The following is a 103,400-nucleotide window of genomic DNA, read 5'->3' on the forward strand; positions in this document are numbered from 1 at the left end:
ACCGGAAGAATACCGGCTGATGGCTGAAAACCCGGAAGTCTCAAAAAGTGCCTGGAACTAAAGCTGGGATACTTACACCATCACGAGTTGCCCAGCCTAACTGCGCCTTGCATGTCCGAGATAACTGGACATCCCATTCAAATGCCTGACCAGCTGTGCGGGATGGACCTTTCACCCATTCATTACCAAACCCATCGAAATACCTGACCTGCTCCCTGTTGATTAACATAGGAACATCCGCTCCTGGCACAGGGCTGCTGTTACAGCCCTGGCAACCTTAGACTTCAATCGACTCCGAGATCTCTAACGCATCATCGACCTCAATTCCCAGATAACGGACTGTGCTTTCCAGTTTCTTATGACCCAACAGAAGTTGGATCACCCTGAGATTCTTAGTTTTCTTGTAGATTAGGTAAGGTTTTGTTCTTCTCATGGAATGTGTGCTGTACAGCGAATCGTCGAGACCAAGCTTTGCTACCCACCCATGAAAAATTCGGTTGTATTGCCGGGTTGATATATGCTGGTCAGTACCGACCCGAGATCGGAACAAAAAGTCTTGACTGTGCAAATTGCCAAGCTTTATCAATTCAGTAACAGCTTCTTTTGTCCGTTTGGTTATCTCAAATTGGACAGGGCTACCGGTTTTTTGTTGAAACACCGTTGCTCTGCTTGAAACAGAGCTACCATATGCAACATCAGATACTTTGAGTTTTACCAGATCACAGCCTCGTAGCTTACTGTCCAGGGCCATATTGAACAGAGCCAAATCACGCGTTTTACCTTCAAGTTCAAGCCTGATTCGTATCCCCCAGATATGAGATATCTGAAGTGGTTTTTTTTGGCCGATGATACGGTCTTTGTTCCACGGTGACGTGTTCATACTCAAATCTCCTGTAATGTGGGAGATTTGAGTATGGTTGTCCCTCATGAGCGAGGAACGGACGGATTGCTATTGATTGCATCACAAGGTGATTTAAGCGTCTAATGTGGTTGAAAATCACAGGTCATTAAAGTTAGGTATTTTTTTGCCGATGTAACATGGACATCCATTCACGGAGCAAGGCTCATGAGAAGTTTGGTTTTATCTGCGTTGCTTCTATTAACTATAGTTCCAGCTTCGTATGGTCAAGAAAATATTCAGCACAAACAAATTAAGCCATATGTGATTAATTTTCTTAAAAAAGTAGCGAGTTCATCGGCAAGTTTTGATTTATTCAAAGATTTTTTAGCAAAAGATCCTTCAAATGAAAATAATAAGAAAATGATGTTAGGTTTTTGCGATAGCGGTATTGATTTTTCAAAGCCAATATCATTCTCCGAAATGAGCACTCATCACTTTGAGGGGGCGAATTATGTGTGCGGAATCATTTCTGGCTGAACAAAAATTAATCAAAAAATAGGTGCTCGGTTTATCTCTGCAGAGCCACAACACTTGATATTAGACGTTAAGTACTCACGCCGTCCCATTGCATACACGATTGATGATAAATCCTTAGTTTATGAGTATCACTTGCAGATGAAGTCATTTAATGAGCTTAACAAAAAATATTGCCAGTGAATGATAATTCAGGCTGATGTTCCGATAAACTATCGGGTGGTTGTATTCAAGCATAGCTCATATAGTTTTCAGCAAGTGAGATACGGCCTTTGTTCCGGGGTGACGTGTTCATACTCAAATCTCCTGCAATATGGGAGATTTGAGTATGGTTGCCCCTTATGAGCGAGGAGCGGACATTGACATATTTGTTAAAGTGAATGACTCCTTTTGCAGGGATACTTACAATGCTATAAGTTATTTTTAAACCACATAATTGATAGGATTTTTAAAGAGCAGAAAAATTTCTACCCTTTAACATTATCTACTTTACTTGTGCATTGCATATTTCAGAGCAAATAATTAATAAAAATGAGTACTGAAGTATCCTGACCTTATCTTTAAGAACAATAAGTGAGTTAATATCTGTTGCATTCGCAAAGTCATTGCCATGAGCTATTTTATGACGCTTTTGATTTAAATCATCTAAAAAAGTCTGCCATAAACTTCGCCCACGATATACTACCGGATTTGTATAGTAAGAATTTTTTCTTACCTTATAAGGAAAATCACATACCTTTCGTTTGGTTAAAACGGAGATAACTTCAAGAGCATTTTTAATTTGTGGAGATGTCATAGCAAAAACTTTATCAAATCTTGATTCGTGTAGGTTTTTAAAAATATCTCCAACCCCAAACCTTGATGCTATGTTACCAATGACATCGGGCTTTGGGTTTCTATTTCTATCCGATATGAATGGTTCGGGAGAAATTTTGAAGTCATCTGTTTTCTCTAAATCATCCATTAAGCACTGAATTGCATCTTGATATCCGGAAAATGCTTTCTCATCAAATCCTAAATATTTTTTACAGTAAGTTCTTTTAATCGAAATAGGTAACTCTCTGAATTTTATGGATGCGTAATCGCTAATAATGTTTTTGACTGCGCCTTTAACAAAACCTTCCATATGAGCAACAATCAAAACTGTAATCGAGCGACAAAGAGCATTATATAAATATTCATTTGACTCCTGAACACGGACCGCTTCATCGACTAAAATATCAACCTCACTCCACTGAAGATCAACGGTATCAAGATAATCCGCAATGAATGTAGCCATTATGCTGTTTCCTTTGCCTTATTAATCCTTGTATTTAGTTTGGCAACATCATTTACACTACCTTCACATGCTGCAAAAAAATCCGGATCTGAAAACATTCTGAGAATTTTTTCGGAAGTAACAACCGTTCCTTTTCTCAAACTTTCAATAAAGAGGTGTGTAATTGAATCATACACCGCAGCATTAAAATCAGACATTTTGTCAAAGCCATCGACTGTTGCCCGATACTTAGTGAAAGGATAATCTATATTAGATTTTCTAATAGCTTTAAAAGTATCATTAAACAACCCTTCCATTTCCTCTAACTGCTTTATAGGTAGATTGTTAAATGAATTCATCTTACTAGTCAGGAAATTTTTGAACTTCCCTTTGTAATCCCTATAGCTATCAAGGTAGTTTATGGCGAAGAAACGCAGTACAAGCTCTTCATCTTCCATTTTTTTAACGCGGGAACTATCAGGTGTTAATTTACATGCCAATTTAAAGTTTTCATTTTTTGACAATTCTTTTACGAGGTCTTTAAATGGACCTCTGCATGTTGCATTGCGCAGTTCTTGTGACTCCAACTTTACCGAGCCAGAGTTCAGTCTTTCAAAGATGTCATACTTCACTTGTGGGTCAAGCGTAGAGTCAATTCGCAAACATCTGATGCTTCTTTCTTCGAGACGCCTCATTAAAAATGGAGGCAAATCTTTATGGAATGCCTCATTGAGCTTGTCAAGAACCTCTAAACCTTGGAGTTGATATTTATTCTCAAAGAAATTATAAATTGCAGTGAGCCGCTGCTGTCCATCGATGACCGAGAAACGTGATGACTCAGAATCTATTTCCTCATCAACATCAACATCTTGGGAGATGTAGATAAAAGGTATCGGTATATTAAGTATAAGACTTTCAATTAATCTTGATGATGTTTCATCATCCCAACGGTGTTTTCGTTGATACTCAGGATTAAGCTTTATGACGTTTCTTTTTATTTTTTTTACTAAAGTTTCCAGATCATATTCGATAGTTTGCGTTTTGACTGTGCGTTCTTTTGCTATTTGCTGCAGCTCATCGAGGTTATGTTTGAGATTGGTCATATTTTCTCCACGAAACGACATTTAAAACGGCTATATTTGCTACAATACATAATTCACAAAGTATGCTGTTATTTGCATGTAATTGCATTAAAAATGAAGCATCTACTGTCTTCGCCCAAGAACCTATGGTGACAGATTTTAGCAATGTAACTACATTAAAACCGCTCCATTAAGCGGGCGGGCGTGGCGGGGAAAGCATTGCGCGCCAGCCGCGATGTGCCCCCAAAGAATTACTGCAACAAAGGCTAGTAACTTCCGCTCCTGGCACTGAGCTGCCGATACAGCATCTAGTCGGCATCAAAGGACTAAGGGGGCTACCATTTTAACATTACGATTAAAGTAATGTTATTGGCCGCTTCATGATTATTCCCAGTTAAAGATAAGCCACACTACTAGCAGAATCAGCGTACCCTAAAATTCTATAGCCTGTCGAAGTCATAATTCCGGGGACATGAATAGACCGAAGAATAGCTCCCACCTCGACGTGTTGTTCAACTGAATTTGTTAAAACATCAAGATACTGGATATCCGAATAGCCCCCTTCACTGAAATGGTAAAACCACTCGCCATCAACTGCGGATTCATAGCCATTGAGAAAAGTGGTTTTCCATAAAGGGGGAGATGTCATGTTAACCATTGCTTGGCGGATCTCACTCCATTTTGTATTATTCATGCAGCTATAAAGCATTCAAGCCTCCAAGTACCGGTTTTCTACAGATTAACACACCATCCTATTAGTAATATCCGTTCATGGCATATGCTTGTCTGCCAAATTATATATTCAGATACCAGCCCAAACCCCAACCAATAAGAGTAACGCCCAAATCAATACCAAATCTGAAATGGGCGCTTCGCTTAACAATTTACTCCTTAAGCTTTTTCATTTTTAACTCTCTCACACTATGTTGCCCTTGCTTGAAATTCTGATAGCGGCTTGGCCAAATCAGTTGCGGCTCAACCCCAATGGCTTTGATGATGGCCATTTCACCTTTCTGATGAGACTTTGTTAGTGTATTAGCTAATGTTGTGAACTTAAGGTTAATGCCGGAATTATGCTGATCAAGAGACTCAAAGAAGCGCGTTTACGCACTGGACTATCGCAATACAAATTAGGTGTATTAGCTGGTCTGGATGAAGCCACATCAAGTGCGCGGATGAATCAATATGAAAAGGGAAAGCATCAGGCGGATTTGGAGATGGCGATGCGCATTGCCAGGGTATTGGATTTACCGCTGGCGTATTTTTATGCCGAAGAGGATGAATTAGCTGCGCTGATTATTGAATTTCATCAACACAAATCAAATCGCTAATAGCTGGCCGTCGGCTTCTTACGTTAACCTTTACAACCCTAACGCCTCACCCTAAGCAATATCGCACAAAGGCACGCTGTGGTGCCGCCGATGGCGAGAACCGTATAAGCCATTTCCCAGCTTTGCGTTGCGTCCATGACTTTGCCAAATGACAAGGGCGCAAATGAGCCGATGCCAAAGCCGAACAGTGAGCGTATTCCCATAATGCTGCCTAATCTTTCTGCCGGGGCGTTATCGGCGATAGCGGCGGATAGAATGCCTGAATCGCCTAAAATGAAGAAACTTCCGCTGAATGTCAGCAGCAGTGTCCAGCCAATGCTCCAGGAAGCAGAATATCCCATCAGCACGCAGCTTAATGCGCCAGCCGCGCCCATAAAAATCAGCACCGAAGCGCGATTAAAATAGTCAGATATTGTCCCGACGATCAGCGTAGAAAACATACCCGACAGATGAACCGTCGAAGCCACAATCAATCCTATGGTCATCGGGCTAAGATTTAAGGCCTGAAGTTTTTCCGCTACCATGCTCGGCGTCCATGCCCAGTTGCCAAGCAGTTCCCAGCAGTGGGCGATGTAACCTATTAGCAGTAAAAGCGCGGTTGCCGAATAGGCATAAGTCACAGGCCCACCGGTATGCTCGGCCGGGGGATTGATCTCTTCTTTATAGCCGAGAAGTGCCAGGGCCCCCGATACGGCACCTGCTAACGCGCCAATCGCGCACAGCCAGAAGGCGACAGGCGCTCCCCATGTCATCGCGCCAACGCTGGCGATGAAAACCGACAGAAGATAGCCAAGAGATCCTGCCGCCAGAATCGTACCGACGGCATAGCCGCGTTTGGCCTGACCGTTCATTTTCATCGCCAGTATCATCGCAGGCGTGTATACGCCACCTTGAGTCAATCCGACAAAAACCATCAACATCAGCGCTGACGAATATGAGCGCGCAAAACAGGCGAAGGCCATTAATGCCAGCACGCCAAGCCAGGAGAAGATTAAATAAACCCGCCGTGCTCCAAGGTAATCGCTCAGCCATGAGGCGATGAACAATGCGCAGGCATTGCAAATACTGAAAACCGTCTGAATGGTGCCAGCGGATTCGGCATCTATATGCCATTCATTACGGATAACCGGCAGCGCGCCGGCAAAAGCCATCGTCCCCAGGCATGTGCCTGCCCGACCAACACAAAGCAGAGGGAAAGCTTTCATCTAGATAGCCTTCTGGAAAAAGTGCGTATCTATGGCGCGCTCGAATTTATAGCCAATGTTTTTCAGCGTACCGCAGTATGCAAAACCATTTCGCAGATGAAATTTATACGATGGACCGCCAGCGTCCCCGGTGACCACGGAGACCATATGTCGGAATCCTTGCTCAACGCAGTGTTGGGAAAGTGCGTTGAGTAATGCCGTGCCAAGCCCCATTCCCTGAAACTCGGTAGACAGATAGATGGACGCTTCAACGGTGAAACGATAAGCCTCGCGCGGCCGGTAAGGTGAAGCATAAGCATATCCGGCAATCTCGTTATCGACTTCACAGACCAGATACGGGCAGCTCGCGTTTTGTATCTTGAGTAATCGGCTGAGCATCTCCTGAGTATCTGGCATGCTTATCTCAAAGGTGGTGGTGCTGTTGAGAACATAGTGGGTGTAAATATCCCTGATCCGATCAATATCGGCGGGGGAGGCATGACGGACAGTAACAGTGCGCATAAGAGTACCGAATAGCTGGGTGATGTGAGTGAGCTTAAGAAGAAACACGTCGCGCTGACAAACGATCTTTAATGCGTCAATTGGTTGAGTTAAACTCAACCAATGAAAAGACTCGCCTCCTTACCTCACTTGCCTGCGTTTGAAGCCGCAGCCCGCAATAGCAGCTTTAGAATTGCTGCGGATGAACTGTTCATCACCACCGGTGCCGTGAGCCGCCATATCCGTAGCCTGGAAGAACAACTGGGCACACAGCTGTTTTATCGGGCCCATAAGTCGGTGCGATTAACCGAAGCTGGCGAGGCATTTTCACGTATTGCCACACGCTTGCTGAATGAGCTTGCCGCAGCGGAAAAAACGCTCTGCGCCAACGCGCCATCAGGAAGATTGACCGTTCAGTGTCTGCCTACATTTGCGATGCACTGGCTAATGCCAAGACTCTCAGGGCTTAATGAAATACATCCCGATCTGACGGTGGATGTCACCACCAGCATTGGGCCTGTCAATTTCGACGCGCCTTTTGATATTGCTATACGCAGGGACCCGGCACATTTTTCCGGCCTGAGATCGACGCCATTTCTAAAAGAGTCTAGTCTGCTGGTATGTAGCGAGAATTACTTGCGCAGCAGGCCGTTGGTATCGCCTGACAGGCTCGAAGGCCACGTAAAAATACAGATCCGGGCGCGAGAGGATCTCTGGAAAACCTGGCATCAGCAGTTTCCACAAGGTGGAGATGACGATAGCCAAACTATCACCTTGGATCATACGTTTGCTGCCATTCAGGCCGCCGAAGATGGGCTGGGGCTGGTGGTCATTCCACACTTATTTTGTGTCAGGCATCTTGAATCGGGGAGATTGATTTCCCCCTTCAACGACCAGCGCATCAATACCGGTGAGTATTACCTGTTATGGCGCGACAGAAATGACGAAGCAGTACAAAAGTTTTTGCACTGGTTACGTTCATTTGGGGAATATCCCTTAAATAAGGCGTAGTTGCAGGCAGATGTTATAGCTGAGAGTTACTAGTGGAATAAACACCACCTCCAGTGGAGGTGGTCATGACAATTTAGTTTAGCAATACCTGCGAATAAAAGTGGCATTACTTCTTTCTTGGTAACATCACTGTCGTGGCCTGTTTTTGTGCTTTAAGTAGTTTTGGCCTAACGAAAATAAACATCAATACGACAATGACTAATATAACAATGTGAATTGTTGTCATCGATAAATTCCCCTCTATTGAATCACGTCATTCATTATTTTTGCCATCTCTGCGGATACCTTACCTTTGTCTCTTTTCAGGTAGTATTTATACAGAGGTTGTAATGCAACACCTTCTTTGATCTTCTGAAGGAAATTTATATAGTCAGGATCTGGATCCCATACCACAGCCTGATTGATCCAAAAGTCCATAACAAAAAAGTTTTTACTCATACCACGAGCATTGAAGGCGCAAAAAGCATAAAGATAAGCGATGTATGCCCGCTGATCTAGCCTTACACGCGCTTCGGACAAGACTTTTGGTGCCTCAACAAACAACCCTTGCTGGATCTGTTGCTCTACGTCGGATGCAATTAAACTGCACGCATAATCATATTGGGATACAGCATCCCCCAACTGAATGTTAAGTTTTAGTAGTTTCTCTCTTTCGACGGTAAGCGCTGACTTCTCGGACGGGTTACTGCTGCTCTCAATTAAATTTTCTAGATCACGAGATTTAATAAAAATTGCCTGTGAAGCTCCCTGTTGTACAGCGATATCTAAAAATGAGTTTGCTTTGTCCGTATTAGGCTGAATCGACAGCATCTGTGCCAGGTTGGGGGCGTCACCATGATATATTTCATAGCACAATACTAAGGCGTTGATGGCCTGGTATTTGGTAGCAAATCTTTCGAGCACCGGTTTTATCGAGGTCGCGTATCCCATTTTACATAGAACCAGAATATGTGATCTGAAAATGTTGTAATCAAGTTTTCTCTCATCGGAGATATAATAGTGTTCGATGCTTTCACGTTGAGCGGTAAGGTGAATATTGGCTAATGAAAAACTAGCAGCCAACGCACTATACAAAATTTCTAGCGGAGATGTTAAATTACGATACTGTGTCTGCGTTGCAAGTTCTTCAAAGACGTTGTGGTTATCTTCAAATTCATAAAGTTTCATCATGAATATTAATAGATTGAAAACTTCTTCTGCTCGATAAAATATAATCCAAGGCGACGACAGATTAACGATATGGTGTAATGCTTGGTAAATATTTCTCACCATATTATCGTTTGTCTCTTGACGGCTATCTGGCATATTCGTCAAAATATGGTAGCAGAAATCAATATATTCAAATAGCGCCTCAGAATCATCTTCATTGGTGAGCGGCACAGTAATCAAATCTGTAAATTGCTTTTCGCGTCTGTCTAACTCTTTTCTATAATTGTTTGGGGATAGGGTATTATACGCTGTAAGCCGATCGAATTCTTTTTCACGTTGCAGTATTTTTATCTGCTGTGCTGATAAACCTGAACAATAGTCACTTGCTAAAAATTGATGAACATTTTCATATTTCTCATCGCCATACCATCGTGGCGATAGGAATTTGAGTGTAATTTTCCTTGATTCGATATGCTCAGGGTCAATCACTAAGATATTCCTCAACCAATAGAAAGGGATAAAATTATGCTCTTCACTGCTTAGTGGTGGCAGCGTTATACCAATTGAATCCTGAGGAACGATATACCCCGGGAACGAAGATAAAAACGTTTTGGCCTCTTCATTATAATGCGTACATGAAAAATGAATCGGTTGTGTGATCGGTAGCTCCAACCAATCGGGCATACCAAAGTTCCCTGAAGCCCCAAGCAGCATATTATAGGCTGCGACACAATCAGGATTGAATTCTAGCGTTTTTAACGCCCAATAAAAAAACTGATCACTAGCAACGCCAAACCTTAGACGCTGTGAGGGAGTGACGTAATCCATGGTTTGCATGCCACGCTCTTTGGCGGCAAGAGTATGCCAAAAACTAGCAAAAAAGACATAAGGATAATAACTCCCCGGCGTTTCCTGCTGCCAGTCATGAAGTTGTGACAATATCACATTATGGTCATCAATCTGAGGATTAAAAATAAACTGGATGCGAAGTGTATTTTGTAAATCCTGTCCTTGCAGTGGCGCAAATAGCACGTCAATATCTTGATATTTCTTTTGGCTTAGCTTGTGCTTCACTTGCTGCTGTAAGTCATATATCTCAACTAAGGATTGCATGAATAGAGGTCCGACTTTGAAAACGTAGGTACAATAGTATCAGTGCAAAAGAAGTATTTTGCCAATAAATAATTACCATGAAAAATACAGAGGTATTAGTAGTCAGTATTCCACTATGGGAATTATCTTATATAGTGAAAAGCATGCTTTCACTAAGTAGCTGAATGTCGTTATCTTCTTTCATTATTTAATAATATTCTCTTTGCTATCGTTCATGTATAGAAAACGCAGTTTCAGCCTCATCCGAGTATAAATTATAGTGAGTATGGGTATTTGAAATTATATTTTTTGCAAAAACATAGTAATTGATTAATATTTGCCCAAGTTAAAAAAGGGGCAGATTCAATATGAGTCTGGGGAAATAAATAATAGCAGTCCTAAACCTAAAAACCGGCCAAATGGCCGGTTTTGAAATTCACAGTAGTTTTAATTACTCAGACGCTGTAGTTGTGTATCTCACAGAAAATAACATGGCTATCATCCCCGACCTTTAGCAAGATACCGCTGCATTTCCTCATCGGGCACCATGCCGCCGCCGGTCGCCCAGACAATATGAGTGGCGTGGCGCATGGCCTCGGCGCTTATGTGGTGCTGGGCCTGATATGCTTTATTAGCGCTAATACGCTGCGGTCCTGCCATCCCGGCAAGGGCAGAGGGTTCCAACCGGATATTTTCTGTTTTTGCCAGCATCAGCAACAGATCGTACATGGATTCATCGCTTAACGTATAACAGCCATCGATAAGCTGCGCCATTGCGCGTCCCACAAAGCCCGATGCGCGTCCCACGGCAAGGCCATCAGCGTCGGTTTTGTTATCCAGACCGATATCTTGAACTGCAATCGCATCATGCAGACCAGTGCTCATGCCGAGTAACATACAGGGTGAATGGGTAGGTTCAGCGAAGAAGCAATGCACATGGTCGCCAAAGGTCAGTTTAAGCCCAAACGCCACGCCTCCCGGGCCTCCGCCCACTCCGCAGGGGAGGTAAACAAACAATGGATGATCGGCGTCAACCCTAATGCCTTTTTCCTGCAACTGTTTGCGCAGTCGCAGCCCTGCTACCGAGTAGCCGAGGAACAGGGTGCGAGAATTTTCATCGTCAATAAAGAAACAGCTCGGGTCGCTGCTTGCTGCCTGACGCCCTTGTTCAACCGCAACGCCGTAATCTTCCTGGTACTCGATAACCTCGACACCGTGACTGCGGAGCAGATTTTTTTTCCACTCGCGGGCGTCAGACGACATATGTACCGTGACGTGGAACCCTAAGCGGGCACTCATTATTCCAATTGATAGTCCAAGGTTGCCGGTAGAACCCACGGCAATTTTGTGCTGACTGAAAAAACGGCGAAAGTCAGGGGTGAGCAAGAGGCGATAATCGTCATCCAGACTCAGCATCCCCGCCGCAACAGCCAGTTTTTCTGCATGGGTTAATACTTCGTAAATGCCGCCACGAGCCTTGATTGAGCCTGAAACAGGCAGATGGCTGTCTTTTTTTAACCACAGATTGCCGCTAATGTGGCTGGTTTTTTCCAGCAACGCTTGCATCTGTGGGATGGGCACGATATCAGACTCAATGATGCCTTTACTTGCCAGCGTCTCAGGAAAAGCCTGCGCCAATAATGGAGCAAAGCGTTGCAATCTGGCTTGCGCATCTTCCGCGTCTGCCTGAGTTAAACCGACGCGTAGCAGCCCTTCGCTGGTGGTGCTGACATCGCTATTTAACCAGATGGTTTCCCGCATGGCTCTTAAGTCATCGACAGCGGGTATAGCGTTGAGTTTTGAATTTAAATCAGTCATCTCGTGCTCTCAGCGGCATGATGGAATACAGGGTAATAGCATGAATGACAGACTGTCGGCAAAGCGGGCTATCGCTATTGTGCGGCACAGTGTGTCTTCTTGCGTTATTACATCTCACACAATATTACATCTCACACAACTGACGCTGACAAACGATGGTTTTTCATCTTGAGATGAAATCAGCTAACCTCAAGATATTCGCGTTCAGGCTTGCTGCGGTTGTGCTATTTGTGTATTTATGTCAATCGGTTAGGTTTTTGGCTCAAAGGGAAGATATGACAGACGATCTGCGTGAAATCACCGGGGGTAAGCTGGCAAGGCTTTATACCTTTGAGGTGGCGGCCAGACGCGCTTCTTTCGCGGAAGCCGCGTCAGAGCTAGCGCTAACACCCAGCGCGGTCAGTCATCGTATCAGCCAGCTAGAGAATGAGCTCGGCATTAAACTCTTTACTCGTGGTCATCGCAGAATCGAGCTGACCAGAGAGGGCGAAAGAATGTACGCGGCGATGAGCAGCTCGCTCGAGTTTCTGAATCGTGAAGTACAAAGCATTAAAAATCAGGAGTACGCAGGGCGACTCGCCGTTTATTGTCGCCCCTCTTTCGCGCAATCGTGGCTTACCCCGAAAATCGCCGACTTTCTCGACAAATATCCGCTGATCGAGCTGGTTATTTACACCGGTAACGAGGCGATTGATTTGCAAAAAATGGGCGCTGATTTAGCCATAAGTTTTGATGCGGCTAAGCCCGAACGCTTTCATCAGGAGTATTTGATGGACGAAAGCATTGTGCCAGTCTGTAGCCCGCATTATGCCGAACGTTACTCGCTTTACCGGCAGCCGGAAAACTTGGCAAACTGCCGATTACTGCACGATAGGCAAGCCTGGAGCACGTATTCCGGTGACGATGAGTGGAAGCTGTGGGCGACGCATTTTGGATTGGATATCGGCAGTACATTAGCGACGGAGTTTGATCAGGCACAGTTGGCCGTAACGGCGGCGACGCATCACGCAGGCGTGGCGATGGGGCGAAAAAAATTGCTCAGTCAAAAACTGGCGTCAGGCGAGTTGATATTGCCCTTTCCCCAGCATGAGCTGCGTTGCGAGCAGCATTACTACATCAGTACTCATGCGGATAAACGCTGGCCAAAGATTGAGGCTTTTATTGCTTGGCTTAAAGAAACCGCGGCTGCGGGCGGTGATAAAATATCTGCGGCTCATCGGCAATAAAAAACCGGCCAATTGACCGGTTTTTACCTGCATCACAGCAAATCGCTGGATTGATTACTGCGCAGCAGCAGGGGTTGCAGGTGCAGCAGTGGCTGGTGCTGATTGGGCGGCGTCTGCCTGATGTTTTTTATGCTCGGCCATTCTTTCGGCCATTTTCTCAGCGCGTTTTTGGTAGTTCTCGTTGAACTGTTTTTTCTGCTCAGGCGTCAGCAGGTTATACATTTTATTTTCTACTTTGGCGCGTTCTAACATATGTGCAGATTGTGCTTGAGTGATTTCATCAATCTGACTTTTCACTTTAGCTTCGTCGAAGCTGTCGGTTGCCACCAGTTTATGCAGGGCATCCATCTGAGTTCTCATCTCGCCACGTTGATGATGTGGGCCAGACTCTTTCATCAATTCGCGCATTTGTGTGCGCTGTGCTTCAGTCAGGTTCAGACCGGCAAATGGGTTAGGGTGATGCATGCCTTTGTGGTGCATCATTTTGCTTTGTGTCGTGTCAGGTGCAGCATCAGAAACCGTAGTATCGGCTGCAAAGGCGAAAGACGCGGCGCTCATTGCCAGAGTAGAAGCCACAATCATTGCGGTAAGTTTACGCATAATCTCAATCCTCATTTTTCTGTTTTAGCAAAGATACTCGGCGAACTGCCGTATCTGTTGACGAAAATGAGTCTAAACCAACTTATGAATAGTAATGCGAGTGGCGTGTAAAAGTGTGCAAGCTCAAGTGTTACTATTTGATAAATAATGACGGAAAGGTTTGGAAAGCGTAAGGCTTCGGCCAAGAGCGCCCAAAACCTTAACCTTTCGCTTACATGCGGAACCCGCATAAAAAACATGAGTAAAGCTAATCCGTGAGCATTTAAGGCGCAAGGCCGATCATTTCATTGCTATCGCCATACTATAATAGTTATCATTTGGTTAATTTTTACTATAACAGCATCGAGCCACATCCCATGTCGGTATCACGTTATCAACAGCTGGCCCAAACTTTGCGTCGCCAGATTGACGCTCAAGTCTGGTTGCCGGGCGACAAATTGCCTTCATTACGTGAGAGTTGCAAACAATCGGGTCTGAGCCTGATGACGGTATTGCAGGCTTATCAACTCTTAGAAAGCCAAGGGGATATCGTCTCTCGCCCGCAGTCTGGTTATTATGTAGCACCACGCCAGCAGGTGCGCCGCAATCATAGAACGCCGCAAAGCTTGCACACCGCTGAGCAAATTGACGTCAACGATGCCATCTTTGATATTCTGAAAGCCGCGCAGGACCCGGATATCGTGCCGTTAGGCTCCGCGTTCCCCGATCCCACGCTATTCCCGCAGCCTCGTTTGGCCCGTTCACTGGCAAGCGCGGTGCGCCGCATGTCAGCCCATAGCGCTACGGCGAATTTACCGCCTGGTAATGAAGAACTGCGTCGTTGTATCGCACAACGTTACGCCCAGCAGGGAATAGAAGTCGCGCCCGATGAGATTGTCATCACCTCCGGCGCCATGGAATCTCTGGGATTGAGTCTGCAAGTGTTGACCGAGCCTGGAGATTGGGTCGCTATCGAATCACCGGCTTTTTATGGCGCGTTGCAGGCTATTGAGCGCCGCCAACTCAAAGCGGTCGCCATTCCTACCGACGCGGGTGAGGGCATCAATCTGGATGCGCTGGAAGAGGCGTTAGAAACCTATCCGATCAAAGCGTGCTGGCTGATGGCCAATTTTCAAAATCCGCTGGGATGTTCACTCTCCGTCGAGAAGAAACAGCGTTTGGTGGCGATTTTGCAACAGCATAATGTCGCGCTGATCGAAGATGATGTTTACGCTGAACTTTACTTCAGTGCCGATCGGCCAATGCCGTTAAAAATGTCCGATCACCGCCAGCAGATCTTGCACTGTTCGTCGTTTTCTAAATGTCTGGCGCCGGGGTTTCGCGTCGGCTGGGTGGCCGCAGGGCAATACGCCGAGCGGATTCAGCGTTTGCAACTGATGAGCACGTTATCAGCCAGCGTACCAGTGCAGCTAGCTTTGGCCGATTTTCTTCAGCAGGGCGGTTACGATACCCATTTGCGCCGCATACGCCGTCAGCTAGAGCAGCGGCAAATGGCGATGTATCACGCAATTTGTTCATTGTTTCCGGTGAGCGTCAGCGTTGTTTTACCTGATGGCGGCTATTTTCTCTGGCTGGATCTGGGGGAACAGGTTGATGCGGTACGCTTGTATCAGCGTGCGCTAGCCAAAGGCGTCAGCATCGCACCGGGTACGTTATTTGCGGTTGAAGACCGCTATCGTCACTGCATTCGTCTTAACACCTCATTTGAATGGGATAGCCGCTGCGAACAGGCAATCAAATTATTGGCCGAACTGGTCGCCGATGAAGTGAAACGTGCTGATTAATCCCCTTTGCGCCGGGCACGATGTCACATTGTGTATCTGTTACGGCGCAAGATTTTGCCTGATTTAAGTGCGCGGCTGGCACTATATTGGTGCAATCTCGCCATCTCGCCTTGATTCTCTTTCCCGCTTTTCGCGACAGATCACAAATCCAGCAAAATAAATCCGCCTTTCTCAGCTTGCATACTCATTCTGCCCCTTTCAGGCCCGCTCAGGCCTTTACAATAATTATTCATTTATTATGCAATTTATGTGCATAAGTGGCGATGCTAAGTAATTGTTTTTTCTTGGTCAGGCCTTTTTTATTCATTTTTGGCTCTGGCTGGCACGATGCCTGCAATCTATTATCAAAATCAGATATCGCGTTTTTTAACAAAAATGCAACCGAGTTTTCTTAACCGATAAACCGGACAACGCGTATTAGCTGAGAACAGCGTTATGCATATTGGCTGTGCAACCTCTGTTGATGCCCAAAGCGGCATCACGTGAGACTCGCCAATCGCTATCTCAGATAAACGCCTCTGAAAATATAACCAATTGAAACAGTGAGATTGATATGGAACAGCAAATTAGCCGCCAAAATTTCAATGACTGGATGGTTCCGGTTTATGCCCCGGCAGATTTTGTTTTAGTACGCGGCGAAGGCTCGCGCCTGTGGGACCAGCAGGGGAAAGAGTATGTTGATTTCGCCGGGGGGATTGCGGTTAACGCACTGGGCCACTCACACCCTGAAGTTAAAAAAGCGTTACTCGAGCAGGCAGAGAAAATCTGGCATTTAGGCAATGGTTACACCAATGAGCCGGTACTGCGTTTGGCTAAGAAACTGATTGATGCCACCTTTGCTGAAAAAATCTTCTTCTGTAACTCGGGAGCGGAAGCTAACGAAGCGGCGCTGAAACTAGCGCGTTTGTATGGTCATCAGCAGCAGCCAGGCGTTAAAAATGAAATTATCGCCTTCAAGAATGCTTTCCATGGCCGCACCTTATTTACCGTGACCGCCGGTGGTCAGCCAAAATACTCTGCCGATTTTGCGCCGTTGCCGCCAGCGATTACCCACCTGCCGTTTAACGATTTGGCCGCGGTTGCCAGCCATATCTCCTCTCGTACCTGCGCGGTGATTGTTGAGCCGATTCAAGGTGAAGGTGGTGTGCTGCCAGCGGATGCCGAATTCCTGCAAGGGCTGCGTGAACTCTGTACTAAACATGACGCGCTGCTGATTTTTGATGAAGTCCAAACTGGCGTTGGCCGCACCGGCGAGCTGTATGCTTACCAGCATTACGGCGTCGTGCCGGATATCTTAACCAGTGCTAAAGCGTTGGGCGGTGGATTCCCAATCGGCGCGATGCTGACCGTTGACCGCTATGCCGAATTGTTCCAGCCGGGTACGCACGGCACGACCTACGGCGGTAACCCGCTGGCAACAGCGGTGGCCGGCAAAGTCTTTGATCTCATCAATACGCCGGAGGTGTTGAGCGGTGTGAAAAAGCGCTATCAAACCTTTATCGATGGTCTGCAACGCATTAATGATCAATATCAGGTGTTTGCCGAAGTTCGCGGTCAAGGCTTGCTGATTGGCGCGGTGATGAATAGCGCTTATGCCGGACAGGCCAAACAGTTGAACCAACTGGCGGCGGAAGAAGGGCTGATTGCGTTAATCGCCGGGCCTGATGTGTTGCGTTTTGCGCCTTCTTTGATTATTCCAAGCGATGATATCGAAGAGGGGTTAAATAGATTAGAGCGCGCAGTGGCTCGACTTTGTCGGAGATAACATCATGATGCTAATACGACCTGTGCAACTCGGTGATGTGGCTGACATCCTGCATCTGTCTAGCAAAACGGGGATTGGCTTGACGTCATTACCCAAAGACGAAGCGCATCTGCGTACCAGAATTGAGCGCTCCCTTGCCACCTGGGAGGGGACGCTCGATAAAGCTGACCAAGGTTATCTGTTTGTCCTCGAAGATACTCAACTGGGCAAAGTCGTCGGCGTGAGCGCGATTGAAGTTGGTGTTGGGCTCAGCGAGCCGTGGTACAACTTCCGCTTAGGCACCTTGGTTCATGCTTCCAAGAGTCAGAATATTTATAAGCCGGTGCCGACGCTGTTCTTGAGTAATGATCACACCGGTTATACCGAGCTGTGCACCTTATTCCTCGACCCAGACTATCGCCATGGTAAAAACGGCCAGCTGCTCTCTAAAGTGCGGATGCTGTTTTTAGCGGCGTTCCGCGATCGTTTCTCACGCAAAGTGATCGCCGAAATGCGCGGTGTATCTGACGATAATGGTCATTCGCCATTTTGGGATGCCGTTGGGCGACACTTCTTTGGGATGGAATTCGCCCAGGCCGACAGATTGACCGGGCTGGGGCAAAAATCCTTCATTGCCGAACTGATGCCAAAACATCCGCTGTATACCGACCTATTAAGCGAAGAAGCGCGGGCGGTTATCGGCCAGGTGCATGAACAAACGGCTCCGGCGCGGGCAGTGCTGGAATCTGAAGGTTTCAGCTATCAGGGCTATGTCGATATTTTCGATGCTGGCCCGACGTTAGAAGCAGAAATTGATGCCTTGCGCGCGGTAAAAGAGAGCCAGCTGTTGCGTGCGACTATTACACCAAGCCGCAATAGCGAGACAGAAGGCGTCTATCTGGTCGCCAATGAAAACTACCAAAACTTCCGCGCTTTGCTAGTCAATAGCGACGACGACATTGGTCAGTTAACGCTGGATGCGGCAACGGCGCAAATGCTGGGCGTTAACGCTGGCGACACCTTGCGTGCGGTTAACCTCTTTCCACAGGCCGGGCGCAACAATGCGTCTCGCCAACTCTCACAAGCGAGCTAACGATGACGCATTCAGCCCTTTTTATTGATGGACAATGGCGCGCTGGGCACGGCCCATTGTTGGAAAAAAACAATCCGGTCAGTCATGAGCCGCTGTGGTCTGCACTGACTGCCGATGCCGCAGATGTCGATGCCGCCTGTGTGGCCGCGCGTCAGGCATTTAAAACCTGGTCACGCCGCCCGATGAGTGAACGCATTGCCATAGTGCAGCGCTTTAGTGAGTTGTTGGCTGAGAGCAAAACTCAGATGGCGGAAACCATCAGCCGTGAAACCAGCAAACCGCGTTGGGAAACGCTCACCGAAGTGCAGGCGATGATTGGCAAAGTGGCTATCTCGCTGGAAGCTTATCAAGCGCGTACTGGGGTCAAACACACGCCGATGCCTGATGGTGAAGCGGTATTGCGCCATCGTGCACACGGCGTAATGGCAGTATTTGGCCCTTATAACTTCCCAGGACATTTGCCGAACGGCCATATCGTTCCCGCTTTGCTGGCTGGCAACACCGTAGTGTTTAAACCCAGTGAACTGACGCCGGCAACCGCTGAAGCCACGCTGCATTTATGGCAACGCGCCGGTCTGCCAAACGGGGTAATCAACCTAATTCAGGGAGGACGTACCACCGGTGAAGCGCTGGCGGCCAACCCACATATTGATGGCGTATTGTTCACCGGTAGCGCGGCAACGGGTTATCAGCTACATAAACAGCTGGCCGGACAGCCGCACAAGATGCTGGCGTTGGAGATGGGCGGTAACAACGCGCTGATCGTTGAACCGGTGAGCGATATCGATGCGGCGGTAAACCTGACTATCCAATCGGCGTTTATTTCTGCCGGGCAGCGCTGCACCTGTGCGCGCCGTTTGCTGGTTAAACGCGGTACCCAAGGTGACCAATTCCTGGCGCGCTTAGTGGCGGTCACCCAGTCGTTACGCATCGGCCGCTGGAATGACGAACAACAGCCGTTTATCGGCGGCGTGATTTCCGATGCTGCTGCGCAGGGTATTTTGCGTGCGCAAGACAATTTGCTGAAACTCGGTGGTAAATCGCTGCTAACCCTGACGCGTCCTGATGCGCAAACCACGCTATTAACGCCGGGTATTATTGATTTAACCGGTATCAACGAGGTGCCGGATGAAGAGTATTTTGGCCCGCTGCTTAGCGTGATCCGCTATGACGATTTTGATGGCGCGATTGAACTGGCTAACCAGACGCGCTTCGGTCTGGCAACCGGTTTGATTTCTGAAAGCCGTGAGCAGTACGAACAATTGCTGCAAGAAGCACGTGCCGGGATCGTCAACTGGAACAAACCGCTTACCGGCGCATCAAGCAATGCGCCATTTGGTGGCATTGGCGCATCGGGCAACCATCGTCCAAGTGCTTATTACGCCGCTGACTACTGTGCGTGGCCAATGGCATCGCTTGAAAGCAGCGAACTGCAATTACCGGCGACATTATCTCCGGGTATCGATTTTACTCGCGCCGGTTGAAGGACAGGAGCAGCTAATGAGTTATGAAGTCAATTTTGATGGGCTGGTGGGGTTAACTCACCATTACGCCGGATTATCCTTTGGTAACGAAGCGTCAACCCGCAACCAAAATAGTGCTGCCAATCCGAAACTGGCGGCCAAGCAAGGGCTGGCAAAAATGAAAGCTCTGGCAGATTTGGGATTCAAGCAGGGGATTTTGCCTCCGCATGAACGCCCGCATCTGCCGACACTGCGCAAGCTCGGTTTTAGTGGCAGCGACCAGTCGGTGCTGGCACAGGCGCAGGCCTATTCGCCGCGCCTGTTATCCTCGCTCAGCTCGGCTTCTTCAATGTGGGTTGCCAATGCCGCCACCGTATCGCCATCGGCGGATAGCGCCGATGGGCGTGTGCATTTCACCGTGGCAAATCTGAACAACAAATTCCATCGCGCCATTGAAGCAGAAACCACCGGCGCTATCCTGCAATCGACCTTCCGCAATGCGCAGCATTTTGCCCATCATGATGCGTTGCCGCAGGTGGCAACATTAGGTGATGAAGGGGCAGCCAACCATAACCGTTTATGCGCTGACTATGCCAAACCAGGCGTGCAGGTGTTTGTCTATGGCCGCGATGGTTTGGCGCAGGGCGGGACGGAGCCGCAGCGTTATCCGGCACGACAAACCCGTATCGCCAGCGAAGCCGTGGCGCGTTTGCATCAACTCGATGGCGAGCGCACTGTATTTATGCAGCAAAACCCGCAGGCTATCGACAGCGGCGTATTTCATAATGACGTGATTGCGGTAAGTAACCGCGATGTGCTGTTTTACCATCAGCAGGCATTCCTTGAGCCTAAAAATGGGCTGGATGAAATTCGCCGTAAGCTGGCAGCGTTGGGCTGTGACTTTAATCCGATTGAAGTGCCTCAACACCGCGTATCGGTCGATGATGCGGTCAACACCTATCTCTTCAACAGCCAGTTGTTGAGCCAGGCGAATGGCAAAATGCTGTTGGTGGTGCCAGAAGAGTCACGCCAGCACGCCGGCGTGTGGGACTATCTGAGTGAATTGGTTGCCAGCGGTGGGCCGATTGAACGTATTGAAGTCTTTGATCTGCGCGAAAGTATGCGTAACGGCGGCGGCCCGGCGTGTTTACGCCTGCGTGTGGCGCTCAATGAGCAAGAACTGGCGGCAGTCAATCCTGGTTCGATGATTAATGACCTACAATTTACTCGTCTGAATCAGTGGGTGGATAAACATTATCGTGACCGCATGCGTCCGGAAGACTTGGCCGATCCACAATTGTTGATTGAAGTCCGTCAGGCGCTGGATGAACTGACGCAATTGCTGGGGCTAGGGTCGATTTATCCGTTCCAGCAATAATGCCATCAAACGAGCAAGGAGCAGGGCAATGACATTTGATTTTCTGGCTGAAACATTATCTGGGCGTCCCCCTGAATTCCCCTGTGGCCAAACTGAAACGCTGGATTGGCAGTGGCTAGGCGAGGGGATAGTCGAATTATCCCCTCGCCATACTTGTACGCAGGCGATTGTGTTATCGGCGGGTATTCATGGCAATGAAACCGCCCCGATTGAGCTACTTAATCAGCTGGTGAGCGAGTTATTACAAGGCTCGCGACCATTAAAAGTGCGGCTGCTGGTGATAATGGGCAATCCGCCGTCGATGCGTGCTAACAAACGCTATATTCAGGCGGATATGAACCGCATGTTTGGCGGACGTCATGCCAGTTTTGCGCCAAGCGACGAAACCCAGCGTGCGCAACAGCTCGAGCAGGTATTGGCACAATTCTATCGTCTGGCGAGCGCCGCCGGTGCTACCGAGCGCCTGCACTACGATTTGCACACCGCTATCCGTGGATCGTTGCATACCCGCTTTGGTTTAGTGCCGTTGCAGGCACGTCCTTACTCCCTGGCAATGCTAAATTGGCTGGATGCCGCGGGATTAGACGCGTTGGTTTATCATCGCTCACCCGGCGGAACCTTTACCCATTTCAGTAGCAAAGTCTTTGATGCTGACAGTTGCACATTAGAGCTGGGAAAAGCCTTGCCGTTTGGTCACAACGATCATCAACAGTTTGTGTTGATAAGGCAGGCGTTGGAAGCGTTAGTTAGCGACCAACTGCCGCCGCCGCGCACGCTGTCGCCGATGAAACATTATCAGGTGGTACAAGATATCTTGCGTAAGCAGCAGGATTTCCAGCTGCATATTCCGGCAGATGCGCTCAACTTTACCGCCTACCCACAAGGTTTTGTCCTCGCCGAACAAAACGGTCAAGATTACCGGGTTGAGCATGCCAAAGAATGGGTACTGTTCCCGAATCCTAATGTCGCGATAGGGTTGCGGGCTGGGTTGATGTTAATAGAGAAGTAATAAGCTTGGCCGAGTTTATTTCGGCTTTCTCAAAGCCTGGAAAGGTGAATATTTCGGTTTTTTAAATATTGTGCTCAGTGTTATTTCATCGCCGAAACCGACCGAAGGGTTCAGGGGCGGAACCCTTCGGCATCCCGCGCCTTTTCATGATGTTATATCGAATTTCAATTAGGCTATGTTTCAGGTGCTGCGGCGACAGGCGCAAATGTCGCTGCTCCGCAGTGCCTTCAGTCGGGATTCGGACTCGCTCAATAAAGACTTCGCGATTTCTTACCGCTCCTTCAGCGCCATTTCGAGCGCGCCACTCACCTTTTTTAATGTCAAAAGATAAGCAGACTTTGCTTTTTATTTAAGAGCGAATAGATGTTATTTGGCGGCTTTTAAAGTGCGCTAAATTGATGTGAATTGCTGCTGGGTGTTCCCTCGCTATCCCCGAAGTTATTTATCTCCTTTATGAAAATTTAATCCATATAGTTTGCATGGATATGTAATTTTTTATATAGCTACTTTTTAGCATTTCTTAGAACCATCTTGGATTTGTGAATGTGAACGGCTCTGTAATACTGCTGCGAATAGTGCGCTGAAACTTAAAAGAAAATTTTTACGTTTTATACCCTTCAATTGGGGCGTATGAGCATCGACTGTGCAGTATGAGGAAGTTTAAACGCATTATGATTCGATTAGAAAATATAAATAAGACTTATCCAGGCAATGCACAGCATGCGATTAACTCGCTGAGTATGACGATTAATGACGGCGAGTTTTGTACTTTCGTCGGCCCAAGTGGCTGCGGAAAAACCACCACGCTTCGTATGATTAACCGCTTGGATATTCCTGACAGCGGTGAGGTTTATATTCAGGGGCAGGCGCTCTCTAGCGCGGATATTATTCAGGTGCGACGCAAGATTGGTTTTGTGATGCAAAGCCCGGCGTTGTTTCCACATCGCAGTGTGGCGGAGAATATTGCCACCGTGCCACGCCTGTTAGGCTGGGATAAAAAAACTATCGCCCGACGCATTGATGAGCTGGTGGCATTGATGTCGCTTGACCCCTTAGTGCTCAAACGCTATCCGCACCAGCTGTCAGGCGGGCAGCAGAGCCGCGTTTCTATTGCACGCGCATTGGCCGCCGATCCTCCGGTATTGCTGATGGACGAACCTTTTGCTGCTATCGACCCGGTAGTCAGAGAAAAATTGCAAAGTGAGTTACTGCAATTACAGGCTCGACTGCACAAAACTATTATTTTAGTGACTCACGATATTAACGAAGCGATTCGCCTTGGCGACCGTATTGCTATCTTCCAGGAAGGTGGCCGTCTGGCGCAGTTTGATACGCCGGATAATATTCTGTCTTTCCCGGCCAGCGACTTTGTGCGTGATTTCATCGGTCCCGAACCTAATCTGAAACGTTTAGGGATGATGCGGGTGGGGGATTTACCTCGCCATGATGTTCCGTTATTAGCGCTAGATGGACAGTCATTAGCGGGTGGTCACCCGTTACTTGGCCAGCAGCGTGCGCTGGTATTGGATGCCAATAACCGTCCACTGCATTGGCTGGAGAAGGGTCAACAGACGCCGGTACATTTCGCCGATGAACATCAATCTTTGCGTAATGTGTATAGCGAATTGCTCAATGTGCCACAGGGCGTTCTGGTACGTATTACGCCAGAGGGCAGTTACGCAGGTGCCATCGATAGCAGTTTGTTAAGCAATGCGCTTAACCGCCATCAGGAGTTGCATCGCGATGATTGATTGGCAATGGGTGAGCGATAATTCGTCAATGATCGGTGGGCTGACGCTGCAACATTTGCAGATGGTTTTATTGTCACTGGCGCTCGGTACCGCACTCACCGCGGTGATGTTACTGATCTCTATCGTCTGGCCGGCGCTATCTGGCCCTTTGATTTCTCTTAGCGGTGTGCTGTTTACCATTCCATCGCTGGCGCTGTTTATCCTGTTGCTGCCTTGGACTGGATTATCGATGACGACGTCGGTCATTGGCCTGACGCTTTACTCACTGCTGATATTGCTACGCAATGTACTCGCCGGGATGCAGAAGCTACCTGCTGAAGTCTTGGAGTCGGCCCGGGCACTGGGTTATACCCGCTTTGGTCGCTTTATGGATATCGAAATATTTCTGATCTTACCTGCGCTATTTGCCGGACTGCGGATTGCATCGGTCACGTTGGTCGGCCTGGTCATTGTTACTGCATTGATTGGTCAGGGTGGATTAGGACAACTGATGATCCTCGGTTTTAACCAAAACTTCCTGACGCCAATATTAGTCAGCTTAGCGTTAAGTCTGGTGCTGTCGCTGATTCTCGATTTTGTGATCACCCGCATCGGGTATCGTCTGACGGGGTGGACACGCTAATGGCGATTTTTCATGAAACCTGGCAGTGGTTTATGCAAGCCGATCACTGGACAGGGGATCTCGGGATTTGGCCACGCTTTGGCCAGCATCTTTACTATGTATTGGTGAGTCTGGCGATTGCCATCGTGATTGCTCAACCGCTGGGTATCTTATTTGGTTACTGGCGACGCGGCGGTTTTCTGGTTATCAACCTGTTTAACATTGGTCAGGCTTTCCCTTCGCTGGGCATTATTTTGCTGTGCATCATGTTGTTTGGTTTTAACGATGTGCCGGTATTTATTGCGTTAGTCGCGCTGGCCATCCCGCCGATGCTCACCAATACCTATGTCGGCATCAGCCAGGCGGACCAAACATTATGTGATGCGGCCAAAGCGATGGGTATGACGCCGTTACAAAGCTTGCTGAAAGTGCGGATACCGCTGGCAATGCCGCTAATTTTTGCCGGTATTCGTACCTCGCTATTACAGCTGATTGCCACGGCGGTGGTCGCTGCCTATGCCGGTCTGGATGGTTTGGGGCGCTTTCTTATCGATGGTTTAGGGCAACGTGATTTCCCGCAGGTAGTGGGAGGGTCGATCATTATCTCTCTGCTGGCGATTGTCTGTGAGCTACTGATGTCACTGATTGCTAAACGCTGGCTACATTTTTCAGTTTCAACGGCGGATTAACCTCTGCACGTATGCAGTAAACAACACAAGTATCGTAAACAAAACAAGTGCCATAAAAATACACGCAACACACAACATAAAAGCGAGAATAATGATGACGATGAAAAACTGGTTGTCCACTAAAGGCAAAGGGTTCCGCCTGACGCTGTTGGCCGCAGGGTTGGCAAGTGTTGGCTTCGCTGCTAACGCTGAAACTGTCACCATCGGTGGTGCTAACTACTCTGAGCAGACAGTACTGGCAAATATCTATGCTAGCGCGCTGAAACAGCAGGGGATTGATGTAAAAACTCGTCTGAACCTGGGTAACCGCGAGATAATCATCCCTGCTCTGAAATCCGGCGAGCTGGATGTCGTGCCTGAATATTTGGGTGCGCTGCTGAACTATTATCACGGTGGCAGCAAGTCAACCACTCAACAGGAAGTGTCTGACGAGCTGAAACAGACGCTGCCAGCAGACCTGGTATTGCTGAATGCTGCGCCAGCTGATTCCATTACTGCGTGGGCAGTACGTGAAGAAACAGCGAAAAAATACAACCTGAAAACGCTCTCTGATCTGGCGAAGGTTGCACCTGAGCTGGTCGTCGGTGGGCCACCGGAAGTCGCAACGCGCGCATTGGGCCTGCCAGGTCTGGAGCGTGTTTATGGTATCAAGTTCAAATCCTTTAAGTCGCTGGATATCGCCGGTCCTCTGAGCCGTCTGGCGTTGAACTCACGTAAGATCGACGTAGCAACCATTATTTCAACGCAAGGTGATCTGGCGAAAGAGAGCTGGGTAATGCTGGTGGATGATAAGCACGAGCAGCCAGCACAGAACATTGTACCTTTAATTCACAAAGGTTCTGTTTCTCCGAAAGTAGAAGCAATCCTTAACAATGTCTCCGCCCATCTGACCACCGCCGATGTGATTCAACTGAACAAACAGGTCGACGTGGATCATAAAGATCCGGCTAAAGTTGCCGAGCAGTGGGTTAAAGATAAGTTAGCCGCCAAGTAATTTATACCCGTCATACCTAATCGATAGCCAAAATACTTGGTGTTGCCAACCCAGAGGCAACGCCAGGTATGACGAAGATATGACGGATATATCGGGCCATGGAGGGTCCTTCTCTCTTCTATGAGCACGCCAATATGTCGCAAAATACCGCTATTTTTAATCTGTTCTTCTTTAATCCACAGGGTGATTATCGCTTTTCATGGCGGCATCCTGAGGCGCCGGGTCAAGAAATTTTCACCCTGAAATATTATGCTGACCTGGCGCGTAAAGCCGAAGCGGCAACGCTCGATAATATCTTTATTGCTGACCACGTTGCTATCTGGGATACCGTCCCTAGTGGCCTGGCCCATTATGCCAACCCGCGTCTGGAGCCCATCACCTTGCTGGCCGCGCTGTCTGCGGTGACAGAACATATCGGCCTGATGGCAACCGCATCCACTTCTTATAACGAGCCATACAATCTGGCGCGCTATTTTGCTTCGTTAGACTTCTTGAGCCAGGGGCGCGCCAGTTGGAACGTCGTCACCTCATGGTTGCCAGAAGAGGCCGCTAACTATGGTCTTGAACAGCTGCCTGAACATGGTTATCGCTATCAGCGAGCCGCTGAATTTATCGAAGTCGTCCGCAAGCTTTGGGATTCCTGGGAAGATGAGGCGGTATTGATCAATAAACAGAGCGGTTATTTCACCGATCCGCAGCGGGTACATCAGTTAAACCACGAAGGTAAATTCTTCAAGGTTCGCGGCCCGCTTAATGTGCCGCGTCCACCGCAGGGGCATCCGATTGTGGTGCAGGCGGGATCGTCAGAATCTGGCAAACAGTTGGCTGCCGCGCAGGCCGATATCCATTTCGTCTTTATGAGCAATATCGAGAAGGGGTTAGCCTATCGCGCCGATATGGACCGCCGTCTGCGTGAGGTTGGCCGTGAGCCGTCCCAGTTTAAGATCCTCGGCGGCGTGCTGCCGGTGGTCGTCAATACGCCAGAAGAGAAGCAGCAGCGCGAGCAACTGATTCAAGAGTTGATGAATGACCAGATGGCGCTGGATCTCCTCACCACCTATCTGCGCATGGATCTAAGCGAATACGATCCACACGCCCCGCTGCCGCCGTTGCCAGCAGAAGAGGGCTTCGATGGCCTGCGCACCGCGCTAGAAATTATCCGTGGTTATGACGCTAATCTGACTGTGCTGCAACTGGGGCGTCTATTGTTGCAAAGCTCAGACAGCTGGCTAGTCATTGGCACTGCCGAAGAAGTGGCCGATAAGCTCAGTGAAGCTTTCAACGCCGGGGCCGTAGATGGCTACAACCTGATGTTCCCGTTCCTGCCAGTCGATCTCGACAACTTTATCGAGCAGGTTGCACCGCTGCTCAAAGCTCGCGGCGTAATGAAACAGGCTTATAGCCCAGGAACGCTGCGCGAGAAGTTAGGATTAGCGCCGGTGGCGAATCAGTTCAGTACAAAAAATTAATAAACTCAAGGCCCGTAATGGGCCTTGAGTTTGATGACAAAGTTGTCTGGTATACCGAGATACACGGGCTTAGTAATCCTAGGGGCGCTCCGGCGAGCAAGCTCGCTACGACCCCAACGGTTTACTTTCCCTAATAACGGACTTTGTCAGCAGTCTGAAAGGCCTATTACGGCCATTTTTAGTGCTGTAAATGTCCTCGGTTAGTGAGTCACTTAGTACATTATGATGACTAAGTTTTCACGTTCCAGTCGTCGGCATACTGTACGTTACCATCAACGTAACGCCAGGTGATTTTATTGTATTGTAGGGAAATCGATTCCATATGATTTATCTGCGAGTTTCCTGACAGCTTTGTGTTTGGCATCCCCGGGTTTACGCCCGTTACTTTCACGCCCTCGAGCGTAATAGTGAAGTAACAAACTTCTTGCCCTGCGTCATTGATATGATAAAAACGGATTTCTGCACTTTTTAGAGTTTGACCTGTGGCAACGGCTTTATAAAGATATGGACTAGAGCTATCAAATTCTTTTTCGATCATGAGTGGGGAGTGTGAGCGCGTTCCAGTGATCTTGCCGTTAGCGCTATCTACAGGTAGATTCAATCCATGGCTAAAGCCTATGATTTCTATACTTCCTTCCCGGCCTTTGACATCAACAGATCCTTTAATATCTGCCCCGCCGTCGTCTTTTAGCCACATATATGGAGAGATTGGCATTTTACAAACTCCTTTTTGTTGTGATTTTATTCGTGATGAACCAGTAACAAGCAATCGTTATGAGTAGATTAAGGCCTATGATTGTTGCCATAGTGAAAGGTGAATAAGTCTGTTTGTCGGGGAATACCGTGCGATAGGGTAAACAGCGCAGCAATGCCCAGAATAGTAAAAGAAAAGTCAAAAGTTTTGCAAAGCGTCTCAATGTGGACGATATCCATTCCTTTAAAAGATCAGTAGTTTTTATTTTCTTGCTAACCCTCTTCAAAAGAGTGATAACCATGCAGAATAACGGCACACTGATTAGTATGTTAATTAAAGTTTTAATGTAATCTCTAATGGATTCGTAAGGTTCTGGATCCGGTTCTCCTAATATCCATTTGCTTATTTTATCTGCCCCGTCAAAACTAACTCTTTTAGAAAGGAAACCGTCAACAAGTCCATCATATGGAATGTATTTAGCAACCAATAGCATGGTAACAATGAATAAGGCAATTTTAGCTGTCAGCTCAAGAACATGTTTTACTGCCATTTGTGATCACCTCAATCGAACCGTATGCTTTTAATTTTCTCATACAGGGAACATCTATTTTTTGTGTTCTTAATAATGCATTACGCAACATGGCAAAGTCACAATCATGGGGAAGTGTTATACAACCCTCTGACAATGTTCCCGGATGCAAACGAAAGTTACCACGTTTAATTCCTTCTACCCATGTATAATCATCGATTGCCCAATCATCTTTCCATAAAGCAAACCATTCATTATGTTTAAATGTGGCTCCTTTGACGAGATGATTATAAGCATCTTTGACACCTGCATTGAGTTGAGATTTGAGCCCTCCTTCTGGTCGGTCAACGATCCAATATTTTCCTGCCGGAACCGGCCCCATTTTGGGAATCATCCCGCAAGCGCCACGGTTACGGTAGGCTCCATCACCAGAGAAAGCTAAAAATGTCCCCACACCGGGAAACATTAAAGGCGAGTAATGCGCATCATTTATTATAAACTTTCCATGTAATGCCATTAGATTTACCCTTAGATAAAATACAAAAAAATCATCTTGCCTGTATTGTTAAATATGAATACTGATTTGTCGCAATTTTTTCGATTTTAGTTAGGGGTGATTAATTATTTAATGCCTATCTTTAGTGTTTATATAATAAAAAATCCACTTTATCTATTTTAGATGAAATCTTACAAGGAAAGTAAAATATCAAGAATTAGCATTATGATGATTGTGTTGATAGTTAATACAGGGGGATATTATGACCAGAACGACAAGTATTATGATTGACAAACGACCCGACTCATTTATCAGTCGATTGATAGACAGTGGTCGCTTCGCCTCTGCGAGTGAAGTTATGCGTTCTGCTCTTCGCTTATTGGAGCAGCAGGAAATGAATGATGAAGCAACTCGTCAGGCTGTCATTGCTGGGCTGGGAAGCGATGAGAGTTCATTATCATTAAGGGATATTGCCGCGCAAAGAAAGCTGAAACACAGCCTTATATACCCAAAATAATTGGAGTTGCCTCAAGGCGTCAAGGGAACGACAAATCAGTCTGGAACTGATTTGAACGCTGCTTGCAGCGGCCCCAACGGGGCGAGGCCCACGGATGGGCCGAGTAATGTAATCAACGCAGAAGCAACTTCAAGTATGACGAGTATAAACGGCTTGTTGATACATTGGATGCAGAGAGTGACCTGTCATTGCTAAAAATCTCCCCCACGAAAATAAGCAGGGGAGTAACGAGTCGGGTGATTCTCAAAAGGCGGTTTTCTGTTAACAGTCAACCCATCACTACAGCGTCAACAAACCCGTCGCCGCGGCTTTTTCTACCGCATCACTGATCGGCTGGTAATCCTCGCGTGTGGTCACGCTAAAACCTTTGATTAGCTGGGCGTCGCGGATAGCTTGCCACTGCGGTTCAGTGGCCAGACGTTGCAACGCCTGACGAAGTTTCTGTAATACCTGTGGCGAAGTCTGTGCCGAGGTAATCATTGGCAGCCCAGGCGTTAGCGGGGTGGTGCCAATAGAGATTAATCCTGCGACGCGCTCAGGTTCGTGGCGACTTACCAGCGCCCAGGTGACGGCATCAATCGCGGCAATGTCGCCCTTTTTCTCACTCAAGGTGGCCAGCGATTGACGGTGGCTGCCGCTGAATACGATATCAGAGAAGAAGCGGCCTTCGTGTTGCAATGGCGCGACCAGACTGCGCAGACAGTGATAGCCAGATTGAGAGTCTTCGCTATTGCAAACCACGGTTTGATTGCGGAAGTCAGCCAATGTTTTTCCTGCGTAGGCTTCTCTAACCACCAAGTGACTGCTATAGCGGAAGCCTTCGCAGCCCGCCGCTTGATAATTAAAGGTACCGACCACCTGCACGTCCGGTAACAGGGCACGCAGCGGGTAACCACAAGTCTGGCTGAGCAGCAGTTGCGGATTACGCCAGTGGGCTAGTCTGTCCTCCGGCAGGCTGTACAGCGCATTATCGCCATCCAAACCTTCTTCGTTCAGCAACTGACGCAACGCACGCAGCAGCGCCTCGGTATCGGCATGATTCACATCGTACATGGGAATAGAAAGCAGCTTACTCATTTGGCTTCTCCTGCGACGCCGTACTCTTATTCCCTCGTCCGTCAGGGAAGAAGGTATTAATTTCGACCTTAATTGGCTTAATCAAATGCTCACGCATTAACTCGCCGTAACCTTTGACATAAAAGCCCTGATTGCGCGCCAGATACTGCTGCTTGTTCGCGCGATAAACTTGCGGCAGCCCGTACCATGGAATACGCGGCAGGTCGTGGTGCACTGAATGGTAATTAAGGTTCAGAAACAGCAGACGCCAAAACAGACCGGCTTCGTTTATTACGGTACGCGCTTCCGGGTCTTCTGCGGCGCGATGCTCGAAGAAGGAACGTACTTTGGTCATGGCCAACATCGGCCAGGTTACCGCAAACAAGTAGTAAATTATTGAGAAATCATTATGGACTAGCCAGCCAAGCACCGGGATCATCAACACCAGATGAACACTCCACATGGCGATAGAAGCGCGGCGGCCTTCGCGGAAGGACTGCCAGATATTCACGAAGGTCCAGCGCATCGTCAGCAGTGGCGTTAATAACATACGGCCCGGGAAAGTATTACGTAAGCGCACCAGCAGGCGCTGCGCGCCGTTAAAATGATGCCAACGGCTACGGGTAAAATAATAACTTTCAGGATCGGTCTCCGGCACGGTCAAATCTTCATCATAGTGATGCTTGAGGTGCAAATCGCGATAAGTGCCGTAGGGATACCAAATAGAAAACGGCAGCAGGCCGAATAATTGGTTAACGCGAGGAAAGCGGGTCGGGTGACCATGTAAAAGTTCATGCTGTAACGACATATACCAGGTGCTAAACCAGATAAGCAGCAAGGTCGCCGGTAACAATCCTATTGTTTTCCACCAGGCAACGGTGGCAAACCAGCCGCCGTAAATGGTGATAATAAGCAGCCAGGTTGGCAGCTCGGTGCGCCACAACCAAGAACGATACAACTTTTGCACCGAATCCCGTTGTTGCTCATCCAAATAGACTGATGTTGATGTTTTCCCACTCATGATAAACCACTGACAACGATTAACTAATTAATTTGCCAGAGATTAAATAGTCACAGCCAAACCACAAGTGATTAAAATTGCTATGTTTAGCAAGGAAGTTGCTTAATGCGAAGCTTCATAATCCTCTGATCTCAAGACGGTCACTTTTCACAAAAAACTCCCTTCATATTGTCACCACTCTCACTGTTAATATTTGTGAACAACGCCGCGTTTAATCACGCTTAAATCCTTTATATTCACTTTAAATAACATATAAAAACTATTATTAACATCAAGCCGCTGGTGCGCGGTATCCACCAGACTCCTACAAATCACCCTAATAGAAGGCGTCACCATGTCTATATTGTCATCAGACACCTCGATTCCAGCTGTAGAGACATCGATAGAACAAAAGGCGTATCGCAAAGCGACATGGCATATTCTGCCGTTGTTGATGCTGTGTTACATCGTGGCCTATCTGGACAGAGTTAACGTGGGATTTGCCAAGTTGCAAATGTCCAACGACCTTAACTTTTCGGAAGCGGTATATGGGCTAGGCGCGGGGATCTTTTTCCTGGCTTACTTTGTATTGGAAATCCCCAGTAACCTGATCCTGCATCGCGTTGGCGCAAGATTGTGGATTGCCCGCATTATGATCACCTGGGGCATTATCTCGGCAGGTATGGCCTTTGTGACCACGCCGATGTCTTTTTACATCATGCGCTGCCTGCTTGGCGTCGCTGAAGCGGGGTTCTATCCCGGGGTGATTTTGTATATTGCCAACTGGTTCCCTAGCGCCCGCCGCGGACGGATGTTTGCGTTATTTGCCACCGCAGTACCGTTATCGGGAATGATTGGTGCGCCATTAGCAGGCTGGATTATGGAAGCCTTCGACGGGCTTTATCAGTACGCCGGTTGGCAATGGATGTTCGTATTAGAAGGATTGCCGTCGGTGATTATCGGCATCATCGTCATTTACCAGCTCACGGATCGCATTAGCGACGCACGCTGGTTAAACGATGAAGAAAAACGCCTCTTACAAAGCAATATCAATAATGAAGAGCAGCACCATCAGCACAGCAGCCTAAAAGGCTTATTCCTACAACCTAAAGTGTGGTTGTTAACACTGATTTACTTCTGCTTTATTGCTGGCTTCTACACCATTGGATTCTGGCTACCGACCTTAATTAAAGACAGCGGCGTTAAAGGTGTGCTTCACATTGGGTTACTGAGCGTGATCCCTTATGCCGCCGCGGCGGTGACGATGGTTTTAGTATCGCGCAGTGCAGATCGTTTACGTGAACGGCGCTGGCATCTGGCGCTGACCTCGGCGTTGGGCGGGGTTGGCATGATCATCTCCGCGAATTTCAGTCATAACATGCCGATTGCCATGATTGGCTTAACGCTTGGGGCAATGGGAGCACTGAGTACCTTGCCGCTCTTCTGGAGTTTGCCGACGGCCTTTATTGGTGGTACGGCAGCAGCGGCGGGGATTGCGCTGATTAACTCTTGGGGCAACCTGGCCGGTTTTGTCGCCCCTTATATGATGGGGTATCTCAAAGATCTGACGCAAAGCACCACCGCCGGGATGTTAATTATTTCTGCCGCGTTGTTTGTTGGCGCGCTGTTAGTTTTTGTGATTCCGGCTAAAACCGTGAATCGCTAACCCTTTGTTAGCAAGGAGAGAGTCTATGAAGATTTTAGTCACCGGTGCGGCAGGATTTCTCGGCCGTCAACTGATTGAGCGTCTAATTACTTGCAAAGGATTAACAGACAAAAACGGCCAGCAGCAGGCTATCAGCCAGATTATTGCCTGCGATAGGGTCGCATTGGAGGGGATCAGCGATCCGCGTGTTGAAGTGGTGTGCGGCGATATTGCCGACCGTCATTGGCTAGCCAGCATTATTGACCGTCAGATTGATAGTATTTTCCATTTAGCGGCGATTGTCTCTGGGCAGGCTGAGCAAGATTTTGAGTTAGGCATGCGTATCAACGTCGACGCAACCCGACAGCTATTTGAACTGGCGAGAGCGGTGGGGAATTGCCCGAAAGTGGTGATCACCAGCTCCGTCGCGGTATTTGGTGGTGCGTTGCCGCAAGTCGTTCCCGATTCTCAGGTGTGGATGCCACAAAGCTCATACGGTACACAAAAAGCGCTTAATGATTTGCTGCTGGCTGATTATAGCCGCCGTGGTTATATCGACGGCCGCAGCCTGCGCATGCCGACCATTGCGGTACGTCCTGGCAAACCTAATCAGGCGGCATCCAGCTTTGTCAGCGGCATCATCCGTGAACCCTTACAAGGTATCGCCGCCGTGTGTCCGGTTAGCCCACAAACCCAGTTATGGCTATTATCACCGGAAAAAGCCATTGAAAACCTCATTCTGGGCCATGAACTCGACGCGACTGCCTTAACCCAAGGCCGCGTGATCAACCTGCCGGGATTATCGGTCAGCGTACAACAGATGCTTGATTCCCTGCGCAACATAGCTGGAGACAACGTTGCCAACCTCGTTCGGCTTGAACCTGACCAAAAAATCGAGAAAATCGTCAACTCCTGGCCCGGCGATTTCGAAGCCACCTACGCCAAACACTTGGGCTTCCGCGGCGAACAACACATCGACAACCTTATTAACGGTTTTATTAAAACCCTAAAATAATCAGTAAATTAGTCTTTGGTTAATTGATTTAACTCTGTTGACCTTCGATTTGTTGACCTTCGATCTATTGACCTTAGATCTGTTGACCTTGACCTTCAATAGCGCATCTTATCGGCCAAGCGAACGAATAAGGTCAGGGGAAATCCGTCAGGGAAGACGGATTTAGGCAGAGCCGGTCAGGGACGACCGTCTCTGCCGACCCGCCCGGCCGAAGCAGTAAGCGCGGGCAGTCGCGCAGCGACCCGATAAGCTAAACGCAGGCGTTGGGTGCAGGGGCTTTCGCCGAAAAGCCCCTGCCGGTCGCGTTCGGCAGCGCTGATATATTATGCAGTACTAATAAGCGGCCGAACCTGCACCGATGCTACATATCTCGAGGGGGATGATGGGGCCAGTGCCCCATAGAAGTCGCCGCATGGGCCTGCCCCCCCATTGCAATCACTCCCCCCGCATCACAACAATCCCCGGCGTACGACGTACATACGTCAAAAATTCGGCATCAACCACTTTCATATTTTTGGCGAGCGAGGAGGCGTTTCTAAAATAAATGCCTTGTTCATTACGGATAAAAATCCCGACGTGAGACACATCAAACCCGGCTTCTTTCGAGTAAATACCGATATAGTCGCCAGTTTTCAGCTTAGCAATCACCGTGGAATTGATGTTACGGCTCGGCACATAGTGAACAACACGCGGGGTGATACCTAAACCTGGCAGGATTTCGCTGCCATTACCCCTAAGATTGAGTTCTTTGCGTACCGCAATCGCGTGTTTACTGACCTGCGTGGTGATATCGACTGCATTAGGCGTTTTTGTCGCCGCCCAATCGGTGAAGAAGTGTTTACGATTCAAAAAACTGACTTTGCCATCAACATATCTAACCTTAATCAGGTTTTCGGTAAATGACTGCCGATCGGAGGATTGCGCCAGGGCCTGCACATAATCGATATAGGTAAAACAGTCGACCGCATCAAAATTTACCACCAGTTTTTCTGGCGTAGACGCTGAGCCAATTAAGGTATGCGCACGATAAGGTGTGCCGAGAAAGGATTGAGATATATTGGCGATATTTTGCTCACGGCTTGGTGTGTGGGTGATTTGCAGCTTGGGTAAAATGGCGTCTTGCGGTGCGGCAGCATCGACACTATTTTTTGCGCCGCTACAGCCTGCGGCCAGTAATGTTAACAACAGCAGCATATTTTTAGCCGTGAACATTTCCCTTTATTCCTTATTCTCGAGCTGAGTCTTGAGTGTCTTGCAACATTGCCACCATGGCATTTAAATTTGCCGTCGCCATGCCTTTACGCCATACCAACCAAATCTTCACTTGCCCCATGGTTCCACTTAACGGATAGGCTTTTACCCCCGTTTGGCCGGGCATACTTTCCAGCATACTAATAGGCATTAATGCTAAGCCAGCACCGGCGGTAACGCAGGCCACAATGCCATGATAAGACTCCATCTCAAAAATCTTACCCGGGGCCGCGTTATCCTCTCTAAACCAGTTCTCAAAGATACGGCGATAAGAACAATTGGTACGAAAAGCGTAAATCGTCGATCCGGAAATAGCTTTTGCGCGCGTGACCGGCGGATGATTGAGCGAGGCAATTAATACTAATTGCTCATCATAAACAGGAATACCATCAAATTCAGGATGGCGCAGCGGGCCATCAAAGAAAGCGGCATTATATTGGCCCGATAATAATCCCTCAACCATCGTACCGGAAGGACCGGTTGAGAGATCTAACTCCACCTGCGGGAAGCGTTGGTGATAGCGAGCGAGCAGGGAAGGCAGGCGTACTGCCGCGTTACTTTCAATCGAACCCAGCGTAAAGATCCCGCTGGGTTGCTGACCAGAAACGCTCTGTTTGGCTTCTTCGGCCAAGTCTAATATTCGTCGACTATACTCGAGAAAGGTTCGGCCGGCATCGGAGATATACAGGCGTAGCTTTTCCCGCTGAAACAAATTAACGCCCAACTCATCTTCCAACTGTTTAATCCGCGTCGAAATATTTGAAGGTACACGGTGTAGTTTATCGGCCGCTGCCGTGATGCTGCCTTCTTCGGCTACGGCTTTGAATACTTCCAATTGGGTTAAGTCCATACTTTCTCATTTGAAGTAAGATATTTTCATTATTATTCATTTTTAAAGAATGGCTGGCAAGCCTATGATGCCTGTCATCCCGGTTTGCAACGCTCAGAGCAACACCATTAAGCAAACCCAACTCCATCCGCATCACAAGAGAAGGTAGGACTTATGAATCAGACTGCTTCCACGCCAAACGGCGCGTTATCCCTGAATCCTAATGATGGGCAAGTGATCAAGCATTTTCCTTTTGACGGACAAGCCGCGGTAGAGAATACGCTGCAACACACCTTTGATGGATTTACCCAGTGGCGTAGCAGCGATATGGCACAGCGTGTTGGCTTATTGCGCGCTATTGCTGCCCAGTTACGCCAACAAGCTCGCCCGTTGGCGCAGTTGATGACCCAAGAGATGGGGAAGGTGATCGCCCAGTCGCTGGCTGAGGTCGAGAAATGTGCCAAGTTATGTGAATGGTATGCTGAGAATGGCCCGGCTTTTCTCGCGCGTGAGTCCACCACGGTCGAAAATAACAAAGCCTATGTCGATTACTTACCTATTGGTCCAATACTGGCGGTAATGCCGTGGAACTTCCCGATTTGGCAGGTGCTGCGTGGCGCAGTACCTATCATTCTGGCGGGCAATAGCTATCTGCTAAAACCCGCGCCTAATGTCATGGGTAGCAGCTATATGTTGCACGATATTCTGACGAAAGCAGGCACGCCAGCCGGAGTCTTCTCGATAATTAATGCCGATAACGACACCGTGGCTAAAGTGATTAAAGACCGCCGTATTGCCGCCGTTACCGTAACCGGAAGCGTGCGCGCAGGCGGTGCAATTGCTGGCCTGGCAGGTGCCGCGATAAAAAAATGTGTGCTTGAGCTTGGCGGCTCTGATGCCTTTATCGTCTTGGCCGATGCTGATATTGATGCGGCGGTGAAAGCGGCCATCGGTGGGCGTTTCGTCAACAATGGTCAAATTTGTATTGCGGCAAAACGCATCATGGTCGATAACGCCGTATTTGATGAATTCAGCGAGAAATTTATCGCCGCGGTCAAAGCCATGAAAGTCGGTGACCCACAATTAGATGACACCTATATCGGCCCAATGGCACGTTATGATTTGCGTGATGAATTGGATGCACAAGTGCAGGCGACGATAAAAGAGGGCGCAAAATGCCTGCTAGGCGGGCACAAAATTGCCGGTGAGGGTAACTTCTACGCGCCAACGATTTTAAGTGAAGTCACGCCAGGCATGACCAGCTTCAAACAAGAACTGTTTGGCCCGGTTGCCTCACTGATTCGCATCGACAATGCCGAACACGCAATAAAATTGGCTAACGACTCTGAATTCGGCCTCAGCGGTAGCCTGTGGAGTAAAGATATCGAAGCGGCGAAGAAACTCGCATCTCGTATCGATACCGGCGGTGTATTCATCAACAGCTCAAGCTTCACCGACCCGCGCGTCCCGATCGGCGGGGTGAAAAACAGCGGTTTTGGCCGCGAATTATCACATTTTGGCATTCGTGAATTTACCAATGCGCAAACGGTATGGATAGAAACTGTGGCAAGCTAGACCGAGCTTGGGGCGGTTTTTAAAAACGGGAACGTTTATTCAGGCTAGACCGAGCCTGATGCGGTTTTTAAAAACGGGAACGTTTATTCAGGCTAGACCGAGCCTGATGCGGTTTTTAAAATCGGAACGTTTATTCAGGCTAGACCGAGCTTTGATACGGTTTTTAAAATCGGAACGGTGCATTTTTCGGTTTTCTAGCGTGCAGAGATCATCTCGGCCTCGCAGCCGAAACCGACCGAAGGGTTCAAGGCGGAACCCTTCGGCATCCCGCGCCTTTTTATGGTGTGATAGCGGATTTCAATTAGGCTATGTTCCAGTTACCACAGCGACAGGCGCAAATTTCATGGCTTCGCCATGCCTTCCTTCGGGTTCGAGCCTGCTTCGCTGTCTCTCCACCACTCGTCAGTGAAATTTTGAGTGCGCCAGTTAGCGTTCGAATCAACGTCAAGATTTAGAAAATGATAGTAACGTGCGTGTTTCGGCTTCTCAAATGCAGTGTTCAATGCGGCATTGCAGCCTAAGCCGCTTCAAGGGGAGAGGCGCTCCCCTTGAAAATCCCGCGCCTTTTTATGGTGTGATATCTCATTCCAATTAAGCTATGTTTCAGGTACTACGGAGACAGGCGCAAATGTCGCTGCTCCGCAGTGCCTTCAGTCGGGATTCGGACTCGCTCAATAAAGCCTTCGCGATTTCTCACCGCTCCTTCAGCGCCATTTCGAGTGCGCCACTCACCTTTTTAACGTCAAAAGATAAGCTGCCTTTGTTTTTCTGTTTGTGTTGTTGCCGTTGATTTAAAAGCTGCTAAGCGCACTCAAAATGCCACCGGTGGAGTGGTGAAAGACAACAGCTTTATCGTTGGCTTGAACCCGGAGGCGGGGAGCCTGAAAGGCTGGCATTTGCGCTATACCGGAAGTTGCTGAAACATGGCCTCCACTGGATTGGATGTTAAAGTTTGAAAAGGCGGGGGATTTTCAAGGGTGGCGCCACCCACCCTTGAAGCGGTTCTGGCTGCAATGCCGCATTGAACACTGCATTTGAGGAACCGAAACATACACCATTCTAACGCTTTTAAATCCCAACGCTGATTCCAGCGTTAATCCCAACGCTGATTCCAGCGTTAACCCCCAACGTTGATTCGAACGCTAATTTTTATAATGTTCATCAATAATTAATATTGGCTTAATGGTACTGCCATTAGCAGAATCTTTACTCGCCTGGTTAATTTCTTCAAGTTTATAAAACTTGACCAACTTATCGAATGGGAATCGTCCCTCTTGATAAAACTTAATTAATTGCGGAATGGATATTTGTGGAATGGCATCTCCCATTAATACACCGATTATTTTCTTACTGCTGACCACTAATTGTCTAAAAGTATTGATATCCATATTTTTAGAGGTCACGGCGACTGGAGCCATTGTGCCACGGGTGCGCATTGAATTTAGTGCGGTTTGCATCACGGCAGATATACCGGTGGTATCGACCGAATAATTAACGCCTAGCCCATCGGTTATCGCCTTAATTTGTTTGGTCGTATCGCCTGTGCTGCTGTCAACAAGATGCGTAGCGCCAAGCTGCTTGGCGATATCCAGACGCGACTGATGAATGTCAACGGCGATAATCGTTGAACAGCCTGATATTTTTGCTGCCATCATTGCGGCCAGCCCAACGGCACCGGTACCAAAGATGGCAATCGATGAACCCACCGTAGGTTTCAGGCCATTAATCACGGTCCCTAAACCGGTTAAAAAGCCGCATCCTAAGGTGCCAACCAGGCGTAAGTCAGCGCTCTTATCTACCACGATAAGGTTGTTTTCTTTGGTTAAAGTATGGGTCGCAAAGGAAGATTGGTAGAAGAAGTTAGAAACCGGCGTGCCGTCTTCCTGATTAAATACGTGGCTACCGTCAGGGCGTGAACCGCTTGAGTTAAGGGCGGGCCAGTCGTTGCAGGCGGCAGGCAAACCGGTGCGGCAATTCGCGCAGTGGCCACAATAAGAATAAGACATCACTACATGGTCACCCACTTTGATATTCTTGACCTCGCTACCAACGAATTCAACAATACCCGCACCTTCGTGCCCTAATACGGCAGGAAAAGGGATCGTCGAATCACCAATTCTTGTGGCCTCATCCGAATGGCAAATTCCTGATGCCACCAATTTAACGCGGACTTCATCTTCGCGTGGCTCAGCTAAACGTAAATTTTCTATCGTATAATCACCATGTATTTTACTGAGTAATGCAGCTTTTATTTTCATGATCGGCCTTTATGATTTTAATAGAGTAGGGGGGGGTGTTATTAACCCTAGTAGATAGCCTTTCTCTTTTTTTAATCAAAAGTGTTGTTTTTGTTTTACGTGTTAAATATGCGAGCTGTGATTTGTTTTTATCAAAATAAAAATATTCAATGAATATCCTTATGCTTTGTTTTTCGCTATTTACCCTATATCTATTTTAAGCCGCTGGTAATAATTACATACTGTTACCGAACGCTTAGCTTATTGCCTATGATGTCTATTTTTTGATTGCACATAAAAATGCTACTCTTGCCCGCGCACAGGTACTGAAGACGCCATAGGCTAAGGCACCGCAGACTGTGTAGAGTGAGCATCTCACGTAATGATAAAAATAAACTAACATCTGGCAGGCAACGATGAGTTTTAGGGTTCATGGGGCGGGGCATAAGACGGAGTGGGTGAATTTGTTGATTGCCATTCCGGTAGGGATCATTGCGGCATTGGTGACGGTCTGTTTTCGTCTGGCAATTTCAGCAATTAACGGCCTGATGTTTACTGATGGGAGTGATATCACCAAAGCCTTTAATGAATACCCATGGATAACATGGCCGCTGGTTACCGCTGCTGGTGGGGTTATTGCGGGTTTAATTTTGCAGCAGGCCCTGCGTTATGAAGCGCGTCACGGGAAAATGCCCGATTATCTTGATGTCATCGATAAGCGCTTACCTGGCATCCCAGTAGTGAGTACCTTATTACGCTCGCTCTCTTCTCTGGCAAGTATCGCCAGCGGGGGATCGATTGGGCGAGAAGGGGCAATGGTACAGTTGGCTGCGATGAGCGGCAGTTTATTTGCGCGCTTTTCTCGTTTTACCTTTCTGCGACAATCTGATGTTATCGCCATGGCCGCAGCCGGTGGGTTAGCTGCGGTTTATCATGCGCCTTTTGCTGGGGCGTTATTCGTCGCTGAGATAGCCTTCGGTGTCACGGCGGTACAGCGTTTAATCCCGCTATTTATTTCGGCCTCGGTAGCGGTACTAACAGTGAGATCTTTTTTCAGTTACGCGCCGCTGTACCTCTATTCTTCGGCAGTATTTAGCCCGTCGCCTTCGGCGATGTTAACGGTGTTAGCCATTGGTGCCGTCACCGGCATGATGGGGCCGCTATTTATTGGTGCTATTGATAAGGTTCGCGTGGCGATGCAGCCGTTACGTCATCCGGCACTGCGCTTAGGTATCGGCGGATTAGCCGTTGGGCTGGTGGCGATGATCTCTCCGCTGGTGTTGGGTAACGGTTATGAAGTCATAGGACTTATCTTTAACAATGGCGATTTACATCACTCCTTATTATTACTGCTGGTGCTGAAAATCGTCGCAACGGCCATTACAGTTGGTTCTGGTGCGGTGGGGGGATTGTTTACGCCTTCATTGTTGATTGGCGCTGCAAGCGGGGCGTTAGTATGCAGCCTGTTACAGGCAATGGGCTTTGATCCCGGCCCGGTTGGGCTTTACGCGGCGATTGGCATGAGTGCGCTGCTGGCAGCAACCAGCCACGCGCCGTTGATGTCGATTATGATGGCGTTTGAAATGACATTGAACAGTTCGTTGCTATTCCCGCTGATGTTGGCAACGGCTATCTCTTATATGGTGGCATCGCGGTTTAAATCCAGCGGTACCTATCCCGTATTAACGCGTTTGAATGCGCGCTTTGCTGCGAAAAATGAATTTGAGCAAGAGACTATCGCCTCGTTGTTGCATCCGTGTTCGAAGATGTATGTCGATGCTTCACTAACCGACGTTGTGACCGAAGGACTCAAGCATCGCAATCGCTTTGTTTATATCGTCGATCGCCAAGAGCGTTTTCTCGGCGGCGTGCCGACCAATGTACTCGCCAGCGGCTTAATCGACGGCAGTATCAAGGCCAGTCAACCTATTGCACAGTTTATTGAAGAGGCATTTACCACGCTCTATCAATATGACAACTATGAGCAGGCATGGGCGATGTTTAGCCAGTCACCGCTCGAGCGTTTGCCGGTATTAGAAAACGCACAAAACCGGCGCTTGGTCGGCGTGATAACCAAGTCAGCGTTACTTAATAAAGCTAAAAGCTTCCTGTGAACCCTGCTTTAAAATCACACTCTCTTCTGTATCTCAAGGCTAAAAATGGGTTTAGCCTTGAGAGGTATCCCTTCTTTCCTCTATATCTGTCTACGATTTGCCACCAATAGCCCGTTTAAATCCCGGCATAAGCTAATAGCAAAAAAATATATATTTCATCTATCTCAATTCATGGTCATTGTGACTAAAACATGACAAACAAAAATGAATTTAATATTGGTGATTTACCTCACACTATTTTTGAAAATACTTTTACTGCTATCTATTTTTTAAAACAAAGTCTGCTTATTAAATGTAAATATATTAACAACCATTAAAAGAATTTTATTTAGGTTAAGGCGTACATAAATTGACATAAAGCGGGCGTTTTTAAGTCAAATTGCACCGATTTGGTGCTACGGCACCGCTCAAGTGCATGAGCTTATCTTAAAAGTGCATATAATCATGTAGTTATAAATTCTTATTTGTTACTTTTTGTTACAATCATTTTCGTGAATTTAACCTTGTAGGCGCAACTTTTCCATTTTAACTTTTTGTGCTTAGTGGTAGTGTTCATGTCGATTTACAAATAGACGCAAATACAAATACTAAGAAACCTTCGGCTTCATATTTAAAATATGGGCAATGGGACACCTTTATCTAAATCTAGGAAAATAAAATAATGATGAAGCGCAGTGCGTTGGCCGTAGCGGTCGCTCTTATTGTTGTGTCCGGTGCAACACAGGCAACAGAGATTTATAATAAAGACGGTAACCAGCTGGATCTTTACGGCCGTGCAAATGGTAAGCATTATTTCAGTAAAGATAAGTCGAACGATGGTGATAAAACTTACGTTCGTTTCGGCTTCAAAGGCCAGACTAAAATTAATGATACTCTGACTGGTTATGGCCAGTGGGAATATCAGGCGCAGGCTAACAATGCTGAAGCTCAAGGTGATGAAGGCAATAAAACCCGTCTGGGCTTTGCCGGTCTGAAATTCGGCCAATGGGGTTCATTCGACTACGGCCGTAACTACGGCGTAGTGTATGACGCAATTGGCTACACCGATATGCTGCCAGAATTTGGTGGCGATACCGCTTATAGCGATAACTTCATGGTAGGTCGTTCAAGCGGCCTGGCAACTTATCGTAATAAAAACTTCTTCGGTCTGGTTGATGGCCTGAACATTGCCTTGCAGTATCAGGGTAAAAATGACTCCGTCACTCCTAAAGCTGACGGCAATAACAACCGTCCTGACTCTAAATCTAACGGAGACGGCTTCGGTGGTTCCTTGGCTTATGAAGATATTGGCGGTACAGGCATTGGTGCTGTTATCGCTGGGTCATCTTCTGACAGAACAAGCCGTCAGAAAGCCTCTGTTTACGGTACAGGTGATAGAGCTAACGCGTGGGCAACTGGCCTGAAGTATGACGCTAACCAGGTTTATCTGGCCGCGATGTTTAACGAAACAACTAATCAGACTGCGTTTAAAGGCAAAGTAAACGGCACGTCGATTGCTGGTTACGCGCATAAAACCCAGGGTGTTGAATTGGTTGCACAGTATCAATTCGAGAATGGCCTGCGTCCATCTATCGCTTATGTCCAATCAAAAGCGAAAGATATTGAAAACGGTGTAGGCGATGTAGATTTGATTAAATACTACGACATCGGCGCAACTTACTACTTCAACAAAAACATGTACACCTATGTTGATTACCAGATCAATGCGTTGAGTGATAACAACAAGCTGGGTCTGAGCAACAAAGATGTGGTTGCAGTATCTCTGACTTACCGCTTCTAAGTTGTACTAACGAGTTATTACCTTTTCTGTGTCGAAAATGTAATGCAAGGCGGGGCTCTCGAGCCCCGCCTTTTTCTTTGCTACTTGGTGATTGCTATATCAAGCGGCCGCTTTGGTATGTGGGAAACAACGCAGCAGTAATTTGCGCATTCTGACCACAAACTGCTCCTGGAATAGCAAACAAACGGCAATGGTTATAGCCATATAAATCAGATATCCCACCACCGAAAGCTGTACGTTGCCAGCGGCGGCAATACAGGCGTTCCAATCTTTAAAGCAGGTCATCGGGGCACCGCGAACCAGCTGTTCTAATGTGCGGAATAGGTTAAAGATCGGCACATGGAAGGCAAAAATAGACAGCGATGCTGCGCCCAGTCGAGGTGACCAGTGCCGTAGCCAGCTGCTGTTCGGATCACGAGCCATGGCGCTGAGATAGACCAGACAAACCTGCGCCGGTAGCAACAAGCCATTGTGCAACATGAAATACCAGTAGCGTGCACCGTGAGTAAACAGGGCGGTGGCAACGCCAAAGCATAGCAAAATACCGACAACCATTAGACCGCGTATCGTGCCGTTGGGGAGCATTCCCGTTTGTTGGTGCTGGCGGAATAGCGCGTAAGCCACAATGCCGGCGAGGAACTCGGGTAGACGCAGCAGCGGGTTACGTTGCAACAAGCCGGTAAACGGCATGCCGTATTGATGCTGCCACACAACATAGATCGGTGGGACGAGGTACACCAGCATAATGATCCCTAGCCATAGCCATTTTCGACGTACCGCCAATAGCTTAGGGGCGAGGAATGGGAATAAAAGATAAAAGAAGAACAGCGTCGATAATGACCACAGTGGCGCGTTGAAAGTCAGGAAATAGGGGTTCCAAGCCTGCAACATAAACATCTGCAAGAACACATTAAATGACAACTGTATATTGGTCATGTAATGGCGGAAAAGCTCAGGATGCGTGCCGCCTAATTCTGAATTGGTATCATAAATCACAAATCGCAGACTGGCCGTTGGGCCTTGCGGGGGAATAGACAGCCAATGCATAAAGGTCACGACCAACATTGACGTCACCAGTGCTACGATATGAATTGGGTACAGATTGCAAAAGCGTTTGGTTAGGAAGCTTCGCCCTGATTCGCGCATGACATTGCCATTAAAATAGACATGGGTCAGCAAGAAACCAGAGAGCACGAAAAATGTACTGGTGGCGAAAAAACCCATACTGGTAAATTCTGCCAGGAAGGGAATAGTAAAACGCTGCGGGTATTGATGCAGTGTGTGGTAAATCATGACATAGCAGCCTAAAAGAAAGCGCAACCACTCAAGCCCAATAAAGCGTTGTTTCGATGCTTTCTGCATCTGTTTTCTCCGAAACATAAATTTTCCGGAGAATTATACCCGTCATTTTAAATTGAATTGTCAGCTAAGCGTCAAGTAAACGTAAAGTAAACACATGATGGTGCGTTGGAAAATTCTTAAGTATCAGTGGTATATAAACGGATCATAAATGAAACTTAAATTTTAAATAAATCCCTTTACTTAGTGCAATACATTAGAAATTTTTGATATATGAGCTTTTAATGTATTGCATAGACGGAGGGTGCTGATATTCATCTGTACCATTCAGGTTTTGACTTGAAATATTATCTTCATTGGCTAAGATCAACGCTGATTCTTAAATTGAATAGAGTATGACAGACGTAACTTCACTCCCTTGGGCGACAATTTCTCGGATTCGCCTTCCCATGCTAAAGATCGGTTTTCGCCTTATCGCGTCGCTCTTACCACTGAATGCGTCAGCGCTGATACTGGATAATTCGCCGCTCATACAGCTTCCGGTGGATGATTCCGCACCCGCGAGCGAGAACAACTCAATATTTAACGCCGGGCCAATGCAGCTATCTGCCCTGCCAATTTCATCTAATACCGACTCCGCCGCTGATAATGACTCAGCGCTGCCCGATTTAGGCAGTTCGTCGAATCATTCCGGGGATAACGTCGCCAAAAAATTCGAAACGCAAATCGCGACGGCGTTAAAAGAGTTTGGCGAAGGGAGCAAAGCCAGTACCAGTGACGATCCGCTCAGGGAACAGGCTGAATCTTTGGCATTGCAGCAGGCTGCGCGATTGATGCAGAAAAAAACTAGCAGCTTACTTTCCCCGCTGGGGACAGCATCGATGAATCTTGATGTTAGCGGCGGCACGCTGGCTGGCAGTTCAGGCCAATTACTGAGTCCGTTATTACAATCGGCAGATAGGCTGACTTATAGCCAGGTAGGACTACAGCACACCAGTGATGCCAATATTGGTAACTTCGGTCTTGGCCAGCGCTGGTCTCGTGGCCATTGGATGCTGGGCTACAACGCGTTTGTTGATAATGATTTTACTCATGATCAGAGTCGTGGCAGCTTAGGCGCAGAAGCCTGGACTGATTATCTGCATTTTTCAGCCAATTATTATCATCCGTTTTCTTCTTTTAAAGCCAAATATGCGGACTCTACGCTGATGCGTCGGCAGGCTGCCGGCTATGACATCACGACCAAAGGCTATTTGCCATTCTATCGCCAGCTTGGCGCGAGTATTAGCTTCGAGCAATATCAGGGGAATCAAGTCGATTTATTAGGCAACGGCGTTTATCAAAACAATCCGTCGGCGATGTCTTTAGGCGTAAATTACACGCCGGTGCCGCTGGTGACCTTTAAGGCAGAACATAAGCAAGGGCAGGCGGGAGATAATCAGGATGTGGTCAACATGACGCTCAATTACCGTCTTGGTGTACCTCTCGCCCAACAGCTTTCTCCTGACTATGTAGCACAGGCGCATTCATTGCGCGGCAGTCGTTTAGATACTGTCGAGCGTAACAATCTGCCGGTATTAGAATACCGCCAGCGAAAAACGTTGTCGGTATTTTTAGCCACGCCGCCGTGGGTACTACAAGCGGGGGATAACTTGCCGCTCAAACTCGATGTACGTGCCGTAAATAGCATCAGCGCATTGAGCTGGCAGGGCGATACGCAAGCATTGAGTCTGACGCCACCGCACAATAATCGTGACGTCAACGGTTGGAGTGTGATTATGCCCGCGTGGGATGACACACCGGGAGCAAGCAATACTTATCGCTTATCTGTCACGGTAGTGGATAACAAACACCAACAGGTGACATCGAATTGGATCACCCTGAGCGTGGCACAACCTTTATCCGCGAGTATTTCTTCCGAGGCATTTAGCCTGGCACCGGCGACGCAGTAAATATTCTATAACGCTGCGTAAAGCCGGTGGGTGCCGACGGTTAAGATTACAGGCTGTGGATGTCGATACCATCGCCGATATTACTGTTTTGATAGTAGCTGTGCGGCACTTCAACCTGATATTTGTTTGTGCCGTGCGCGACTTCAAGAATATAGCGCTCGTGATCATAAGAGTGGATCGGCATAAAGCCAAAAAAACCTTCCGCCGCGCTTATGCTACGTGAAGACGGGATAGCGTAACGGTGCACGATCATTGCTCTGAGCGGCGGGTTCTTACTTGATAGTGTATTCCAGGTTTGAATAATTGGCTGATTCACGGCTTGAGTGAGCGAGCGAAGAGCAGTGGTGGCCAGCGAGTGTAAATGCGCCACACCGGCTTTAAACGTCGCCACTGAATTCCAGGATGAAGCGTTATCGGGGGTATATTTTGACATAATCGATACCTCGTTGGTCTATGTCACCCGATTACACACGTTTTCCTTATCGATAATCCAATCACTTATTGCACTAAGTTAAGCCAAAATAGCTATTTAGGTTTATCTCAGCGATTTACTCCAGAAAATATCGCTAATTAAACACTTATTCCACCGTCGTTCGGCGGCGTTTTTTTGCTAACTCCAGCGGACAAGTGCTGCAAATTTCATGATCGGCCAGTTCATAACGTAGACAACACTGACGACGATAACGAATGCTATTAGGATCGCTTGGATTTTCAGCACGTACAGGGTCAATCAGCGGATTTTTGCTGCCATCACTCAGGAGACGGGCGTTTAATAAGGCCCGGCCATCGCGGATATCAGCATTAACCAGCAGGGCTTGTTCAATTCCCCAGGCAATACGGACGCCAGCATTACTCCAATATATACCTGGTTTTAGGCCCGAAACCTCGGCCATTGACTGGCATACTGCGCGTAAATGCTGCTCGATCATCACATCAAAACGTGCCAAGGGTAGCCCCGCAAGATAAGGCTCGCCGGGACCATCGAAATAGATTTGCTCTGGCAGGCCGTTTTCTTGCAGCGTCAAAAATATCCGCTCTGCCGCGATAGGCAACTGCCAATTATGGCTCAATGAAACAATCACCCAACTTGGCAGCAGCATGGCAAAGTACCACTGTGACCACATTGAGACTCGCGCTCGTAGTTGCACTGGGTCGGCGTCTGGGCCTAAATGCACATCTAAATAGCGCTGTAGTACGCGGGCACAGCCTTCTGGCGTCGTTAATTGCTGCATTGACCATGCATTCTCAACCTCAGGTGTTAAAGGTTTTAGCCTCTCAGCAACCCAGTTAAGTGGCCCTGAGCTGAGATCATCGATGATTGTTTGCATCATGCTGAATCTAACCAAGCGAGGAAAATAATGAATAGTATTATCGCAGGATAACTAAACATGACTACAAATGGTAATCATTTCTATTTGTATTTAACGTGATGAGTGAAGGTTGAAAAATGAGCAGGAATAGACGCAGGGTTAATACTAATGGCGTTCAGGGGGTCTCCTTATAAAAGCTGTTGATTATTTGTGGCAAATTATCTGCTCTGGGATAGGGTTATGCGATCGCAGTCAAAATTTGGCCGATAGGCGGCTTGGGTTATCCCGCATCGTAACGTAGGCTAATTTATTATTACTTCATTCATTATCTTATTTTCGCCTAAATTTTTTATCAGTAATTTGGACGTGGATTTATTATTAAGCATTAAATGCAATTTAAAATAATTTTATTGTTATTTTAAGATTTTTAATTGATCGATATTCATAGGGCAGGGTGTGCTAAGTACGGTTGATTTTCTACTATTAATTATCGGGATTAATCAGGAGATAAAATGGATAGCGATATAAAAGAGGTTGAAATTGTTATTCTCGGTGCGGGTTTGGGTGGTTTAGGGATGGCGGCACAATTAAAACGACAGAATAGTGATGATTTTATTATTATCGATAAATGTCCTGATATTGGCGGCGTTTGGCTAAATAATACCTATCCTGGCGCGGCGTGCGACACGGAATCTCATCTTTATTGCTACAGCTACCATCTTCATCTACGTGTTAGCGCGCTTTACGCCGGGCGTGATGAATTATTAGGTTATATTAACTCGTTAGCCGATCGCTTCGATTTGCGTCGGCATTTACAGTTAAATACTGAGATTCTATCCGCGAAATGGTCGAATAATAAAAAACGTTGGTTATTGACGTTATCAAATGGCGAGGTAATGACATCACGTTTCTTTATTGCCTCTTGGGGACAATTAAATACGCCCTATATTCCGACTATTCCTGGTTTCGAGCAGTTTGCTGGTAAAAGTTTTCACTCTGCGCGCTGGCGACACGATATTAATTTAAAGGACAAGCGTGTTGCCAGTATCGGCAGTGCAGCCAGTGCGGTGCAGTACGTACCAGAAATCGCACCTAAGGTGGCGCATTTAACGGTATACCAACGTTCTGCTAATTGGATTGTGCCGCGTAATCAAGAAATCTTTACCTCAGCCCAGCTTGATGAATTTTCCAAAGACCCCGTCGCGTTTGAGAAAAACCGCCAGCAAATACACTTAATGCGTGAAGTCGGTGCGCTACGGGTCCGTCACGGAACGGTGGAACAGGCGGAGGGTATTGCGGTAGCCAGACAGCATCTGGCCGATCAAGTGAGCGATAAAGCGCTACGAGAGAAGCTGGTACCGGATTATGAGCTAGGCTGTAAACGCATACTGCGTTCCGATGATTATTATCCGGCTTTGATGCGCGATAACGTTTTGCTGCAAACCGAAAAAATCAGCCATTTTGATAAACAAGGTATTGTGACGGCTGACGGCAAGTTAGAGAAGTTTGATGTCGTGATTTTTGGTACCGGTTTTCAGAGCCAGTCATTCCAAGGGGATATGCAAATTATCGGCACAGCAGGGAGCTTGCAGCAAAAATGGGCGGAGGGCGCGGAAGCTTATCTTGGGATCACCGTTCCAGATTTCCCCAACATGTTCCTAATTTATGGGCCTAATACTAACCTCAACCACAGCTCAATTATTAGCATGATGGAAATTCAGCAAAATTATATTCTCAATGCTATCAGCCATCTCCGCCAACACGTCGAACAAGCAATAGCGCCAAAAAACCAGCTTTTTATAGCCTACAATGATGATGTCCAAAAGGCGATGCAAGCATCGGCTTTTTCCTCGAACTGTTCTAGCTGGTACAAAAATGCCGCTGGGAAAGTGATCAACAATTGGCCAGGTTCAGTGGAGGAATACAAGCAGGTTGCACAGTGGCGGGCGGACGATTTTATCTGGGACAGGACGTAACGATTTTAATCGCTAAGGAGACATTATGCGCAGTTTAAAAACACTCATTGGGCTTGAAGATGTCGCAGCAGATGTCAGGCCCGTCGTGCAGGCTTGTCGTCAAGCAGGTATCGCTATGGAAAATCTAACGCCGGAGGAGGCCAGGCAGGTTTATAGCGCGACCTGTGCCGAGCATACGTTAGAGCGATCTAATGAGGTTATGGTCACCGAGATGATAGCTGAGCTGGATGAATTGCCGATTAAATTCAGAGCCTATTGCCATCATGAGGTTGCAGCCGAGGTCACGCCGTTGGTGTATTTTATCCACGGCGGAGGCTGGGTGATTGGTAACCTGGATACGCATGATAGTTTGTGTGCTGAGATTGCCAGACAAACTAAATGTCGGGTTATTGCGGCAGACTATCGTTTGGCACCGGAATTTCCTTTCCCGATAGCGTTAGAAGATTGCCATGCGGCCTTAAATTATCTTATTGCCCAGTCGGTCAATCTTAATATCGATCCGCAAAAAATTATTCTGGCCGGGGACAGCGCCGGCGGCAATATGGCCACTGTCTTGGCGAATATCGTGCCTCGTACCAATGCGCCTTGCCATTTACTAGGGCAGGTCTTGTTTTACCCGGTTACCGATCTGACGGCCCATTCCGCCGGTTATGAAAAAATTACTCAAGGTTTTTCGCTGACGTCGCACACCATGAAATGGTTCAGGGATCACTACGTCGGCATTGGCATCGATCTGCGTGATGAACGTTTGTCGCCGCTCTATCATATTCACGAGCAGCAGTTGCCGATGTGTATTATTACTACCGGACTTGATCCCCTGTCAGATGAGGGCATTGAGTATGCAGCCCAAAGTGCGCTGGCCGGGAATTACGTCGAGCATTATCATTTTCCTCAGCAAATACACGGCGTGCTCACTTATGCCAAGAGCGTGAAAACCGCCAGAGACATGCTCGCACTGGCGGCCAATTTTATTACCCGGGTGGTTTATCCATAACAGGGGGGAGAGCAATTTAGTGTCGGGGATCTTCCTGCCAGACTTTGCTCATCGCGGTCTCCAGGCGTTTGAACAATTGATAGCGCTGTTGGTGAAACTGATGGCGTTCGTTGTCGGGCTGCAAAATTTGCGGTTTTAGCTTGACCGCATGGTGCGCGGCATCCGACAAATCATGCCACTGGCCGATCCCCACGCCGGCACACATTGCCGCTCCTAATGCCCCGGTTTCATGGCACTGGGCGACCCGCAGCGGAATACCCAGCACATCGGCAAACATCTGTGGCCAGATACAACTTTTTGCCGCGCCGCCGGAGAGCGTCGCTTGCAAAAAAGGGATACCTGCCGCGCGTAGCCGGTTGATATGTCCTTGGTGGGCGAAAATCACCCCTTCAAATAGTGCGTACAGCATGTCAGCCCGGGAGTGCCAGCCGCTTAACCCGTAAAAGCCGGCTTTGGCCGGACCATCTTTGCGCCCAGAATAAAGATAAGGATGGTAAATGGGTAATTGCACATGCGGGGCGACCGCGGCGACCATTTCGCTACTGCGGGCGGCGCCTTGTCCATTTCGCCCGTCATCAAACTCACGGATAAACCAATCCAGATTGGCAGCCGATGTAGCGCTGGCTTCAATCGCCATATAGCGGTCATGTTCTATCAGTGCATTCATCGATATTGGGCGTAAATAGTGCGGGTTATCAACGATGGCTTGATTAATACTCCAGGTGCCCGCCACGATAGACGCCTCGCCTTTATTCACCACGGCAGCACCCGCAGCGCTGGCGACGACATCAAACAAGCCTGCAACCACCGGAATACCCGCGGTTAAACCGGTCAGACTCGCGGTTTTGCTACTGACGAATCCGACAACATCGCAGGATGCGTGCAGAGGCGGCAAATGGGAAAGCTGGTCTTCTATTTGATACAACGCCAGCAGGTCAGGCGAGTAATCTTGCAAGTTAATGTCAATCAACCCCGCCCCGGAGGCATCGGAAAAATCAGTAGAGATAGCATCAGTCAGAAAATGGACGACCACATCTTTTGCCAGCATGATGTGACCAATACGCTCGTAAACATCGGCTTGATGCCGTTGCAACCAGTTCAGGAGTACCGGTGTCGCGGCGGCCCAGGGTTTTTGTAATGAGCATTGGTAAATTGCCTGGCTGCGGCCGCTGCTCTCCAGCGCCAACACTGATTCAATGGCGCGGCTGTCGATTGACTGTATTCCGAGTAAAGGCTGTCTTTCTCTGTCCAGCGCGTACAAGCCGTTGCCATGCCCGGCCGCCCCGATCCCGATTATCCGCCATTCGCCAGCCTGTGGATGATCCAGGCATTGGCGAATCGCCTGGGTCACACCGCTGTAAATCTCTTCAATCGAGCGTTCGGCAAATCCTGCTTGTGGCTGATGTGTTTCACCGGCGCACTCGGCGGCGTTTAAAATGCCGCCTTGCAGGTCAAATAGCACCGCTTTAATCATTGTGTTGCCAATATCAATACCTAACAGGCTATCGCGCATGCTTTAGCTCCTTTCAAGGTTTTCTATTGGATGTTGCATCTGGCTCTGATTAATAGTGATGATAGAGCGCCAATGCATCCTCACCGCTGATACCTTGATGAATAATTGCCATCAACGCTTTCACCATTTGCGATGGGTTGTCGTGTTGGTAAACATTGCGGCCATAAACCATTCCCGATGCTCCTTGCGCCATCAGCCCGGCGGCTTTGTGTAGCACGGCGCTAAGTTCACCTTTACCGCCGCCGCGTACCAATGTCGGGCAGCGTGCGGCTTCGACCACACGATGAAAATCTTCCACATTGTCGGTAGGATCGGCCTTAATAATATCGGCCCCAAGTTCGCGAGCCAGCCGGACTAACGGGACTATTTTTGTGACATCGCCGAGTGAGCCATAGGCGGCACCTTGCCCAGCCGGTGCCATCACTAAGGGCTCTACCATCAGTGGCATTGCGTATTTGTCACAGGCGTGGCGCAAACGACCAATATTTTCGACGCATTGGCGGAAAATCCCCGGCTCATCGGGGATCATATACAGATTAACCACCACAGCTGCGGCATCCATCTGTAGCGCGGCCAAAATAGGCGCCTCTGGGTTATGTAATACCGCCCACATTTCACGATGACGCGCGGCGTTATAGGCGTTGCCGACGTCAGTTCGCATTACTAAAGCGGGCTTCTTGCCTGCCACTTGCTGCAAGAGATCTGCCTGACCGAAATTTACCTGAATGGCGTCAGGCTGGGCGGTGATAAGCTTTTCCATTACCGTGCGCATATCGGCTAAACCGACCAGAAAATCTGGCTCATTGGCGATACCGTGATCAATGGCGACATCGAGGCATTTCCCTTGATGAAACAGGCGATGCAGCCTGGCTTTACTGTAGTTCGACATGCGTCTCTCTCCTGAGATCTGATGGTGCAGCCAGCTCGGTTAACCCGTGCTGGCTGGCAAGATGGGATAGGGTGAGTGCCAGATGTTGGCGAGCGGTGTTTTCGTTCCAGACCAGCGTACTTGCCAGCAATTGATTGATTTCTTCAACCAAAGGTACGGTGAGCGCGCCGCTAATTGCCAATGAGGTGCGTCGGACCAAGACATCCTCGAGTTGGACGACCTGTTCATGCTGAATTAAAAAACGCAGTTCCTGTTGGCTATAACCGGGATGATGCTTTAAAAACGTTTCAGGGCGCTTATTAAAACTAGCAATAATAGTATTGGCACGACTGCCGTAACGTGCGACCAGCTGTTTGGCTCTATCGAGCGACAAACCGTTCTCACTGGCAATGTGTTGTATCCAGTTGGCTTTTTCATCGGGCGTCGGATAGTGACGCCCACCGCCGATGGCGAGATTCTCGCTGCTGACTTTACGTCGCTCGCCGAGCAAATTCAGCACCCGGTCGGCCGCCTGCTCACCAAATTTACGAAACGTAGTCCATTTTCCGCCTACTAAACAGAGCGTCGAAAAATGTTGTTCGCCAGTGGGAGGAACCAATACTAAAGAGTGGTTACGCGAGATTTGACCATTGCTGGCAGCGTGGCTGGCGGGCAGGGGGCGAACCCCGCTGAAGGTATAGACCACATCACTGTCTTTAATATCAAAATTCGGGAACACAAAGCGTAAGGACTCCAGAATATAGTGCTGCTCTTCGGCTTCACAGACAATATTCTCCGGCGAATCCACGCGAATATCCGTGGAGCCAACCAGTACTTTGCCGTACCAAGGGAACATAATGCAGACCCGACCTTCCTGATTCTCGTAATAGACCATCCCGCCATCGAGTTCAGTCAATAGTGCCGGAGAGTCGATAATCAGGTGCGAGCCTTTGGTGCCGCCTATCAGTTTTGCCGCATCATCATCGGGATTGAGTACCCCGTTGAGTTGATCAATCCAGGCACCGGTTGCATTGACTACAACATTCGGTTGTAGCGTGAAAAATTCGCCCGACAGGTTATCCCTTAACGTGACGTTGTCACCATCGCAGGCTACGACGCTGACATAATTGAGCGCTAATGCCAGAGCATTCGCTTTTTCACTGTCTTCGATAAGCTCGTAACCGAGGCGTTCCGGGGCGCTGATCCAGGCATCATAATAAGTGGCGCTGCATTTGACCCAATCGGCAAAATCGGGCCAGCGATGTCGGGTTGCCGAACTGCCGTGCAACTGATGTTTAGGCATCGAACCATACTTGCGGGTATAGATGTCATAGAGAGAAAGCCCGGTTTTAATGATTAGCGCACCGCGTCTTGCCGGTTTTTCGCTTAAACGCATAAAACGTTTGGCTGCGCCAATCAGGCCTCCGCTCCAGCTATCAATGGGTACTGTTGTTTTAAGCGGTGCAACGTAATGCGGGGCGTTCTGTAGCAGTCGGTCGCGTTCTTCAACGGACTCTTTCACCAGCGAAAACTCGCCGGTTTCCAGATAACGTAATCCGCCGTGGATCATTCTGGAGAGTGCGCCACTGGCGGCCTGACACCAATCACCTTGCTCTACCATGACGGCGGGAATACCTTGCAAGGCCAGCTCACGGAAGGTGCTGATACCGTTAATCCCGCCACCGATAATCAATACCGGGACATGCTGTCGTTGGCGTAATATCTCTAAGCGTAGAACCCGATCTTTTAGCGTAATAGAGGTATGATCAAACATGGTTGGCCTCCTATGCCTGCCAGCGTTGCTGGAAAATAAAAGCTGCGGATAAGTGACGTTTACGTGACGTTGTCACATATTTTTTTGTTCGCAGTTAATCAGAGATCAAGTCACAACTTTTGTGCGCCTTTAAATGAGGTATAGAAGCCTGCGAGGGATAAGGGCAATAAACGTCGGCTAAAACGTGATGCAGTTGTGATGGGAGTCAACTAATGGGGCTTGTGGGATATTTTACTGACGTAAAAGCGGCGTGTCGCATCGGAGCAATTGCTATTGTGACACGCCGGTTTGAACTTAACGCAACGTAAAGACTTCGCCACGCGGAACAAAAGGTAAACGATGGCCTTCTGGCAGTAACCAGGCATGTTCCATCGAAATATTAATATACTCCTCGCAGCCACCGTCGGTGATGATTAGCACCGGGCCTTGCAGGGGAAATTCACCGCGTTTTGACAGATGAGACAGCATCTCAACGCCAGGTTGCAGTACCGTACCGCCTCGGCCCTGTAAGCTGAAACGATGTAATAGCTGCTCTGGCGCGACCCATCCTTTATCGTAAGCCTGTGCATCGCAGCAGATAAAGCGTACCTGCAATACCTCATGGGCCAGAGCATAACTGGCAATAGCGCCGAGCGCCTTACCGAGCAATTGAATATCCATCGAGCCGGAGGTATCGAGTATCACGCCGAAGACCCGCGACAAACGGGCTTCTTCCGAGGGTTTGGCTAACGAAGGACGTGGAATACTCGGCGTTGCGGCTTGGCGGCGTGAAGGATGCGCATAGCTGCGGTGATATTCCAGCGGCGGGAAATGCTCATCAAACCATTCGGCTAACCTTACATCCCAGGGAATGGGCGGTTGTGAAAGGCTGCGAATCTCTTCAATTAATCCGACTGGCAACGTCGAGCGTGAGGCACCATACAAGCACCGCTCCAGCCCTTGATTTAGCGCGCGACGGCAATATTCTTCGGCATTGATAAAAACACTGCCGCTGTCGTCACCTAAAATATCGCCAGCTCCCACGTTGCCACGCAGCGTGACCAGCTTTCTAGCCCGACGGATATCTTGCGCTAACAGATCATAAATTTCTTCGCAGGAGGCATTTTCAAACTGTGAGTCATGCAACACACCTATGGATGGCGGCGTACCGATTTGCATCTGCACTAGCCAACCGTTGATGGCAAAATCGCAGGCAATATTCCATAAATAGCCATCGCGTCCACGGCGTCGAGAAGTATGATTCAACCCTGCATGAAGCAGCTCATGAGCAAAAACGAACAGGCATTCAGGTTGCTTTAGCCCGGCGGCTGGATTCATCCATATTTTCTGCGCGCTGACATCAATAGCCGCCACGCGAATATCATATTGACTACACAGACGAATATCTTCCACTAACTCGAAACCTGCGGCCAGCGCCCCCAACAGAGGATAGGTATCTATCATCTGGCGGCGTGCGCGCCGGGCTGGGGTTAATGGTTGATTTTTGGTGTCCGTTGGCTGATAACCACCGGCAATTTCTAGCGCGTGTTGTACGCTCTGGGTAATACCATCGACAAAAAGGTTTTTCCACTTTTCAGGCCGATTGTGGTTAGAGACGGGGAAATCTAACTGGTAGTACCAAGAACTTTGGCCGCCGCAGTAAATATGGTGCCACTGGTAAAGCGTTTCTGGACAGCCATCGACAACCCACTGACGATATAACACGTCAGGGTCGGCATTGTCGTGTTCCGAGAGCTCAAACGCCTGTAACTCCTCGGGCAGAGGGCCGATTTTTAGCTCGTCACAAAAATGAGTGACGGTACTTAACACGGCAAGTTCCCATAATATCTGTGGCGAACGCGCTTTGATTAAACCAAAGCCCAGCGCAACCAACGCTTGGGCAATCAGTCTGGCCCATTGCGCCGGGGTAGCGCGACGTTGTGTATTGACATAGAGGACCCCGTGTGGGGTTATCTTCAGCCATCCTTTAGATGACACAACCTGATGATTGTCATCAAATGAGACGTGAACTTGGTGCCATATCGGCATGAACAGACGGTGATCGTTAATCAGCTCAATGCCTTCAAGGCAAGCCGCAAGCGACGGATTGTTTTTTGATCTGTTTTTACTCATGCATTCTTATCACGTACTGCCAGTCTAGGCAGATCTCGAGCTACTTCTAGTAGGAACCAGGCCGGCAGTTTTCTGCCTTGTTCATCTTCACCCATTACCGATTGAGCGATTTCCACGCTGATACGTGCCAACGATTTCAGTCGGTCTTTGGCCTGCATCGCGAGTTGCTTATGGTCACTTTTTAAGGTGTTTTCATCGGCAGGTAACTCTTTATAGAGATACGAGCGGAAAGATTGTGCCAGGAAATAAAGTACGTCGCGGTCACCAGGTTCCGTAGGCCAGGTGGCATCGCCTTTAATAATGGCGGTGACAGTATATTTCTGGCGAATCTGTTTAATGAAGCCTTTGAAATTCACCGCATGATTCGGTGACAACAGGCCATAAGCCAAGGCTTCGAGCATGTGATCATCGATATTTTCACCAAAGGAATGCAATGCATCAGACAACATGTGCCAACTGCGTGGCGTAGAGAAGGGTTCTTCGTGTTTAGGAGGTTCATTCCACAGCTGATCGGGGCGCAGTTGAATATATTCGACTACCCACGGATGGATACCACTTTCGTTGATTGCCCACTCCAGCCATTGACGATGATCGGCCCGTAAATGGATATGTACCATACGGTTTATCAGTGCCGATGGCATCGGTTTTACAATCGCGCCATCTTTAGCGCGGTTACCTGCGCCAATCACAATAGTCCCGGCGGGGAGATGATATTCACCGACGCGTTTTTCTAAAATTAGCGAATAAAACGCTTTTTGAATCTCATGCGATGAGGCATTCAGCTCATCGAGAAATAACACAAAAGGTTCTGAACGCACGATATTGGCAGGGGGATAAAATCGTGAGCACTGTCCATCGATTTGCGGAATACCCAGCAAATCCTCTGGCGCGAGCTGGCTGCCCAGCAATGACACACACTCCATCCCCACTTCGTTGGCAAAGCGTTGTATCAGGGCGCTTTTACCAATACCTGGCGCCCCCCATAAAAACACCGGGCGTGTGGTGGCAACATTAAGCAAAAAATCGAAGGCCTGCGCAGGGGCAAGCTGGATCGCAGAAAGCATAATAGCGTCTCTCAATGACTAAGAATAAAAAAGCCTCATTGTCTCGATAAGCTGACAAGTTTTCACAAGATGATGAGTTGTAACAAGGTAATGACTAACGTTCTTTCCGTTAGCTATTTTTGCGCTTAACACGCTTTTAGATGAGCTCTGTCGACGAGAGGGGATGAAGGTTTAACGAGTATTCTGCCGATATTAAACACAAAATTTGCGTACTTTTCAAACTAACTTGCTACTAATTTTTGCTGTGAAGGTATATCACGCTGTTTTCGTGATGTTGAGGGCATAAAAAAGGGGCTATTTTGCGACTTCTTTATGTCATTTTTTAGCAAAGGTTATCTATTTTTCGCATTTGTGATTATTAGATAATTCCATAAAAATGGCCGCTACAGAGGTAAAGGCTTTGTGCATGTTTTGCCTAAAAATTTACCCACCATTTTATCGTTTCCCTGTCGGGAAATAAGTTTGATTCAATCAGGGGAGCGGTTTTAATGAAAATAGCAAAGGGATTAACCCTTTTAGCCTTAGCTGTGGCGAGCATAAATACAGGATTCGCGGCACAAGTTGCGGTGCCGACCGATAGCTCACTGCATGTCTCCGTTGACCCAGCACTGAACAAACTTCTGCCTGCGGACATCGTAAAACGTGGTTATATCGTGGCTGGGACTAACCCGAACACACCGCCGACGACCTTCTTCAAAGAAGACAATAAAACCCTGGCAGGACGTGAGATTGACGTCATGAACGCCGTCGGTGAACGTTTGGGTATCAAAGTGCAATGGCAGGATACCGGTGGTTTTGACAATATTATCCCTGGTCTGAAAACCGGCCGTTACGATGTGGCACTGTCAAATATCAACGCCACGCAGACTCGCCTGAAACAAGTCGATTTTATCAGCTATTACAACGCCAGCCGTCTGGGCATTATTGCGCGTAAAGATGCCAATATTGCGCCATTCACCAGCTTTGATGCGGTATGTGGCAAACAGGTAGGTGCGGGGGCAGGAACCACGCAAGTAGGCCGCTTAGAAGAAGCAAGCAAAGCCTGTGTTGCCGCTGGCAAACAACCTATCAATGTGGCCGTATTCCCAGACCGTCCTGCCGGTGTTCAAGCGGTGGTCAGCGGTCGCGTGCCGATGTTCTTCGGCCCGTATGAAGGCCTGATTTGGCAGGTTAGTCTGATCAAAGCCTTAACGATGAGCGGTGAAATCAGCGTCAATGATGCGCCAGTTTCTGTTGCCTTGCCGAAAGATTCTGCCCTTGAGCCAGCGGTACAGGCGGCATTGAATTCACTGATTAAAGATGGCAGCTATCAAAAAATTCTCGATCATTGGAACATCGGCTACGGTGCGCTGAAAGAATCGAAACGTAACCAAGAGATTTTCCAATGAGTCAACATCCAGACCACACGGATGATTTAAAGATCGTAGGTAAGCGTTATTACGGCCGTTGGTTCAGTGCGTTGGTCGTGCTGCTTTGTGTGATCGGTATGATTCATTCGATGGTCAATAACCCCCGCTTCGAGTGGGGGGTGATTGCCGAGAACTTCACCGGTGCGTCTATTTTGCAAGGCGTGTTGATGACGCTGGAACTCACCGTCATTTCGGTCGTTCTTGGTTTTACCTTTGGTACGGTGCTGGCGCTGATGCGCCTGTCATCGAACCCGGTACTTTCAACGGTGAGCTGGGCTTATACCTGGTTCTTCCGGGGCGTGCCGATGCTGGTGCAGTTGTTCCTGTGGTACAACATCGCGGCACTTTATCCAACCCTGTCTATCTACATTCCTGGCCTCGGTGAAGTTTGGAGTGCGCAAGCTAATACGCTGATCAGTCCGTTTAGCGCGGCGGTGATTGCCTTGGTGATGCACCAATCTGCTTATGCTGCCGAAATTGTTCGTGCTGGTATTCAAAGCGTGAGCAACGGTCAGCTTGAAGCCGCGCGCGCGTTAGGCTATCGCCCGGCACAAATTTTCCGTCATACCGTATTGCCACAGGCCATGCGCGCTATCTTGCCTCCGGCGGGTAACGAGATTATCGGTCAGCTAAAAACAACGGCGGTGGTATCGGTTATTTCCCTGCAAGACGTGTTGTTCTCTGCGCAAATCATTTATCAGCGTACTTATGAAGTGATCCCGCTGCTGTTGGTGGCGACCTTGTGGTACCTGCTGCTGACCTCGGTATTGTCGGTCGGGCAATATTATGTCGAGCGCTATTATGGCCGTGGCGTAACCCGCAAAGAAAAACGTAGTTGGCTGCGTGCTGCACCTGCGGCAAATAAAACCGAAGGGAGTGTGACGCATGGCTGAAGCGATTGCTTTACGCAAAGTGACCAAACGCTTTTCTGGCAATACCATCCTTGATGAAGTCAATCTGGATATTCCTGCCGGTTCGGTGACCGTGATCCTTGGCCCATCGGGTTCGGGCAAATCGACGTTATTACGCTGTATTAACCATCTGGAAAAGCTCGACGGCGGCACGATTCGTATCGGCGGTGAGCTGGTGGGATATAAGCAAAAAGGCCAGGCATTGCACGAGTTGAGCAGCAGTGAAATTGCTCGTCAGCGTCGCGAAGTGGGCATGGTGTTCCAGCAGTTTAATTTATTCCCGCATCGTACCGTGTTGCAAAACATCATCGACGCGCCAATGCGGGTGAAAAAACAGAGCCGCCAGCAGGCAACCGAGAAGGCTAAAGCATTACTTAAGCAAGTGGGGCTAGCCAGTCGTGAGGATGCGTGGCCGCAGCAACTTTCTGGTGGTCAGCAGCAGCGCGTGGCGATTGCTCGTGCTCTGGCCATGGACCCTGGCGTCATGCTGTTTGACGAACCGACCTCGGCGCTCGACCCCGAACTGGTTGGCGAAGTGCTGCAAGTCATCAAACAACTGGCACACTCTGGCATCACGATGGTGATCGTCACCCATGAAATCGGCTTCGCCCGCGAAGTGGCTGACAATATTGTCTTTATGGAAGAGGGCAAAATCATCGCCGCAGGGCCAACGCAAAGCGTGCTAGACGATCCAAAAAACAGCCGAGTCAGAGACTTTATTTCAACAGTTTTGTAGCGTTGATGACCGAGTCATCGCTGTCATATAGAAACGATTATTATATAGCGATAGTGCTGGTTCGGTCGCTTATGAGTTGATAAGTAATATGTCAGCGTAGCCGAACGCGCCCGGCAAGGGTTTTAAGGCGAAAACCCTTGCATCCCGCGCCTTGCGCTTAGCTTGTCGGGTCGCTGCGCGACTTCCCGCGTTCACGCCTTTAGTCGGACGGGGCGGTTTCAACAATCATCCCTGATTGTTCAACCTAAATCGGCCATCCTTGGCCGATTTCCCCTGACTAAAGTCGTTCACTTGGCCGACAAGATGCGCTTTTAAGTTCAACAAACAGGTCAAAACAAGAACCTAACTTACATCTCTAACATTTTCACGGCGCGCTTCGCCCCCATTTCTCCAGGAAATAATAATGACTCAAAAGCCGATGATGCATAGCTCGCATTGGGGGGCGTTCAGCGCAACCCCGAATGGTGATTCCCTCTCGATTGAACCTTTTAGTGGCGATCCTGATCCTAGTCCGCTGCTGGATAATTTCACCAACGCCTTAAATCACCCGATACGCGTAGCTTGCCCAATGGTGCGCCGTGGTTGGCTGGAGAATGGCCCTGGGCCGGATGACAGGCGTGGCGTAGATGACTATGTTCCTGTCAGTTGGGATGAAGCCTATCGCTTGATTGCGCAAGAGTTGCAACGAGTGGGCGATAGCGCCGGTATTGAAGGTATTTTTGGCGGTTCTTACGGTTGGTCCAGCGCCGGGCGTTTTCATCATGCACAAAGTCAGGTACACCGTTTTTTAAATACCGTCATGGGCGGTTATGTCCGTTCGGTCAACAGCTACAGTTCGGGGTCATCGGCGGTGTTATTGCCGCATATTATTGGTGACTTAAACGAAATTGCTCGTCGTGGCGTCAGTTGGCAAGATATTGCAACGCATTCAGAAATTGTGTTGGCGTTTGGCGGTCTGGCATTAAAAAACTCGCAGGTTGCCAGCGGTGGATTGAGTGAGCATACCGAGCGCGGTTTTATGCAACAAGCTGCGGCGCGTGGTGCGCGTTTTATTTCTGTTAGCCCGATAAAAAGTGATTTACCGATTGAAGCACAGGGCGAATGGCTGGCGCTACGTCCGGGGACGGATGCCGCCTTCATCCTCGGCCTGCTGTCGGTTTTAATCGAACACAAGCTAACTGACGACGACTTTTTGCAACAATACTGCGTCGGTTGGGAAGCGATGCGTGCCTATATCCTCGGTGAGGAAGATGGTCAGGTGCGTGATGCCCAGTGGGCGGCTGAAATTTGTGGCATCGACGCTGACACCATCCGTACGCTAGCGCGAGAACTGCATGGCAAGCGGGTACTGGTGACGGTTGCCCACGCTTTACAGCGCGCTGAACATGGCGAACAGCCTGTTTGGCTCGGACTGGTGCTGGCAGCAGCATTGGGTCAGCCGGGGTTACCCGGCGGTGGTTATACCTACGCGCTGGGTGCATTAGGCCATTATGGTAAACATCATAATCTGGTGTCGATTCCGGCTCTGCCACAGGGCAAAAATGGTACCGATCGCTTTATTCCGGTGGCACGTATTGCTGACATGCTGCTGCATCCGGGGGAGCGTTTTGATTACAACGGCAAAAGCTATCTCTACCCTGAAATCAAGCTGGCTTATTGGGCCGGGGGTAACCCGTTCCATCATCATCAAGACTTAGCCCGCCTGCGCCGCGCGTTTAACCGTCTGGATACGCTGATCGTGCATGAGATTGCCTGGACCTCAACGGCCAGACATGCCGATATTGTTTTGCCTGCGACCATGACGTTGGAACGCGAGGATATTGGCGGTGCGCCGACCGACCGTCATCTAGTGGCGATGCAGCCGGTGGCCGAGCCTTACGGACAGGCTAAAGATGATTATGAAATCTTCAGCGAGCTGGCCCGTCGTTTAGGCAACGAGCAGGCCTTTACCGAAGGGCGCGATACACGGGGCTGGTTAGCCCATCTGTACGGTCAACTGCGCGAAAAACTTGCCACGCATAACGTATCACTGCCGGAGTTTGAGACATTCTGGCAGCAAGGCATTCTGGCGTTGCCGCAGTTGCAGGACGGTGGTCGTATGGTCAACGCCTTCCGCGCCGATCCGCAAAAATCTCCGTTGCCAACGCCGAGTGGCAAAATCGAAATTTATTCAGCAACCATTGCCAGCTTTGATTATAAAAACTGCCCCGGTCACCCAGTGTGGTTAACACCACGCGAGCAGCCTGATGCTCAGCATCCGTTCTGGCTGATTGCCAACCAACCGGCTACGCGCCTGCACAGCCAGCTCGATTTTGGTGATTACAGCCAGCGTGAAAAACGCGATGGCCGCGAAGTAAGCACGCTCAATCCGCTTGACGCTGAACGTTTAGGTATCATGTCTGGTGATGTGATCGAACTGTTCAACCAGCGCGGACACGTACTCGCCAGTGCGCGAGTCAGTGACGACATCATGCCCGGCGTCATACAACTGCCGACAGGTGCCTGGTACGACCCGGTAGATGCTAGTGCTGCCAGACCGTTATGCCGCCACGGCAACCCAAATGTGTTAACTCATGATATCGGTACGTCATCGTTGGCGCAGGGATGCACGGGGCAAATCACCGTGGTGCAGGTGAGGAAATATACCGATGTTGCACCTGCGGTGCGGGCGTTTATTCCACCAAAGGGGATGGTTACGATCTAACCAAGGGGATGGCGTTCGAATCAACGCCGTAGATTAACGTTCGACTCAACGTTGGGATTAACGCTGGAATCAGCGTTGCAATTGAAAAGTGTTAGAACGGTGTATTTTTCGGTTTTCTGAAATGCAGTGATCATCTCGGCCCCGTAGCCGAAACCGAGCGAAGGGTTCAAGGCGGAACCCTTCGCCATCCCGCGCCTTTTCAAACCTTTACTACGAGTCCAGCGGAGACCATGTTTCAGTGGCTTCCGTTATCGCGCAAATGCCAGCCTTCCAGGCTTCCCGCTTGCGGATTCAAGCCAACGATAAAGCTGTTGTCTTTCACCACTCCAGCGGTGGCATTTTGAGTGCGCTTAGCGGTTTTTAAATCAACGGCAACAGCACAAACAGAAAGGCAAAGTCTGTTTATCTTTTGACGTTAAAAAGGCTGGTGGCGCACTCAAAATTTCACTGACGACGCGTTGAGAGACAGCGAGCGTTTTTAGCGAGTAGGCTCGAATCCGAGGAAGGGATGGCGGAGCCATGAAATTTGCGCCTGTCGCTGTGGCACCTGGAACATAGCCTAATTGGAATCCAATATCACACCATAAAAAGGCGTGGGATCGCGAAGGGGGGCGCCACCCCCTTGGCTCGGTTCGGTCGATAACGTCACATTGAACGCCACATTTGAAGAACCGAAAAATACACCGTGCTAACGCCTTTAAATCCCAACGCTGATTCCAGCGTTATTCAATCCCAATGTTGATTCGAACATTAATCAAACTGGTGCTTAATGCCTCACCTATGGCATTCAAATCCGCATCTTGACGCAGCGCACTCCATTTAATTAGCTCCTCCCGGCGAGCCACCGGTTCCCCCTGAAGATTACTGGCCAATTTGCCAGCAAGATCAAACGGAATGGCTAATGATTCCTGACGCGTGCGGCGGCAGCTGAGCCTTTGTCCGTCTTGCAGATAAATTGTTACCAGATGAAAACGAATGGCGGGGTTGAGCGCATCCGGCGGGGCGGTTTCATCGGGGGGGCGTTGTACCTTGGCGGCGAGCGCCATGATCTCTGGGTTGACGTCACCTTCGGCAAAGTCTGGCAGGCGTAGATCGTCGTAAAGCAATATCCCGGCGATAACGTATTCGAGGCTAAAACGTGCTTCGATACCGTTGTTCGGTACCCGCACCGAGGCGGCAATGTCCCCGCCGGGTGGGAAGGCGACGTCGATGTGGCTGATGTTTGCCAGCAAGGTTGCTAAGGATTCTCCGCTGTCGAGCCACTGTTGGCGCAGAACTCGAGTGGCATCCGCAGCGCTATGGGTACCGCTACAGGTCGCATAAGGTTTGAACTCTAATCCCGGTGCCACAATGCGCCACGGTTGGCCCCAGTGTTCAATCAGTTTTTCTGGTACATGCTGATTAGCGCTACTGGCAGCCAGAAACGCCTGGATCACACCGTCGTGCGCACCGTCGAAACCGGCCAGTGCGAGTTGTGCGGCGCTAACCGCCGTTTGTGCGGCAATACCGGCATGCAGAGGTTTCACCGCTGAACCAAACTGTGCGCGCAGACCGCTGGCCTGCGTGGCAGCAATGCCGAGCAATACGGCGGTTTGTTCTGGCGTGGTTGCCAATAAGCGGGCAACGGAGGCTGCCGCGGCCAGTGTGCCTAAGGTGGCGGTGTTATGGAAACCTTGAGTGTAATGCTGCTGTCCGGCAGCCAGTCCAAGGCGTCCGGCGACTTCTACACCAATCGCATAAGCATCAAGAAATTGCTCGGCAGTGGCGCGGGTTTCACCAGTGAGTGCGAACAAGGCGGGTAAAATTACCGTGCTCGGATGCCCGCGAAAATCTGCGTGGAAATCATCAAAGTCCAGCGCGTGTCCGGCATAGCCGAACAGTAGCGCTTTGCTACGGGCATCATTCTGGTTATAGACGCAACGTAAAGCGGGCAGGCCGCTATCAGCGACGTGACCCTGTAACACCGGCCAGGTCACCGCGATGAAATCTTGCACGCCTTGGCGCGCTTTTTCGCGGGCCTCGGCGCTGGGTTGTGTGTTGAGGATTAAATGGGCGAGTTCGGCAGTTAAAGTCATTTACTTACCGCTCACTTTCGCCAGCGCTGCCGTTGCCAGTTCAGCAAGATAGCGTGACGTTGGGAACAGTGCGGCATCGTTAACGCGAAATGCCGGATGGTGCAGCGGGTAAGGTTCGCCGGTACCAATCATCATAAATGCACCGGGTAGCTGCTGTTGATAAAACGCGAAATCTTCACCAATTGGGCTGGCTTCTACCACGCGTGATTGCAGTCCGCTGGCGTCGGCTTGCTTGAGCGCAAATTCAGCCCACTCGGCGTCATTAACCACTGAAGGTGGACCCGCTTGCCAGTTAAAATCGATCTGTGCGTCAAAGGCAGCAGCAATACCCTGAACAATTTGACGGAAGCGACGTTCAATCAACTCACGGGTGCTTTGCGAAAACGAACGTACCGTACCTTCCAGCCATGCGCTATCTGGGATCACATTCCAGGTGCTGCCGCTGTGTACCTGAGTGATAGACACGACGGCGTTATCTCCAGACGGTGCATTGCGGCTAATCAGCGTTTGTACTGCACCAATAATCTGCCCGGCGATAATAATCGGATCGTTACCGTCATGTGGACGTGCGGCGTGAGTACCAACGGCATTGATTTTTATCTCAAAACGGTCGACGGCGGCGGTCAGCGGACCCGCTTTACTGCCGACAACGCCCAGCGGCAATGTCGGATCATTATGGATACCGAAAATGCCTGCTGCGCCATCTAATGCACCGGTGGCAATCAGGTCTGGTGCACCTTGTCCGGTCTCTTCTGCGGCCTGGAACAAAATACGCACGCGCCCGGGTAAACTTGCTTCCTGCTGTTTGAGCAAGATAGCCGCGCCTAGCGCCGCCGAGGCATGGAAATCGTGACCGCAGGCGTGCATCACGCCGGGGTGTTCTGAGACATACTCAACGCCCGATTGTTCTTCAATCGGCAGGGCATCGATATCAGAGCGCAGGACGATCAGCGGACCATCGCTTGCGCCAACTTCTGCTACCAGACCGGTAGTCAGCGGTAAATCCAACACACGAATATCATATTTAGCCAGTTGTTCACGAATGCGCGCGGTAGTGGCGTGTTCTTGATTGGATAATTCAGGAAAACGGTGCAGTTCGTGGCGAAATGCCGTCAGATACTTGATCAGTGAATCGTGCTGGAGAATCGAATCTTGGGTGCTCATGCTTTACTCCCGTTGTTGGTCGCATTCTGGCGTGCCAGCCAGACTTCATGCTGCTCGACGTTGAGCACTTTTTTCATATACAGGGTGATATGGCCTTTACCGAGATCGGTGGTGTGCATCGGTTGAAAACCGCGTTTCAGATACATCTCTTTAAGCCACGGATGATCAATAGCCGTACCGAGCGATACTGCCGGGGCGCGCAACTGGCCAATTAAGATTTCTTGCTCAAGGCGTTCTTGCACCTGCTGTCCGTAGCGCTTACCGGGATAATCAGGATGAGCGCCGAACCAGCCGATATGCGGCAGACCAAAAGGCCCTGGCTGTGGCCCCCACGGATAACGCAAGGTGATAGACGACACCATATTGCCATCAGCATAGAGCGCATAAACGCCGTGTTGTAGCAGGTGGCGCGTTGCCTTTTCGCGGTCAGTGGTGGCCGCATCAAATTTGATACCGAGTGCTTTAATCGGTGCATAGGCTGCCAACATCAGGGTGACATAGGCATCAACTTCATCAACGGTGACCTGGCGAAACTCAAGAGACATTGTGCTCCCCTTAAAAGTACTGCTAACGCAGGTTCTGATAACCAACGTCATTTTTATAATCATTAGTGAGCAGATTATCAGTAAAGCTCACACCCCTTATATCTAAAAATTAACTATGCTAATGCGAATTTGTATAAATGAAATGGGGCGGATTTTATTGCTAAAATCTCTATACCTCGTAGTATGCGTATATCTTATATCGTTATAACAAAATCAACTTATCTAACTGTTTAATCTAGTATTTTTAGAATAACAGCTTTTAATATCAGGGCAAAACCGTGCTAGCGATCAAATCACCCCAGTCTTACCATCATCAGGCAGGCATCCGTGCCCGGGTTGGCGAATATCTCAAACCACTTGCCAGTCGTATTTGTATTCTGAGCTCTCCGGCTGCCTGGGCTGCGGTAAATCCGCAACTCACTCAAAGCCTTGAAGAGGCCGGTATCACCTGGCAGTTGGAATATTTAGCGGGGGAATGTACCGATGATGCGGTGTCAACTCTGCAACAAAAAGTGGCTGAGCAAGATGCGCAGTTGATCTTTGCCATCGGCGGCGGACGAGTGCTTGATACCGCCAAAGCGGCAGGCAACGCACTAGAATCTATTGCGGTGGTAAATTTCCCGACTCAGGCTGCAACCTGTGCGGCCTGGTCACCGCTGAGCATTATCTATAATGCTGAGGGCGGCCATGTACGCAGCCAAGGGCTGGCAAAAATGCCGGTCTTGGTCTTGGTCGATAGCGAAGTGATCGCCAAAAGCGATGCGCGTTATTTGCAGGCCGGTATCGTTGATGCGCTGGCTAAATGGTACGAATTCCGCCCTTACCAACGCAATAACCCGGATGATTTGGCGCTGGATCTGAAAATGATGTCGGCTCAACGCGCGTTAGATACCTACCTGGAATATGGCGAACAAGCGGTGGAAGACAATCGCCAACAGCGCGTCACCCCCGCCTTGGTAAAAGTCATTGATGCCAATATTGCGTTTGCTGGGCTGGCTAATAGTGTGCGCGATATTTTACCAACGCCTGGTTTTGCTCATGCCATTCACAACCGCCTGACGCATCAAGCGGAATTGCATCACTGGTTACATGGTGAAAAGGTCGGTTTTAGCCTGTTAGTACAATCGATCATCGAAAACCACGGCGGTGAACCCGATGCGCAATTACTGCAACTGCTGCGCGTTTATGCCTCGCCGCTGAAACTCTCAGCGCTGGATGGCGACCGCGAAGCGGCGATTCTGGCCATTGCCCGTGAAATCAAATTCCCAGCTAATGCGGCCGAGCGGTTACCGTTCGCGATTAATGCCGAGAAGCTGGCACAGGCGCTGTTTGCGACCGAAGGTTCATTCTGACGCGGCGCTGATGTTGCCACGCGTCACCTCATTTTTTACCAAGATTATTATCAGGATTATTTATGGCTAGTTCATCATCACAACGACGTCTTCGCCTCGGTCTGTTTGTTCAGCCGGTAGGTCATCATGTTAGCGGCTGGCGCTTAACCGAACAGCTCGGCTCACCGACCGACATCGACTGGCTGATCACTATCGCCAAAAAGGCTGAAGCCGGTACCTTTGATATGTTTTTCATCGGTGATGCGCTGGCGACCAGCATGTATCGTCTGCCATCTACGATGGCGCGTCTCGAACCCCTGACTTTATTATCCGCGCTGGCAGTTAACACTCGCCGTATCGGCCTGGCGGCAACGGCATCGACCACCTTTAGTGACCCGTTCACAATGGCACGCAGTTTCTCATCACTGGATCACATTAGCCGTGGTCGCGCTGCGTGGAACGTGGTGACCTCGTTCTCAGCTGACGTGGCGCGTAACTTCAGCCGTGATGATATGCCAAACCATGCTGAACGTTATGGTCGCGCCCGTGAGTTCCTCGATGTGGCGTTCAAACTATGGGAAGGCTGGGAAGAAGGCGCTGTAGCTCCTGATAAAGCCAGCGGCCGTTATTTTGTTGACGATAAAATCAACCCGATTAACCACCAGGGTGAACACTTCCAGGTGCAAGGCCCGCTGAACATCACCCGTTCACCGCAAGGCCGCCCGGTTATCATCGAAGCCGGTTCTTCCGCTGATGGTCAGAAACTGGCCGCGGAAACCGCAGAAGTAGTATTCACCGCGGCGGCAAGTTTGGAAGAAGCCCAGACCTTCTATCGTTCACAAAAAGATCAGGTGATTGCCGCTGGCCGCAACCCGGATCACGTGGTGATTATGCCGGGTGTGATGCCGATCGTCGGCCATACTCGTGAAGAAGCTAAAGCCTTGTGGAAAGCACTTAACGAACACGTCGATATCGATAACGGCCTGCGCCAGCTGTCGTTGCGTTTCGGGTTGGATTTGACACAATATCCGCTCGATGGCCCGGTCCCCGAAGTGCCATTGGGTGAAGGCAACCAAAGCCGCGTCAAACTGCTAACCGATATGGCAAAACGCGACAACCTGACCTTAAGAGAACTGGCGGCAGTTGCTGCCGGTTCGCGCGGGCACCGGGTGATTGTTGGTACCGCCGAAGACATCGCCGATGACTTCCAGCAATGGTTAGAGCAGGGCGGCGCCGATGGTTTCAACATCATGCCAGCGATTATGCCAGAGCAACTTGACCTGTTTATCGAACTGGTTATCCCTGAGTTGCGCCGTCGTGGTTTGTTCCATGAAGATTACGAGTTTGCCACGTTGCGGGAGAATTTGGGTTTACCAAGGGTTTAAATCTGGACCGAGATTTGGGCGGTTTCTTTAAGCCAGAATGGCTAGGAATAAAGCCAGACCGGGCTTGATGCGGTTTTGGAAAACCGGGAACGGTGAATTTTTCGGTTTTCTGAAGTGTAGAGATTATCTCAGCTTCGCAGCCGAAACCGACCGAAGGGTTCAAAGGCGGAACCCTTCGGCATCCCGCGCCTTTTTATCGTGTGATATCTCATTCCAATTAGGCTATGTTTCAGATGTTATGGCGACAGGCGCAAATTTCATGGCTCCGCCATGCCTTCCTTCGGGTTCGAGCCAGCTCAATAAACCCTTCGCCGTCTCTCCACCGCTCGTCAGTGAAATTTTGAGTGCGCCACCAGGCTTTTTAATTCAAAAACTAAACTGCCTTTGCCTTTCTGTTTATGCTGTTGTCGTTGCCGTTGATTTAAAAGCCGCTAAGCGCACTCAAAATTTCACCGGTAAGTGGTGAGAGACAATAGTTTTACCATTGGCTCGAATCCCGTAGCCGGGTATCCCGTAGGGATGAAATTTGCGCTATAACGGAAGTTGCTGAAACATGGCCTCCGCTGGATTGGATGTTAAAGTTTGAAAAGGCGGGGGATTTTCAAGGGTGGCGCCACCCACCCTTGAAGCGGTTCAGGCTGCAATGCTGCATTGGAAATCGTATTTGAAGAACCGAAATTTTCACTATTCTAACGCTTTTAAATCCCAACGCTGATTCCAGCGTTAATCCTCAACGTTGATTTGAACGTTACCCGTCGCACTCAAAATTTCACCGGTAAGTGGTGAGAGACAATAGTTTTACCATTGGCTCGAATCCCGTAGCCGGGTATCCCGTAGGGATGAAATTTGCGCTATCACAGAAGCTGCTGAAACATAGCCTCCACTGGACTCGATGTTAATGCTTGAAAAGGCGCAGGATTGCGAAGGAACGCGCCTTCGTTCCTTTGCTCGGCTTCGGCTGCAAAGCCGTATTGAGCACTGCTGTTGATAAGCCGAAACATTCACTATTCTGCTATTTTTTTAAAATCTTGCCGTTGATTTGAACGCTACCATGGAAGCCGCTGAAACATGACCTCCACTGGACCGGATGTTAATGTATTGAAAGGGCTGGAGATCCCTAAGAGGAAAGCCCATTTTCCTCTTAGGTCGGTTCGGTCGACGGCGTGGCATTGAACACCGCATTTGAAGAACTGAAAAATGCACAGTTCCCGGTTTTCCAAAACCGCATCAAGCCCGGTCTGGCTTGTTAAACTGAAACATCATCCGTTTCCGGTTTTCCAAAGCCGCCCAAATCCCGTCCCGGATTTAAAATCATGATTCATCTACTTGAAAGATTAATCCCATCTCTACAATGAATTTTACAGATTAAATCTATTTTGTAAGTCTTAGGGTGACGTCATCATTTGTATTCAAAAATATAGAGATAATTATGACTTATACTCCGTCACCTACGCGTTATACCAACGGCATGCAGTACCGGAAAACCGGGAACAGTGGGCTGGTTTTACCTCTTATCTCCCTTGGCCTGTGGCAAAATTTTGGCGGTGTGGACAATTTTGAAAATGGTCGTGCCGTGCTGCGTCATGCTTTCGACAATGGTATTACTCATTTCGATTTGGCCAACAACTACGGACCACCGGCAGGCTCTGCTGAAGAAAACTTTGGCCGCTGGATGGCGAAGGATTTTGCGCCTTATCGCAATGAGCTGATCATTTCGTCTAAGGCCGGCTGGAATATGTGGCCAGGTCCTTACGGCGGCCCGACGGGTACTAAGAAGCATCTGATCGCCAGCTGCAATGACAGTTTGCGCAAGATGGGGCTCGATTATCTGGATATCTTCTACAGCCACCGCGTTGATCCAGATACGCCGCTGGAAGAAACCATTGGCGCGCTGGTGCAAATTCATAAGCAGGGCAAAGCCTTGTATGTCGGCATCTCTTCTTATTCGCCAGAGTTAACCCGTCAGGCGGCGAAAATTTTAGCCGATGAGAAGGTGCCACTCTTCATTCATCAGCCGAATTACTCGATGTTTAACCGTTGGATCGAAAACGGCTTGTTGGATCTGTTGGGTGAACTGGGTACCGGCTGTATTGGTTTCTCACCGTTGGCGCAGGGGATGCTGACCTCCAAATACCTCAACGGTATTCCAGAAGGCGCACGGGCGAATAATGAGAAATCCTCGGCAGCGATGTCGGCGATGCTCAATGAAGAAAATTTGCATAAAATTCGCTCATTGAATGCTATTGCAGAGCGTCGTGGTCAGACATTGGCGCAGATGGCGATTGCCTGGGTTCTGCGTGACAAACGTGTTACCTCCGCACTGATTGGAGCAAGAACCGTCGATCAATTAGATGATTCGTTGCAGGCGCTGAATAAGCTCGAATTCTCGGCCGAGGAGCTGGCGGAAATCGATCTTTATGCCACCGAAGGCAACGTCGATCTGTGGAAATCTTCCTCGATCATTAAGTAAAAAATTTTAAGCGGTTATAAATCATGGAACGCTCCTGCTGCAATGGCAGGGGCGTTTTTTGTTTTTGCCTCCCAACGATGACCTCCTTGAGCAACTATTCTTTCTGGCATGGCCAGATAAAACACTTTCCTGCAAATTAACTTGCGACATATTGCGACTTTATGCGATATTTTGCTGGTTCGTATTGTGGGGAGCTAAGAGATGCACAAAATTGCCCGGCAGCGCTACCTGCTGGATTTACTGAGTGAGCAGGGGCAGGCCAGTGTGACGGAACTGGCGGAACGGATGCAGGTTTCTGCTGATACCGTGCGCCGTGATCTGACGGATTTAGAGCGGCAGGGGTTGGCGCAGAAAAACCACGGTGGTGCGATTGCACTAAACTTACCGGAGATGCCGCGTCAGGTGCGTGACACGCTGCTGGTGCAGACTAAACAGCGTCTTGGTCGTGCGGTGGCGGCGCAAGTCCCTGCTGGCAGCACGTTGATGTTAGATGCGGGGAGCACTGTGCTTGAGGTCGTGCGGGCATTGAGCGTACCGGCCACGGTTATTACCGCATCTCTCGATATCGCCCAGTGCTTAAGCGACCGCCCGAATATTCAGTTGATTCTATTAGGCGGCAGTTGGGATGCGCGTCAGCGCTTATTTGCCGGTAGTGCAACTTTAACGCTGTTGCAGCGTTATCGTGCGGATATTGCCATCTTCGGTGCCTGCGCTTTACATGCTGAACTTGGCGTTAGCGCCAGTGAAGAAGCGGATGCACAAGTGAAGCGCGCCATGTTAGCGGCCAGCAGTCAGCATTGGCTGGTGGCTGACCATTTGAAACTCGATCGCTGCGAGCCGCATCATGTGGCTGAGTTGGCGCAACTACAGCGCCTGTTTATCGACCGTCCTTGGGATGCGCTGGATGAACAGTGCCCGGTTAATGTTTGCATCGTTGAAGACGACGCATAAAGGAGAACATCATGACTGAACAACATATCGCGCCATTGAATGTTGCGCTGATTGGCTATGGTTTTGTGGGTAAAACTTTCCATGCACCGTTAATTAATGCCACGCCGGGGTTGAAGCTGCATATTGTCTCTTCTCGTGATGCTGACAAAGTGCATGCCGATTTACCGCAGGTGCTGGTGATTGCCGATCCGCTGGAGGCCATTACCCATCCTGATGTGGATATTGTGGTGATTGCTTCACCAAACGCTACGCATTTCCCGTTGGCGAAAGCGGCGATCGAAGCTGGAAAAAGTGTTGTGGTGGACAAGCCATTCACCTTAGATCTGCAAGAAGCACGTGAGCTTATTGCCTTAGCGGATAAGCACCAGCGTTTTCTGTCGGTCTTCCAAAACCGCCGCTGGGACAGTGATTTCCTTGGGGTTAAACAGGTGATTGAGCAGGGACTGATCGGCAATGTGGTGCATTTTGAATCGCATATCGACCGTTTCCGCCCAGAAGTGCGCGTGCGCTGGCGTGAACAGAATCTCCCTGGCAGCGGCCTGTGGTTTGATCTCGGCCCACATCTGATTGACCAAGCGCTGCAACTGTTTGGTTTACCGCAAAGTGTACAGGGCAATATCGCCACGTTGCGCCCTAATGCACAAATCAACGACTGGGCGCACGTTGTCCTGAACTATCCGTCGCATCGCGTTATTTTGCATTGCAGCATGTTGGCCGCCGGTGGCGTTTCCCGTTTTACGGTACACGGCGATAAAGGCAGCGTGGTGAAACAACTGGCCGATGGTCAGGAAAGCCAACTGTTAGCCGGAGTCGTACCGGGTAGCGAAAGCTGGGGACAAGATAACGATGCGTTATCGCTGTTTGCCGGCACCGATCCTGTTCGCCAGTTGCCAACGCCAAAAGGCGATCAACGCCAATATTACATGCAAGTACGTGATGCAATCCGCGGCGATGGTAGTAACCCGGTGACAGCGGCACAAGCATTGGCCGTAATGGCGGTGTTAGAAGCAGCGACCGATTCTTCAGCGACTGGCAAGGCATTGCCTTTGCCGCTTAGTGAGCAGGAAATCGCCAACTGGTAAGTTGTTTTTCTGCGGCCAGCGATGCTGGCCGATATTCTGTTGATAAGAGAAGGGAGTGGAAATGATCACCATCAAGCTCTCTCGCCGCCGCTGAGCACTGGTATAAAGGCTTCAAGAAAGGCCGTGACGAAGGTTGCTTTACGCCGTCAAACGGAGAAAGTCTTGAGGATACACAGCGGGCGCAATCATCCATAGAGAAAATAAATGTCACAAACACAATTTGACTGGCAAGGACTTGAGGCTGCTGCAGTAGATGGCATGGTGACCGCAGTAAAACGCGTGCATGAACAGCATCCGAATGAGTCTATATATGGCGCGATTTTTCATGCCTTTTATGGTGATGGTTCGATTATTTACTGGCCTTGTGTGGCGATTGGTACCGAAGAAAGCCTGGCCCAGGTTGTGACAACCTATCAGCAAAGTGGCTACAGCGAGACGCGTGAACAACTCACCAGTGATTTGCGCTGGTCGGCTGCTGACTTGATACATGAATCCGAACCGACGGATACAGAGGATAACTGGGCAGAGTCTTGTTGTGAGTTTGCGTCTCAAACAGGGAAATTTTCTTATTGGGAAACAACGTACGACCGCTTTACGCACATCTTTCCCCAAGCCGCGAAGCAAGCCTGGGAACAATTACGACAAGAAGGCGTGGTTGATGACAATTTTATCGCCATTGCGGTAGATGAAGCAGGTGACTTGATCCCATTAAGCCTGACAAAGGCGCAATTATTTCAGCATTTCCCGCATTATGCCGCTGCAGAGAAAGAGCGGCAGTATATTTCCTCTCTTCCAATAGAACGACAAGTTGCGGAGTTAGTTGCCAAGTCGGTAAAGGCTGTGCCTGCAGGGGAACTTTACGACGAATATGATCAGTTGCTGAAAGCTCTTGGCACGCGAGCGGTGCCTGCGCTGGTTGCCGTGGTTAGGCAAGAAAGCGCCGGTGAACCATGGTGTGCCATCAAGTTGTTGGCAGAGATCAATGAAGCCAGTCCTGAGGTGCTTAGCGCATTGATTGCGACTCTGGATAACTCGGAGGCAGATGCTTCTACTCGTAGCTGGGCTGCATCGGGACTGGCTCGCCTTGGCCGCATGGATTTAATTGCAGAGCGTATCCACGACCTGCCGATGGATATTGCTGCCAGCGGATTAACCGCACCGTATCGCTCGTTTCGTGATCATGGCAAGCATCACCCGCTAGATTATCAGCCTCTGGAACGGGTGTTGAGCAAGTATCCTCACATTGAAAGTGCGGTCGCTAAAGAACTCTCTCCTGGCTGCGGATTTTGCACTATCACTCCAGAAGAGGAGAGGGCCGCGCAAGCCGGGTTGAACTCGCCATGGTCATTTATTCGTTACCATGCCGAATCTGTTTTGGAAGAGATGCATAATTATTGATAACTGTCATCTCTCATCACGTTGTCATCCGCCTGGTTTTTACAAACCAGGCGTGTTTTGCAGACATTGCCTTATACGCAGGCCGAATAATTATAGTATTTTCGCGTTCCACTTTTCACTGCTGTAGCGACGTCCTTTATCGCTATCTATTCGCTTTTACCGCTGGCGGTTCTGCTTTTCCGGCTAGCAGCACCGCCAGTTGTGCGTTGTGCGCTTTAAGTGCTTTCAGTGCCTTAAGTTCACCCATCATGGCCGCTTTTGCTCCCTGCACCTCCGCTGCCTCATCAGCAGGGGCTATTCCTTTGCTCCTTTCGATATCATTAAGCCTAATATTTTTTTACACTCATTGTTGTATTCTGAGTTTTCCTTAGTATCTTTTATTTGTTTTTTTACAGCGGTTAATAATGAAAGGTTATTAATGTCAACAGGGTTAGGATTGGCGCCTTTATTAATTAACAGCTCCATATGTTCAAAAGAAGAACTAAAAAATGCATTCATGAGTAAAGTTTGTTTTAATGAATCTCTGATATTAACATCAGCGCCATAATCAAGCATGACTTTCAATGTTTCTGTGTTTTTTGCTTTTACTGTTTCAAATATAATAGGTTCGTTAAATACTTTATCTCTTGCATCTGGTGATAATCCTCCATCCAGCATCGCTTTTATCCAGACGCCATTATTACCTTTAAGTACAAATTCTGCGGGACTGCTTCCCCCTTTCGACCTTGGCTGTAGTGGGTCTGCTCCTGCCCTTACCAGATCCGTGATTATCTGCAGTCTTTCAGGGGTAGTGTTATCATCGGAAGCGTTCAGTACTGACCAGAACAGCAAAGTCATTTCAGCTTGCGCAGGGCGGTTCAGCTCTTCGCTGCCAACCTTTGCTAGTTTTTGTTTCAGTAGCGGCTCATTACCGTCATAAATAAGCTGCGCAATTTCCAGCTGGCTACCCTCAAAAAAATCCTGTGGTTTATATTCCATTTTCTTTTCACACCCCTGTAAAAATAGCACAAAAAATAATACGAATACTTTTATTACTACACCCTTCATATCCGGCTCCTGATGACGGTAATGTTATTATCTTTCTGTTCTTCAACACCCCATCTTCGTTGCTGATATCTTTCCATCTCCTCGGGACTCCGAGCGTGTCTTTAAGCGGATTGGTGATCTTGTCAATATTTTCAGAAAGATTCGCCTTTTCCACGGTAATACCCAAAACATAAGGGACAGCTCTGTCCTGTGATTAGGGAGTAGGGCACTGAAGCCCCGCCGTACATTATTGTACACTAAGTGCATTTTTCAAGCAGATCACGCGGTAAAGAAAACAAGGGCCTTATTTACTATTTCCGTTGATCCCAGTAGCTATACGGTTTCCTCATTCTTATCCACAGATAAGCATTGCTTATGCCTTTTTGTTGGTAGCGTCGTAATTTGCCTTATGCAATCTTTTAGCTAACAGGAACTGGCGATCGCTAAGTTCCCATAGTTAATAAGAAAAACCATTATTTCGTAGTTAATTGGCATATTGGGCTAACCCTTTTTAGGCGATGGCATAAGGAAAAACGATGACACACTCAACATCACGCAATATCACGTTCTTAGGTAAAAATTCCCTTTCACGTAAAAGAACGTTTTCTGCATTAGCATTGCTGGTTCTTGGCGGCGTAACGGCTATTTCTGCGCATGCCGATCAATTGGCCGATATCAAAAAAGCCGGTGTGGTGAAGGTTGCGACCTTTGACTCCAATCCGCCATTTGGCTCGGTAGATGCTAAAACACACGAGATTGTGGGTTATGACGTGGATTTTGCTAAAGCGCTGGCGAAAACGCTGGGCGTGAAGTTGCAACTGGTGCCAACTAATCCGGCCAACCGTATTCCGCTACTGCAATCGGGCAAAGCTGACCTGATCGTGGCTGATATTACTATCACGCCAGAGCGCGCCAAAGTGGTCGATTTCTCTGTGCCTTATTTTGTTACCGGGCAGCAATTCCTGGTGCCAGTTGGTTCGCCGGATAAATTGGATGATTACGCCACGGCGCGCATCGGTGCGGTAAAAGGCACCACCGGTGAGCAAGAGCTGCACAACCGTTTCCCGAAATCTCGCGTGTTATCTTACGACGATATTCCTTTAGCGCTGTCGGCGCTGCGTAACGGTAACGTACAGGCGATCACCCAAGACAGCACCATTTTGGCGGGCTTGCTTGATGGCGCGCCGGATAAAGCGAAGTACAAAGTGTTGCCTGAATTGCTGAGTAAAGAAGAGATCGGCGTCGGCGTGAAGAAAGGCGAAGCGAGTCTGTTGAAAGTGGTCAATGATGAACTGCTGGAACTGGAGAAAAACGGTCAGGCGGTAAGTATTTATGATGCATGGTTTGGTCCACAAACTAAATCACCACAGCCAAGACTGTTCAAAATCGAAGCAAAATAAGCCGCTGCCGGATACTACATTATGTCGCAACAATCCTCTTCAACCGCAGCGGTGTCTGCGGTTTTTTCGCATTCATCTGACCCTAAAAAATTGGCCGTTGAATTCCGCCAGGTCAGCAAATCTTTTGGTCAACATCAGGTGATTAAACAGGTCGATCTCCAGGTGGCGAGCGGCGAAGTCGTGGCCGTGTGTGGCCCGTCAGGATCAGGGAAATCAACACTTATTCGACTGATTAACCAGTTAGAAACCCTCAGCTCGGGTGAGATTTTGATTGAAGGTAGCGCCACTTCGGGCTTAACGGGCGCTGCGCTGCGCCAGCTGCGTACCCATATCGGTTTTGTATTTCAGCAATTTAATCTCTATGCCCATTTGACCGCACAGGATAACGTCAGCCTGGCGTTAATTAAGGTACATGGCTGGAGGAAAAGCGACGCCCGACAAAAAGCCTTGGCGCTGCTGACCCGCGTTGGGTTGGCTGATAAAGCGCAGCACTATCCCGACCAGCTCTCCGGTGGCCAGCAACAGCGAGTGGCGATTGCCCGGGCATTGGTGACCGATCCGCAGATTATTTTGTTTGATGAGCCAACCTCAGCGCTGGACCCGGAAATGATCGGCGAAGTGCTGCTGGTGATGCAGGAGCTGGCAACCAGCGGCATCACTATGATTGTGGTCACCCATGAGATGAGCTTTGCCCGCGAAATTGCCGACAGGGTGATCTTTATGGATGGCGGCCAGATTTTGGAACAGGCGGAACCTGAGCAGTTCTTTACCAACCCGTCACACCCGCGTGCGCAGCGTTTTCTACAAAAAGTATTATTCCCGTTGCATCCGGAAAAAGAGGGCGCGCGATGACCTGGCATCCCGACTGGGCAGGTGTGTTGACCGGGCAGCCGCTGCAATGGATTATCACCGGTTTTTTGACCACGCTGTACGTCAGTATTATCGCTAGCCTGTTTGCTACGTTGCTGGTGGTGGTACTGCTGGCGCTGCGCTTAAGTGCTTCGCGTATTGGGCACGGCGCAGTGGCAGCGTTTGTCTCCGTCTTTCGTAATACGCCGCTGCTGGTACAACTGCTGTTTTGGTACTTCGCCGCTTATGGTGCGCTGCCGCAGAGCTGGCGGTTTTATATCGGCGACGATCATCCGTGGGCAACATTACCCGGCAATGTCTCTTGGCTGACGCCAGAGTTTCTTTGCGCCACCTGGGGATTAGCGCTATTCACCGCCGCTTTTTTGGTTGAAGAAGTGCAGGCGGGTTTGAACTCTGTGCCGAAAGGCCAGCGTGAAGCCGCGATTTCTCAAGGTTTCAGCCGTTGGACACTGCTGCGTTCTATTCTATTACCGCAAGCGTTAACCAACGCGTGGCAGCCGATTACCGGGCAGTATCTCAATCTGATGAAACTCTCATCGCTGGCTACTGGCATTGGTTTTTCCGAGCTGACGTATCAGGTAAGCCGAATTGAGAGTTACAACGCTCATGCCTTTGAAGGCTTTGCTGTAGGGACGTTGTTGTATTTGTTGCTTGGTTTAGTCTTGGGGGGATTGATGAGCCTATTGGGGCCAAAACGTCCACAACGCCGTTTGGCGGCAACGGCGCAACCAGACAGCAAAGAGGACGCAAAAGATGGAATTTGATTATTCGGTTTTGCGCGATAATTTCACCTACATGTTGTGGGGAAGGCTAGCCGATGGTGAACCTGGCGGGGTGCTATTAACGTTAATTATGGCGCTATCAGCCGGGGCGATTGCCTTAGTGCTGGGCGTGGTACTGGCGGCTATTGCCTGGCGTTTTGGGGGCTGGACGCGACGTATTCTGTTCTTATGGGCGGCTTTTATCCGCGGTATCCCGCTGATCTTTGTTATTTTCTGGCTTTATTTCCTGCTGCCGGTAGTTTTCGGCACGTCTATCCCTGGGCCGTTAACTGTGATCCTGGCATTGGCGTGGTTTACCTCTGCGGCGGTGATGCACTCCACGTTAGCTGGCTTGCAATCACTCCCCGCCGGGCAAACCGAAGCGGGCATCGCATCTGGATTTAGCCAGCTAAACGTCCTGCGGTTAATCTTACTGCCGCAGGCGTGGCCGAATTTATTGCCATCATATCTGGGCTTATTGATCGCATTGCTCAAAGACACCTCGCTGGCCTTTATCGTCAACGTGCCAGAGTTAACCACCGTCGCCGGGCAGGTGAATAATCGGGTGCAAATCTACCCCGCAGAAATATTTCTGTTTGTGGGGTTCGTTTATTATTTGTTATGCGCTGGCCTGGCTTATGTGGCTAACAAAAGTCTGAGGAGAAGGGCACATATATAGCACTTGTGCAGGTTCGTTCGCTTGGCCGATAAGATGCGCTATTGAAGGTCAACTGCAAAGGCAGTTTATCTTTTGAATTAAAAAGCTTGGTGGCGCACTCAAAATTTCACTGGCGAGTGGTGGAGAGACGGCGAAGCAGACTCGAAGGAAGGCATGGCGTAGTCATGAAATTTGCGCTTGTCGCTGTGATAGCTGGAACATGGCCACCGCTGGATCAGATGTTAATGTATTGAAAGGGATGGAGATTCCGAAGAGGAAAGCCCATTTTCCTCTTTGGTCGGTTCGGTCAATATCGCTACATTGAACTCTGCTTTTGAAGAACCGAAATATTCACCGTTCCGGTTTTACAAAACCGCTCCAAGCACGGTTATTGCCACCATTTACGGTTTAAAAATCGCGATAAGGCCCGATCCTGGCCTTAAAAAATCCCCCCTAATCCCCTATTCAGGCTTACAAATATAGGAATTCAAATGACCGAGATAATTAAAAGTGGAACACAGGCATCTTATGCAGGGCCAACGGACTGGTTTACCGGAACCGTGAGTATTGAGCCGCTTTTTCCGGCGAGTGAGCCTGCCAGAGCGAGCGCGATTAGCGTGACGTTTGAGCCAGGAGCGCGTACTGCTTGGCATACACACCCGCTAGGACAGCGGTTGATCGTGACTGCGGGGCTGGGTTATGTACAGACCTGGGGAGAGGCAGCGCGTGAGATTCGTGCGGGGGATGTCGTGATTATTCCTGCGCACGAGAAGCATTGGCACGGAGCCAGTGCGACAACCGCGTTAACCCACATTGCGATTCAGGAAGCGTTAGAAGGCGTGGCAGTAGACTGGCTAGAATCCGTCTCCGCCGAACAATATGGGAATGTGGCGTAAAAGGAATTGTGGGGCGAGAAACCTGTTCGCCCCATTGATGTGAGTATTCAGAGTTTTTTGGACAAGTTAAAATAAGCAGTAATTGATAGAAAATAAATTCTACCTAATACAGTTGCTCTTAAGAGGCCTGAGGTGAGTGCATAGTGCTAAAGAGAGTATGAAAAAAGATAGTTCTTATTTAATAATACATTTGCTGAAATCAATTCTTAAGGATGAAAATTAATTCTGATAGTTCACAGTACTTCACATCGTTACTAGATGATGATATACATTACCACGTTATTTTAGAGGTTGTTTATAGGGATTTATATTAAAAAGGATAGCGTTATGTGTGATTTTAATTTTCCACTGACAGTATTTACCACTTCTAATCTCTTTGAGGATTATTCTGCCCCTGACATGAAGTACGGCGATCTATCGGAATGTCAGTTGAAAAATCAATATGGATTGTTTGATATTTCAGATACAGTAAATCCCTTTGAAATGACTCGCCGGACACCTTTTGACTCTCCTAGGTCAATGTTTGCTAATGTTTATGGCGAAACTGTTGGAAAGAAACTATCAGTCCGTGAGTGTTCTAATCTTTTATTCGATGAGATGCGTAATAATTCTTTTGTTTACTCAATGGTTGGTCCCTATAGTCATATAATAAAAGAAATGATTAACAATTTGCAGAGTAATCATGCAAATCCGTATAGGAATTTCGCACTCAATATCGCTTTGAGAAAAAATATTCTTAAAACTGATAATCGCCAAGGCACTCTTGGTGTTATTAAAAATGTTATAAATAAATATCTTGATCGAGAGAAGTTCACTTTTCCGAAAAGTATAAAGAGTGAGTTTTATAATGAAATTTCAAAAACAAGATTACCTAAGTATATTGATGTAAGTGATAACTTCAATGGTCTTGGTATATCGGTACATGATATAACTGCGACAAAAATAATTATAAAGGGTATAAAAGCAGTCTCTAATGGATGGAGTGCGGATATTCATTATGTATGTCAGGATCATTTTGGTCTTGATGACTCGGATATACTGAAAATGAAATTCAAGCAACATAAATTTTTTAGAATTTGGTTTGTACTTCAGAGATACAAAGAGTTTGGTTTTAAACCATTCATGACAAATATGGAATCAACCGTTACGATTGGGGATGATTTTTAATGAAGAAAATAATAGCCATTCTGATAGTTACATTATTAATTTTATTAGGAGGCTGGTTATACCTCAATAATCGCACTGTAAATATTATCGATGCACATTACGATAAATATAGTGCCAGTATCATAGTTGATCATCTGCCATTAACGGAGCAGAAAAAAATAGCGTGGTGGGTAAGCAATCAAGAGAGTATAAGGCAGAAGTATAGTATACCAGCTAAATCAGATGAAGGAACATTGAAGGTTTACATATGGGCGTTTGGTGACGGTTATATGCCACGTGAGAAATATGATCGTCTTTGTTTTGATGATATGAAAAAAACGAAGAACTGCATCGAGAAAAATCAGCTTATGAATATTGATATTAGTCGAGAAGGCAATGTCATTTATAGCTTTGAGAACGATGCCTATATACGGAAAGAAAATGGTGAGTTGTTAAAGTTAGCAAACTAATTCTCCAAAGGCTTCAGATTGAGCCTGTTTATAAAGCTTGATCGACAAGATGCGTAATTGAAAGGAAAAAGTTGTTTAGCTTTTGACTTAAAAAAGCCAGCGGGGCGCACTCAAAATTTCACTGACGAGTGGTGGAGAGGCGGCGAAGCAGGCTCGAACCCGAAGGAAGGCATGGCGTAGCCATGAAATTTGCGCCTCTCCCCTTGAAGCGGCTTAGGCTGCAATGTCACATTGAACACTGTATTTGAGAAGCCGAAACACGCACGTTACTGTCATTTTCCAAATCTTGCCGTTGATTTGAACGCCACTTTTCACCATTCCCGGTTTTAAAAATCGTAATAAGGCCCGATTTTGGTTTTAAAAATTTATAGGGAATTAATTCTCGGTAACGAGTTAATCAACAATTGTGTCCATTGGTGTGTCGGTCGGTTAAATACATCATCGACCTGACCATGCTCGACTACCATCCCCTCTTTCATCACCAATACTCGGTCGGCGAGATGGTGAACGACACCTAAATCATGCGAGATAAATAACAGTGCGGTGCGGTGTTCGGCCTGCATGTCGGCTAATAAGTCCAGGACCTGTGCCTGCACGGAAACGTCGAGGGCGCTGACCGGCTCGTCGGCCACCAGCAGTGCCGGGTTGGGAGCGAAGGCGCGGGCAATGGCAATACGCTGGCGCTGGCCGCCGGAAAGTTCTCGCGGATAGCGCTGCAAGAAAGCATCGCCGAGCTGAACTTCATCAAGCAATTGGCGAATCCGCTGTTTACGCGCTTCGCCAAAGATACCGACGCTATCGAGGCTTTCGCCGATGATCTTCTCGACGTTATAACGCGGGTCGAAGGAGCTGAGCGGGTCTTGTGCAATCAACTGAATGCCCTGACGCTGCAAGCGGCGTTGTGATTCCGGCTGGTGGCTCCAGCGTTTGCCTTGAATCGTGATGTTACCGGCACTGGGTTCGGTTAGCCCTAGCACCATGCGGGCTACGGTGGTTTTACCAGAACCGGATTCGCCAACGATACCCAGCGTTTCTCCCGCCGCAAGTGAGAAACTGACCTGTTTGACTACCGCTTTGTCAGCATAATATTTAGAGAGATTGCTGGCCTCCAGCACCGGCGTATCAAAAGCAATTTTTTTGGCCGGTAAAGGCGTGCCACGCTTTCCCGATAGTCGTAATCCGCGAGTTTGCGGGCTAGGGACGGCGGCTAACAATTGTTGAGTATAAGGATGGGTTGGGGCGCTTAATAGCTTGTCGCTGTGGCCTTCTTCCACGACGTTGCCTTGATGCATAACCAAAATGCGGTCAGCCAAGTGTCCAACTACAGAGAGATCGTGACTGATCAGCAACAGGCTTTCGCCGCTGTCTCGCCGTTGTTGCAGTAAGTCGAGGATTTGTTTTTGCACCGTCATATCCAGCGCGGTGGTTGGCTCATCGGCGATCAGCAGGCGAGGTTTACCTGCCAAGGCCGTAGCGATTAATGCGCGTTGGCGCAGTCCGCCAGAGAGCTGATGAGGATAGGCACTGAGTCGGCTTTGTGCATCGGGCATGCCGACGGATTTCAATAGATCGATACTTTGTTGTTCCAGCGTTTTTATCCCGCTGCGCGCACCGGTAATTTTGAGTACATCGCGCAGTTGCTGGCCGATACGGCGTAGCGGATCGAGCGAAACCAATGCATCTTGCAATACAAAGCCTATCAGGTTGCCCCGTACTTTACGCCAGCGGCGCTGGCTGGCACCGAGCATATCTTGTCCGTCGATAATAAAACGATCGGCGCTGATACGGGCTTTGCTATCTTGCAGGCCAAGCAGACTGCGCGCGGTGACCGTTTTACCTGAGCCGGACTCGCCGACAAAGGCAACGGACTCTCCACGTTGTAATTGCAAGTTCAGGCCGCTGACTACCGCTTTTTCGCCGTGTTGACTGGGAAAGTAAATACTCAGATTGCGGATATCAATAAACAGCTGTTGTGTCATGGTTGTTTTCCTTCGAATGCGGCCTGCCAATATCGTCCCAGCGTATTCACCGAGATCACCGTTAAGGTGATCGCCACGCCGGGCCAGACGGCAATCCACCAGGCGTTACGTAGATAATTACGTCCCTCGGCTAGCATTAATCCCCATTCGGCGGTCGGTGGTTGTGGCCCCATCCCCAGAAAACTTAATCCGGCAGTGCCGATAATGGCGGTGCCGAGGCCAAGTGTTGCTAACGCCGGAACGTGTGCGACGGCGTGCGGCAAAACATGTCGCCACACCAGTACATGGCGTTTTAGCCCAAAAGTTTTGGCTTGTTCAACGTAGCCCGATGACATCACTACAAAGGTCTGTGCCCTGACCACGCGGGTAAAGTGCGGAATTGACGCCACACCAAGTGCAAAAATCAGATTCGTGGTACCGGGGCCGGTAAAGGCGATCAACATCAGCGCCAGCAGCAAGTCTGGGAATGCGGAAATCACATCGACTGCGCGGCCGATCAACTCGTCTAGCGGGCCTTTGAACAGACCGGCGGCTAAGCCAAGTAAGGTGCCGATAGTGACCGCCACCGTCATCGCTGCCAGGCTAATTAATAATGAGTAGCGGCTGCCGTAGATAATGCGGGTGAAGACATCGCGGCCCAGTTGATCGGTTCCCAGCCAGTGTTGAGCCGAGGGGGATAACTGTGCGTTGATAGGATCGGCGATGATCGGATCATAATGGGTCAACAACGCCGGGAAGGCGACCGCCAAAATCACCAAAAATAGTGCCAACGCCGCCAATACAAAACCTAAAGAAACCCGGCGTCGCCAGCCCGGGTAAGCAACAATTTGGCTCATGATGTTTCTCCGTTGGCGGTGGGGGCATCACGCAGACGAGGATCGATAAACAGATAGAGAATATCGACCAGCGTACTTAATACCACGTACACAAACGCGGAGAGCACCGCGACCGCCAACACCACCGGTAAATCTTTGCCCAATACGGCATCGACGGTAATCTTGCCAAGCCCTGGACGACCAAAAACCTGTTCGGTGATCACCGCGCCGCTGAGTAACCCGCCAATCAACCAGCCGATTAGCGTGACTGCCGGTAGTGCCGCATGGCGCAATGCGTGGCGTAGGCGAATGGTGATATTGCCTAATCCCCAGGCGCGTAAAGTCAACACAAAAGGTTCATCCAACGTATCTTCTAGCCCGCGTCTTAATACCTGAGAAACCACGGCGCCTTGTGCCAACCCCAGCGCCAAAGCGGGCAATACCAGTGAGGAAAAGCTGCGGTCACCGGCCACTGGAAACCAACGTAGCGTAAAGCTAAAGAAAAATAGCAATACGATGCCCAGCCAGAAAGAGGGCGTTGAGGCCAGCAGCAGTTCAAAGAATCCGGCTACGCGACGGCCCCAGCGGCGGTGGGCAGTCATGGTTGCCATAAGCACCGCAAAGGTCAGGCTGACAACCAGTGCCAGACCGGTCAGCTTAAGCGTTGGCCACAGCTGCGATAACACTAAGGCGCTGACGTTGGTATTGAGCAAATAAGAACGACCAAAGTCACCGTGCAGCACCCGCCAGAGATAATGCAGATATTGCATAAATAGCGGCTGATCCAGCCCCCATTCGGCACGGATCGCCGCTTCGATCGCCGGTGTGCGTACTTGTTCGCCAATCAATAAGCTCACAATATCGCCCGGCGCGAGATAAACGCAGATAAAAGACAGTGTAATCGCCGCCCACAGCACCAGCACGCCGCTGAATAGACGACGGACGACTCGCGATTGCCACAGTGGTTTGAGGGTAAACTGCCGAGGCGGTGGGAAGGCGCTTTCTACTGACATAACAGGATTCCTCTCCTTTATCGGTTTTATTCAGCCAATGACGGCGCGATTAATGTTTGCTCAGCCAAACGTCATAGGCGTTTTCGGGCATCTGCTTAAACGGACGGAAACCTACGCCATGCACATAAGAGGCGGCGGCGATTTGGTCTTCTGGCTCGTACAATGGAATAGCCAGCGCTTGTTGCAGTACTGCAAACTCCTGTAACTGACCATAGAATTTTTTGCGGGTGGCGTTATCAAGCGTTTGCGATGCGCCTTGCAGTAGCGGGATGATTTCAGGGGCATCGGTGCGGCTATAGTTGATCGCGCCGCCGCCGTTGATCGGCAGATAATGGTTTTCGATATCGATGCCGTCAGTATCGGTATTGGAGTTGGCAATCGAACCGAATTTGCCGGTATTGCGTACTTCGGTATAGGTACCTGCATCGACATAGCGAATTTTCAGATCAACGCCTAAGCGCTGACGCGCCTGTGCCTGTAAGGCTTGCAGCAATACGTCACGCTGATCGCGCACCGTAGCCTGCGCCTGAATAATGTCAATGCTTAAGGGCTGGCCGTCTTTACTGCGGATGCCATCTGAGGTGCGCGTTGTCCAGCCAGCTTCATCCAGCAGACGATTAGCGAGATCTGGATTATTACCGTATTTACCGTTCAGGCTATCGTCGTACAAGGGATCAATCGGTGAGGTAATTCCCCACGTGCGGGTGCGCTCGCCGCGATAAATCGATTGCAGAATGGGGGAAACATCCAAACCTTGCAGCAGCGCCTGACGAACCTTGAGCGCTTGTGTTGGACCGTATTTGACGTTGAGGAATAGCGAATAGGGGGTGCCGGTATTTAACGCATGTTGATAGCTGTAATCCGGGTTATCTTTAAACTCCCCGGCATCATTACCGGAAATCCCTTCAATGACATCAACCTGGCCAGACAGTAACGCACCGGTACGTACCGATGATTCCGGTAAGAAGCGATAGGTGACACTTTCCAGATAAGCCGGTCCCTGATGCGCAGCATTGGCTGACGCCCATTTGTAATGTGGATTGCGTACAAACTCGATCTGTTGACCTTTCTCATAACGCTGCAACACAAAAGGCCCGGTACCGGCTAAATCCGTGCCGCCGGATTTCAGCTGTGGCGAGGCCCATGACGACGGCGAAATCAGTTTCAATCCGCTGGCGAAAGAGAGGAACGGGCTATAAGGCTGTTTCAGTGTGATGCTGACCGTGTTGTCATCGCTGGTGGTGACATCGGCAATATGTGCGGCCAGCGCACAGACGCTGGCTCCGGCGCAGTAAGCCGGTTCTTTGGCGTGGCGGAAGTTTTCAGCGACTGCATTGGCATTAAATTTTTCGCCGTTGGAGAAGGTCACATCATCGCGCAGCGTAAAAGTATAGGTTTTGCCATCTGGCGAGACGCTATAACCGGTCGCCAGCCAGGGAATGTAAGAACCATCAGGTTTACGTGCCAACAGTGATTCATAAGCGACGCGCAGAATAAGCTCAACTTTGGACTGGCCATTTAACTGCGGATTGAGTGTATTTGGCTCACTTTCAACGCCCCAGGTTAAATGACCGCCAGACTGTGGCTGTTCGGCGGCATATAAAACCTGTCCTGAAGAAATGACTAATAAGGCTAATGCAGATAATGCGCGTACAGCGGTGGCGTGAGATTTCATAAACGTCCCATTAAGGTAATCAAAATAATAAATAACAATAAAAGAGAGCCTTATACCCAATAGGCTTTGAGATACAGGCAGGCGGCAATCGAGGGCAGCCAACACTGAAATAACGCCAAGTATGACGGGTTATTGACACATATCAGGATTATTAATCCTCAATTGCTATGTTGTAAAAGCACAATAATTGCTTACTAGTGAAAATAAATGACTTATGTCGACTTGATTTTTCTCTTTTATATTTACCTTCACCCTAACGATGAGCGGTTATTTTTATTATCCGTTTTTGTTTTAATAAAATGCTTTTTTCTTCGTGGCTTAAAAATCTGATCCCCTTATTTTTAACGATAACTTTCGTATCAGAGTTCGACAAAATAAGGAGAGCAATTTGAGTGCTCGCAGACGTTTAAAAACGCTGGTTGGGGCCGCGAGCGTGGTGTACGCCTCTAACGATGCTCAGCGTCAGACCGGAATATCACGCGCCAAATCTTTGGCACAGCTTGCCGAAAGAGAAAAAATTACCGGGCTGTTTACTGCCGATTTATTGCAGAGTGATCCCAATGGGTTAGCTGGTTATACCGGCAGCCAAGACCCGATTGTCACGCTGGCGGCGCTCAGCGCGGTGACGGAACAGATTGGCCTGATTGCCACCGTATCGACCACCTATCAGCATCCTTATAACCTGGCGCGATTTATCGGCACGCTAGATCATGTCAGCGGTGGGCGCGCAGGGTGGAATGCGGTGACATCATCGGTGGGGGAAGAGAATTTTGGTGATATCACCTTGCCCGATCCCGCTGCGCGTTATGCGCGCGCTACCGAGTTTGTCGAGGTGATCAATGCGCTATTTGATGCGAATGAAACCGATGCCGTCCTGCGGCTAAACAGCGGTTCAGTCAGTGTCGATCCGCGCAAGCTGCATCCGATTCACCACCGAGGCGATTTTTTCCAGGTACAAGGCCCGCTGAATGTACCACCACCTCCGCAGCAGCGTCCGGTACAGTTTCAGGCCGGCCAGTCTGAAGAGGGGCTAAAATTAGGGGCCAGGCTGGCGGAGGTTATCTATACTTCACAACCCACGCTCGACGATGCACTCGGTTTTGTTGCACGTGTCCGTCAGTATGCCAGCACTTATGGCCGCCATAACAATCAGCCTTTTATTATGAACTCCTTCCATTCGATTATTGGCGACAGCGACGCTGATGTTGCCAGACGACTGCGTGATAAGCATGAACGTATCGACTATCAGCGCGGACGGTTGCAGGTGGCGGATATGTTGGGCGGCGAAATTGACCTGAGCGAGCTGGCACTCGATCAGCCCATCCCCGTGCATTTTTTACCGGAAGTGGGGCAGATAAACCGCCGACGCGGGCGGGCGGAGATTTTCAAACGCTATGCCTTACAAGGTCTGACGCTGCGTGAATTGATCATTCAGGCGCAAGAAACCGGCCACTGGTTTGTGGCGGGTACGCCCGAAAAACTGGCGGATGCCATTGAGGAACGCTATCGCGCCGGCGTGCTTGATGTGATCTCGTTACATGGCCTTGGGCAACCGGATCAGGAAGACTTACTGATCAACGGTCTGCTGCCGGCATTGCGAAAACGGCAGTTGATCGATGATGATTATCTGGGCGAGGATTTTAGAAGTAATCTCGAATTACCGGTGATTAAACGGGGATGATGGCGGCATAAGGTGTCTGTCGAGCATAGCCCTTTAATCACAAGTACGGCCAAAGTACGAAAATCTAAAGGCAAGGCATCACGTAGCCGAACCTGAATTTTTACTTCAAAAATCAATATTTTCTGCTTGTCATCTCTCCGGTAGGGACATTGCTGAATAAACGTGATTCAGCTATGCTCCCTATATCTTTAAAGCGCGCCCATATCCGTCATACTTCACGTTGTCGGGTATATAAACCAAACATAGAGTTGGTTCTTGTGGGCTAACCGCGCTGCTAGATTTTTATTATTTTAAAAGGAACTCACCGCATGACGGCGTGGCATTGTTATTTACAGGGTTGGAAAGGGTACGTAGATTTTAAAGGCAGAGCGACCAGAAAGGAGTTTTGGACCTTTATTGGTGTTAACTATCTGTTATTGTTTGTGTTGGCATTCGCGGTGGCGTATTTCTTCTCGCTTACCGACAATCCCTCGGTATCGTTCTATTACACGATGACACAGACTATTTTCTCTTTGGTACTCATCCTGCCTGTGCTGGCGGTGGGTATTCGTCGTATGCACGATATTAACCGTTCTGGCTGGTGGTTTGGCTCGGTGTATATCAGCTCAATCATTGCGCGGTTATTAAATAATATTCTGCTGCATTACGCGTCTGAAGACGTTTATGTCTATTCAAAATTGGTGATGGGCATTGTTCTCGGTTGGATACCGCTGATTATGGTGATTTATCTTTGCTGTAAGAAGAGCCAGGTCAGTGCGGTAGTGGCGACTGAGACGACGCCAGCGGTTTAATCAGCGGGTTCATATAGGGGCCCGACCCAGAGGCTATCGCTCGGTAAAATACTTAAAAGAAATAAAGCCTGGTTACTGCGATTAATGAAGAGCTATCACCGCTTCGTTTCGAAGACTTGGCGGTGATGGCGAACATTGGGGTATAGACTTTGCACCATCGTTTCCTGTTGTTGATGGCCATCTCTCTGCTGCAATACTAAGGCTGGCAATTTAAATGCAATGTGTTTTCACAGCAAAAAATAACCAGTTGAAAGGCACTGTTATTACTCGTGCTCATGTTTACTATTATCTTGATAAGTTAATTTCTACAGTTTCATACAAGATTACTATAAATACGCGTTAATTTTTGTTTTAAGTCTTCAATCTCTTCCAGACTAAAACCGGATACGGCTTTTCTTTCCCACGCTTGCGCCTTAGGCATTAATTCCTTAAATAGTGCCAAACCTTTTTCAGTCAGGGTTATTTTTACCGTTCTGTTATTGGTTTCAATACGTTCTCGTAATACCAAATCCATTTTATGCATATTGGCTATCAATCTTGACATTGTCGACATTTCACCAGGAATAAACTCTACCAACTCTTTTAAACAAAGTTGCTGATATTGGTTTATGACCGCGAGAACTCTATACATGGGTAAAGTGATCCCATAAGTGGCGAGTTCTGAGGAAAAGCATTCTCCCATTTTCACGCCTGCACGATTCAAGAGATAAGGAAATGCATCAGTGAACTTGTATGTTTTTTGCACTAAATATGCCCTCTCCGAACGAATGACCTTATATAACATCATCATATATAAGCGTTTAATATATGTGCTTTGTTATGTCGTTACAACGCTCAGCTAAACGAAACATAAAAATACTTTACCTGGCTGATGGATACTTGAGCGTCGTCAGTAAGATACTTACATAAATTTGCAAAGGCAACAGTTGCAAATGCAATTGTTTTAAAGGTATTGTTTTCGCAGAGATGATCAAACTGACTACCTAAGGATGCCCTGCTATGAACAGGATGCAGCCAATGGGGTAGCCCCTTCATCTGACAGAAGCGGATTTTTTATATTCATATTGATATTCATTTAAATAAATGACGCGTGACGTTATATAACGTGAGGTGATTGAATGGCTAAGGATGCGGGATATAAAAAACATGCAAAGCTTATACACTGGGGCATGGCCTTTATTATTGTTTTAGTCTGGATTATTGGGTTTTATACCGCCCATTTCCGTGGAAATGCCCCTCGTGGCGGGATATTTCTTGAATTCCATAAAGGTATTGCTTCTTTAGTATTATTTATGACGATGTGGCGTTTGCTCTATCGCGTCAGTCATGATTATCCTCATTTTCATTCTGATGGCTCCAGAATGGCACACATGATAATAAAAGTAGGCCATGTACTTTTATATCTCATTGTAATGATTGCCGTTCCGCTTTCGGGGTGGTATTGGAGCTCCGTGGCAGGGAGCCCTCCGCTGTTACTTGGTATTATCCCATTACCTGCAATTGCTGCGGTCGATCACTCCCACTATATTTTCGGCATGTGGTTGCACCGGCTATTAGCTTGGTTTGCGGGATTATTGGTTTTAGGACATGCAATGGCGGCATTAAAACATCATTTTTATGATAAGGATGACACGCTAAAGAGAATGTGGAATTTTTCAAAGAAATCACAATGAATTTATTGGGTTATCAATCAATTACACTATCGAACTATCACCTTATTAATTTATTACCTTTTCAAACTGTTACCTTATAAAATCAATAGGTTATAAAATGACTAAAAATCCTGCGTGTCACTGGATAAATAATGAATGGGTTTATTCTGATGCCGTTCGAGAGGCCATTAACCCTGCAACATATGACGTCATTGGCACGTATTATGATGGCAGCGAAGTCGAAGCCCTCCAGGCGATAGCTGCCGCGAAGTATGCTTTCGAAACCACTCGTTGGCGACATGATAAAAACCTGCGGGCAAATGTCATTGAAAAAATAGCGCAACGTTTTGAAAAAAATACAGAATGCCTTATTAATCTGTTATCAACAGAGAATGGAAAGCTAACGTCTGAAGCGCGGTTCGAAATAAATATGATACCGTCTAAACTGCGTTATTACGGTGCATTAGCCCGATCAGAGAAGGGAGAGTCAGGCACTCCCTTGCCAGATACATTATCTATAACACTTAAAGAAGCCGTTGGTGTTGCAGGCATTATTGTTCCATGGAATTCGCCTGCCGTTTTGGCTATCCGTTCGTTAGCCCCGGCGCTAGCGGCCGGTTGTACCTGTGTAGTTAAAATGCCGGGTCAAACCGCATTAACCAACTCACTGATTGCGCATATTTTGTCTCAAGTCGATGAGTTGCCGCCTGGGGTTATCAATATTTTCAATGAATTCGGCGCTACAGGTGCGCAAACTCTGGTTTCCTCACCTGATACTGATGTTATCAGCTTCACCGGCTCGACAAAGACGGGGGCGATTATAGCCGCGCAGGCAGGTAAATTATTCAAACGCTGTGGGTTAGAGTTGGGCGGAAAATCTCCGCATCTCATTTTTAGCGATACCGACTACACCAAGATGCTTCCGATTCTTCAACGTACTGCTACCGTATTTGCCGGACAATTTTGCATGGCCGGGTCACGCTTTATCGTTCACGAAGATATCGTTGAACAACTGAGTAGGGATATTGCCCATCACTTTTCTAGTATTAAATTAGGCCCAGCTTCTGACCCTGCAAGTGAAATGGGCCCATTAATAGATAAAGAAAACGTTGTTCGTGTAGACAAATTGGTTGAGGATGCAATCACTCAAGGGGCTGAAATCATCGCTCGTGGTGGTCCGGTTAAACAGGGGGCATTGGCAAAAGGTGCGTTTTATATGCCTACGCTGCTAAAACTTTCCGACCCTAACATGGCGATTGTTCAGGAGGAAACATTTGGGCCTGTCATCACTATCCAAACCTTCAAAACCGAAGAAGAAGCGCTAGTTCTGGCAAATAATAGCCGTTATGGCTTGGCCGCCTCGGTCTGGACTCAGGATGTACACCTAGCGTTTCGTGTATCCAAAGCATTACAAGTTGGCACGGTATGGATTAACGATTGGGCTAAAGTCTATGATGAATTCGAGGAAGGGGGCTATAAGAGCTCTGGCATCGGTCGCTTAAACGGCCCCTCGGCAATGGATGAGTTCTTAGAGATAAAACATATTACATTAACAACTTAATGATTTTCATTTTGCATTTGATAGATGAATGTCAATGGCGTCTTATCGAGGATATTTTATGATATTTGCAATCTACTGCCGTTTTAATCCAGAAAAAAAACATTTGCGTGAATCATTGCTAAGCGAGCATCGGGGATACTTAAAGTTGTTTTCTGAGTCTTTTTCTTTTGCTGGCCCATTGTTAGATGAAGCCGGTCAATTTTATGGTTCTCTGATTGTGATGGAGTTCGATAAAATATCTGACGCAACCAACTGGATTAATGATGAACCATTTAATAAGAATGGACTATTTGCCAAGGTTGAGATAAACGAATTCAAAAATCTTTGGGAGCAGAAAACAGGTTTTCCAACCATTTAAGAGCTTATACCCCAAATAATTGGAGTTGCCTCAAGGCGGCAAGGGAACGCATCCCGATGAGCTTACGTGGGTAAGTGATTCGGGTAAGTGAGCGTAGCCAACGCAGAAGCAACTTCAAGTATGACGGGTATATAAATAACACTGTTGCGCCAGGTCTATAATGTCTGGCACAACATCATCTCTCCCTTCATTTTTTCAGATAATAAGCCTTTCAAGCAGTGGTGTGTTTAACCCGCGGGCATTTCTTTTATATTCCGCATGAACATTTCATGCTATTACGGCACTGAAGACAAGCCATCGATAAAGTTATCAAAGACCGCGGGCATGCCGCCGCACGTAATAAAACCGTTTTATAAACTGATACTTAATATAATTTTCTCCAATTAAACATAAAGAATATCTTAGTGAGTCGTCTGCCGGGAATTTAAAGGTAACTTGAGGTGGTTGAAAAATAAACTACCATTAAAAAGCTGATAGTTGAAATATTAGCAATGCTTTATCAATTAACCCTATGAGATGTAACTGGATAATATCTACATATTGGAGAAAGTTATGGATAATGCTTTGAATGGAAAAACGACAGGTTGGGATAACGTCGATGATTTACTCAACTACCATAATCGCGGAAACGGTTTGGAGATAAATGGGAAGACCTCATATGATCTTGAGCAGGCAGGTATACAGATCGCAAGGGGAGATTACACGTGGAATGGTGTGGGCGTAACCGGTAAGGAAGCTACCGTCACTTATTCTTTTCCCGCCTGGGCAGCTGGGAGGTATAATATCGGTGGAGATCGTATTCACTCCGCATTCACCTCAGAACAACAAGCGCAGGCCAAGTTATCATTACAGTCCTGGTCTGATGTCGCCAATCTTAAGTTCGTCGAAGTCAGTGGCGACCAATATTCCAATATAACCTTTGGTAATATTTATGCGCCCAAGACTCAGGCGTATGCGCTACTCCCTCATACGACGGATAAGAATGGCAACCCGTATCATGATTATCGGGGTTATGATGCTTCTGGGCAATCCTGGTACAGCACGACAGGGTCGGGTAACCAGCATCCTGAGTTGGGCAACTACGGGCGATTAACCTTTACCCATGAAATTGGCCACACGTTAGGACTCGACCACCCTGGGGACTATAATGCCAGCGATGATCCTAATAAAAATCCTACCTATGCTGATGCTGCCTATGCGGAGGATACGCGCGGATTTAGTGTGATGAGCTATTTTGACGCAACAATCACGGGGCAGGATTTCGCCGGGAGTTATGCTGCGGCTCCGCTGTTGGATGATATCGCCGCTATTCAGCACTTGTACGGTGCGAACATGACCACCCGTACTGGCGATACGATATATGGCTTTAATTCCAATACCGATCGGGATTTCTATACCGCGACAAATAGCAATCAGAAATTGATTTTCTCCGTTTGGGATGCGGGCGGTAATGATACTCTCGATTTCTCTGGTTATTCTCAGGATCAACGTATCAACCTGAACGCCGGTTCTTTCTCTGATGTAGGCGGGCTGAAAGGTAACGTTTCCATTGCGGCTGGAGTGACTATCGAGAACGCCATTGGTGGCTCGGGTAACGACGTGATTGTCGGTAACGACGCAGATAACATCATTAAAGGTGGGGCTGGTAATGATGTTATCTATGGCGGGGGCGGACAAGATCAACTGTGGGGCGGCAGCGGTAACGATATCTTTGTGTTCTCTGAGCTGAACGACTCGCCTTATCAGGCCCCAGATAAGATCTGGGATTTTGAGACAGGCAAGGACAAGATTGACTTATCCTTCTTTAACCAAGGGGATAAAGGCAGCGACTTCATTCATTTTGTTGACCATTTCAGCGGTCAGTCTGGTGAAGCCCTGTTGTCGTATGATACCCAGAGCAACCTCAGCGATCTGGCATTAAACATCAACGGCGGTGCAAATCCAGATTTCTTGGTGCATATCGTCGGCCAGGCCAATGTGGCTACCGACTTTATCGTGTAAAATGATAACGGCGGGTGATGATACCCGCCGTTTAATATTATAGTATGTCCACACACGCAATAAAATCGTCCTGTAAACTGATACTTAATCTATTTTTCGGCAATAAAAATAAAGAACATCTTAGTTAGTTATCTGTTACGTCATTTTAATGGCCTTGAGATGGTCGGAAAATAAACTAGTATTAAAAGTTGCAGGGTGAACTATCAGTAATACTTTATTAATTAAGTCTATGAGATGTAACAGGGTAATATCTACATACTGGAGAACATTATGGATAATGCTTTAAACGGGAAGAAAACAGGTTGGGCTAGCGTCAATGACTTACTCAACTACCATAATCGCGGAAGCGGTTTGAATATAAATAACAAGACATCATTTGATATTGATACTGCCGGCAAACAAATCTCCCGCAGCGAACAAACCTGGAATGGCGTGCATGTTACGGGCAAAGGGGCAACCGTCACTTACTCTTTCCCTGACTGGGACTACAGTAAGAAAAATTTAAACTCGAGATTCGCGGGTGATCAAGACACGGGGCTGAGTAAGTTTACGGCAGAGCAGAAAGAACAAGCGAAACTTTCATTACAGTCTTGGTCAGATGTCGCAAATATTAAATTCGTCGAAGTCGCGCCCAATGTCCGTTCAAATATCACCTTTGGTAATTTTCAAGGTGATGGGCAAGCCTATGCGATAAAGCCTCAAACCGGCGCGGGCAATGATTATAGTGGGCGTAATACTGACGGGCAAAGTTGGTTTAATATCAATTACGACCGTGCTAATACCAGTGATGGTGTTTATGCCAATTTGCATCCGGCATTAGGTAATTACGGCCGTTTAACCTTTACTCATGAAATTGGCCATACCTTGGGATTAGATCACCCTGGCGTTTATAATGCCGGGCAGGGTAATCCAACCTATGCCAATGCAAACTATGCCGAAGATACTCGTCAGTTTAGCGTCATGAGCTACTGGAGCGAATCGATGACCGGCGGGGATAATCGCGGAAGCTATGCCGCGGCTCCGCTGGTGGATGATATCGCCGCTATTCAGCATTTGTACGGCGCGAACATGTCCACCCGTACTGGCGATACCATTTATGGCTTTAATTCTAATACCGGCCGGGATTTCTATACCGCGACAAATAGCAACCAGAAACTGATTTTCTCCGTTTGGGATGCGGGCGGTAATGATACTCTCGATTTCTCTGGTTATTCTCAGGATCAACGCATCAACCTGAACGCCGGCTCTTTCTCTGATGTCGGTGGGCTGAAAGGTAACGTATCCATCGCTGCCGGGGTGACTATCGAGAACGCCATCGGCGGTTCGGGTAACGACGTGATTGTCGGCAACGATGCCGATAACATCATCAAAGGCGGTGCCGGCAATGATGTTATTTATGGCGGCGGCGGGCAGGATCAGCTATGGGGCGGCAGCGGTAACGATATCTTTGTCTTCTCTGCCCTGAGCGACTCACCTTATAAGTCGCCTGATAAAATCTGGGATTTTGAGACAGGTAAGGACAAGATTGACCTATCCTTCTTTAATCAGGGGAGTAAAGGCAGCGACTTCATTCATTTTGTTGACCATTTCAGCGGTCAGGCGGGTGAAGCCCTGTTGTCGTATAATGCCCAGAGCAATCTCAGCGATCTGGCATTAAATATCAACGGTGGTGCGAATCCAGATTTCTTGGTGAACATCGTCGGCAAGGCGAATGTGGCTACCGACTTTATCGTTTAAAACTGCAACGGTGGGTGCTGGCACCCACCATTTCAGTGCGATGACAATGTCGCCGTGAAAATTGAGATATCCGGGCATAGTACGCCTAGGGGCGCTCCGACGGACAAGCCGCTCCGACCCCAACGGCGTACTTTCCCTAATCATCGGCTTTGTCCGCAGTCTGCGATGGGTGTTGGCATATGCGTAAAACCCTTATTATTGGAATGATGCTATTTTTCTCAGGAGCTTCTATGGCAAGCAGTATGGTCTTACCTTCAGCCGAATCGCTATCCGGTGAATGGACAGTGGCTGATAAAGCACAGTCATGCGTTGTTCATCTCAGCGCGCAGAGCGATCAATCTGCAAATGGCTTCCAGTTGCGTCTGTTGTCCGATTGTCCACACGATGTGCTGCCGCAAGCCCCTGTGGCGTGGCGTCCGACGCCAGATGGCATCGCTTTATTAGACAAAGAGGGATTAACCGTTGTTTTTTTCTCACAGGATGGGGAACATTATCGCAGCCAAATCTGGGATAGCGCGGGTAAAATTCTAACCAGAAACAAACCGTAGTTTGCTGGCGTTGATACTGGCTTCAGGCGATATACGTCAATACACCGCGCATAGCCAATATCGATGCTGTTTCAGATCTGAAATTAATCGCCCAAACAGGCAGTGTCTGCTGTTTGAGCGTTAATTTTTAAGCTGTTACGGGTTCTGGCTGCGGCCATTTCACCGCAAATTGGTTTTCCGGTTCGCGCAATCCAAGATTTTCTCGCAAAGTATTGCCCTCATATTCCGTGCGATACAGCCCACGCTGTTGCAGCAACGGGATCACCGTATCAACAAAATCATCAAAAGCCGTTGGCGTACCGCCGCGTACAATAAAGCCGTCCGTTGCCCCCGAGGTAAACCAGTGCTCCAATCCATCAGCCACATCGCTGGCGGTGCCGAGGAAAGTGGGGCGTGGCGTCGCCGCTTCTAATGCAGCCTGGCGCAGCGTTAAGCCCCGTTCTTTAGCATCGCGTTTAATTTCATCGGTGGTGCTGCGGAAACTATTCTGGCCCAATTCACCGATATCAGGGAACGGCGCGTCGAGGTCGTGCTGGCTAAAATCATAGTGCTCAAAATAGCGGCCAAGGTGCTCAACTGCGCTGGCAACCGTTACCAACTGTGCGGTTTGCTGATATTTATATTCGGCATCCTCAACGGTATCGCCAATGATCACGCTAATGCCCTGGAACAGGCGGATATCCTCGGCATCGCGGCCGTTCTCTATCAACTGGCGCTTCACATCCTGATAAAACTCGCGGGCAAGTTCCGGCGTGGCCTGACGCGTATAAATGGCGTCTGCCGCCTCGGCGGCAAAGGCTTTGCCTTGCTCAGACGCCCCGGCCTGGAACACAATTGGTCGGCCCTGCGGCGAGCGGCCAACGTTCAGCGGACCGGCTACCGAAAAATATTTGCCCTGATGATTGAGCGTGTGCAATTTGCTGGCATCAAAGAACTGCCCGCTGTTTTTATCGCGAACAAAAGCATCGTCCTCCCAGGAATCCCATAAACCTTTCACCACATCGACATATTCGCTGGCAATACGATAGCGCTCATCATGCTCCGGGTGTTTATCGCGAGAAAAGTTCTTAGCCGACCCTTCCAACGGCGACGTCACCACATTCCAGCCGGCGCGACCGCCGCTAAGATGATCCAGACTGGCAAACTGACGGGCGACGGTAAACGGCTCGCTGTATGAGGTCGAAAGCGTCGCCACCAGGCCAATCTTATGTGTTACCAACGACAGCGCAGAGAGCAGAGTGATTGGCTCAAAACGATTGAGAAAATGCGGGATCGACTTTTCGGTAATAAACAGCCCGTCGGCCACAAATAAGAAATCGAATTTTGCTTGTTCTGCTTTCTGCGCCAGCTGTTGGCAAAACTTAATATTAATACTGGCGTCCGCCACCGCATCCGGGTGTCGCCACGCCGACATATTGCCAGACGCGCCCTGAATAATAGCCCCTAAACGTAACTGTCTTTTTTGCGTCATATTTATGCCTTTGCCCAATGTCGACTGCCACAGCGGTCAATGAGGTGGATAGGTGTTGATCTAGCTTGATTATTAAATTCGATAGCCCGCGAAGTAAAACAACAATAGTGGCTATCGAGTTGCGAAAATGAGATAGGGGGAGGTAATATAAGGGGAGGCTAAGTTGAACGTGTTTGTTACAGGGAGACTTGGTAGTCATAATAATGAGCAAATGGAGTTAGCTGTGAAGGTAGATGATACTCTCTATCTTGTGGTCGATAGGAGTGTTATTAATAACAAGTAAATTTTTAACCCGGTTTGAGAGGCAATTTAACACTATAAGTTGACTCGGTTAGTATTGAGCTGTATGAATGATCTAGATTATATTCTAAATTAACTATCAAAATTAAAAAGTTAAATGTATATTCTGTTTGGGGAGTAGCAGAGAGCCTTAAAGAGTTTTTCATGACTAAAAAAAAAGCGATAGAAAAAACGATGAAATATAATGAAATGATTTGTGGGTATGTGATGCCTATCTCAGATACATCAGATTATCGGGTTGGACATTGGGATGATATAAAAGCTATGCTTGATGAAGTAACTTCAAGCATAGGGTTTAAAGAAAGTCGAATCGTTAGCACTGGTCTTGATGTGTCTACAATACACAAACGCATAGTAAACAATATATATAATGATGAAATTATCATTTGTGATGTGAGTTCTAGAAATCCAAATGTAATGTTTGAATTAGGAATGAGAATTGCATTTGATAAACCAGTCGTCATTATAAAAGATAACGTTACTCAATACTGTTTCGATTCTGGAACAATTGAACATATCGAGTATCCAAAGGATATGAGATATTCTGAAATTGAAAAATTCAAAGTATCATTAAAGCAAAAAATAGAAAAAACTATTGAGCATCACAAGTCGAATCCCGATGATAGTCCTATATTACACAGCTTTGGATCATTTTCAGTAGTTAAACCAAATATCCCAGAGATGAGTGAAACTGATGAGTTTAGATCTGAACTTCAGGAGATAAAATCACTGTTATTTAATAGCTTAAGAGAAAAGGATGCCTCATCTTTATCTGAAGCTAGATGGATTAGAGAAAGGTTGCCTAAGCATCGATTTGGCTCTAATGATGATGACATTATTGCGAAAGTTTCTTCTGTGTCAGGGATAAGAATCGAAAGCATTGACGACGACACCGTATATATTAGAGCATCATCACCAGCTCGTATTAGGGAGCTAGTTCGTCAGTTTGGGTGAGTTTTATATATAAACCAACCTGCATACTCCCATTATTTATTATGACTTGTGAAAGATAAAAACTATTCATTGTTAATAGATGATAAGTATGCTTTTTTCACGTATATACTTTATTCTCTGTTAGGAGTGTTTATAATTATCTTTTTTGATGTGTTAACTCCAGCTATACATAAAAAAGCTATAAAGTCCTTGTGGTTTTGTAAGTATCCCAGCTTTAGTTCCAGGCACTTTTTGAGACTTCCGGGTTTTCAGCCATCAGCCGGTATTCTTCCGG

General features: G+C 48.4%; 89 protein-coding genes. 52 read left to right on the plus strand and 37 right to left on the minus strand.

Annotation, left to right across the window (positions count from 1 at the left end; all coding sequences use genetic code 11):
• Window positions 1-40: 40 nt before the first annotated feature.
• Window positions 41-229, minus strand: coding sequence for a polymorphic toxin type 17 domain-containing protein (locus tag ACL9RG_RS18860; RefSeq protein ID WP_422794180.1), 189 nt, complete (start codon window positions 227-229; stop codon window positions 41-43).
• 48 nt (window positions 230-277) lie between these two features.
• Entirely contained in the window at window positions 278-880 is a 603-nt protein-coding gene (locus ACL9RG_RS18865) for a site-specific integrase (protein WP_422794181.1), read from the minus strand.
• A 186-nt stretch (window positions 881-1,066) separates the two neighbouring features.
• Here ACL9RG_RS18865 and ACL9RG_RS18870 point away from each other — a divergent pair, with 186 nt between their 5' ends.
• A complete protein-coding gene (locus ACL9RG_RS18870; RefSeq protein ID WP_422794182.1) occupies window positions 1,067-1,378 on the plus strand; it encodes a hypothetical protein in 312 nt (103 codons plus the stop codon).
• A 481-nt stretch (window positions 1,379-1,859) separates the two neighbouring features.
• Here ACL9RG_RS18870 and ACL9RG_RS18875 read toward each other — a convergent pair whose 3' ends face one another.
• The 4 genes from ACL9RG_RS18875 to ACL9RG_RS18890 all read right to left on the minus strand — a co-directional run bounded on the left by ACL9RG_RS18875 (window position 1,860) and on the right by ACL9RG_RS18890 (window position 4,779).
• Window positions 1,860-2,654, minus strand: coding sequence for a HEPN domain-containing protein (locus ACL9RG_RS18875; RefSeq protein ID WP_422794183.1), 795 nt, complete (start codon window positions 2,652-2,654; stop codon window positions 1,860-1,862).
• On the minus strand, window positions 2,654-3,736 hold the full coding sequence (locus ACL9RG_RS18880; protein WP_422794184.1) for a DUF262 domain-containing protein: 1,083 nt from the start codon (window positions 3,734-3,736) through the stop codon (window positions 2,654-2,656). Before ACL9RG_RS18880 ends, ACL9RG_RS18875 begins: the two co-directional genes overlap by 1 nt.
• A gap of 373 nt (window positions 3,737-4,109) precedes the next feature.
• Window positions 4,110-4,424: a DUF6678 family protein gene (locus ACL9RG_RS18885; protein ID WP_422794185.1), complete on the minus strand. Its 315-nt coding sequence runs from the start codon at window positions 4,422-4,424 to the stop codon at window positions 4,110-4,112.
• Between the two features lie 175 nt (window positions 4,425-4,599).
• On the minus strand, window positions 4,600-4,779 hold the full coding sequence (locus tag ACL9RG_RS18890; RefSeq protein ID WP_422794266.1) for a helix-turn-helix domain-containing protein: 180 nt from the start codon (window positions 4,777-4,779) through the stop codon (window positions 4,600-4,602).
• A gap of 9 nt (window positions 4,780-4,788) precedes the next feature.
• Here ACL9RG_RS18890 and ACL9RG_RS18895 point away from each other — a divergent pair, with 9 nt between their 5' ends.
• Complete coding sequence (locus ACL9RG_RS18895; protein ID WP_422794186.1) at window positions 4,789-5,046, plus strand: helix-turn-helix domain-containing protein; 258 nt, start codon at window positions 4,789-4,791, stop codon at window positions 5,044-5,046.
• Between the two features lie 38 nt (window positions 5,047-5,084).
• Here the strand turns inward: ACL9RG_RS18895 and ACL9RG_RS18900 are convergent, their stop codons facing one another.
• Both ACL9RG_RS18900 and ACL9RG_RS18905 read right to left on the minus strand, forming a co-directional pair.
• Window positions 5,085-6,251, minus strand: coding sequence for an MFS transporter (locus tag ACL9RG_RS18900; RefSeq protein ID WP_422794187.1), 1,167 nt, complete (start codon window positions 6,249-6,251; stop codon window positions 5,085-5,087).
• Window positions 6,252-6,752 (minus strand): GNAT family N-acetyltransferase, encoded by a 501-nt coding sequence (locus tag ACL9RG_RS18905; RefSeq protein WP_422794188.1) that lies wholly within the window; start codon window positions 6,750-6,752, stop codon window positions 6,252-6,254.
• A gap of 102 nt (window positions 6,753-6,854) precedes the next feature.
• Here ACL9RG_RS18905 and ACL9RG_RS18910 point away from each other — a divergent pair, with 102 nt between their 5' ends.
• Window positions 6,855-7,742: a LysR substrate-binding domain-containing protein gene (locus ACL9RG_RS18910; RefSeq protein WP_422794189.1), complete on the plus strand. Its 888-nt coding sequence runs from the start codon at window positions 6,855-6,857 to the stop codon at window positions 7,740-7,742.
• Between the two features lie 240 nt (window positions 7,743-7,982).
• Here ACL9RG_RS18910 and ACL9RG_RS18915 read toward each other — a convergent pair whose 3' ends face one another.
• Both ACL9RG_RS18915 and ACL9RG_RS18920 read right to left on the minus strand, forming a co-directional pair.
• The gene (locus ACL9RG_RS18915) at window positions 7,983-10,004 is read right to left on the minus strand and encodes a DUF4034 domain-containing protein (RefSeq protein WP_422794190.1); all 2,022 of its coding nucleotides are present in this window, start codon (window positions 10,002-10,004) and stop codon (window positions 7,983-7,985) included.
• 477 nt (window positions 10,005-10,481) lie between these two features.
• Entirely contained in the window at window positions 10,482-11,801 is a 1,320-nt protein-coding gene (locus ACL9RG_RS18920; RefSeq protein WP_422794191.1) for a D-serine ammonia-lyase, read from the minus strand.
• A 275-nt stretch (window positions 11,802-12,076) separates the two neighbouring features.
• Between ACL9RG_RS18920 and dsdC the strand changes: the two genes are divergently transcribed.
• Window positions 12,077-13,027: a DNA-binding transcriptional regulator DsdC gene (gene dsdC, locus ACL9RG_RS18925; protein ID WP_422794192.1), complete on the plus strand. Its 951-nt coding sequence runs from the start codon at window positions 12,077-12,079 to the stop codon at window positions 13,025-13,027.
• Between the two features lie 54 nt (window positions 13,028-13,081).
• On the opposite strand, the gene spy is transcribed toward dsdC, so the two are convergent.
• Window positions 13,082-13,627 carry an ATP-independent periplasmic protein-refolding chaperone Spy gene (gene spy / locus ACL9RG_RS18930; protein ID WP_422794193.1) on the minus strand — a complete coding sequence of 182 codons (546 nt, stop codon included), beginning with the start codon at window positions 13,625-13,627 and terminating at the stop codon, window positions 13,082-13,084.
• 356 nt (window positions 13,628-13,983) lie between these two features.
• On the opposite strand from spy, the gene ACL9RG_RS18935 reads away from it, so the two are divergent.
• From ACL9RG_RS18935 to ACL9RG_RS18985, 11 genes are all read left to right on the plus strand, one after another.
• Window positions 13,984-15,411 carry a PLP-dependent aminotransferase family protein gene (locus ACL9RG_RS18935; RefSeq protein ID WP_422794194.1) on the plus strand — a complete coding sequence of 476 codons (1,428 nt, stop codon included), beginning with the start codon at window positions 13,984-13,986 and terminating at the stop codon, window positions 15,409-15,411.
• A gap of 553 nt (window positions 15,412-15,964) precedes the next feature.
• Entirely contained in the window at window positions 15,965-17,176 is a 1,212-nt protein-coding gene (locus ACL9RG_RS18940) for an aspartate aminotransferase family protein (protein ID WP_422794195.1), read from the plus strand.
• Window positions 17,177-17,180: 4 nt separating this feature from the next.
• Window positions 17,181-18,248: an arginine N-succinyltransferase gene (astA, locus tag ACL9RG_RS18945; protein ID WP_422794196.1), complete on the plus strand. Its 1,068-nt coding sequence runs from the start codon at window positions 17,181-17,183 to the stop codon at window positions 18,246-18,248.
• A 2-nt stretch (window positions 18,249-18,250) separates the two neighbouring features.
• Window positions 18,251-19,732 carry a succinylglutamate-semialdehyde dehydrogenase gene (gene astD, locus ACL9RG_RS18950; protein ID WP_422794197.1) on the plus strand — a complete coding sequence of 494 codons (1,482 nt, stop codon included), beginning with the start codon at window positions 18,251-18,253 and terminating at the stop codon, window positions 19,730-19,732.
• Between the two features lie 16 nt (window positions 19,733-19,748).
• Window positions 19,749-21,089 (plus strand): N-succinylarginine dihydrolase, encoded by a 1,341-nt coding sequence (gene astB, locus ACL9RG_RS18955; RefSeq protein WP_422794198.1) that lies wholly within the window; start codon window positions 19,749-19,751, stop codon window positions 21,087-21,089.
• Window positions 21,090-21,117: 28 nt separating this feature from the next.
• Entirely contained in the window at window positions 21,118-22,098 is a 981-nt protein-coding gene (gene astE / locus ACL9RG_RS18960; RefSeq protein WP_422794199.1) for a succinylglutamate desuccinylase, read from the plus strand.
• Between the two features lie 671 nt (window positions 22,099-22,769).
• A complete protein-coding gene (locus ACL9RG_RS18965) occupies window positions 22,770-23,849 on the plus strand; it encodes an ABC transporter ATP-binding protein (RefSeq protein WP_422794200.1) in 1,080 nt (359 codons plus the stop codon).
• Window positions 23,842-24,471 (plus strand): ABC transporter permease, encoded by a 630-nt coding sequence (locus tag ACL9RG_RS18970; protein ID WP_422794201.1) that lies wholly within the window; start codon window positions 23,842-23,844, stop codon window positions 24,469-24,471. The genes ACL9RG_RS18965 and ACL9RG_RS18970 overlap by 8 nt, the downstream gene beginning before the upstream one ends.
• A complete protein-coding gene (locus ACL9RG_RS18975) occupies window positions 24,471-25,139 on the plus strand; it encodes an ABC transporter permease (RefSeq protein ID WP_422794202.1) in 669 nt (222 codons plus the stop codon). The genes ACL9RG_RS18970 and ACL9RG_RS18975 overlap by 1 nt, the downstream gene beginning before the upstream one ends.
• 94 nt (window positions 25,140-25,233) lie before the next feature.
• The gene (locus ACL9RG_RS18980; protein ID WP_422794267.1) at window positions 25,234-26,133 is read left to right on the plus strand and encodes an ABC transporter substrate-binding protein; all 900 of its coding nucleotides are present in this window, start codon (window positions 25,234-25,236) and stop codon (window positions 26,131-26,133) included.
• Window positions 26,134-26,267: 134 nt separating this feature from the next.
• Window positions 26,268-27,602, plus strand: a complete 1,335-nt coding sequence (locus ACL9RG_RS18985; protein WP_422794268.1) for an NtaA/DmoA family FMN-dependent monooxygenase — start codon at window positions 26,268-26,270, stop codon at window positions 27,600-27,602.
• 229 nt (window positions 27,603-27,831) lie between these two features.
• Here the strand turns inward: ACL9RG_RS18985 and ACL9RG_RS18990 are convergent, their stop codons facing one another.
• From ACL9RG_RS18990 to ACL9RG_RS19000, 3 genes are read right to left on the minus strand one after another with little or no spacing between them, the layout of a single operon-like run.
• The gene (locus tag ACL9RG_RS18990) at window positions 27,832-28,317 is read right to left on the minus strand and encodes an Hcp family type VI secretion system effector (protein ID WP_422794203.1); all 486 of its coding nucleotides are present in this window, start codon (window positions 28,315-28,317) and stop codon (window positions 27,832-27,834) included.
• Window position 28,318: 1 nt separating this feature from the next.
• The gene (locus ACL9RG_RS18995) at window positions 28,319-28,846 is read right to left on the minus strand and encodes a hypothetical protein (RefSeq protein ID WP_422794204.1); all 528 of its coding nucleotides are present in this window, start codon (window positions 28,844-28,846) and stop codon (window positions 28,319-28,321) included.
• Window positions 28,824-29,342, minus strand: a complete 519-nt coding sequence (locus tag ACL9RG_RS19000) for a DUF2778 domain-containing protein (RefSeq protein WP_422794205.1) — start codon at window positions 29,340-29,342, stop codon at window positions 28,824-28,826. The genes ACL9RG_RS18995 and ACL9RG_RS19000 overlap by 23 nt, the downstream gene beginning before the upstream one ends.
• 241 nt (window positions 29,343-29,583) lie before the next feature.
• On the opposite strand from ACL9RG_RS19000, the gene ACL9RG_RS19005 reads away from it, so the two are divergent.
• Window positions 29,584-29,838: a type II toxin-antitoxin system ParD family antitoxin gene (locus tag ACL9RG_RS19005; protein ID WP_422794206.1), complete on the plus strand. Its 255-nt coding sequence runs from the start codon at window positions 29,584-29,586 to the stop codon at window positions 29,836-29,838.
• A gap of 279 nt (window positions 29,839-30,117) precedes the next feature.
• Here the strand turns inward: ACL9RG_RS19005 and ACL9RG_RS19010 are convergent, their stop codons facing one another.
• Complete coding sequence (locus tag ACL9RG_RS19010) at window positions 30,118-30,915, minus strand: phosphate/phosphite/phosphonate ABC transporter substrate-binding protein (protein WP_422794207.1); 798 nt, start codon at window positions 30,913-30,915, stop codon at window positions 30,118-30,120.
• Complete coding sequence (locus ACL9RG_RS19015) at window positions 30,908-31,915, minus strand: fatty acid desaturase (protein ID WP_422794208.1); 1,008 nt, start codon at window positions 31,913-31,915, stop codon at window positions 30,908-30,910. The genes ACL9RG_RS19010 and ACL9RG_RS19015 overlap by 8 nt, the downstream gene beginning before the upstream one ends.
• Window positions 31,916-32,249: 334 nt before the next feature.
• On the opposite strand from ACL9RG_RS19015, the gene ACL9RG_RS19020 reads away from it, so the two are divergent.
• The gene (locus tag ACL9RG_RS19020) at window positions 32,250-33,560 is read left to right on the plus strand and encodes an MFS transporter (RefSeq protein WP_422794209.1); all 1,311 of its coding nucleotides are present in this window, start codon (window positions 32,250-32,252) and stop codon (window positions 33,558-33,560) included.
• A 25-nt stretch (window positions 33,561-33,585) separates the two neighbouring features.
• Entirely contained in the window at window positions 33,586-34,554 is a 969-nt protein-coding gene (gene denD, locus ACL9RG_RS19025; protein WP_422794210.1) for a D-erythronate dehydrogenase, read from the plus strand.
• A gap of 435 nt (window positions 34,555-34,989) precedes the next feature.
• Here denD and ACL9RG_RS19030 read toward each other — a convergent pair whose 3' ends face one another.
• Window positions 34,990-35,766 (minus strand): DUF1460 domain-containing protein, encoded by a 777-nt coding sequence (locus tag ACL9RG_RS19030; protein ID WP_422794211.1) that lies wholly within the window; start codon window positions 35,764-35,766, stop codon window positions 34,990-34,992.
• 13 nt (window positions 35,767-35,779) lie between these two features.
• On the minus strand, window positions 35,780-36,655 hold the full coding sequence (gene ptrR / locus ACL9RG_RS19035; RefSeq protein WP_422794212.1) for a putrescine utilization regulator PtrR: 876 nt from the start codon (window positions 36,653-36,655) through the stop codon (window positions 35,780-35,782).
• 153 nt (window positions 36,656-36,808) lie between these two features.
• Between ptrR and ACL9RG_RS19040 the strand changes: the two genes are divergently transcribed.
• Window positions 36,809-38,209, plus strand: coding sequence for an NAD-dependent succinate-semialdehyde dehydrogenase (locus ACL9RG_RS19040; protein ID WP_422794213.1), 1,401 nt, complete (start codon window positions 36,809-36,811; stop codon window positions 38,207-38,209).
• Window positions 38,210-39,351: 1,142 nt separating this feature from the next.
• Here ACL9RG_RS19040 and ACL9RG_RS19045 read toward each other — a convergent pair.
• On the minus strand, window positions 39,352-40,467 hold the full coding sequence (locus ACL9RG_RS19045; RefSeq protein WP_422794214.1) for an NAD(P)-dependent alcohol dehydrogenase: 1,116 nt from the start codon (window positions 40,465-40,467) through the stop codon (window positions 39,352-39,354).
• A 395-nt stretch (window positions 40,468-40,862) separates the two neighbouring features.
• Between ACL9RG_RS19045 and ACL9RG_RS19050 the strand changes: the two genes are divergently transcribed.
• Window positions 40,863-42,560, plus strand: a complete 1,698-nt coding sequence (locus ACL9RG_RS19050; protein WP_422794215.1) for a chloride channel protein — start codon at window positions 40,863-40,865, stop codon at window positions 42,558-42,560.
• Between the two features lie 661 nt (window positions 42,561-43,221).
• Window positions 43,222-44,340, plus strand: a complete 1,119-nt coding sequence (locus ACL9RG_RS19055) for a porin (protein ID WP_422794216.1) — start codon at window positions 43,222-43,224, stop codon at window positions 44,338-44,340.
• Between the two features lie 99 nt (window positions 44,341-44,439).
• On the opposite strand, the gene ACL9RG_RS19060 is transcribed toward ACL9RG_RS19055, so the two are convergent.
• A complete protein-coding gene (locus tag ACL9RG_RS19060) occupies window positions 44,440-45,702 on the minus strand; it encodes an acyltransferase family protein (protein WP_422794217.1) in 1,263 nt (420 codons plus the stop codon).
• A 386-nt stretch (window positions 45,703-46,088) separates the two neighbouring features.
• Here ACL9RG_RS19060 and ACL9RG_RS19065 point away from each other — a divergent pair, with 386 nt between their 5' ends.
• Window positions 46,089-47,591, plus strand: coding sequence for a YchO/YchP family invasin (locus ACL9RG_RS19065; RefSeq protein WP_422794218.1), 1,503 nt, complete (start codon window positions 46,089-46,091; stop codon window positions 47,589-47,591).
• Between the two features lie 46 nt (window positions 47,592-47,637).
• On the opposite strand, the gene ACL9RG_RS19070 is transcribed toward ACL9RG_RS19065, so the two are convergent.
• Both ACL9RG_RS19070 and fhuF read right to left on the minus strand, forming a co-directional pair.
• Window positions 47,638-48,024, minus strand: a complete 387-nt coding sequence (locus ACL9RG_RS19070; protein ID WP_422794219.1) for a hypothetical protein — start codon at window positions 48,022-48,024, stop codon at window positions 47,638-47,640.
• A gap of 145 nt (window positions 48,025-48,169) precedes the next feature.
• Window positions 48,170-48,922, minus strand: a complete 753-nt coding sequence (gene fhuF, locus ACL9RG_RS19075; protein WP_422794220.1) for a siderophore-iron reductase FhuF — start codon at window positions 48,920-48,922, stop codon at window positions 48,170-48,172.
• Between the two features lie 491 nt (window positions 48,923-49,413).
• On the opposite strand from fhuF, the gene ACL9RG_RS19080 reads away from it, so the two are divergent.
• Both ACL9RG_RS19080 and ACL9RG_RS19085 read left to right on the plus strand, forming a co-directional pair.
• Entirely contained in the window at window positions 49,414-50,877 is a 1,464-nt protein-coding gene (locus tag ACL9RG_RS19080) for a flavin-containing monooxygenase (protein WP_422794221.1), read from the plus strand.
• A 25-nt stretch (window positions 50,878-50,902) separates the two neighbouring features.
• Window positions 50,903-51,871, plus strand: a complete 969-nt coding sequence (locus ACL9RG_RS19085) for an alpha/beta hydrolase (protein WP_422794222.1) — start codon at window positions 50,903-50,905, stop codon at window positions 51,869-51,871.
• A 16-nt stretch (window positions 51,872-51,887) separates the two neighbouring features.
• Here the strand turns inward: ACL9RG_RS19085 and ACL9RG_RS19090 are convergent, their stop codons facing one another.
• The 5 genes from ACL9RG_RS19090 to ACL9RG_RS19110 form a co-directional block, all read right to left on the minus strand.
• Window positions 51,888-53,384 (minus strand): FGGY-family carbohydrate kinase, encoded by a 1,497-nt coding sequence (locus ACL9RG_RS19090; RefSeq protein ID WP_422794223.1) that lies wholly within the window; start codon window positions 53,382-53,384, stop codon window positions 51,888-51,890.
• A 49-nt stretch (window positions 53,385-53,433) separates the two neighbouring features.
• Window positions 53,434-54,273, minus strand: a complete 840-nt coding sequence (locus ACL9RG_RS19095) for a class I fructose-bisphosphate aldolase (RefSeq protein ID WP_422794224.1) — start codon at window positions 54,271-54,273, stop codon at window positions 53,434-53,436.
• On the minus strand, window positions 54,257-56,026 hold the full coding sequence (locus ACL9RG_RS19100; RefSeq protein ID WP_422794225.1) for a glycerol-3-phosphate dehydrogenase/oxidase: 1,770 nt from the start codon (window positions 56,024-56,026) through the stop codon (window positions 54,257-54,259). The genes ACL9RG_RS19095 and ACL9RG_RS19100 overlap by 17 nt, the downstream gene beginning before the upstream one ends.
• Window positions 56,027-56,320: 294 nt before the next feature.
• Complete coding sequence (locus ACL9RG_RS19105) at window positions 56,321-58,138, minus strand: DUF2201 family putative metallopeptidase (RefSeq protein ID WP_422794226.1); 1,818 nt, start codon at window positions 58,136-58,138, stop codon at window positions 56,321-56,323.
• Window positions 58,135-59,202, minus strand: a complete 1,068-nt coding sequence (locus ACL9RG_RS19110) for an AAA family ATPase (protein WP_422794227.1) — start codon at window positions 59,200-59,202, stop codon at window positions 58,135-58,137. The genes ACL9RG_RS19105 and ACL9RG_RS19110 overlap by 4 nt, the downstream gene beginning before the upstream one ends.
• A 488-nt stretch (window positions 59,203-59,690) precedes the next feature.
• On the opposite strand from ACL9RG_RS19110, the gene ACL9RG_RS19115 reads away from it, so the two are divergent.
• The 5 genes from ACL9RG_RS19115 to ACL9RG_RS19135 all read left to right on the plus strand — a co-directional run bounded on the left by ACL9RG_RS19115 (window position 59,691) and on the right by ACL9RG_RS19135 (window position 65,326).
• On the plus strand, window positions 59,691-60,590 hold the full coding sequence (locus tag ACL9RG_RS19115) for an ABC transporter substrate-binding protein (protein WP_422794228.1): 900 nt from the start codon (window positions 59,691-59,693) through the stop codon (window positions 60,588-60,590).
• Entirely contained in the window at window positions 60,587-61,504 is a 918-nt protein-coding gene (locus ACL9RG_RS19120) for an amino acid ABC transporter permease (protein WP_422794229.1), read from the plus strand. The genes ACL9RG_RS19115 and ACL9RG_RS19120 overlap by 4 nt, the downstream gene beginning before the upstream one ends.
• The gene (locus tag ACL9RG_RS19125) at window positions 61,497-62,258 is read left to right on the plus strand and encodes an amino acid ABC transporter ATP-binding protein (RefSeq protein WP_422794230.1); all 762 of its coding nucleotides are present in this window, start codon (window positions 61,497-61,499) and stop codon (window positions 62,256-62,258) included. The genes ACL9RG_RS19120 and ACL9RG_RS19125 overlap by 8 nt, the downstream gene beginning before the upstream one ends.
• Before the next feature lie 403 nt (window positions 62,259-62,661).
• Entirely contained in the window at window positions 62,662-64,962 is a 2,301-nt protein-coding gene (locus tag ACL9RG_RS19130) for a molybdopterin-dependent oxidoreductase (RefSeq protein WP_422794231.1), read from the plus strand.
• 238 nt (window positions 64,963-65,200) lie between these two features.
• A complete protein-coding gene (locus ACL9RG_RS19135; RefSeq protein WP_422794232.1) occupies window positions 65,201-65,326 on the plus strand; it encodes a hypothetical protein in 126 nt (41 codons plus the stop codon).
• 358 nt (window positions 65,327-65,684) lie between these two features.
• Here the strand turns inward: ACL9RG_RS19135 and ACL9RG_RS19140 are convergent, their stop codons facing one another.
• From ACL9RG_RS19140 to ACL9RG_RS19150, 3 genes are read right to left on the minus strand one after another with little or no spacing between them, the layout of a single operon-like run.
• Window positions 65,685-67,037 carry an MmgE/PrpD family protein gene (locus ACL9RG_RS19140; RefSeq protein ID WP_422794233.1) on the minus strand — a complete coding sequence of 451 codons (1,353 nt, stop codon included), beginning with the start codon at window positions 67,035-67,037 and terminating at the stop codon, window positions 65,685-65,687.
• Window positions 67,038-68,201, minus strand: coding sequence for an amidohydrolase (locus tag ACL9RG_RS19145; RefSeq protein WP_422794234.1), 1,164 nt, complete (start codon window positions 68,199-68,201; stop codon window positions 67,038-67,040).
• Window positions 68,198-68,746, minus strand: coding sequence for a GNAT family N-acetyltransferase (locus ACL9RG_RS19150; protein ID WP_422794235.1), 549 nt, complete (start codon window positions 68,744-68,746; stop codon window positions 68,198-68,200). The genes ACL9RG_RS19145 and ACL9RG_RS19150 overlap by 4 nt, the downstream gene beginning before the upstream one ends.
• A gap of 278 nt (window positions 68,747-69,024) precedes the next feature.
• Between ACL9RG_RS19150 and ACL9RG_RS19155 the strand changes: the two genes are divergently transcribed.
• The 7 genes from ACL9RG_RS19155 (at window position 69,025) to ACL9RG_RS19185 (ending at window position 77,363) form a co-directional block, all read left to right on the plus strand.
• Window positions 69,025-70,098 carry an iron-containing alcohol dehydrogenase family protein gene (locus ACL9RG_RS19155; protein ID WP_422794236.1) on the plus strand — a complete coding sequence of 358 codons (1,074 nt, stop codon included), beginning with the start codon at window positions 69,025-69,027 and terminating at the stop codon, window positions 70,096-70,098.
• A 62-nt stretch (window positions 70,099-70,160) separates the two neighbouring features.
• Window positions 70,161-71,462 carry an LLM class flavin-dependent oxidoreductase gene (locus tag ACL9RG_RS19160; protein ID WP_422794237.1) on the plus strand — a complete coding sequence of 434 codons (1,302 nt, stop codon included), beginning with the start codon at window positions 70,161-70,163 and terminating at the stop codon, window positions 71,460-71,462.
• Between the two features lie 37 nt (window positions 71,463-71,499).
• On the plus strand, window positions 71,500-71,928 hold the full coding sequence (locus tag ACL9RG_RS19165) for a hypothetical protein (protein ID WP_422794238.1): 429 nt from the start codon (window positions 71,500-71,502) through the stop codon (window positions 71,926-71,928).
• A gap of 963 nt (window positions 71,929-72,891) precedes the next feature.
• On the plus strand, window positions 72,892-73,932 hold the full coding sequence (gene mgrA, locus ACL9RG_RS19170; RefSeq protein WP_422794239.1) for an L-glyceraldehyde 3-phosphate reductase: 1,041 nt from the start codon (window positions 72,892-72,894) through the stop codon (window positions 73,930-73,932).
• Between the two features lie 201 nt (window positions 73,933-74,133).
• Entirely contained in the window at window positions 74,134-74,883 is a 750-nt protein-coding gene (locus tag ACL9RG_RS19175; protein WP_422794240.1) for a DeoR/GlpR family DNA-binding transcription regulator, read from the plus strand.
• An 11-nt stretch (window positions 74,884-74,894) separates the two neighbouring features.
• Window positions 74,895-75,965 carry an oxidoreductase gene (locus ACL9RG_RS19180; protein WP_422794241.1) on the plus strand — a complete coding sequence of 357 codons (1,071 nt, stop codon included), beginning with the start codon at window positions 74,895-74,897 and terminating at the stop codon, window positions 75,963-75,965.
• A 204-nt stretch (window positions 75,966-76,169) separates the two neighbouring features.
• On the plus strand, window positions 76,170-77,363 hold the full coding sequence (locus ACL9RG_RS19185) for a HEAT repeat domain-containing protein (RefSeq protein ID WP_422794242.1): 1,194 nt from the start codon (window positions 76,170-76,172) through the stop codon (window positions 77,361-77,363).
• A gap of 294 nt (window positions 77,364-77,657) precedes the next feature.
• Here the strand turns inward: ACL9RG_RS19185 and ACL9RG_RS19190 are convergent, their stop codons facing one another.
• Entirely contained in the window at window positions 77,658-78,410 is a 753-nt protein-coding gene (locus tag ACL9RG_RS19190) for an ankyrin repeat domain-containing protein (RefSeq protein ID WP_422794243.1), read from the minus strand.
• Window positions 78,411-78,925: 515 nt separating this feature from the next.
• Here ACL9RG_RS19190 and ACL9RG_RS19195 point away from each other — a divergent pair.
• The 7 genes from ACL9RG_RS19195 to ACL9RG_RS19225 all read left to right on the plus strand — a co-directional run bounded on the left by ACL9RG_RS19195 (window position 78,926) and on the right by ACL9RG_RS19225 (window position 84,590).
• Entirely contained in the window at window positions 78,926-79,789 is an 864-nt protein-coding gene (locus ACL9RG_RS19195) for an ABC transporter substrate-binding protein (protein WP_422794244.1), read from the plus strand.
• 21 nt (window positions 79,790-79,810) lie between these two features.
• A complete protein-coding gene (locus tag ACL9RG_RS19200) occupies window positions 79,811-80,641 on the plus strand; it encodes an amino acid ABC transporter ATP-binding protein (protein ID WP_422794245.1) in 831 nt (276 codons plus the stop codon).
• Window positions 80,638-81,423, plus strand: a complete 786-nt coding sequence (locus ACL9RG_RS19205) for an amino acid ABC transporter permease (RefSeq protein ID WP_422794246.1) — start codon at window positions 80,638-80,640, stop codon at window positions 81,421-81,423. The genes ACL9RG_RS19200 and ACL9RG_RS19205 overlap by 4 nt, the downstream gene beginning before the upstream one ends.
• A complete protein-coding gene (locus ACL9RG_RS19210; RefSeq protein ID WP_422794247.1) occupies window positions 81,413-82,099 on the plus strand; it encodes an amino acid ABC transporter permease in 687 nt (228 codons plus the stop codon). The genes ACL9RG_RS19205 and ACL9RG_RS19210 overlap by 11 nt, the downstream gene beginning before the upstream one ends.
• A 470-nt stretch (window positions 82,100-82,569) precedes the next feature.
• Window positions 82,570-82,974, plus strand: a complete 405-nt coding sequence (locus tag ACL9RG_RS19215; RefSeq protein ID WP_422794248.1) for a (R)-mandelonitrile lyase — start codon at window positions 82,570-82,572, stop codon at window positions 82,972-82,974.
• Window positions 82,975-83,301: 327 nt separating this feature from the next.
• Window positions 83,302-84,141 carry a YPO3983 family protein gene (locus ACL9RG_RS19220; RefSeq protein WP_422794249.1) on the plus strand — a complete coding sequence of 280 codons (840 nt, stop codon included), beginning with the start codon at window positions 83,302-83,304 and terminating at the stop codon, window positions 84,139-84,141.
• Complete coding sequence (locus ACL9RG_RS19225) at window positions 84,141-84,590, plus strand: DUF943 family protein (RefSeq protein WP_422794250.1); 450 nt, start codon at window positions 84,141-84,143, stop codon at window positions 84,588-84,590. The genes ACL9RG_RS19220 and ACL9RG_RS19225 overlap by 1 nt, the downstream gene beginning before the upstream one ends.
• 365 nt (window positions 84,591-84,955) lie before the next feature.
• Here ACL9RG_RS19225 and ACL9RG_RS19230 read toward each other — a convergent pair whose 3' ends face one another.
• The 4 genes from ACL9RG_RS19230 to ACL9RG_RS19245 are packed head-to-tail and all read right to left on the minus strand — an operon-like array spanning window position 84,956 to window position 90,072.
• A complete protein-coding gene (locus ACL9RG_RS19230) occupies window positions 84,956-86,569 on the minus strand; it encodes a dipeptide ABC transporter ATP-binding protein (RefSeq protein ID WP_422794251.1) in 1,614 nt (537 codons plus the stop codon).
• Entirely contained in the window at window positions 86,566-87,405 is an 840-nt protein-coding gene (locus tag ACL9RG_RS19235) for an ABC transporter permease (RefSeq protein WP_422794252.1), read from the minus strand. The genes ACL9RG_RS19230 and ACL9RG_RS19235 overlap by 4 nt, the downstream gene beginning before the upstream one ends.
• Window positions 87,402-88,397: an ABC transporter permease gene (locus ACL9RG_RS19240; RefSeq protein ID WP_422794253.1), complete on the minus strand. Its 996-nt coding sequence runs from the start codon at window positions 88,395-88,397 to the stop codon at window positions 87,402-87,404. Before ACL9RG_RS19240 ends, ACL9RG_RS19235 begins: the two co-directional genes overlap by 4 nt.
• 49 nt (window positions 88,398-88,446) lie before the next feature.
• Window positions 88,447-90,072 (minus strand): ABC transporter substrate-binding protein, encoded by a 1,626-nt coding sequence (locus ACL9RG_RS19245; protein WP_422794254.1) that lies wholly within the window; start codon window positions 90,070-90,072, stop codon window positions 88,447-88,449.
• Window positions 90,073-90,460: 388 nt separating this feature from the next.
• Between ACL9RG_RS19245 and ACL9RG_RS19250 the strand changes: the two genes are divergently transcribed.
• The gene (locus ACL9RG_RS19250; RefSeq protein ID WP_422794255.1) at window positions 90,461-91,753 is read left to right on the plus strand and encodes an NtaA/DmoA family FMN-dependent monooxygenase; all 1,293 of its coding nucleotides are present in this window, start codon (window positions 90,461-90,463) and stop codon (window positions 91,751-91,753) included.
• A gap of 308 nt (window positions 91,754-92,061) precedes the next feature.
• Window positions 92,062-92,544 carry a DUF805 domain-containing protein gene (locus ACL9RG_RS19255; protein WP_422794256.1) on the plus strand — a complete coding sequence of 161 codons (483 nt, stop codon included), beginning with the start codon at window positions 92,062-92,064 and terminating at the stop codon, window positions 92,542-92,544.
• A 313-nt stretch (window positions 92,545-92,857) separates the two neighbouring features.
• Here ACL9RG_RS19255 and ACL9RG_RS19260 read toward each other — a convergent pair whose 3' ends face one another.
• A complete protein-coding gene (locus ACL9RG_RS19260; RefSeq protein WP_422794257.1) occupies window positions 92,858-93,289 on the minus strand; it encodes a MarR family winged helix-turn-helix transcriptional regulator in 432 nt (143 codons plus the stop codon).
• Between the two features lie 373 nt (window positions 93,290-93,662).
• Here ACL9RG_RS19260 and ACL9RG_RS19265 point away from each other — a divergent pair, with 373 nt between their 5' ends.
• The 6 genes from ACL9RG_RS19265 to ACL9RG_RS19290 all read left to right on the plus strand — a co-directional run bounded on the left by ACL9RG_RS19265 (window position 93,663) and on the right by ACL9RG_RS19290 (window position 100,401).
• Window positions 93,663-94,217, plus strand: coding sequence for a cytochrome b (locus ACL9RG_RS19265; RefSeq protein WP_422794258.1), 555 nt, complete (start codon window positions 93,663-93,665; stop codon window positions 94,215-94,217).
• Window positions 94,218-94,314: 97 nt separating this feature from the next.
• Window positions 94,315-95,757: an aldehyde dehydrogenase family protein gene (locus ACL9RG_RS19270; protein WP_422794259.1), complete on the plus strand. Its 1,443-nt coding sequence runs from the start codon at window positions 94,315-94,317 to the stop codon at window positions 95,755-95,757.
• A gap of 58 nt (window positions 95,758-95,815) precedes the next feature.
• Window positions 95,816-96,115, plus strand: coding sequence for a YciI family protein (locus tag ACL9RG_RS19275; protein WP_422794260.1), 300 nt, complete (start codon window positions 95,816-95,818; stop codon window positions 96,113-96,115).
• A gap of 552 nt (window positions 96,116-96,667) precedes the next feature.
• Window positions 96,668-98,116 (plus strand): serralysin family metalloprotease, encoded by a 1,449-nt coding sequence (locus ACL9RG_RS19280; protein ID WP_422794261.1) that lies wholly within the window; start codon window positions 96,668-96,670, stop codon window positions 98,114-98,116.
• A gap of 270 nt (window positions 98,117-98,386) precedes the next feature.
• On the plus strand, window positions 98,387-99,853 hold the full coding sequence (locus tag ACL9RG_RS19285) for a serralysin family metalloprotease (protein WP_422794262.1): 1,467 nt from the start codon (window positions 98,387-98,389) through the stop codon (window positions 99,851-99,853).
• Window positions 99,854-100,083: 230 nt separating this feature from the next.
• Window positions 100,084-100,401 carry an AprI/Inh family metalloprotease inhibitor gene (locus ACL9RG_RS19290; protein WP_422794263.1) on the plus strand — a complete coding sequence of 106 codons (318 nt, stop codon included), beginning with the start codon at window positions 100,084-100,086 and terminating at the stop codon, window positions 100,399-100,401.
• A 127-nt stretch (window positions 100,402-100,528) separates the two neighbouring features.
• On the opposite strand, the gene ACL9RG_RS19295 is transcribed toward ACL9RG_RS19290, so the two are convergent.
• A complete protein-coding gene (locus ACL9RG_RS19295) occupies window positions 100,529-101,872 on the minus strand; it encodes an LLM class flavin-dependent oxidoreductase (RefSeq protein ID WP_422794264.1) in 1,344 nt (447 codons plus the stop codon).
• A gap of 444 nt (window positions 101,873-102,316) precedes the next feature.
• On the opposite strand from ACL9RG_RS19295, the gene ACL9RG_RS19300 reads away from it, so the two are divergent.
• A complete protein-coding gene (locus ACL9RG_RS19300; RefSeq protein ID WP_422794265.1) occupies window positions 102,317-103,126 on the plus strand; it encodes a hypothetical protein in 810 nt (269 codons plus the stop codon).
• The last annotated feature ends 274 nt before the right edge of the window (window positions 103,127-103,400 follow it).

The sequence above is a fragment of the Rouxiella sp. Mn2063 genome (assembly GCF_049319665.1).
Classification (GTDB): domain Bacteria; phylum Pseudomonadota; class Gammaproteobacteria; order Enterobacterales; family Enterobacteriaceae; genus JBMOUD01.

Excerpts from the sequence above, each read along its gene's own strand:
- ACL9RG_RS18860 (WP_422794180.1), bottom strand. The coding sequence starts at position 229 with ATGTTAATCAACAGGGAGCAGGTCAGGTATTTCGATGGGTTTGGTAAT.
- ACL9RG_RS18865 (WP_422794181.1), bottom strand. The coding sequence starts at position 880 with ATGAACACGTCACCGTGGAACAAAGACCGTATCATCGGCCAAAAAAAA.
- ACL9RG_RS18870 (WP_422794182.1), top strand. The coding sequence starts at position 1,067 with ATGAGAAGTTTGGTTTTATCTGCGTTGCTTCTATTAACTATAGTTCCA.
- ACL9RG_RS18875 (WP_422794183.1), bottom strand. The coding sequence starts at position 2,654 with ATGGCTACATTCATTGCGGATTATCTTGATACCGTTGATCTTCAGTGG.
- ACL9RG_RS18880 (WP_422794184.1), bottom strand. The coding sequence starts at position 3,736 with ATGACCAATCTCAAACATAACCTCGATGAGCTGCAGCAAATAGCAAAA.
- ACL9RG_RS18885 (WP_422794185.1), bottom strand. The coding sequence starts at position 4,424 with ATGCTTTATAGCTGCATGAATAATACAAAATGGAGTGAGATCCGCCAA.
- ACL9RG_RS18895 (WP_422794186.1), top strand. The coding sequence starts at position 4,789 with ATGCTGATCAAGAGACTCAAAGAAGCGCGTTTACGCACTGGACTATCG.
- ACL9RG_RS18900 (WP_422794187.1), bottom strand. The coding sequence starts at position 6,251 with ATGAAAGCTTTCCCTCTGCTTTGTGTTGGTCGGGCAGGCACATGCCTG.
- ACL9RG_RS18905 (WP_422794188.1), bottom strand. The coding sequence starts at position 6,752 with ATGCGCACTGTTACTGTCCGTCATGCCTCCCCCGCCGATATTGATCGG.
- ACL9RG_RS18910 (WP_422794189.1), top strand. The coding sequence starts at position 6,855 with ATGAAAAGACTCGCCTCCTTACCTCACTTGCCTGCGTTTGAAGCCGCA.
- ACL9RG_RS18915 (WP_422794190.1), bottom strand. The coding sequence starts at position 10,004 with ATGCAATCCTTAGTTGAGATATATGACTTACAGCAGCAAGTGAAGCAC.
- ACL9RG_RS18920 (WP_422794191.1), bottom strand. The coding sequence starts at position 11,801 with ATGACTGATTTAAATTCAAAACTCAACGCTATACCCGCTGTCGATGAC.
- dsdC (WP_422794192.1), top strand. The coding sequence starts at position 12,077 with ATGACAGACGATCTGCGTGAAATCACCGGGGGTAAGCTGGCAAGGCTT.
- spy (WP_422794193.1), bottom strand. The coding sequence starts at position 13,627 with ATGCGTAAACTTACCGCAATGATTGTGGCTTCTACTCTGGCAATGAGC.
- ACL9RG_RS18935 (WP_422794194.1), top strand. The coding sequence starts at position 13,984 with ATGTCGGTATCACGTTATCAACAGCTGGCCCAAACTTTGCGTCGCCAG.
- ACL9RG_RS18940 (WP_422794195.1), top strand. The coding sequence starts at position 15,965 with ATGGAACAGCAAATTAGCCGCCAAAATTTCAATGACTGGATGGTTCCG.
- astA (WP_422794196.1), top strand. The coding sequence starts at position 17,181 with ATGATGCTAATACGACCTGTGCAACTCGGTGATGTGGCTGACATCCTG.
- astD (WP_422794197.1), top strand. The coding sequence starts at position 18,251 with ATGACGCATTCAGCCCTTTTTATTGATGGACAATGGCGCGCTGGGCAC.
- astB (WP_422794198.1), top strand. The coding sequence starts at position 19,749 with ATGAGTTATGAAGTCAATTTTGATGGGCTGGTGGGGTTAACTCACCAT.
- astE (WP_422794199.1), top strand. The coding sequence starts at position 21,118 with ATGACATTTGATTTTCTGGCTGAAACATTATCTGGGCGTCCCCCTGAA.
- ACL9RG_RS18965 (WP_422794200.1), top strand. The coding sequence starts at position 22,770 with ATGATTCGATTAGAAAATATAAATAAGACTTATCCAGGCAATGCACAG.
- ACL9RG_RS18970 (WP_422794201.1), top strand. The coding sequence starts at position 23,842 with ATGATTGATTGGCAATGGGTGAGCGATAATTCGTCAATGATCGGTGGG.
- ACL9RG_RS18975 (WP_422794202.1), top strand. The coding sequence starts at position 24,471 with ATGGCGATTTTTCATGAAACCTGGCAGTGGTTTATGCAAGCCGATCAC.
- ACL9RG_RS18980 (WP_422794267.1), top strand. The coding sequence starts at position 25,234 with ATGACGATGAAAAACTGGTTGTCCACTAAAGGCAAAGGGTTCCGCCTG.
- ACL9RG_RS18985 (WP_422794268.1), top strand. The coding sequence starts at position 26,268 with ATGTCGCAAAATACCGCTATTTTTAATCTGTTCTTCTTTAATCCACAG.
- ACL9RG_RS18990 (WP_422794203.1), bottom strand. The coding sequence starts at position 28,317 with ATGCCAATCTCTCCATATATGTGGCTAAAAGACGACGGCGGGGCAGAT.
- ACL9RG_RS18995 (WP_422794204.1), bottom strand. The coding sequence starts at position 28,846 with ATGGCAGTAAAACATGTTCTTGAGCTGACAGCTAAAATTGCCTTATTC.
- ACL9RG_RS19000 (WP_422794205.1), bottom strand. The coding sequence starts at position 29,342 with ATGGCATTACATGGAAAGTTTATAATAAATGATGCGCATTACTCGCCT.
- ACL9RG_RS19005 (WP_422794206.1), top strand. The coding sequence starts at position 29,584 with ATGACCAGAACGACAAGTATTATGATTGACAAACGACCCGACTCATTT.
- ACL9RG_RS19010 (WP_422794207.1), bottom strand. The coding sequence starts at position 30,915 with ATGAGTAAGCTGCTTTCTATTCCCATGTACGATGTGAATCATGCCGAT.
- ACL9RG_RS19015 (WP_422794208.1), bottom strand. The coding sequence starts at position 31,915 with ATGAGTGGGAAAACATCAACATCAGTCTATTTGGATGAGCAACAACGG.
- ACL9RG_RS19020 (WP_422794209.1), top strand. The coding sequence starts at position 32,250 with ATGTCTATATTGTCATCAGACACCTCGATTCCAGCTGTAGAGACATCG.
- denD (WP_422794210.1), top strand. The coding sequence starts at position 33,586 with ATGAAGATTTTAGTCACCGGTGCGGCAGGATTTCTCGGCCGTCAACTG.
- ACL9RG_RS19030 (WP_422794211.1), bottom strand. The coding sequence starts at position 35,766 with ATGTTCACGGCTAAAAATATGCTGCTGTTGTTAACATTACTGGCCGCA.
- ptrR (WP_422794212.1), bottom strand. The coding sequence starts at position 36,655 with ATGGACTTAACCCAATTGGAAGTATTCAAAGCCGTAGCCGAAGAAGGC.
- ACL9RG_RS19040 (WP_422794213.1), top strand. The coding sequence starts at position 36,809 with ATGAATCAGACTGCTTCCACGCCAAACGGCGCGTTATCCCTGAATCCT.
- ACL9RG_RS19045 (WP_422794214.1), bottom strand. The coding sequence starts at position 40,467 with ATGAAAATAAAAGCTGCATTACTCAGTAAAATACATGGTGATTATACG.
- ACL9RG_RS19050 (WP_422794215.1), top strand. The coding sequence starts at position 40,863 with ATGAGTTTTAGGGTTCATGGGGCGGGGCATAAGACGGAGTGGGTGAAT.
- ACL9RG_RS19055 (WP_422794216.1), top strand. The coding sequence starts at position 43,222 with ATGATGAAGCGCAGTGCGTTGGCCGTAGCGGTCGCTCTTATTGTTGTG.
- ACL9RG_RS19060 (WP_422794217.1), bottom strand. The coding sequence starts at position 45,702 with ATGCAGAAAGCATCGAAACAACGCTTTATTGGGCTTGAGTGGTTGCGC.
- ACL9RG_RS19065 (WP_422794218.1), top strand. The coding sequence starts at position 46,089 with ATGCTAAAGATCGGTTTTCGCCTTATCGCGTCGCTCTTACCACTGAAT.
- ACL9RG_RS19070 (WP_422794219.1), bottom strand. The coding sequence starts at position 48,024 with ATGTCAAAATATACCCCCGATAACGCTTCATCCTGGAATTCAGTGGCG.
- fhuF (WP_422794220.1), bottom strand. The coding sequence starts at position 48,922 with ATGATGCAAACAATCATCGATGATCTCAGCTCAGGGCCACTTAACTGG.
- ACL9RG_RS19080 (WP_422794221.1), top strand. The coding sequence starts at position 49,414 with ATGGATAGCGATATAAAAGAGGTTGAAATTGTTATTCTCGGTGCGGGT.
- ACL9RG_RS19085 (WP_422794222.1), top strand. The coding sequence starts at position 50,903 with ATGCGCAGTTTAAAAACACTCATTGGGCTTGAAGATGTCGCAGCAGAT.
- ACL9RG_RS19090 (WP_422794223.1), bottom strand. The coding sequence starts at position 53,384 with ATGCGCGATAGCCTGTTAGGTATTGATATTGGCAACACAATGATTAAA.
- ACL9RG_RS19095 (WP_422794224.1), bottom strand. The coding sequence starts at position 54,273 with ATGTCGAACTACAGTAAAGCCAGGCTGCATCGCCTGTTTCATCAAGGG.
- ACL9RG_RS19100 (WP_422794225.1), bottom strand. The coding sequence starts at position 56,026 with ATGTTTGATCATACCTCTATTACGCTAAAAGATCGGGTTCTACGCTTA.
- ACL9RG_RS19105 (WP_422794226.1), bottom strand. The coding sequence starts at position 58,138 with ATGAGTAAAAACAGATCAAAAAACAATCCGTCGCTTGCGGCTTGCCTT.
- ACL9RG_RS19110 (WP_422794227.1), bottom strand. The coding sequence starts at position 59,202 with ATGCTTTCTGCGATCCAGCTTGCCCCTGCGCAGGCCTTCGATTTTTTG.
- ACL9RG_RS19115 (WP_422794228.1), top strand. The coding sequence starts at position 59,691 with ATGAAAATAGCAAAGGGATTAACCCTTTTAGCCTTAGCTGTGGCGAGC.
- ACL9RG_RS19120 (WP_422794229.1), top strand. The coding sequence starts at position 60,587 with ATGAGTCAACATCCAGACCACACGGATGATTTAAAGATCGTAGGTAAG.
- ACL9RG_RS19125 (WP_422794230.1), top strand. The coding sequence starts at position 61,497 with ATGGCTGAAGCGATTGCTTTACGCAAAGTGACCAAACGCTTTTCTGGC.
- ACL9RG_RS19130 (WP_422794231.1), top strand. The coding sequence starts at position 62,662 with ATGACTCAAAAGCCGATGATGCATAGCTCGCATTGGGGGGCGTTCAGC.
- ACL9RG_RS19140 (WP_422794233.1), bottom strand. The coding sequence starts at position 67,037 with ATGACTTTAACTGCCGAACTCGCCCATTTAATCCTCAACACACAACCC.
- ACL9RG_RS19145 (WP_422794234.1), bottom strand. The coding sequence starts at position 68,201 with ATGAGCACCCAAGATTCGATTCTCCAGCACGATTCACTGATCAAGTAT.
- ACL9RG_RS19150 (WP_422794235.1), bottom strand. The coding sequence starts at position 68,746 with ATGTCTCTTGAGTTTCGCCAGGTCACCGTTGATGAAGTTGATGCCTAT.
- ACL9RG_RS19160 (WP_422794237.1), top strand. The coding sequence starts at position 70,161 with ATGGCTAGTTCATCATCACAACGACGTCTTCGCCTCGGTCTGTTTGTT.
- ACL9RG_RS19165 (WP_422794238.1), top strand. The coding sequence starts at position 71,500 with ATGGCTAGGAATAAAGCCAGACCGGGCTTGATGCGGTTTTGGAAAACC.
- mgrA (WP_422794239.1), top strand. The coding sequence starts at position 72,892 with ATGACTTATACTCCGTCACCTACGCGTTATACCAACGGCATGCAGTAC.
- ACL9RG_RS19175 (WP_422794240.1), top strand. The coding sequence starts at position 74,134 with ATGCACAAAATTGCCCGGCAGCGCTACCTGCTGGATTTACTGAGTGAG.
- ACL9RG_RS19180 (WP_422794241.1), top strand. The coding sequence starts at position 74,895 with ATGACTGAACAACATATCGCGCCATTGAATGTTGCGCTGATTGGCTAT.
- ACL9RG_RS19185 (WP_422794242.1), top strand. The coding sequence starts at position 76,170 with ATGTCACAAACACAATTTGACTGGCAAGGACTTGAGGCTGCTGCAGTA.
- ACL9RG_RS19190 (WP_422794243.1), bottom strand. The coding sequence starts at position 78,410 with ATGAAGGGTGTAGTAATAAAAGTATTCGTATTATTTTTTGTGCTATTT.
- ACL9RG_RS19195 (WP_422794244.1), top strand. The coding sequence starts at position 78,926 with ATGACACACTCAACATCACGCAATATCACGTTCTTAGGTAAAAATTCC.
- ACL9RG_RS19200 (WP_422794245.1), top strand. The coding sequence starts at position 79,811 with ATGTCGCAACAATCCTCTTCAACCGCAGCGGTGTCTGCGGTTTTTTCG.
- ACL9RG_RS19205 (WP_422794246.1), top strand. The coding sequence starts at position 80,638 with ATGACCTGGCATCCCGACTGGGCAGGTGTGTTGACCGGGCAGCCGCTG.
- ACL9RG_RS19210 (WP_422794247.1), top strand. The coding sequence starts at position 81,413 with ATGGAATTTGATTATTCGGTTTTGCGCGATAATTTCACCTACATGTTG.
- ACL9RG_RS19215 (WP_422794248.1), top strand. The coding sequence starts at position 82,570 with ATGACCGAGATAATTAAAAGTGGAACACAGGCATCTTATGCAGGGCCA.
- ACL9RG_RS19220 (WP_422794249.1), top strand. The coding sequence starts at position 83,302 with ATGTGTGATTTTAATTTTCCACTGACAGTATTTACCACTTCTAATCTC.
- ACL9RG_RS19225 (WP_422794250.1), top strand. The coding sequence starts at position 84,141 with ATGAAGAAAATAATAGCCATTCTGATAGTTACATTATTAATTTTATTA.
- ACL9RG_RS19230 (WP_422794251.1), bottom strand. The coding sequence starts at position 86,569 with ATGACACAACAGCTGTTTATTGATATCCGCAATCTGAGTATTTACTTT.
- ACL9RG_RS19235 (WP_422794252.1), bottom strand. The coding sequence starts at position 87,405 with ATGAGCCAAATTGTTGCTTACCCGGGCTGGCGACGCCGGGTTTCTTTA.
- ACL9RG_RS19240 (WP_422794253.1), bottom strand. The coding sequence starts at position 88,397 with ATGTCAGTAGAAAGCGCCTTCCCACCGCCTCGGCAGTTTACCCTCAAA.
- ACL9RG_RS19245 (WP_422794254.1), bottom strand. The coding sequence starts at position 90,072 with ATGAAATCTCACGCCACCGCTGTACGCGCATTATCTGCATTAGCCTTA.
- ACL9RG_RS19255 (WP_422794256.1), top strand. The coding sequence starts at position 92,062 with ATGACGGCGTGGCATTGTTATTTACAGGGTTGGAAAGGGTACGTAGAT.
- ACL9RG_RS19265 (WP_422794258.1), top strand. The coding sequence starts at position 93,663 with ATGGCTAAGGATGCGGGATATAAAAAACATGCAAAGCTTATACACTGG.
- ACL9RG_RS19270 (WP_422794259.1), top strand. The coding sequence starts at position 94,315 with ATGACTAAAAATCCTGCGTGTCACTGGATAAATAATGAATGGGTTTAT.
- ACL9RG_RS19275 (WP_422794260.1), top strand. The coding sequence starts at position 95,816 with ATGATATTTGCAATCTACTGCCGTTTTAATCCAGAAAAAAAACATTTG.
- ACL9RG_RS19280 (WP_422794261.1), top strand. The coding sequence starts at position 96,668 with ATGGATAATGCTTTGAATGGAAAAACGACAGGTTGGGATAACGTCGAT.
- ACL9RG_RS19285 (WP_422794262.1), top strand. The coding sequence starts at position 98,387 with ATGGATAATGCTTTAAACGGGAAGAAAACAGGTTGGGCTAGCGTCAAT.
- ACL9RG_RS19290 (WP_422794263.1), top strand. The coding sequence starts at position 100,084 with ATGGCAAGCAGTATGGTCTTACCTTCAGCCGAATCGCTATCCGGTGAA.
- ACL9RG_RS19295 (WP_422794264.1), bottom strand. The coding sequence starts at position 101,872 with ATGACGCAAAAAAGACAGTTACGTTTAGGGGCTATTATTCAGGGCGCG.
- ACL9RG_RS19300 (WP_422794265.1), top strand. The coding sequence starts at position 102,317 with ATGACTAAAAAAAAAGCGATAGAAAAAACGATGAAATATAATGAAATG.